Origin of the sequence: Kitasatospora cinereorecta (assembly GCF_024172095.1) — a bacterium.
Classification (GTDB): Bacteria; Actinomycetota; Actinomycetes; order Streptomycetales; family Streptomycetaceae; genus Kitasatospora; species Kitasatospora cinereorecta.
The window spans coordinates 454958-569352 of record NZ_JAMZDX010000002.1; the positions used below are offsets into that span (position 1 = coordinate 454958).

Consider the following 114395-nt stretch of genomic DNA (forward strand, 5'->3'; position numbering starts at 1 on the left):
CGGTTGGGCTGGGTGTTCAGCGCGTAGGTGAGCGCGAAGCCGGCGTCCTTGGCGTACTCGGGCAGGCCGGAGGTGTGGTTGAGCAGCTGACGGATGGTGATCTTCGTGCCGTCGTAGCCGTTGGCGGCGACCGCGCCCGGCAGCCAGTGGTCCACGGTGTCGTCCAGCGACAGTCGGTGCTCGCCCTCCAGCTGGAGCAGCACGGTGGCCGTGAACGCCTTGGTGTTGCTGCCGATCCGGAACTGCGCCCGGGGATCCGCCGCGACCCGGGTGGCCAGGTCGCCCACCCCCGCGTGGACGTACTGCGCCTCGTCGCCCCGGCGGACCAGGCCGATCACCCCGGGGTAGCCGTCGGCCACCCCCTGCTGCGCACCGGCCTGCAGCAGACCGGCCGCGGTCGGCGTGTCGGCGTGCGCCGGGCCGATCCCGGCCAGGGCGGCGAGCACCAGCGCGGCGCCGGCCGCGGTCAGACGTATGGACTTCATCGGATTCCTCCATCGACGGGTGGTCATCCCACGCCACGGGTTGGTGGCTGCTCCGATGCTGGTCCGGACCGGCTGTGGTGGACAGGTCAAGCCACCGGCCAGATATGGCCGACCGTCAGGACGTCCCGCTCGGGTCCGCGGTCGGGGCCCCGGTGCGGGCGTCGGTGGAGGGGAAGCGGGCCGGTGCGTAGCCGGCCCGGCGCCGGCGGAAGGTGTGGGCGAGGTGGTGCTGCAACCGCAGGTGCCGGAACTGGTACACCGCCCCCGTCCGGCGCAGCACCCCGCGCCGGTAGGCGTCGTCCAGGAAGGCCTCCGGATCCCAGGGCAGCCGGCCGGTCAACGGCAGCCACACCCGGGACAGCACCAGCCACTGCCCCCAGGCGGTGAAGGCGAGGGCGTACGCGAGCCCGCCGCCCAGCCCGGCGACCGTACCGATGACCAGCGCGTCCGAGAGCCGCCAGTTCAGCGGTCCGAGCCAGCCCTGCAGCGCGTCGACGACCAGGCGCCCGCCGAAGGCGATCACGAGGGTGAACGCCGGTGCCAGCACCAGGACCTGGCGGACCACCGCCCTGCGATTGGTGGCCAGCAGATCGGCCGGAGTCGCCGCCGACGCCACGTCGACGGGCGCCTCCAGCGCGGCCACCAGCCCGAACACCAGCCCGGCGGCCAGGCCGAAGATCAGCCCGAAGCACAGCATGTTGATCAGGGTGGCCTCGATCACCGCCGGATCGGTGATCGGGATCCCCGGATAGAGCGCGCGCTCCAACGTGAGGGCGCAGGCGCAGCCGACGCCCATCACCGAGCCGCCGAGCAGCCCGTCCACGAACCGGCGGCCGAAGGTCCGCACCGACCGGCGACCGCCACCCCGGCGGCCCGGCAGCCGCAGGCGGACCCGGGTCGGTTCGAGGGCCCTCCCGCTGCCGACCGCGAGCATCGCCGCGTACACGGACCCGAAGGCGACCCCGGCCACCGGGCCCATCAGACTGCCCTGCAGCAGGGCTTCGCCGATCCCGCCGGCGGTGACCAGCGGATACACCAGCCAGTTCGGCAGGGCGACGGCGAGCGCGGTCGCCACCACCACGGCCAGGACCCGGGTCGAGCGCCGCACCGTGTCGCCGAGCTGCCACCAGCCGAGGTCCTGCTGGTCGCGGTCGAGCCGGACCAGGTGCTGGGCGAGGTGCCCGAGCCAGTACTCGGCGCGCTCGGGGTCCCATTTTCGCCGGCGCGGGCCGGGGGCGTCCGGCTCCGGGACGGCGGGCCGGTAGACCGCGGGCAGGAACCCCGCCAGCAGGTGCTCCTCCAGCGCCCGTACGGTCGGGAAGCGTGCGGTGTCGAGCAGCTCGGCCGGGTCCCGGTCCGGTGCGTCGCTGTACATCGTGCGGGCCAGGCTCACCATCAGCGGGGTGGTCAGCGCCGCCGCGAGGTTCGCCCCGCCCGGGGTCCGCGGGTCGCGCAGCGCGTCCAGGACCCCGTCCCACACCGAACCGCCGCCCGGCTCGCCGTCGGGGGCGGTCGTCCGGTCGGTCCGCGGCAGGTAGGAGCCCAGGTCGTCGAGGGTCAGATCGGTCAGCTCGATGCCGGCCGCCCACGCCGGCGGCGCGTGCGCCGCCCGGACCGCCTCGGCGAACTCCTCGCGCCGACTGGTCAGCACCAGCGGCATCGTGGACGCGTTCAGCGCCTCCAGGGCCTCGCGCCGCAGCCCCTCCGCGATCTCGTCGAACCCGTCCAGCACCGGCAGGATCAGGTCGGCGTCCACCAGTGCGGCGGCCAGCGAGCCGCGACCGGGGCCCCGTCGGGCCAGATGCGGGTGGTCGCGCAGCAGGCGGGCGATCAGCCAGTCGCGCAGTGCGACGGTCTTCGGGTCCCACGGACCGAGGCCGCACACGACCGGCACCCGGCCACCGACCGCGGCCGGCGCCTCCAGCAGGTCCAGCACCAGCCTGATCGTCAGCACCGACTTGCCGGATCCCGCCCGGCCGAGCACCACCAGCCGGCCGGACGAGACCCGCCGGTAGACCTCCGCCACACTCCGCAGATCACCGCTCAGGTCCAGCTGCCGCGGCACCCCGCCCGGCCCGAGCCGCTGGACGTTCTCCGCACGGTCCGTCAGCTCCGCGGGCGCCGGCCGCCACCGGACCGGCAGCGGGAACGGATGGGCGATCCGTCGCTGCGCCTCCTCGTCCCGCCACCGGCGCCGCACCTCGGTCGCCAACTCCAGTGCGGCGTCGGCGAGCGCGGGGTGCACCGGCGGTGCGGCGGGGGCCCGAGGGGCAGCCGCGGGCGGGGGAGCGGACGGCTCCGCGGGCACCCCGGCCCCGGCGTCGGTCCTGCCCACTTCCGCGGTCTCGGTCCCGGCGAGGACGTCCGAGAGCTGTTTCCGGTCGTCGGGGCCGATCTCCAGGGCGTCCGCGAGCAGGTTCACCGTGCCCATCCGGTGGTCGGTCGACCTGCCGGTCTCCAACCGCCGGATGGTGCGGACGCTCACCCCCGACCGCTCCGCGACCTGCTCCTGCGTCAGCCCCGCCCGATTGCGCAGCCCGCGTAACAACGTGCCGAGCTGATCCGTCACTTGGCGCCCCTCTTCTCGCCGCCGCGGCCGTTCGTGAGCCTACCGTGACGACCGGCCACAGTTGGCCGGTGCCCTGGCCTGTCCGGCGCAGCGGCGCGACCTCCACGATCGCTGCCCGGGCTCGCACGGCCCGCACCATCCGGCCCACCGACCCGAGGAGTCCCCATGGCCCACCGCTACTGGTGCGGCGAGTGCAGCCACCGCACCCCCTGGCTCACCGAGTCCGAGGCCGCACAGCGGCAGATCGAGCACTACGCGGCCGAGCATCCCGGCATCCCGCCCGGCGGCCACGTCGAGGTCGACCGGGGCGGCCCCGACCGCGGCTTCGGCTGCCTCCAGCTGCTCGGGATCGCGATCCTGCTGCTGGTCCTCGCGGCGGCCTGCCGCCGCTGACCGGCGCCGGGTGCCCGCGCTCACACCGGGGCGCCGTCCTCGTCCCCGTCCTCCTCGTCCCCGTACTCGTCCTCCAGCCAGACCGGGAACTCGGCGTCGTCGCGCCGCAGCCGCAGGTCCCACGACTCGGGGCTGAGGCTGTAGCCCTCGCGGATCAGGCTCTCGATCTCCCGCCACGCCTCGAGCAGCGCCTCGTCCTCGTTCACCGCCGAGTGCCGCGCACCGTGGATCCGGCTCTCCATCGGATCGACGAACCAGACCCGGGCGACCGTCCAGGCGCGCCCGCGCACCGCGACCCTGACCGTCCGCGGCCACGCGCCCGGGATGCCGGTCTCGTAGTCCGCGAAGAGCGTGAACGTCTGACCGTCCCGGATCGGCAGACCGAAGATCCCGATGTGCTTGGTCGTCATGCGGACGATCATGTCGCGCCCGCCACCCCGCGAGCCCCGCATCCCGGCCTTCGCCACCATTCGCCAGGGTGATGTCCACGGACCGGGGAGCAGGCCCGGAAAAGCCGAAAGACCCCAGCTCAGCTGGGGTCTTTCGATGATGGTGTCCGAGGGGGGACTTGAACCCCCACGCCCGATAAAGGGCACTAGCACCTCAAGCTAGCGCGTCTGCCATTCCGCCACCCGGACGGGGTGTCGTCCTCGCGGCTCCGTGCCGCGCTGACATGAGTAACAGTAGCAAAGATCGGGTTCGAGTCCCAAAACCGCCCCCCGAGGGCCCGGCTCGGCTTGGATCCGCGGGTTGGGCCTTGGGGTGGCGGGGGTGCTGGGGGAGGATGGCGGAACCGACGAGCTGGAAGCACGAGGTGGAAGCATGAGCGAGGGCAGCGGGCGCACGGTGACGGCCGAGTCGGAGGTCGCCGAGATCTGCCGCGACCTGATCCGGATCGACACCAGCAACTACGGCGACGGCTCGGGGCCGGGTGAGCGCAAGGCGGCGGAGTACGTCGCGGAGCAGCTCGCCGAGTTCGGCCTGGAGCCGAAGATCTACGAGTCGGCGAAGGGCCGGGCCTCCACCGTGGTCCGGATCGAGGGGGAGGACCGTTCGCGGCCGGGCCTGCTGATCCACGGGCACACCGACGTGGTGCCGGCCAACGCGGCGGACTGGACCCACCACCCGTTCTCGGGCGAGATCGCGGACGGCTGCGTCTGGGGCCGCGGCGCGGTGGACATGAAGGACATGGACGCGATGACCCTCGCGGTGGTCCGCGACCGGCTGCGCACCGGCCGCAAGCCCCCGCGCGACCTGGTGCTGGCCTTCCTCGCGGACGAGGAGGCCGGCGGCACCTACGGCGCCCGCTTCCTGGTCGACAAGCACCCGGACCTGTTCGAGGGCGTCACGGAGGCGATCGGCGAGGTCGGCGGCTTCTCCTTCACGGTCAACGACCAGGTGCGGCTCTACCTGGTGGAGACGGCGGAGAAGGGCATGCACTGGATGCGCCTGACCGTCGAGGGCCGGGCCGGGCACGGCTCGATGGAGAACGACGACAACGCGATCACCGAGCTGTGCGAGGCGGTGGCCCGGCTCGGCCGGCACACCTTCCCGCTGCGGATCACCAAGACGGTCCGCGCCTTCCTGGACGAGCTGTCGGACGCGCTCGGCGTCCCGCTCGACCCGGAGAACATGGACGAGACGCTGCGCGTCCTCGGCGGCATCGCCAAGATGATCGGCACCACCCTGCGCAACACCGCCCAGCCGACCATGCTGGGCGCCGGCTACAAGGTCAACGTGATCCCCGGCCAGGCCACCGCGCACGTGGACGGCCGCTTCCTGCCCGGCTACGAGGAGGAGTTCCTGGCCGAGCTGGACAGTGTGCTCGGCCCCCGGGTGAAGCGGGAGAGCCTGCACTACGACAAGGCGCTGGAGACCACCTTCGACGGCGCGCTGGTGGACGCGATGCAGACCGCGCTGCGCGCCGAGGATCCGATCGCCCGGGCCGTGCCGTACTGCCTCTCCGGCGGGACGGACGCCAAGTCGTTCCAGGACCTCGGGATCCGGTGCTTCGGCTTCGCGCCGCTGCAGCTGCCGCCGGACCTGGACTTCGCCGGCATGTTCCACGGGGTGGACGAGCGGGTGCCGGTGGACGGTCTGAAGTTCGGCGTCCGGGTGCTGGACCGCTTCCTCGACGCCTGCTGAGACGGTCTGCCCGGTCGGTCTGCCCGGCCGGCCGCATTGTCGGAGGGGATGATTTGGGACAGCGGAAACCCGGGTCGGAGGAACGCTTCTGCCGGTAATTCCAGGTCGAGTGAATGTGCGAGCCATCACCGTTGAGAGTGAATGCGTGATCGCTGCCGTACCCCGTTCGCGGTGCCCTCGTTCACCCATTTGCAGTCCGGGGGAACGGGCTGCGCCATCGACCAGGAGGAACACATGAAGGCCAAGAAGATCGCTGCCGTTGTCGCTGCCACCGGTGGCCTGGTGCTGGCCGGCGCGGGTGCCGCGGCCGCTCACGGCGGGGCTTCCGCCGAGGGTGTGGCCGCCGGCTCCCCGGGCGTGCTGTCGGGCAACCTGATTCAGATCCCGGTGAACGTGCCGGTCAACGTCTGCGGCAACACGATCAGCGTGATCGGCCTGCTCAACCCGGCGTTCGGCAACCACTGCATGAACGGCTGAGCGGATCCCGTCCGCTGGTGACGGTCACGTCACTCACGCGCCCCCGCGCGGTGGTTTCTGCCACCGCCTGGGGGCGCGTGCCGTTCCGGCGCGACCACTCGTTCGGGTCGGCGTCGACCTGGGTTTCCGGCGTGTCACTCGATCTGATGAACGGACTGCATCCGGCCGATCCAATTGGCGAGTCGGTCGTTGTCTGTTGTACCGGCGAGGGTCTCGTCAGGAATTCCGACAATCAGAAGAAGAAGTCAGGGGAGTCCATGCGACAGGTCGCAAAGAAGGGCCTTCTCACGGCCATGGCCACCGGCAGCGTTCTGGCCTCCACGGCCGGCTACGCGTACGCCGCGGGCAGCGACGCCCACGGTACGGCCGCCAACTCGCCCGGCGTCGGCTCGGGCAACTCGGTGCAGGCCCCGGTGGACCTCCCCGTGAACGCCTGCGGCAACACCATCAACGTGATCGGCCTGCTCAACCCGGCGTACGGCAACGACTGCTCCAACCAGTCCGGGGGCGGCCACGGCGGCGGCACCCACGCGGGCTCCGGCTCGTCCGCGAGCGGTTCCAGCACCAACTCGCCCGGCGTCGTCTCCGGCAACCACGTGCAGGCCCCGATCAGCGCCCCGGTCGACGCCTGCGGCAACTCGGTCAACGTGGTCGGCATCGGCAACCCGGCCTTCGGCAACGACTGCGGCAACCACGGGTCCACCACCGCCCACCCGCCGACCACGCCGCCCCCGTCGCACGGCGACGACTGCCCGCCGGACCACCACACCCCGCCGCCCACCGGTGACCACACCCCGCCGCCCACCAGCGTCCCGGAGACCCCGTCCACCGGCACCGACCGCACCGGCGGCGGGACCCCGACCACCGTGACGCCGGTCTCCTCCACCGGGACGGGGAGCAGCACCCAGACCGTCGAGGCCGCGGCGCCCGTCCGCGACCAGCTCGCCTCCACCGGCGCTTCCGGGCTGGAGCTGCTCGCCCCGACCGGTGCGCTGCTGCTCATCGGCGGCGGCGTGCTCTACCGCCGCTCGCGGGTGAACGCCGGCCGCTGAGCCGGCTGACGCCGCCGGTCGAACAGGCCGGGCCACCGGACGGTCGCGAGGGAGGCGGCGGTCCGGCGGTCCGGCCTTCGACGGTTGCGGGCCTGCGGCGCGCGGCGTGTGACGTGCGGGAGGGGCGCGACGAGGGGGCTCGGTGGCCCGCTGATGTCCTGGGGACGTGCGCGCGCGAGGCGGGCCCCGTCGCCCGGCTCAGAGGCGCAGGGACGCGGGGCGCCGGGTGGGCGCTCAGCCGCTGGGCTGCGCCCTCGCGGCGGGTGGTGCTACCAGTTGCGGACCTGGCGGATGATCCGGCGCTTGAGGCGGACCGTCCGGCTCCCGTCCGGGAAGAGGCGGAGCCGGTCGAGCTCCCAGTGCCCGTACTCGGCGTGCTCGGTGAGCAGCTGCCGGGCGGCGTTGCGGCTGGTGCCGCGCGGAAGGCGCAGCATTTGGTACTCGTACTCCGGCTGCCTGACCGGCTTGGTCGGGATCAATGCATCTCCTCCTGCGGTGCGCTGCCTGCAAGCGTACGACCTGCGGATGGCCCTGCGGCCGGTCGTGCCCGTGCCGGTGGTCCCGCCGGGGCGGGCCCCCGGGGTGAGCCTGTCGTCCTCCGATCTGAGCGTCAATCAGTTTTGGTGCCGAGGAAATGGATACCCCGTGGGGCGCCCGCAACGCCTTCGGGTGGTGTTCCGGCCGGTCCGGAGGTGTGCGCAGAACCACCCGGATCGGACATCAGGGCGGAACTTGCCGTGAATTAGAAGCCATCTCATTTGGCCAGCCGGCGATGGCAGATGAGTGCCGCGGCGATGGTGGCGAAGGCTGCGAAGTGGTCGGCTTTGCGTTCGTAGCGGCGGTGGAGCCGACGGAAGCCGCCCAGCCATGCGACGGTCCGCTCGATCACCCAGCGGTGCCGGCCGAGGCGGCTGGAGGACTCGATGCCGCGGCGTGCGATGCGGGTCGTGATCTGTCGTCGTCGCAGGTAGGAGCGGATGAAGCGGTGGTCGTAGGCTTTGTCGCCGTGGAGCCTGCCGGGCCGGCGGCGCCGGGGGCCGCGGCGGGAGCGGATCGGTGGGATCGCCTCGACGAGCGGAATCAGGGCCTGGCTGTCGTGCAGGTTTGCGCCGGAGATCGCCAGCGACAGGGGTAAACCGGTGCGTTCGGTGAGCAAGTGGATCTTTGACCCGAACTTGCCCCGATCGACAGGATTCGGACCCGTCAGGTCCCCTTTTTCGTGGCCCGCATGTTCACGGAGTCGACCGCGCACCTCGACCAGTCCAGCTCACCCTGCGAGCCGAGCTCGTCCAGGACCAGACGATAGAGCTTGGCCCACACCCGGGCCGCGGTCCACTCGGTGAAGCGCCGGTGGGCCGTCGGCCCGGACGGGCCGAAACACGGCGGCAACTGGGCCCACGTGCACCCCGATGTCGCCACGAACACGATCGCCGCAAGCACTTCGCGGTCCCCGTGCCGGCGTCGGCCACCGCCCTGCGGGCGCGTCGGTGCCGCTGGCACCACCCGCTGGAACAGCTCCCACAACTCGTCCGGTACCAGCCGCTCCACGATCGTCACGAGAGCAGCCTACAAGCCCAAATGAGATAGCTTCTTAGCGGCCGTAGGTGACAACCGCTGTGCGTGTCGTCGTCGGGTGGGGATAGCGTCTGCACCATGTCTGATGCCGCGCAGCTGACCATTACCGAGGTACGGGCCGCCGCCGAGGCGGTCAAGGCCGCGATCGACCGCCATCTGCAGGCTGTCTCCAGCACCGTCGAGGCAGGGGATCCCGCTGTCGCCAGTGCGTACGAGGAGCTCGCTGCGGCGGCGATTGCCTACGACCAGATCCTGTACGAGGTGTACGACGAGGTGACCCCGTTCGAGGTCCCGGGCGACGAGTCCGGCGGGGCCTACCACGGGCCGGACCACCCGGAGGCGATCAGCGTGCTGATCCGCCGCGACTACCTGATCACCGACCCGAAGCGGCTGCGCGAGCAGGCCGAGCGGGTGGACTCCTCGCTCACTCCCGGTGGTGGCGAGGGCAGCGGTGTGACGGCGGCGATCGGGGTGGTGTTCGGGGAGTACGAACCGGACGAGATCGCCGCCCGGGCGGAGGAGTTCGGCCTGGAGGAGGGCGACTCCACGCTGTGGGTGTCGGCCGCCGAGCCGTCCGAGCCGGGGGAGTGGCTGCCGGAGCCGTTCGACACCGCCGATCCGGAGCTGCTGATCTGCCGCTTCGACGTCAGCGAGGTCTACGACGACGAGCTGGACTCGCTGGAGGGCTGACCCGCCGGGTCGACTCCGGGAACGCCGCAGGGGCGCGGGTGACCGCGCCCCTGCGGCGTTCTCCGGTGGGGGGACCTCCCCGGGCTCACTGCTCGGTGAGGACGGCCCGCAGGCGGGTGGTGCGGGGCTGGGCGGGGCGTTCGGCGACGGCCTGGGCGAGCGCCGGGCCGGCGGCGTGCACCACCGAGAGGTGGTTCTCGGCGCGGCCGAAGGCGGTGTAGAGCCACTGCCGGGTGAGGCCGGCGGCGGCGTCCTGGGGCAGGACGGTGACCACGGCGGGCCAGCGCCGGCCGACGGCCTGGTGGGCGGTGACGGCCCAGCCGTGGCGCAGGCGCCCGGCCTGGGCCGGGGTGAGGGTGATCCGCTCGCCGTCGGCGAGTTCGAGGTGCAGCCCGGTGGCGTCCCCGTCGAGCACCCGGCCGGGCAGGGTGAGGCCGAGCGCGGGCGAGTGGACCACCCGGTCGCCGGGGTCGAAGCCGCCGAACCGGCCGGGGCCCGGGTTGAGGCGGGCCTTGGCGGCGGCGTTCAGCGCCCGGGTGCCGGCGTCGCCGCCGTGCCCGGGGGCGATCAGGACGGTCTGCTCGGACGGGATGGACAGCGCCCGGGGGATGGAGTCGGCGAGCAGCTGGACGGCCCGGTGGACGGCCTCGCCGGCGTCCTTGACCGCGAGGATCACCACCTCCTTGTCGGGCGCCTCGACGGTCGACAGCTCGCCGATGCCGATGCCGGAGACCAGCTCGCCGATCGGGCCGAAGTCGGGCGTCCGGGAGGCCACCGCGGGGCAGACCTTCGCGGCCAGCAGGTCGGCGAAGAACCGGCCGGGACCGGCCGACCAGAGCTGGCCGGGGTCGCCGCTGAGCACCAGGCGGGTGCCGTCGGCGAGCGCCTCCAGCAGGGTGGCGGCGAGTTCGACGTCCAGCAGCGGTGCGTCCAGGACCAGCAGGACGTCCAGGGCGAGGGTGCCGTCCTCGGCCCGGCCGGGACCGGCGGTGCCGGCCAGCAGCCCGGACAGGGTGGCCACCCGGTCGGTGGCGGCCGAGCCCTCGGGCAGCATCGCGCGCAGGCTGTCGCGGCCCTGCTCGGTCCAGGTCGCCGCCCAGGTGCGGAGGCCGAGGCCGTGCGCGGTGTGGAGCAGGGCGGCGAGTTCGGCGCGGGCCGCCTCGCCGCCGGTGTGCAGCACCACGCCGCTCTCGGCGACGGCCCGGACCAGCGCCTTCGCCGAGGACGACCCGGCCGCGTCGGCCGCCTCCTCCCACGCGGTCGGGCCGGGCTGCACCGGTACCGCCGGCGCCGCCGGACCCTCGTCCTCGGCGCGTTCGTCTTCGTCTTCGCCGTCGTCGCTGTCCTGGACGACGGCCCCGCCAGCGGCCTCGTACTCCTCGTCCGAGCCCGGGGCGAAGGTGGAGAGCACCCGGACCAGGCCGTCCGCCAGGCTCTCCTCGGCGAGCGCGAGGCGCTCCAGGGCGAGCACGGTGCGGGTCGGCGGCTCCTCGTCCTCGTCGTTCGCGCCGGGGCGTCCGGGCAGTTCCTCCTGGAAGGCCATCACCCGGCCGTCGGTGACCACGGCCTGCAGGGCGGTGGCGGGGTCGGGCAGGCCGAGCCGCTCCAGGCCGGTCGCGACCTCGCCGATCTCCTGCGCCGAGTGGCCGCGCAGGGCGGCCTGCTCCAGCAGCCAGGGCACCAGCGCCTGGGCGCGGCGCGGGTCGCCCGGGCCGGCCCCGGCGCCGAGCAGGCCGCGGGCGAAGCCGTCCGCCTGCTCGGGGCGGACGCCGGGGAGGGTGAGCACGGCCCACGGGTCCTCGCGCAGCAGCGCGGCGGCGCCCTCGCCGAGCTCGGCGACGGCGGCGGGTGCCAGCGCGGCGGGGGCGCCGCCGGCGGTCAGCACCTCGGCGGCGGCCCGCAGCGCGGCGGCGCGCTGCTCGTCGTCGCCCGCGGCGGCGGCGCCGGCGGCGGTGGGTCCGTCGGCCGCGGCCGGGTCCCCTCCGGCGGCCGCAGCGGGGCCGGACGGGCCGGACGACCCCGACGAGCCGACCGCCCGGATCGCCTCGGCGAGCGCGGCCACCGTGCCCGCGTGCTGCTCGGGAGTCGTGCGCTCCGGTTCGGTCATGGTGGGCAACTCCTAACGGCCGGCCGCCTACAGCTCCGTCCAGCCCTGGTCCGGGTAGCGGTGCACCGGCGCCGAGACGTCGTCGAGCGCACCGCGGATCTCACCCGGAAGCGTAAGGGCCTCGACCGACAGTGAAGTCTGCAGCTGGGCGGCGGTGCGGGCACCGAGCAGGGTGGAGGCCACCCCGGGGCGGTCGCGGACCCACGCCAGGGCGACCTTGAGCGGGGTGGAGGCGAGGCCGTCGGCCGCCGTGGCGAGGGCGTCGACGATCCGGCGGGAGCGCTCGCCCAGGTAGGGCTGGACGAAGCCGGCGAGGTGCGGCGAGGCGCCGCGCGACTCGGGCGGGACGCCGTGCCGGTACTTGCCGGTGAGCACGCCGCGGCCGAGCGCCGAGGAGGCGATCAGGCCGATCCCGGCGTCCAGCGCGGCGGGCAGCACCTCGCGCTCGATGCCGCGCTGGAGCAGCGAGTACTCCATCTGCGTGCCGGCCAGCGGCACCCGGCCGGGGTGGCCGAGCTGCCACGCGGCGGCCTTGCCGAGCTGCCAGCCGCTGAAGCCCACGACGCCGACGTAGCGGGCCCGGCCGGAGGAGACGGCCAGGTCGAGGGCGTGCAGCGTCTCCTCGGTGGGGGTCTGCGGGTCGTACGCGTGGACCTGCCAGAGGTCGACGTGGTCGGTGCCCAGCCGCCGCAGCGAGGCGTCGAGGGCGGAGAGCAGGTGGCCGCGGGAGGCGTCGAACCGGCCGGGGGTGGTGGTGGAGCCGGCCTTGGTGGCGATGACCAGTTCGGACCGCGGGATCAGGCCGTCGGTCAGCCGGGAGAGCAGGTACTCGGCGCCGCCGTCGGCGTAGACGTCGGCCGTGTCGACCAGGGTGCCGCCGGCGTCGACGAAGGCCTTGAGCTGTTCAGCGGCCTCGTGTTCGTCGGTGTCCCGGCCCCAGGTCATGGTGCCGAGCCCGAGCCGGGAGACCCGCAGTCCCGTCCGGCCGAGGTTTCGCTGTTCCACGGATGGCCCTCCGTCTGCCCTCGAACACGTAAACGCGCAGGTGGGGAGAGGTCCTCCCCCGTGCGGGCCGAGCGTATCGGCGAATCGGGCCGCGCCCGGCGCGACCCGCAGGGGCGGGCGCGCGGGACGCGTCGCGGTCCGGTTCGCCGGAGGTGACCGAATCTGTTCCTACCGGCCAGTAGCATGGCGGGCGGCCGCGCGGTTACGGTGGCGGCACCACCGACTGGAAGGGCTTGGGCACGCACATGCGACTCGGTATCAACCTCGGTTACTGGGGCCTCGGCATGGACGCCGACAACATCGCCGTCGCCCAGGAGGCCGACCGGCTCGGGTACGCGGTCTGCTGGGCCGCGGAGGCGTACGGCTCGGACGCCGCCACGGTGCTCTCCTACGTCGCCGCGAAGACCGAGCGGATCGACGTCGGTTCGGCGATCTTCCAGATCCCGGCCCGCACCCCCGCGATGACCGCGATGACCGCCGCCACCCTGGACACCCTCTCCGGGGGCCGCTTCCGGCTCGGCCTCGGCGTCTCCGGACCCCAGGTCTCCGAGGGCTGGTACGGCGTCAAGTTCGACAAGCCGCTCGCCCGCACCCGCGAGTACGTGGAGATCATCCGCAAGGTGATGTCCCGCGAGCGCCTGGTGCACGACGGCGCCAACTGGACGCTGCCGCTGCCCGGCGCCCCCGGCAAGCCGATCAAGCTGACCGTGCACCCGGTGCGCGAGCACATCCCGCTGTACATCGCGGCGATCGGCCCGAAGAACCTGGAGCTGACCGGCGAGATCGCCGACGGCTGGCTCGGCATCTTCTTCGCGCCCGAGCACGCCTCCCTCTCCGTCGACCAGCTCCGCGCCGGGCGCGCCAAGGCCGGGCTGACCCTGGACGGCTTCGACCTCTGCGCCACCGTCGCCGTCTCGGTCGGCGAGGACGTCAAGGCACTCGCCGACACCCAGCGCTGGTACACCGCGCTCTACGTCGGCGGCATGGGCAGCAAGGAGAAGAACTTCTACAACCAGCTGGCCTGCCGGATGGGCTACGAGGCGGAGGCCGCCGAGGTCCAGCGGCTGTACCTGGCCGGGGAGAAGGACGCCGCCGCGGCCGCCGTGCCGCACGACCTGATCGACGCCACCTCGCTGCTCGGCACCAAGGAGCGGATCGCCGACCGGATGCAGGCGTACGCCGACGCGGGCGTCACCACCCTCACCCTGGCCCCGGCCGGCTTCACCCTCGAGGAGCGGATGACCGCGCTGCGCACCGGCGTCGAGGCGCTGGAGCTGGCCGGACTGGCCTGACCCCCGACTGCCCGCGGCCGTCGGTATGAAGCCCCGACGGCCGCGGCGCGGCGTACACGTGCCTCAGAGCCAGCCGGCCCGCTTGAACGCCCGGTGCAGGGCGAGGCAGACCAGCGCCATCAGCGCGACCGCGGCCGGGTAGCCCCAGGGCTGGTGCAGCTCCGGCATGTGGTCGAAGTTCATCCCGTAGATACCGGCGATCATGGTCGGTACGGCGGCCAGCGCCGCCCACGCCGAGATCTTCCGCATGTCGTTGTTCTGCTGCACGCTCACCTGCGCGAGGTTGGCGCTGAGGATGTCGGAGAGCAGCCGCTCCAGCCCGTCCACCGCCTCGTTGACCTTGGCCAGATGGTCGGCCACGTCCCGCAGGTAGGGGCGCAGCTCGGCCGGGACGAAGGGCACCACGCCGCCGCTCAGCCGCTCGGCCGGCTCGGTCAGCGCCGAGGTGGCCTTGCGGAAGCGGACCGCCTGCCGCTTGAAGCTGTAGATCCGCTCCGCCACGTTGCGGACCCGGCCGGGGGCGAAGACGTCGGCCTCCAGCTCGTCCAGGTCGCCGCCGAGCGAGGCGGCCACCTCGACGTAGTCGTCCACGATCCGGTCGAAGACCGCGTACAGCACCGCCGCCGGACCCTGCCGCAGCAGGTCCGGCTGCTTCTCCAGCTCGCGCCGCAGCTCGTTCAGCGGCCGGTCGGAGCCGTGCCGCACGGTCATCACGTAGCCGTCGCCGAGGAAGATCATCACCTCGCCGATCGAGACCGCGTGCCCGTCCGGGTCGTAGCCCATGGTCTTGAGCACCATGAACAGCGAGTCGTCGTACGCCTCCAGCTTGGGCCGCTGGTGGGCCGTGACGGCGTCCTCCACCGCCAGGGGGTGCAGTCCGAACTCGGCGGTGACCAGGTCGAACTCCTCCGCGGACGGCTCGGCGAGCCCTATCCAGACGAAGCCGTCCCCGTAGGAGCGCACCAGGTCCAAGGCATCGGAGAAGTCCTCGGGCCCCTCGGTGCGGTGGCCGTCCCGGTACACGGCGCAATCGACGATCATGCGCCCATTCTCGCGTGTTCCGCCCGGGAGCGGTGGCACCTCCACTGAAGGCACACGCGTCCCGCCCGTTGCGGCGTCCGTCTATGGCTCGCAGGGACGGACGCCTCCCGTGGTCGCAGCACAGCCTCTAGGCTTGGGCGCATGCCCACGCTGCTGCTCGTCCGCCACGGCCGCTCGACCGCCAACTCGGCCGGGATCCTGGCCGGCTGGACCCCCGGCGTCGACCTCGACGAGGCCGGCCGGGCCCAGGCCGAGGAGCTGCCCGGGCGGCTCGCCGGCATCCCGCTCGCCCAGGTGGTCAGCAGCCCGCTGGAACGCTGCCGGCAGACCCTGGAGCCGCTGCTCGCCGCCCGCCCGGAACTGGGTGCGGCCGCGCTGGACGAGCGGCTCGGCGAGTGCCACTACGGCGAGTGGACCGGCCGCCCGCTGCGCGAACTCGCCGACGAGCCGCTCTGGCGCACCGTCCAGGACCACGCCTCGGCCGCCGCCTTCCCCGGCGGCGAGTCGCTGCGCGAACTCAGCCACCGCACCGTCAGCGCCGTCCGCGAGTGGGACGCCAAGATCGCCGTCGAGCACGGCCCGGACGCGGTCTGGCTCGCCGCCAGCCACGGCGACGTGATCAAGGCCGTGGTGGCCGACGCCCTCGGCCTGCACCTCGACCAGTTCCAGCGGATCTCCGTCGAGCCCTGCTCGATCACCGCGATCCGCTACACCCCGCATCGTCCGTTCCTGCTGCGCCTCGGCGACACCGGCGGTCTCGGCTCCCTCGCGCCCCGCCGCGATCACGCCGATCCGGCCGTGCCCAGTGGCGACGCGACGGTCGGCGGGGAGACCGGCACCGCGTAGGGTTTGCGGTGAGAGCGCACCCCCAGACGTCCCCGATTTCCCGACCCGGAGCGAGAGAGTGTCCCGTCAGGTCTTCTTCTACGACCAGCCCGAGCGCTTCGTGGCCGGCACCGTCGGCCGACCCGGCGAGCGGTCCTTCTACCTGCAGGCCAGTTCCCGCGGGCGGATCACCAGCGTGCTGCTGGAGAAGGGCCAGGTCGCCGCGCTCGCGGAGCGGATCGAGGAGGTCCTCGACGAGGCCCTGCGGCGGGCCGGCGGCAAGACGTCCATCCCCGCCGTCGCCCCCGCCGAGATGCTCGACAGTGCCCCGCTCGACCTCCCGCTGGAACAGGAGTTCCGGGTCGGCACCATGGCCCTCGCCTGGGACACCTCCCAGGAGTGCCTGGTGGTCGAGGCGCAGGCCCTGACCGAGGAGACCGAGGAGACGGAGGCCGAGGCCGAGGAGACGGTCTTCGACGACGAGAACGGCCCCGACATGCTCCGCGTCCGGCTCAGCGGCGCGATGGCCCGGGTGTTCGCCAAGCGCGCACTGGAACTGGTCGCCTCCGGCCGCAAGCCCTGCCCGTTCTGCAACCTCCCGCTCGACCCCGAGGGCCACCTCTGCCCCCGGGCGAACGGCTACCGGCGCTGACCGTGGACACCGGCCTTCCAGAGACCGAGCCCGACGGCGGCCTCGGGCCCGACGACCGGGAGGTGCCCGGCACCGACCCGGCCACCAGCGCGGCGCTCGCCGCCGACACCGCGGCCGCCCTCGCCCTGCTGCGCGACGGCGAACTCACCGTCCACGGCCGGCTCACCGACGCCTCCAACGCCGTCCTCTACTGCACTGCCACCCTGGACGGCCTCACCGCGCCCTGCGTCTACAAGCCGGTCGCCGGCGAGCGCCCGCTCTGGGACTTCCCCGACGGCACCCTGGCCGGCCGCGAGGTGGCCGCGTACGAACTCGCCGCCGCCACCGGGTGGACGCTGATCCCGCCCACCGTGCTGCGCGAGGGTCCGCACGGCCCCGGCATGGTCCAGCTCTGGGTCGAGCCCGACCCGGACGCTCCCGAACTGCTCGCCCTCCAGGACCCCACCGGTCCCGACGACGGCTGGCTGCCGATCGTCCGCGCCGACGTCGGCGGCGGCCGGACCGCCCTGCTGGTCCACCGCGACGACCCCGGACTGCGCCGCCTGGCCGTCCTGGACGCCGTCCTCAACAACGCCGACCGCAAGGGCGGCCACTGGATCCCCGCCGCCGACGGCCGGATCTACGGCATCGACCACGGCGTCACCTTCAACGCCGCCGACAAGCTGCGCACCCTGCTCTGGGGCTGGGCCGACACCCCGCTGCCGCCCGACGCCCTCGACGTACTGCACCGCCTCGCCGCCGACCTGGACGGCCCGCTCGCCGCCCGGCTCGCCCCCCACCTCACCCCGGCCGAGCTGGACGCACTCCGCGCCCGGACCGGCCGGCTGATCGCCACCGGCCGCCACCCGCTGCCGTCGGCTGACTGGCCGTCTATTCCCTGGCCGCCGGTCTGATACCGATCCGAAACCCGGACGAGCGGAATCCAGCCGAACCCGGGCACTGGTTGGTCTTTCAAATGATCGCGAGGTTAGAGTCGGTGACATGCATGCCTGGCCCGCCTCCGAGGTTCCCGCCCTGCCCGGTCAGGGGCTTCCCCTGCGCATCCACGACACCGCCACGAGCAGTGTCCGAGAGGTCGTGCCCACCGGGCCGACCGCCCGCCTCTACGTCTGCGGCATCACCCCCTACGACGCGACCCACCTGGGCCACGCTGCCACCTACAACACCTTCGACCTGGTGCAGCGGGTCTGGAAGGACGCCGGCCACGACGTCCTCTACGTCCAGAACGTCACCGACGTCGACGACCCGCTGCTCCAGCGGGCCATCGAAACCGGCCAGGACTGGACCGAGCTCGCCGAGCGCGAGACCGCGCTCTTCCGCGAGGACATGACCGCACTGCGGATGCTCCCCCCGGCCCACTACATCGGCGCCGTCGAGTCCATCCCGTGGATCGTCCCGCTCGTCCAGAAGCTGCTGGAGAGCGGCGCCGCGTACGACCTCGACGGCGACATCTACTTCTCCGTCGACGCCGACCCCCGCTTCGGCAAGGTCTCCCGCCTCGGCCGCGAGGAGATGCTCCCGGTCTTCGCCGAGCGCGGCGGCGACCCGCAGCGCCCCGGCAAGAAGCACCCGCTCGACGCCCTCCTGTGGATGGCCGCCCGTCCCGGCGAGCCCGCCTGGGAGACCGAGCTCGGCCGCGGCCGGCCCGGCTGGCACATCGAGTGCGTCGCCATCGCGCTGCAGTACCTCGGCATGTCCTTCAACATCCAGGGCGGCGGCAGCGACCTGTCCTTCCCACACCACGAGATGGGCGCCGCCCACGCCCAGGTCGCCACCGGCGAGCACCCGTACGCCCAGGCGTACGTGCACGCCGGCATGGTCAGCCTGGACGGGCACAAGATGTCCAAGTCGCGCGGCAACCTGGTGTTCGTCTCCACGCTGCGACGCGAGGGCGTCGACCCGGCCGCGATCCGGCTGGCGCTGCTCGGCCACCACTACCGCAGCGACTGGGAGTGGACCGACGCCGACCTGGAGTCCGCGCAGGCCCGCCTCGCCCGCTGGCGCGCCGCCGTCTCCCGTCCGGACGGGCCCGCCGCCGAGCCGATGCTCGCCGAGGTCCGCGAGGCGCTCGCCGACGACCTCGACGCCCCGGCCGCCCTGGCCGCCGTCGACCGCTGGGTCGCCCTCCAGGAGCAGACCGGCGGCGAGGACATCGGCGCCCCGGGCCTCGTCTCCCGCACGGTCGACGCCCTCCTCGGCGTGGCCCTTTAAGCCGTAGGGGCGCGAGGAACTGCGCGACCGGCCATGCACTCACGTAGAGCGGTGGCCGGCGGCGCAGTTCCTCGCGCCCCTGTTGATGGTTGGCCCGATCAGTCCGAGTCGTCGTCCTCGTCCTCGTCCGGCTTCGGCCGGTCCGTCGCGTGGCCGGTGATCGGCTTCTCGCCGGTCGGCCCGAGGTTGTCGCGGCGCCGCAAGTAGCGCTCGAACTCGCGGGCGATCGCGTCGCCGGAGGCCTCCGGCAGCTCCGCGGTGTCCTGGGCCTCCTCCAGCTGCTGGACGTACTCGGCGACCTCGCTGTCCTCGGCGGCCAGCTGGTCGACGCCGAGCTGCCAGGCGCGGGCGTCCTCGGCCAGTTCGCCCGGCGGGATCCGCAGGTCGAGCAGGTCCTCGACCTTGTTGAGCAGGGCGAGGGTGGCCTTGGGGTTCGGCGGCTGTGCCACGTAGTGCGGGACGGCGGCCCAGAAGGTCACCGCCGGGACGCCGGCGTGGGCGCAGGCTTCCTGGAGGACGCCGACGATGCCGGTGGGGCCCTCGTACTTGCTCTCCTCGAGGTCGAGGGTGCGGGCCAGGGCGGCGTCCGAGGTGACGCCGCTGACCGGCACCGGCCGGCTGTGCGGGGTGTCGCCGAGGAGCGCGCCGAGGATCACCACGAGTTCGACGCCCAGCTCGTGGGCGAAGCCGAGCAGTTCGTTGCAGTACGAGCGCCACCGCATGCTGGGCTCGATGCCGCGGACCAGGACCAGGTCGCGGGTGGTGGGTTCGGTGACCCGGACCACGGAGAGCCGGGTGGTGGGCCAGGTGATCCGGCGGACGCCGCCGTCCAGCCAGATGGTGGGGCGGTTGACCTGGAAGTCGTAGTAGTCCTCCGCGTCGAGCGCGGCGAACACCTTGCCGCCCCAGAGCTCGTCGAGGTGACCGAGGGCGGACGAGGCCGCGTCGCCGGCGTCGTTCCAGCCCTCGAAGGCGCAGATCATCACCGGGTCGATCAACTCGGGAAGGTCTTCCAGCTCGATCACCCAGTGTCTCCCTCCACCGCCCGTGGAACGCCTCGCTCCACGGTCCTACCTGCCCAGCCTACGGACATTGATGCGCCCCGGGGCCCTCGCAAGGGAGCCAGACTACCGGCCGCGGCCGACGGGTTCCGCACGGATAACGGCGTGGCCCGTCGGCGGGTCATTCGGCGGCGGCGGTGACGGCGGGCAGGTAGCCGTCGGACTGGCCGGCGGCGGTGGGGTGGAAGGACTCCCAGAGCGGGAGGAGCACGATCCTGGTCAGCCACTCGGGGCCCTGCGCGGTGCACACTTCGTGGCCGGTGAAGGCGGGTCGGACGTCGGCGAAGGCGAAGCCGTGCTTCTCGGCGCGCAAGCGGGTCAGGTCGTCGAGGCGATCGGCGAGCGCCGCGAAGCGGGCGCGGCGGGCGTCGGTGCCGACCCAGCAGGTGGTGCCGGTGGCGAGCAGGTGGGGGTAGCCGGTGACCACGACCAGGGCGTCGGGGGCGTGGCTGTGCAGCGCGGTGTACAGGGTGTCCAGCCGGTGGGGGAGTTCCTCGGTGAGCCGGCGTTCGGATTCGTCGAGGGCGCGGTCGCAGCCGGTGTCGGAGGTGAGCGGCGGCAGGCAGGCCCCGGCGGCCTCGGCGAACCCGAGGTCGTTGCCGCCGACGGTCAGGGTGACCAGGGTGGCGTCGGCCGGGACCCGGGGGAGTTGGTCGCGTTCCACGTCCGCCGTGGCGGCGCGGTTGCAGGTGGCGTTGACGAAGGCGGCGGGGGAGTGGGCGGCGGCCCACAGCGCGGGGTAGCCGCGGGGCGAGCGGTGGCAGTCGCCGCTCGCCGGGTCGTACGGGCCGGTGGCGACGCCGGCGGCGTAGGAGTCGCCGAGTGCGGCGTAGCGGGCGGGTGCGGGGTCGGCGGCGGCCGGGGCGGCGGGGAGGAGGAGCAGCGGGAGCGCCGCGAGGGCGGCGAGCAGGCGGTGGCGCACGGGGTTCTCCGAACGGACGGTACACGGTCGATCGCGCACAGTGTCCGGACGATCGCTCTGCAAATCAACGCAAGCGGCTTGCGTTGTTTGCCGTACACTCGGGCGCATGACGCGACGACTTGCCGAGGTGGCCAAGAAGGTCGGAGTGAGCGAGGCCACGGTCAGCCGGGTGCTGAACGAGAAGCCGGGAGTCTCCGAGGCGACCAGAGCCGCCGTGCTGACCGCGCTGGACGTGCTCGGCTACGAGCGGCCGACCCAGCTGCGGGGCGAACGGGCCCGGCTGGTCGGCCTGGTGCTGCCGGAGCTGAGCAACCCGATCTTCCCGGCGTTCGCCGAGGCGGTCGGCGGTGCGCTGGCGGGTCAGGGCTTCACCCCGGTGCTGTGCACCCAGACCGCCGGCGGCGTCTCCGAGGCGGACTACGTGGACCTGCTGCTGGAACAGCAGGTCTCCGGTGTGGTGTTCTTCGGCGGCCTGTACGCGCAGGGCGACGCGCCGCACGAGCACTACCAGCGGCTGGCCGAGCGCAGCCTGCCGACGGTGCTGCTGAACGCGGCGATCGAGCACCTGGACTTCCCCCGGGTCTCCTGCGACGACGCGGTGGCGGTGGAGCAGGCGCTGGGCCACCTGCGGCAGTTGGGGCACCGGAAGATCGGCCTGGTGCTCGGCCCCGCGGACCACATGCCCTCGCAGCGCAAGCTGGCCGCGGCGCAGGCGGTGGTCGCGCGGCTCGGTCTGGAGCTGCCCGAGGAGCACGTCGAGCGGGCGCTGTTCAGCCTGGAGGGCGGGCAGGCGGCGACCACCCGGCTGCTGAAGCGCGGGGTCACGGGCGTGGTGTGCGCGAGCGACCCGCTGGCGCTCGGGGCGGTGCGCGCGGTGCGCCGGGCCGGACTCTCGGTGCCGGACGACGTGTCGGTGGTCGGCTACGACGATTCCTCGTTCATGATGTGCACCGACCCGCCGCTGACCACCGTCCGTCAGCCGATCGAGGCGATGGGCCGGGCCGTGGTGGACCTGCTGGTGGGGGAGATCGCCGGCGTCAAGGTGACCCACGACGAGCTGCTCTTCGAGCCGGAGTTGGTGGTGCGCGGCTCCACCGCGCCGGTGCGCGAACGCGACTGACGCCTCCTCGGAAACGGGCGGACACCTTCGGGTGTCCGCCCGTTTCCGTCTGCCCGCGTTCGGCGCGATCCGTTGACATGTTCGTAGCCCTGCGGTAACTCTTGGCTGCCACAACGCAAAAAAGCGATAGATCCTTGTCGTTTTCCTGATCACTCTCCCGAATCGCTCCCCGGATTCGGGATCGGTCCACCGGAATCGATCAGAGACAGAGGGACGTCATGAGATCGAAGCGCATACTCCCGCGGCTGACGGCGTCGTCGGTCGCGGTGGGGATGCTCCTGCTCGCCGGGCCGGTCCTGCCGGCCCATGCCGCGGGCGGGCCCAACCTGGCGGCCGGCAAGCCGGTCACCGCCAGCAGTGCCAACGGCCAGTACGTGGTCGGCAACGTCAACGACGGTGACCAGTCGACCTATTGGGAGAGCGGCAACAACGCGCTGCCGCAGTGGGTCCAGGTCGACCTGGGCAGTGCGAGCGCCGTCGACCAGGTGGTGCTCAAGCTCCCGGCCTCCTGGGAGAGCCGCAGCGAGACGCTGGCCCTGCTCGGCTCCACCGACGGCAGCACCTTCTCCACCCTGGTCGGCGCCACCGCGTACTCCTTCGACCCGGGTGCCGGGAACACGGTGCGGATCGGCTTCGGCGCCACCACCACCCGCTACCTGCGGGTCCAGGTGGCGGTCAACAGCGTCTGGCCGGCCGCCCAGTTCTCCGAGTTCGAGGTCTACGGGGCCTCCAGCTCCTCGGCCGACCTGCTGCAGGGCCGCACCCTGACCGCGAGCAGCGCCAACGGCTCGTACGCGGCGTCCAACGCCGCCGACGGCAACCCGGGCAGCTACTGGGAGAGCGCCAACAACGCCTTCCCGCAGTGGATCCAGGGCGACCTGGGCTCGGCGGTGCCGGTCAACAAGCTGGTGCTGAGGCTGCCGAGCGGCTGGGAGAAGCGCAGCGAGACCTTCAAGGTCCAGGGCTCCACCGACGGCAGCACCTTCACCGACCTGCTGGCCTCGGCGGCGTACACCTTCGACCCGGCGGGCGGGAACACCGTCACCATCAGCCTGCCCACCAGCACCACCCGCTACCTGCGGCTGCTGTTCAGCGCCAACTCCGGCTGGCCGGCCGCCCAGGTGGCGGAGTTCGAGGCGTACGGTCCGAGCTCCGGCGACGTGCAGGCGCCGTCCGCGCCGGGCACGCTGGCGTACAGCCAACCGGCGCCCGGGCAGATCAGGCTGACCTGGGGCGCGGCCACCGACAACGTCGGGGTGACCGGCTACGACGTGTACGCCGACGGGCAGTTGCTCACCAGCGTGGCGGGCGGTGTGCTGACGTACACCGACAGCCGGCCGGACTCGGCGACCGTCTCGTACTTCGTCAAGGCGAAGGACGCGGCGGGCAACCAGTCCGCGGCGAGCAACACGGTCACCCGCACCGGCCAGGGCGGCGACACCCAGGCCCCCTCCGCCCCGGCCGACCTGGCGTACAGCCAGCCGGCCTCCGGGCAGATCAGGCTGACCTGGGGCGCGGCCACCGACAACGTCGGGGTGACCGGCTACGACGTGTACGCCAATGGCGCGCTGCGCACCAGCGTGGCCGGCGGTGTGCTGACGTACACCGACAGCCAACCGGACAGCGCCACCGTGTCCTACTACGTCAAGGCCAAGGACGCGGCGGGTAACCAGTCGGGCAGCAGCAACACGGTCATCCGCACCGGCAGCGGCGGCGGGACGGGCACCAACCTGGCGGCCGGGAAGCCGATCATCGCCTCGTCCTCGGTCTACACCTTCGTGGCCGCCAACGCCAACGACAACGACACCACCACCTACTGGGAGGGTGCGGGCGGCAGCTACCCGGACACCCTGACGGTGGCGCTCGGCGCCAACGCCGACACCAGCCAGGTGGTGCTGAAGCTCAACCCGGCCTCGGCCTGGTCGACCCGGACCGAGACGATCGAGGTGCTCGGCCGCGAGCAGAGCAGCTCGACGTACACCAGCCTGGTGGCGCCGAAGGTCTACACCTTCGACCCGGCGAGCGGGAACACCGTCACCGTCCCGGTGTCCGCGCGGGTGGCCGACGTCCAGCTGAGGATCACCGCCAACTCCGGTGCCCCGGCCGGTCAGGTGGCCGAGTTCCAGGTGGTCGGTACCCCGGCGCCCAACCCGGACCTGACCGTCACCGGGATCACCACCGCACCCGCCGCCCCGGTGGAGACCGACACCGTCACGCTCTCCGCCACGGTGAAGAACACCGGTACGGCCCCGGCGGGCGCCAGCAGCGTCAACTTCTACCTGGGCACCACCAAGGTCGGCACTGCCCAGGTCGGCGCACTGGCCGTGGGAGCGTCCGGCACCGTCTCGGCGGCGATCGGCACGCAGAGCGCGGGCAGCTACCAGGTGACCGCCAAGGCCGACGAGGCCAATGCCGTCATCGAGCAGGACGAGACCAACAACAACCTCACCAGCCCGACCGCGCTGACCGTCAGTCCGGTGGCCAGCTCCGACCTGGTGGCCGCGCCGGTCGCCTGGTCGCCGTCCAACCCTGCGGCGGGCAGTGCGGTCAACTTCACCGTGGCACTGAAGAACCAGGGCACGGTGGCCACGGCCGGCGGCAGCCACGCGGTCACCCTGACCGTCGCGGACGCCGCCACCGGCGCCGTGGTGAAGACCCTGACCGGTTCGTACAGCGGGGCGATCGCCCCCGGCGCCACCACCTCCCCGGTGTCGCTGGGCAGTTGGACGGCGGTCAACGGGCGCTGGACGGTGCGGAGCGTGATCGCCGACGACGCCAACGAACTTCCGGTCAAGCAGGGCAACAACACCTCGACCCAGCAGCTGTACGTCGGGCGCGGTGCCAACATGCCCTACGACACCTACGAGGCGGAGGACGGTGTGCTGGCCGGCGGCGCCGCCGTGGTCGGCCCGAACCGGACCATCGGCGACCTGGCCGGCGAGGCCTCCGGCCGTCGCGCGGTGACGCTCAACCAGACCGGCGCCTCGGTGGAGTTCACCACCAAGGCCCCGACCAACACCCTGGTCACCCGCTTCTCCATCCCGGACTCGGCATCCGGCGACGGCACCAGCTCCACCCTGGACGTCTACGTCGACGGCACGTTCCTCAAGGCCATCGACCTGACCTCCAAGTACGCCTGGCTGTACGGCAACGAGACCTCGCCCGGCAACACCCCAGGGGCCGGCAGCCCGCGGCACGTCTACGACGAGGCCAACCTGCTGCTCGGCACCACGGTGCCGGCCGGCGCGAAGATCCGGCTGCAGAAGGACGCCGCCAACGGCGGGCAGTTCGCGATCGACTTCGTCAGCCTGGAGCAGGCCACCCAGATCGCCAACCCCGACCCGGCCAAGTACGTGGTGCCGACCGGCTTCGCTCACCAGGACGTCCAGGACGCCCTGGACAAGGTCCGGATGGACACCACCGGCACCCTGGTCGGCGTCTACCTCCCGGCCGGCGACTACCAGACCGCCAACAAGTTCCAGGTGTACGGCAAGCCGGTGAAGGTGATCGGCGCCGGACCGTGGTTCACCCGCTTCCACGCCCCGACCAGCCAGTCCAACACCGACGTCGGCTTCCGGGCCGAGGCGACCGCCAACGGGTCGACCTTCTCCGGCTTCGCCTACTTCGGCAACTACACCTCGCGGATCGACGGTCCGGGCAAGGTGTTCGACTTCGCCAACGTCGCGGGCATCACGATCGACAACATCTGGACCGAGCACATGGTCTGCATGTACTGGGGCGCCAACACGGACTCCATGAAGATCACCAACTCCCGGATCCGGGACACCTTCGCCGACGGCATCAACATGACCAACGGCTCCACCGACAACCTGGTCTCCAACAACGAGGCCCGGGCCACCGGTGACGACTCCTTCGCGCTGTTCTCCGCGATCGACGCCGGCGGCGCCGACGAGAAGAACAACGTCTACGAGAACCTCACCACCATCCTGACCTGGCGCGCGGCGGGGATCGCGGTGTACGGCGGCTACGCCAACACCTTCCGCAACATCTACATCGCCGACACCCTGTGCTACTCGGGCATCACCATCTCCTCGCTGGACTTCGGTTACCCGATGAACGGCTTCGGCACCGACCCGACCAACCTGCAGAACATCTCGATCGTCCGGGCCGGCGGCCACTTCTGGGGCGCGCAGACCTTCCCGGGGATCTGGGTGTTCTCCGCCTCCAAGGTGTTCCAGGGGATCCGGGTCGGCGACGTGGACATCGTGGACCCGACGTACAGCGGCATCATGTTCCAGACCAACTACAGCGGCGGACAGCCACAGAACCCCATCACCGACACGGTGTTCACCAACGTGTCGATCAGCGGGGCGCACCGCAGCGGTGACGCCTACGACGCCAAGTCGGGCTTCGGCCTGTGGGCCAACGAGATGCCCGAGGCCGGGCAGGGCCCGGCGGTCGGGTCGGTCACCTTCAACCACCTGACGCTGAGCGACAACGCGGTCGACATCCGCAACACCACCTCCACCTTCAAGATCACCGTCAACCCGTAGCCTCTCCGGCCGGACAGGGCGGGCGCGCCGGCGTCCGCCCTCTTCGGCGTGCCCGCGAGCAGGGCCCCGCGAGGGGCCCACGATCGGGCTCGCCGGGCAGCGTTGCGCAAGTCGACAGTCGCCAGTTTGCAAAAGCTCGTCGACATCTTGCGGCATTCTGTCGACGGCTGCTTAAGTGGTTCTCGCCGTCGGCGATGCCCTTCCGCCGAACGGCCGCCCCCCACCTGACATCCCGGGCTCTCCCGCGCCTTCGCGCCGCCCACCCGCTCGAAAGGGTCCACCCGCATGACCTCAGACGTGCTCCTCCGCAGATCCGTCGCCCTGCTGGCCGCCGCCGGCCTGGCGCTCTCCGCCGCCGCCTGCAGCTCGGGTACCTCCTCGGGCGGCGACGCCGGCAAGGCGGGCTCCGCCGACGCCGCGGCCCCGCTGGACCCGGCCGCCAAGGTGACCGTCTCGATCGACTGCCAGCCGCCGGTCAGCAAGCCCGCCGAGCGCAAGCAGTGGGCGGACGACGTCGCCGCGTTCAACAAGCTCTACCCGAACGTCACGGTCGCCTCGAAGGACGGCTTCCCCTGCGAGGAGCCTGCCGCGTTCACCGCCCAGCTCAAGGGCAGGACCCAGACCGACGTCTTCTACAGCTACTTCACCGACCTGAACCAGGTGCTGGACGCCAACGGCGCCGCGGACATCAGCGCGTACGTCAACGAGAAGACCGTCCCGGCCCTGAAGGACATCGACCCCTCGGTGCTGGCCACCCTCAAGGCCGACGGCAAGCTCTACGGCCTGCCGACGTCCAACTACAAGATGGGCCTGCTCTACAACCGCAAGCTCTTCAAGCAGGCCGGCCTGGACCCGGAGAAGCCGCCGACCACCTGGGCCGAGATCCGCGAGGCCGCGAAGAAGATCGCCGCCCTCGGCAACGGCGTCAACGGCTACGGCGACTACAGCGCCACCAACCAGGGCGGTTGGCACTACACCGCCGAGCTGTACGGCCTGGGCGGCTCGATGACCACCGCCGACGGCAAGAAGGCCGCGTTCAACACCGCCGAGGGCAAGCAGGTCCTGCAGAACCTCTACGACCTGCGCTGGACCGACAACGCGATGGGCGCCACCCAGGGCCTCAAGTGGCCCGACCTGATGACCCGGATGGCCACCGACAAGCTCGGCATGTACGTCGGCGCGCCGGACGACATCACGTACATGGTCCAGACCCTCAAGGGCAACTACGACGACTACGGCATGGGCCCGATGCCGGGCGGCAAGTCGGCGCTGCTCGGCGGCAACGACTACATCTTCAAGAAGGGCTCGACCCCGGACCAGATCAAGGCCGGCATCGCCTGGATCAACTTCAAGTACCTCACCATCGGCAAGGGTCAGTTCGACTACGCCCGCACCAAGGGCGACGGCCTGCCGGTGGGCCTGCCGCAGCCGTTCTTCTTCACCGGCGCCGGCCTCGCCGCGGACAACCGGGCCAAGGCCGCCTCGGCGACCGTCCCGGTGCAGAACTACGCGCCGTACCTGGCCGCCTCGGTGCCCGGAAAGACCGAACCGGCCAACGCCCAGCAGATCTACAAGGTCCTGGACAACGCGGTCTCCGCGGTGCTGACCGACCGGGGCGCGAACGTCGACAAGCTGCTCGCGGACGCCGAGAGCCAGGTCAACCAGGTGCTCGCCAACCTCCAGTAACGGCCCGCGGGGTCCGGCCCGGGCGCCGGCCCCCGCCCCACCCACCCCTCCTTGGAGCTCCACCCATGGCGGCGATCCGCACCTCCACCCGGCAGCGCGTCCGGCAGAACCTCACGGCGCACGGCTTCCTGCTCGGTGCGCTGCTCTGCTTCGGCTACTTCTCCTGGTACCCGATGGTCCGTGAAGTGGTCATGAGCTTCCAGAAGACCAAGCGGGGCCGTACCACCTGGGTCGGACTGGACAATCTCGACCGGATCGTCCAGGACCCGGCGTTCTGGCAGGCCTGGCGCAACACCCTGCTGTTCACCGTACTGGCGCTGCTGCTCGGCTTCGCGGTGCCGTTCGTGGTCGCCGTCCTGCTCAACGAGCTCCGGCACGCCAAGGCGTACCTGCGGGTGCTGGTCTACCTGCCGGTGATGATGCCGCCGGTCGCCTCGGTGCTGCTCTTCAAGTACTTCTACGACCCCGGCCACGGCCTGTTCAACCACCTGCTGGCCGGGCTGGGCCTGCCCACCCTGGCCTGGCTCAACTCCTCGACCACGGCGATGTTCTCGGTGGTGCTCGCGGCCACCTGGATGACCATGGGCGGCGCCACCCTGATCTACCTGGCCGCCCTGCAGAACATTCCCGGCGAACTGTACGAGGCCGCCGAACTCGACGGCGCCGGGCTGCTGCGCCGGATCTGGCACGTCACCGTCCCGCAGACCCGGCTGATCCTCTCGCTGCTCCTGCTGCTGCAGATCGTCGCCACCATGCAGGTCTTCGTCGAGCCATTCCTGCTCACCGGCGGCAACGGCCCCGAGGGGTCCACCACGACCGTCGTCTACCTGATCTACCAGTACGCCTTCAACTTCGACAACTACGGCAGCGCCTCGGCACTCGGCCTGGTCATGCTGCTCGTGCTGGCCGGCTTCTCCGGGCTGTACGTGCGGCTGAGCCGCAGCGCCGACTAGGACGGGAGCCCGCGATGCGCACCCTGATCTCCGACACCCAGCTGAACCGGCCCGGCGGGCGGCGCGCCTACCGGATCGTGCTCGTCCTGGTGGTCCTCGTCTTCACCCTGGTCTTCCTCGGCCCGCTCTACTGGCTGGTCACCGGTGGGCTGAAGTCCACCCGGGAAGTGATCCAGAACCCGCCGACCCTCTTCCCGCACCAACTCCACCCCGCCACCTACCGCGAGGCCTGGAGCCAACTGCGGATCGGGCGGCTGCTGTTCAACACCCTCTACTACGCCTTCGGCGCGCTCGCCCTCCAGCTGGTCTTCGATGTGGCCGCCGCCTACGCGCTCTCCAAACTGCGCCCGGTGCTGGGGAACCTGATCCTCGGCATGATGCTGGCCACCCTGATGATCCCGGCGGCGGTGCTGATCGTCCCGCAGTACCTGACCGTGCTCGACCTGCCGCTGCTGCACGTCAACCTGGTCAACACCCCGTGGGCGATCTGGCTGCCGACGGTGGCCAACGCCTTCAACATCTTCCTGCTGAAGCGGTTCTTCGACTCCATCCCCGAGGAGCTGATGGCGGCCGCCGCGATCGACGGCGCGAGCCCGCTGCGGGCGCTGTGGTCGATCGTGCTGCCGATGTCCCGGCCGATCCTCGGCGTCGTCTCGATCTTCGCCGTGGTGAACGTCTGGAAGGACTTCCTCTGGCCGCTGCTGGTGCAGCCCGACCCGAGGAACCAGCCGCTCAACATCGGCATCAACTCCCTCTCGCTGGGCGTCTCGCAGAACGTGGTGATCGCGGCGCTGGCGATCGCCTCGGCGCCCACCGTCGTGTTCTTCCTGATCTTCCAGCGCAACATCATGGCCGGCCTGACCTCCGGCGGCCTCAAGGGGTGACCCCCCGTGGACCTCTGAAAGGAACCCCTACCGTGGAGCCCTCCGACTGGTGGCGGACCGCGGCGATCTACCAGGTGTACCCGCGCAGCTTCGCCGACGGCAACGGCGACGGCGTCGGCGACCTGGCCGGGATCCGCGCCCGCCTGCCGTACCTCGCCGAACTCGGCGTCGACGCCGTCTGGTTCAACCCGTGGTACCCCTCGCCGATGGCCGACGGCGGCTACGACGTGGCCGACTACCGCGACGTCGACCCGGTGTTCGGCACCCTGGAGGAGGCCGAGAAGCTCATCGCCGAGGCCCGCGACCTCGGCATCCGGACCGTCGTCGACATCGTCCCCAACCACGTCTCCGACCGGCACCCGTGGTTCCGGGACGCCCTCGCGGCCGGCCCCGGCAGCCCGGAGCGCCAGCTGTTCCACTTCCGCGAGGGCCGCGGCGAGGACGGCGAACTGCCGCCCAACGACTGGCAGTCGGAGTTCGGCGGCGACGCGTGGACCCGGATCGACGACGGCCACTGGTACCTGCACCTGTTCGCCGCCGCCCAGCCCGACCTCAACTGGGACCACCCGCGGGTCCGGTCCGAGCACGAGTCGATCCTGCGGTTCTGGTTCGACCGCGGCGCCGCCGGCGTACGGATCGACTCGGCCGGGCTGCTCGCCAAGGACCCGGTCCTGCCCGAGGTCGACCCCGGCGCGGGTGTGCACCCGTACGTCGACCGCGACGACCTGCACCCGATCTACCGGTCCTGGCGGGCGGTCGCCGACTCCTACCAGCCGGCCCGGGTGCTGATCGGCGAGATCTGGGTGCCCGACACCGAGCGCTTCGCCCGCTACCTGCGCCCGGACGAGCTGCACACCGCCTTCAACTTCGATTTCCTGGCCCGCCCCTGGGACGCCGAGGCGCTGCGCGAGTCGGTCGACACCACGCTCGCCGCGCACGCCCCGGTCGGCGCCCCGGCCACCTGGGTGCTGTGCAACCACGACGTGACCCGGACCGCCACCCGCTACGGGCGCACCGACACCCGGTTCGACTTCGCGGCCAAGGCCTTCGGCATCCCCACCGACCGCGCGCTCGGCCTGCGCCGGGCCCGCGCCGCGGCGCTGCTCTCGCTGGCCCTGCCCGGCTCGGTCTACCTCTACCAGGGCGAGGAGCTCGGCCTGCCCGAGGTCGAGGACCTGCCGCTGGACCGGCTGCAGGACCCGATGCACGCCCGCTCCGGCGGCACCGACCCCGGCCGGGACGGCTGCCGGGTCCCGCTGCCCTGGTCCGGCACCGAGCCGCCGTACGGCTTCGGCGCGGGGGAGTCGTGGCTGCCGCAGCCGGCCGACTGGGCCGGTCTGACCGTCGAGGCGCAGCAGCGGGACCCGGAGTCGATGCTCGCGCTCTACCGGGCCGCGCTGCGGATCCGCCGGGCGGGGATCGGCGGCGACTTCGCCTGGCTGCCCGCGGCGCCGGGGGTGCTGGCCTTCGAGCGCGGCGACGGCTTCGCCTGCGTGGTCAACCTCTCGGCGGCCGGCGCGCAGCCCCCCGCCCACCGCGAACTGCTGCTCGCCAGTGCCCCGCTGCGCGACGGGTGGCTTCCGCCGGACACCGCGGTGTGGCTGCGCCGCTGGTGATTTCCCGGACAGCTGTCTATGATTCCTGGACAGTTGTCCGGAAAGTGGGAGTGGTCATGCAGGTCCTCGCGAACGTGCTGGTCGGGGCAGTGGCAGCGCTGCACGGCTGGATCCTGGTGCTGGAGATGTTCCTCTGGGAGCGCCGGCCGGGCCGCGGCCTGCACGGCTTCGACCCCGAGCTGGCCCGGGCCACCGCCCCGCTCGCCGCCAACCAGGGCCTCTACAACGGCTTCCTGGCCGCCGGGCTGGTCTGGGGCCTGATCGCCGCCGACCCGGTCGGCTTCCAGGCCCAGGTCTTCTTCCTGTCCTGCGTGGTGGTGGCCGGCCTCTACGGCGCCGCCACCGCCAACCGGCGGATCCTGTTCGCCCAGGCCCTGCCGGGGGCGATCGCGCTGGCCGCCGTCCTCGCCGCCCGATGAGCGACCCCCGCGCCGAGCGGACCCGCGGCGCCCTGCGCGCCGCGCTGCTCGCCGAGTGTGCCGAACGCCCGCTGGACGAGGTCAGCGTCTCCGCCGTGGTCCGGCGGGCCGGCGTCGGCCGGGCCACCTTCTACCTGCACCACGAGGACCTGCGGGCACTCGCCGTGGACGCCTGCGCCGAGACCGTCCGGGACGCCGTCGACGCCCTGCACGCCTGGCGCGGCCTCCCCGACCCCGCCGTACCGCCGCCCGCGCTGGTCGACTTCCTGACCGCCACCGCGCAGCGGGCCCGGCTCTACCGGGCGCTGCTCGCCCCGGGCGGCGGCGGGCCGCTCGGCGAGCTGATGCACCGCGAGCTGCGCGAGCGCAGCCTGCGCGAACGCGAGCTGCGCGGCGCCCCGCACGCCGACCTGGTCGCCACCGCCGTGGCCGCCACCTTCACCGCGCTGCTCGCCGACTGGCTGCACGGCCTCGTCCCGGCCGACCCGGCCGAACTCGCCGGGCAGGTCTGGCGGCTGCTGATCGCGCTGCACACCGCCCGGGTGTGACCGGCCGCCGTCCGCGGCGGCGTCAGCGGGCCGGTGTCCACCGCTGGGCGGCGGTGCCGTTGCACTGCCAGAGCCGCAGGCGGGTGTCAGTGGCGGTGGTGCCGTCGGGCGCGTCCAGGCAGTGCGGCGACGGCGTGTTGCGCAGCGACCCGTCGGCCTGCGGCCACCACTGCTGGGCGCCGGTGCCGTTGCAGTCCCAGAGCTGGACGGCGGTGCCGTCCGCGGTACCGCTGTGGTCGACGTCCAGGCACTTGCCGAGGGCGCGCAGGGAGCCGTCGGAGGCCAGCGTCCACTGCTGGGCGGCGCTGCCGTCGCAGTCCTGGAGCCGGACGGCGGCGCCGTTGTCGGTGCGGCCCCCGTCGACGTCCAGGCAGCCGCCGCCGGGCCCGGTGACCGGGCCGGTGACGGGGTGGGCCGGGCCGACGTCGAACGACGGCGGCCGGTCCCCGGCGGCGGCGCCCCACTGCGGGTCCGGCTCGGCGGACAGCGTGAAGGCCAACCGGCCGCCGGTGCGGACGAAGTCCTCGCTCAGCCAGGCCCGTCCGGTGGGCGTCCCGTCGACCGTGAGCGCGTGCACGTAGGGGTGGTCGACCGAGGCGTCCGGCGCGTCGATGTCGATGGTGGCGCCGTTGCCCCGGTACACCGTCACCGCGGGGAACAGCGGGCCGGCGAGGACGAGTTCGGCCCGCCCGGGCACCTGCGGGTAGAGGCCGAGCGCCGCCCAGACCGCCCAGGCGGACATCGCGCCGAGGTCGTCGTTGCCCGGCTCGCCGCCCGGCGAGTCGTCGAACAGCCCGCTCCACGCCCGGCGCACCACGTCCTGGGTGCGGTCGGGCCGGCCGGCCTGGACGTACGCCCACGGGGTGTTCAGCGAGGGCTCGTTGCCGAGGTAGGCGTACGGGGAGCGGTCGCCGGCGTTGAGCTGGGTGAAGAAGTCGTCCAGCCGCCGGGTGACGGCCCCGTCGCCGCCCATCGCGTCGAACAGGCCGCGCAGGTTGTAGGGGACCATCCAGGTGTACTGGGCGGCGCTGCTCTCCACGTACTCGGCCAGCTGGTCCGGCCGGAAGTCGGGCCAGCCGTGGTCGGCGCGGCGCGGAGCCAGGTAGCCGACGTCCGCCCGGTAGAGGTTGCGCCACCCGGTGGCGCGGTGCAGCAGCAACTCCCGGGCGGCGCCGTCGCCGAGGCGCTCCGCCAGCGCGGCGAGGGCGAAGTCGGCGGTGGTGTACTCCAGCGTGGTGGACACCGGCCCGGCCACGTCGGAGGTGTCCACCGGGATGTACCCGGTGTCGTCGTACGGCCCGTGCCCCGGCCGCTGGCGGGGGTCGGCGCGGCCGGCGAGGGCGGCGCGCAGCAGGCCCGCCCGGTCGAAGTCGTCCGCGCCGAACGCGGCCAGGGTGGCGGCCATGGCGGGCAGCGGGTCGCCGACCATGACGCCGGTCGGGCCGTTGGCGACTGTCCAGCGGTCGAACCAGCCGCCGGACGTCCCCTGGTCGGTGATCGACTGGGCGATGTCGGCGCCCTCCTGCGGCAGCAGCAGGCCCAGCAGCTGGATCTGGCAGCGGTAGACGTCCCAGCCGGAGTAGGTGGCGTACTGGGTGTGGCCCGACCGGGTGCGGTGGACCTGCCCGTCGAAGCCGAGGTAGCGCCCGTCGGTGTCGCTGAAGGTGTTGGGGTGCAGCAGCGCGTGGTACAGGGCGGTGTAGAACACCCGGCGCTGCGCGGTGGTGCCGCCGGCCACGGCGATCCGGCCTAGCAGCGCGTTCCAGGCGTCCCGGGCGGCGTCGCGCAGGGCGTCGAAGTTCGCGCCGGGCGGGACTTCGCCGAGGTTGGCGCGGGCGCCCTCGGCGCTGACGAAGGAGATCGCGACCCTGGCGGTGACCGTCCGGGAGGCGTCGAGGTCGAAGCCGACCAGGGCGCGGGCGTCGGAGGCGGTCGTCCGCCGGTCGCCGCCGGCCTCGGCGGCACGGGGGCCGGCGGGGCCGTGCGCGGTGGCGTGGCCCGGGGTGTGCGGGACCACCGTGCTGGACCCGGTGGCGGACTGCCGGGCCGGGTCCGGTCCGGCCGGCCCGAGGATGCCGGCCGTGCGGAACGGCCGGTCGAAGACAGCGTGGAACCAGATCCGGTAGCGGTTCCCGGTGCCGCAGAAGCCGCCGCTCTCCGTCCAGCCGGAGATGCTGTCGGTGCCCAGCGTGATCGAGCCGGTGGCGCTGTTGAACGCCCGCCCGGCGTCGACGGTCAGCGCCGCCGTGTGGCCCGCCGGATAGCCGAACCGGGCCACGCCGTAGCGCCGGCCCGCGGTCAGCTCGGTGGTCACGCCGTTGTCGAGGGCGACCCGGTAGGACCCGGCGGAGGCCGACTCGGCGCCGTGCGAGAAGGTGGCGCTGTCCGCGGGCGTGTCGTCGAGGACCGGCAGGAACGGCGTGGTGCCGAAGTCGATGCAGCCCGCCCCGGAGAGATGGGTGAGGCTGAAGCCGGTGATCCGGTTGTCCCGGTAGTCGTAGCCGCCGCCGTTCTGGTACGCCACCGTGTCGGGGCTCCACTGCACCATCCCGAGCGGGGCCGCCGCGCCGGGGAAGGTGTTGCCGGCGGCGCCGCCGTTGCCGAAGTTCGGGGCGTCCGCCCGGGTGCCGATCAGCGGGTCCACGTACCGGGCCGGGTCGTCCACGGTGGTGTGCGCCGCCCGGCCGCCCGGACCGCCGGCCCGGGCCGGCCCGGCCACCCCGCCGAGCAGCACCGCCGCGGCCGCGACCGACAGCACCCGGGCGACAGCGGTCGAACGGAACACGGGTCCTCCTGGCACCGGCCGGCTGGTCGGCAGCCATCCTCCCGGCGCCGGCCCCGCCCGCCCGGGCGGACCGGGCCCGCAGTCGCCCGCTCGGACCAGCCCGTCCCGCCCGCCGGGTGACCCCGGCCCCCCGGACGGGCCTCAGACCCAGCCGTCGCGGTAGGCCGCCCAGTGGTCCGGGGTCGCGGTGAAGTCGACGTACAGGGCCAGGCCGAAGTTCTGGCGCCCGCCGGAGCCCAGGCCGAGTCGGGCGCCGCGGACCGCCGCACGGACCGTCTCGGCGGCGCCGCGGTGCGAGGAGGTGTCGTCCCAGTAGGCGGGCAGCCCCATCAGCAGGTCGACCTCCGGCGGCGTGGCCTCCAGCGCCAGCCGGGTCTGCTGGGCGACGTACCCGCCGTACAGCGACTCCACCGGCATCGCGGTGTCGTACGACATCACCGCGACCTGGTCCACCCGGCGGGCGACCTGGCCGAAGTACGCCTGGGACCACCACTTGCCGTGGCCGCTGAGCCCGGTGGTGACCACGTGCAGCCCGGGCAGCGGGTCGATCTGCGGGGCGGCCACCGAGAACGGCACCCCGGCCGCCCGGGTGACCGCGTGCACCTGGTCCAGCAGGGCGAGGAAGCCGGCCGAGTCGGGCCGCACCGGCTCCATGTCGAAGTGGACGCCGTCGAAGCCCAGCGCCAGCACCTGCCGGGAGGACGCGGTGACCCGGTCGCGGACGTCGGCCCGGTCCAGGTCCAGCCCCGCCTTCTCCGGCCGCACCACGTTGCCCAGCCAGGACTGCACCCGCACCCCCGGCAGCGCCCGGTGCGCCTGCTCGACGAACGTCCGGGCCTGCGGGTACAGCGCCGGGTCCAGCGAACCGTCGTGGGCCAGCGGACCGGTGTGCACGTACAGGTCGCGGATGCCCGTCCCGGCCAGCCGCTGCGCCAGGGCGGCCAGGTCGGCGTCGGTGCGCCGCCCGTCCACCCAGGCGTGGCCGAGCCAGAGCGCGTCCCGCCCGCGCGCGAGCGCGTCGGCGGCCGGGTCGCCGGCGTACTGCAGACGCAGCGCGGACGCCGCCCCGACCACCGGAAGGAGTAGTAGGACGACAGCGGTCGCCACCGCCACGCCGATCCGCTGCCAACGCGACCAACCCCTGCGGCGCAGGGCCCGCAACGGCCTGAGCTCCATGATCACCCCCACCTCTCGTGGAACCAGGACGCCCACGATGCGGAATGGGTTCCGTGCTGCGGCGCCGGTCCGGATACCCTGACCGCGTGCTCCCCCGCTCACGGAGGGGTGCATAGCCGACAGCCGTCGCACCCAGGGAGCAGCCCCATGGCAACCGCCGTCCCCTCGTCCACCCCGCAGGACCGCGCGAACGCCCTGCGCGAAGCCCTCGCCACCCGAGTCGTGGTGGCGGACGGAGCGATGGGCACGATGCTCCAGGCGCAGGACCCGACGATGGAGGACTTCCAGCAGCTCGAGGGCTGCAACGAGATCCTCAATCTGACCCGCCCGGACATCGTCCGCTCGGTGCACGACGCCTACTTCGCGGTCGGCGTCGACTGCGTGGAGACCAACACCTTCGGCGCCAACTTCGCCGCGCTCGGCGAGTACGACATCCCCGAGCGGATCTTCGAGCTGTCCGAGGCCGGTGCCCGGATCGCCCGCGAGTCCGCCGACGCGCACCGGGCCGAGGACGGCCGGCAGCGCTGGGTGCTCGGCTCGATCGGCCCCGGCACCAAGCTGCCGACGCTGGGCCACACCACCTTTGCGATCGTCCGCGACGGCTTCCAGCAGAACGCCGCCGGCCTGATCGCCGGTGGCGCGGACGCCCTGCTGGTGGAGACCAGCCAGGACCTGCTGCAGACCAAGGCCGCGATCCTCGGGTGCAAGCGCGCCCTGGCCGAGGCCGGTCTCGACCTGCCGATTCTGGCCCAGGTGACGGTGGAGACCACCGGCACCATGCTGCTCGGCTCCGAGATCGGTGCGGCGCTGACCGCCCTGGAGCCGCTGGGCATCGACTACATCGGCATGAACTGCGCCACCGGCCCGGCCGAGATGAGCGAGCACCTGCGCTACCTGGCCAAGAACGCCCGGATCGGCCTGTCCTGCATGCCGAACGCGGGCCTGCCGGTGCTCGGCAAGGACGGCGCCCACTACCCGCTGAGCCCCGAGGAGCTGGCGGACGCCCACGACACCTTCACCCGCGAGTACGGCCTCGCGCTGGTCGGCGGCTGCTGCGGCACCACCCCCGAGCACCTGCGCCAGGTGGTCGAGCGGGTCCAGGGTCGCCCGATCGCCCCGCGCGACCCGCAGCCCGACCCGGCGGCCGCCTCGCTCTACCAGGCGGTCCCGTTCCGCCAGGACACCTCCTACCTGGCGATCGGCGAGCGGACCAACGCCAACGGCTCCAAGAAGTTCCGCGAGTCGATGCTGGCCGGCGACTGGCAGGCCTGCGTGGAGATCGCCCGGGAGCAGATCCGCGAGGGCGCGCACCTGCTCGACCTGTGCGTGGACTACGTCGGCCGCGACGGCGTGCAGGACATGCGGGAGATCGCCGGCCGGCTGGCCACCGCCTCCACCCTGCCGATCGTGCTGGACTCCACCGAGCCGGACGTGCTGCGCACCGGCCTGGAGGCGCTCGGCGGCCGCGCGGTGCTCAACTCGGTCAACTACGAGGACGGCGACGGACCGGAGACCCGGTTCGGCCGGATCGCCGCGCTGGCCCGCGAGCACGGCGCCGGCCTGATCGCGCTGACCATCGACGAGGAGGGCCAGGCCCGCACCGCCGAGAAGAAGGTCGCCATCGCCGAGCGGCTGATCGAGCAGCTGACCGGCGAGTACGGCGTGGACGAGTCCTCGATCCTGGTGGACTGTCTGGCCTTCACCCTGGGCACCGGCCAGGAGGAGTCCCGCCGGGACGGCATCGAGACCATCGAGGCGATCCGGGAGCTCAAGCGCCGCCACCCGGCGGTGCAGACCACCCTGGGCCTGTCGAACATCTCCTTCGGCCTCAGCCCGGCCGCCCGCGTGGTGATCAACTCGGTCTTCCTCAACGAGTGCGTCGAGGCCGGCCTGGACTCGGCGATCGTGCACGCCGCCAAGATCCTTCCGGTGGCCCGGATCCCCGAGGAGCAGCGCGAGGTCGCCCTCGACCTGGTCTACGACCGGCGGCGCGACGGCTACGACCCGCTGCAGAAGTTGCTGCAGCTCTTCGAGGGCGTCAGCGCCGCCTCGGTCAAGGCCTCCAAGGCCGAGGAGCTGGCCGCGCTTCCGCTGGAGGAGCGGCTGCAGCGGCGGATCATCGACGGCGAACGCAACGGCCTGGAGGCCGACCTGGACGAGGCGCTGACGGCCCGTCCGGCGCTGGAGATCATCAACGACACGCTGCTGTCCGGCATGAAGGTGGTCGGCGAGCTGTTCGGCTCGGGCCAGATGCAGTTGCCGTTCGTGCTCCAGTCCGCCGAGGTGATGAAGTCCGCGGTGGCCCACCTGGAGCCGCACATGGAGAAGTCCGACTCCGAGGGCAAGGGCACCATCGTGCTGGCCACGGTCAAGGGCGATGTCCACGACATCGGCAAGAACCTGGTCGACATCATCCTGTCCAACAACGGCTACAACGTCGTCAACCTCGGCATCAAGCAGCCGGTTTCGGCGATCCTGGACGCGGCGCAGGAGCACCGGGCGGACGTCATCGGGATGTCCGGCCTGCTGGTCAAGTCGACGGTGATCATGAAGGAGAACCTGGAGGAGCTCAACCAGCGCGGCCTGGCCGCCGACTTCCCGGTGATCCTCGGCGGCGCCGCGCTCACCCGCGCGTACGTCGAGCAGGACCTGCACGAGATCTACCAGGGCGAGGTCCGCTACGCCCGGGACGCCTTCGAGGGCCTGCGGCTGATGGACGCGCTGGTCGCGGTCAAGCGCGGTGTCCCCGGCGCGGCCCTGCCGGAGCTGCGTCAGCGGCGGCACGCCCGGGTGGAGGTGGAGCAGGTCGAGGAGGTCAACCTCGGCCAGATCCGCTCGGACGTGGCGGTGGACAACCGGGTGCCGGGCCCGCCGTTCTGGGGCGACCGGATCGTCAAGGGCATCCCGTTCCAGGACTACGCGTCCTGGCTGGACGAGGACGCGCTGTTCAAGGGCCAGTGGGGCCTGAAGGCGGCGCGCTCCGGCGGCCCCTCGTACGAGGAGCTGGTGGAGACCGAGGGCCGGCCGCGGCTGCGGATGTGGCTGGACCGGCTGCAGACCGAGGGCTGGCTGGAGCCCGCGGTGATCTACGGCTACTTCCCGGCCAACTCCAAGGGCGACGACCTGATCGTCTACAACGAGGACGGCTCCGAGCGGACCCGGTTCACCTTCCCGCGGCAGCGGCGCGGGAAGCGGCTGTGCCTGGCCGACTTCTTCCGCCCCGAGGAGAGCGGCGAGCGGGACGTGGTCGCCCTCCAGGTGGTGACCATGGGCAACCGGGTCTCGGAGGCGGCCAACGAGCTGTTCGCCGCCAACTCCTACCGGGACTACCTGGAGCTGCACGGCCTGTCGGTGCAGCTGGCCGAGGCGCTGGCCGAGTTCTGGCACGCCCGGGTCCGCTACGAGCTGGGCTTCGGCGACGAGGACCCGCAGGACGTCCGCGACATGTTCGCGCTGAAGTACCGCGGCGCCCGGTTCTCGCTGGGCTACGGCGCCTGCCCGGAGCTGGAGGACCGCGCCAAGATCGCCGAGCTGCTGAAGCCCGAGCGGATCGGCGTGGTGCTCTCGGAGGAGTTCCAGCTGCACCCCGAGCAGTCCACCGACGCCATCGTGATCCACCACCCGGAGGCGAAGTACTTCAACGCGCGGTAACCCGGACGCTTCGCTGCGTTCGACACATCCGCGTCGACCAGGCGTATTCTTGATGATCCTGAACGGGCCGGTCCGCTCATAAGCGGGCCGGCCTGTGCCATCCCCGGAAACTGTGGGACCGACGGAAGGACAGCCGGTATGACGACCGTCTCCACCACCACCCGCGTCGGCGGATCCGGCTCCACCGGCCTGCAGGCCGTCCTGCTGGACATGGACGGCACCCTGGTCGACACCGAGGACTTCTGGTGGCAGGCCGAGGCCTCGCTCTTCGCCGAGCTCGGCCACGAGCTGGACCAGGCGGACCGGGCCCGGGTGGTGGGCGGCCCGATGAGCCGGGTGATCGACTACCTGCTGGCCCGCACCGGGGTCGGCCTCACCCCGGCCGAGCTGACCGTGCTGATCAACCAGCGCTTCGTCGACCTGCTGGCGGGCGGCGTGCCGCTGATGCCCGGCGCCGAGCTGCTGCTCAACACGCTGAACGCGCACGGCATCCCGGCCGCCCTGGTGTCCGCCTCGCACCGGCACATCATCGACATCGTGCTGGGCAGCCTGGGCGCCCACCACTTCGCCTTCTCGGTGGCCGGCGACGAGGTGGCGCGCACCAAGCCGCACCCCGACCCGTACCTGGCGGCGGTCGCCCGGTTCGGCGCGGAGCCGGCCCGCTGCGTGGTGATCGAGGACGCGCCGACCGGTGTGCTGGCGGCCGAGGCGGCCGGCTGCCCGGTGATCGCGGTGCCCTCGGTGGCCGTGATCGAGCCCGGACCGGGCCGCACGCTGCTCACCTCGCTGGAGCAGGTCGACCTGGAGCTGCTGCGCTCGCTCGCCGTGGCCCGGGTGTGAGATTGGTCTCTTTTTCGAAGATCGGCATTTCCGCCCTGCGGTTCCGTGGCAACGGACCGTATCCACATGCGGGGAGAAATCGGGCATTGGCTGACATCTCGTCGTTTCGTCCGAGCCGACCTTCCCGCTGAGCGGCCTCCGCTGTAGGACTGACCGATATTCGTACGCGGCCCATGTGGCAGGCTACGTCCGATCACGGTCGTACCAACCTCCGCGGCGCCCCGCCACCACCCCCCGGCGGAACCGTGCGAGGCCACCGGCAACTCCCCAGCCGGCCGCACGCAGTAAGGAACCCATCCCGCATGACTATGCCCAACCGCCTGGCCGTGCTGAGCTGCGCCGCACTGGTCGCCACCACGGCTGCCGGCTGTGCCTCCGTCGAGAAGGCCGCCGGCGGCGGCGACTCCGGCGGTGGAGCCATCACCATGGGCACCACCAACGTCACCAGCGTGCTGGACCCGGCCGGCGCCTACGACGCGGGCTCCTGGATGGTGCTCAACAACACGTTCCAGTCGCTGCTGCGCTTCCCCTCGGGCGCCACCGTCCCGCAGCCGGACGTCGCGGAGTCCTGCGAGTTCACCGGCGCGGACACCATGACGTACCACTGCACCCTGCGGACCGGCCTGAAGTTCTCCAACGGCCACTCGCTGACCGCCAACGACGTGGTCTTCTCGGTCGACCGGATGAAGAAGATCAACGACCCGTCCGGCCCGTCGGCGCTGCTCTCCACCGTCAAGTCGGTGGAGGCCAAGGGCGACAACGAGGTGATCTTCCACCTGTCCGCCCCCGACGCGGTCCTCCCGGCCAAGCTCGCCTCGGCCGCCGGCTCGATCGTCGACCACCAGGTCTTCCCGGCCGACAAGCTGCTGGAGAACTCCAAGCTGGTCGGCTCCGGCCCGTACAAGATCGACTCGATCGAGGAGGCCGCCGGCGAGGGCCACGTCCCCGGCAAGGTCACCCTCTCGGGCAACAGCCAGTACAAGGGCGAGGTCAAGCTCCAGAACAGCAAGTTCGTGCTGCGCTACTTCGACAAGCCGGACGACCTGAAGACCGCGCTGGACAAGGGCGACATCGACCTCGCCGACAACAGCCTCGAGCCCAGCGCCGCCGCCCAGATCAAGAACGACGAGCTGGCCGGCAAGAGCGACTTCAAGGTCGCCGAGGGCGAGACCGGCGAGACCCGCTACCTGGTCTTCAACACCAAGGACCAGGTCGCCGGCAGCCAGGCCGTCCGCCAGGCCGTCGCCCAGCTGCTGGACCGCAAGTCGCTGGCCCGCGACGTCTACGCCAACACCGTCCAGCCGCTGTACTCGGTGGTCCCGGCCGGCATCACCGCGCACAACACCGCCTTCTTCGACCGCTACGGCGAGCCGGACGTCACCAAGGCGAAGAAGTACCTGACCAACGCGCACATCTCCACCCCGGTCAAGTTCACCCTCACCTGGTCGCGCGCCCGCGCCGGCGCCACCGAGCTGGAGACGGTGAAGAAGCAGCTGGAGGCCAGCGGCCTGTTCCAGGTCACCGTCGAGCAGCAGCCCGACTGGAAGAAGTACCAGGAAGGCTGGAAGGCCGGCAGCTACGAGGCCTACACCGTCGGTTGGACCCCGGACTACGCCGACCCGGACGACTACATCAGCCCGCTGGTGGTCGACGGCGGCGCGTTCCACAACGGGTGGGACGACCCGAAGGTCAGCCAGAAGCTGGTGCCGGACTCGATCAAGCTGACCGACCGCACCGCGGGCGGCGCCTACGCGCAGATCCAGAACACGGTGGCGGACGCGGTCCCGATGGTCCCGCTGTTCCAGAACAAGTCGTTCTACGTCTCCAAGAGCAACATCACCGGCGTCGACGCCACCGTCGACAACACCGGCATCTTCCGCTTCTGGGAGATCGGCCGCGGCGGCAAGAAGTAAGGCGAAACGCAGGACGGCCCGCCCGCTCGATCACCGAGCGGGCGGGCCGATGCGCGTCTGCCCGTCGCGGCGGCTAGATCGCGCCGGGCCGGACCAGGCCGGACTCGTACGCGTACACCGCGGCCTGCACCCGGTCGCGCAGCTGCAGCTTGGTCAGCACGTGGCCGACGTGCGTCTTCACCGTGGTCTCGCTGACGAACAGCTCGGCGGCGATCTCCGCGTTCGACAGGCCGCGGGCGACCAGCCGCAGCACCTCCACCTCGCGCTCGGTGAGCACCGACAGCGCCTGCGGCGGCGCCTCGTCCCCGGACGGCAGCTTGGTGGCGTACATGTCCAGCAGCCGCCGGGTCACCGACGGGGCCAGCATCGCCGCGCCGTCCGCCACCACCCGGATCGCCTGGACCAGCTCCTCGGCCGGGACGTCCTTGAGCAGGAAGCCGCTGGCCCCCGCCCGCAGCGCCTCCACCACGTACTCGTCCAGGTCGAAGGTGGTCAGCACCAGGACCTTCGCCGGTCCGTCCCGCCCGGGTCCGGCGATCCGGCGGGTCGCCTCCACCCCGTCCATCCGCGGCATCCGGATGTCCATCAGCACCACGTCCGGCTGCAGCGCCCGGACCTGGTCCAGCGCCTGCTGCCCGTCCCCGGCCTCGCCCACCACGACCAGGTCGGACTCGGCCTCCAGGATCATCCGGAAACCGGTGCGCAGCAGCGGCTGGTCGTCCACCAGCAGCACTCGGATCGTCACCTACGACTCCTTGCTCCTTGCGAGATCCCCCGTGGGATCGTCAGGCTTGCTCGTCGGGCTTTCTGGCCAGCGGCAGCGGGTACGGCGGGGGAGTGCCGCCGAACTCGGGGCAGCTGGCGCGGTGGTCGCACCAGTCGCAGAGCCGGTTGCGGGTGGCCGGGAACTCGCCGGTGGCCACCGCCTGGGAGATGGCCCGCCACAGCGCGTCCAGCTTGCGCTCCACCGCGATCAGGTCGGCCTCGTCCGGGTCGTAGGTGACCACGTCCCCGCCGCCGCCGAGGTAGACCAGCTGCAGGCGCCTGGGCACCACGCCCTTCCAGCGCCACACCACCAGCGCGTAGAACTTCATCTGGAACATCGCCTTGCCCTCGAAGTCCCGCGAGGGCGCCCGGCCGGTCTTGTAGTCGACCAGCCGGACCTCGCCGGTGGGGGCGACGTCCACCCGGTCGATGTAGCCGCGCAGCAGCAGGCCCGACTCCAGCGCGGTCTCCACGTACAGCTCCCGCTCCACCGGGTGCAGCCGGGTCGGGTCCTCCAGCCGGAACCACTTCTCGACCAGCTTCTCGGCGTCGCCGAGCCAGCCGGCCAGGCCCTGCGGGTCGTCCGGGAACAGCCCGGCGAGCTCCGGGCGCTCGCCCAGCAGCCGCTCCCACTGCGGCGCGAGCAGCTCGCGGGCGCGCTCGGGCGTGCGCTCGCCCGCCGGGTGGTCGAACAGCCGCTCCAGCACCGCGTGCACCAGGGTGCCGCGGGTCGCCGCCGCGCTCGGCGGCTCCGGCAGCCGGTCGATGACCCGCAGCCGATACAGCAGGGGGCAGGTCATGAAGTCGCCCGCGCGCGACGGGGAGAGCCCGGTCGGCGGGGCGGCCGGCCGGGCGGGCGGAGCGCCGTCGGTCTGCGAGGGCTGCTCGGGCGGCTCGGTCTGCACGGTCTGCATGGATCGACCCTATAGGGCGCCCGGGGCGGGTATAGGACGGTTGGGGCCTCGCCCGATCGAAAGCGCGGCCCGGCGAGGGGCGCGCGCCGGATCCGGCGCGAGATCACGTAGCGTACGACGGTGGGATCGGCCCGACGAAGGGGATTCGGTGACTGAGCAGAGACCGGACGGTCTTCAGCCGCGCGGCGGCATCCTGATGGGCCGCCCCTTCGGGGTGCCCGTCTACGTCACCCCCTCCTGGTTCGTCATCGCCGGGTTGATCACCTGGCTGTTCGGCGGTCGGCTCGCCGACGTCCTGCCGGACCTCGGCTACGCCCGCTACCTGGTGGCGCTCTCCTTCGCGGTCGCCTTCTACGGCTCGGTGCTGGTCCACGAGCTCGCCCACACCCTGGTCGGCCTGCACTACCGGCTCGGCGTGCGGCGGATCCAGCTGCAGTTCCTCGGCGGCATCTCGGAGATCGAGAAGGAGGCCGAGACGCCCGGCCGGGAGTTCTGGCTGGCCTTCGTCGGGCCGCTGCTCTCGATCGTCCTCGGCGGCGTCTTCTACCTGGGGATGCTGGGGGTGGACTCGGACACCGTGCCCGGCGTGCTGCTGGCCGGGCTGACCGTCTCCAACCTGGTGGTCGCCGCCTTCAACCTGCTGCCCGGCCTGCCGCTGGACGGCGGTCGGATGCTGCGCGCCGCGGTCTGGAAGCTCACCGGCGCGCCGATGAGCGGCACCGTGGCGGCGGTCTGGGCCGGCCGGGCGCTGGCCGTCGCCGTGCTGATCGGCCTGCCCCTGTTCAGCGCCTCCCGCCAGGGCGTGGAGCCCGGCACCGGCACGAGCCTGATCGACGGCATGCTGGCCGCGGTGCTGGCCTTCATCATCTGGAACGGCGCCGGCAACAGCCTGCGCACCGCCCGGCTGAAGGAGATCCTGCCCGGCCTGACCGTCCGCGACCTGGCCCGCCGCACCGTCGAGGTCACCGCCGACACCCCCCTCGGCGAGGCGCTGCGCCGGGCCCACGAGGCCCGCGCCGGGGCGATCGTGGTGGTGGACGGCCGCGGCGATCCCACCTCGCTGGTCAAGGAGGCCGCGGTCACCGCGATCCCCGAGCGCCGCCGCCCCTGGGTCGCGGTCGGCGCGGTCACCCGCGCGCTGGAGCCGGGCCTGCGGATCGGCGTGGACCTGATCGGCGAGGAGATCCTCGCCACCCTGCGCCGCACCCCGGCCACCGAGTACCTGGTGGTCCGCGACGACGGCAGCGTCTACGGCGTCCTCGCCCTCGCCGACCTCGAGCGCCGCCTCACCAACGCCCTCGCCGGCCGCTGAACCGATCATGTGGTCGGCGCAGGCCCCGCGCTCCCGTAGGATTGAGCGCATGTCCGAACCGACCGGTGCCGCCCGCCGACGCGGGCCCTTCCAGGTCGGGGACCAGGTCCAGCTGACCGACCCCAAGGGCCGCCACTACACGTTCACGCTCCAGGCCGGGAACCAGTTCCACACCCACAAGGGTGCGTTCCCGCACGACGAGCTGATCGGCGCTCCCGAGGGCACGGTCGTACGCACCACGGGCAACGTCCCGTACCTCGCGCTGCGCCCCCTGCTCCCCGACTACGTCCTGTCCATGCCGCGCGGCGCCGCCGTGATCTACCCCAAGGACGCGGGTCAGATCCTGGCGATGGCCGACATCTTCGCGGGTGCCCGCGTGGTCGAGGCCGGCGTCGGCTCCGGCGCGCTCTCCACGTACCTGCTGCGCGCCGTCGGCGACACCGGCATGCTCGCCTCCTACGAGCGCCGCGAGGACTTCGCGGAGATCGCCAAGGGCAATGTCGAGCGCTACTTCGGCGGTCCGCACCCGGCCTGGAAGCTCACCGTGGGCGACCTCCAGGACAACCTGGTGGAGACCGACGTCGACCGCGTCCTCCTCGACATGCTGGCCCCCTGGGAGTGCCTGGACGTGGCGTCCAAGGCGCTCGTTCCCGGCGGCCTGATCTGCTGCTACGTGGCCACCACCACGCAGATGTCGAAGACCGTCGAGGCGCTGCGCGAGCACGGCACCTTCACCGAGCCGCAGGCCTGGGAGACCATGGTCCGCACCTGGCACCTGGAGGGCCTGGCGGTCCGCCCGGACCACCGGATGATCGGCCACACCGGCTTCCTGCTCACCGCCCGCCGCCTGGCGGACGGCGTCGAGCCGCCGCTGCGCCGGCGCCGCCCCGCCAAGGGCGCGTACGGCGAGGACTACGACAACGGCGAGCCGGAGCTGACCCTCGCCGAGCGCGCCGCGGTCCGCAAGGCGCAGCGCGAGGCGGCCGCCCACGACGGGCGCGAGCTGGCCTGACGCACGACCCTCGAAGGGGCGGGACCACCGGTCCCGCCCCTTCACGCATTCCGCACATCCGCGCAGGTCGGAGGCGGTTGACGGACCGTCCGGCCGGTGTGCGAGGATGCTCGCTCACAAGGCCCGTGTCGCACGTCCCGTGGAGGGGATTGCCCGGTGGAGGAAGCGGTCGAGGTGGCGAACCAGGTGACGACGGACGACGGGAAGCGCACCCCGGCCCACGCCCGGTCCGGGCTGCGCCACTGGGCGCTGGTGGCCGCCGGTTGCGCGGCCGTGGTGGGCGGGGCGCTCGCGGCGACCAGTGCGACCGGATCGGTCATAGCCGGCCGGCCCGACCTCGCTCCCGAACCCGGCCCGGCCGCGTCCGGCGGCGCGAGCACTCCCGGGACCGCGACCGCCCCCGGCGCCGCGGGCACCCCCGGGACCGCGAAGCCCACTCAGGCTTCCGCCGCGCCCGACCCGGCGAAGGCCGAACTTCCCCTTGACTGCGGGCCGTTCCCGGTCGCCGTCAGCCTCAGGACCAGTGCCTCGATCGGCGGCGTGGCGGCCACCGTGGCGGCGGTGCACTGCCAGGCCGACCTCGGCACCCCGCCGGACGCCGTCTACCTGCTGGTGCCCGGGACGGCCGGGAAGCCCAAGGTCGCCGCGGTCCTGGTGAAGGACACCGAGAACCTCACCGTCACCGAACTCGCCGTCCGCAGCGACGGTTCGATCCACGGCCGCGCCAAGGGCTACTCCTCGGACGACGTGCCGCGCTTCGCCCCCGACCTCACCCTGGAGCTCAACTGGGCGCAGAAGGGCGGCCAGTGGGTCCGTACGGAGACGAACACACCGACCGCCCGGGCCTGAACGCGCCTGCGGCGGGCCCGCGGCACGCGCCGCGGGCCGGCCGGCTACTCCGCGTCCGGGCCGTACACCTCGACCCCGTCGGCGGCCCGGCGCACGTGGATGCAGTCGCCGGGGCAGTCCTTGACGGAGTCCACCACGTCCTGAAGCAGGGTCAGCGGCACCGGCGCGCTCTCGCCGGGCTGCTGGCGCAGCTCGTCGTCCGGGCCCTTCACGTACGCCAGGCCGTCGATGTCCAGCTCGAAGACGTCCGGCGCGTACTGCGCGCAGATCCCGTCTCCGGTGCAGAGATCCTGGTCGATCCACACCTCGAGCTCGCCCGTCCCCGCCATTGCCCCTGCCGTTTCTGGTCCACGATGCCCCGGTTTCGGGGACATTCCTGTCACGATATACCCGCCCTGCTTTGAACCCGTGAGCGGTGGGCATCCCCACTACCAGAGGGGAAGCACGCAAGGGCGAAGATCGGACACGCCTGATCCATCTTTCTGATCTAGGGGTTTACACGACCCTGGTCCCAGGTAGGTTTGGGTCGTCCAGCTCCCCCAGGAGGAGGTGAGGACCGTGGCAGCCCACGATGACGACTACAACCGCAGCCCCGGCAGGCCGGCTCGTGGATCCGACGAGGCCGCGCAGGTCTCGTACCTCGAGCAGGAGATCGCCGTGCTGCGGCGCAAGCTCGCCGATTCGCCCCGCAACTCGAGGGTCCTCGAGGAGCGCATCGTCGAGCTCCAGACCAACCTGGCCGGCGTGACCGCCCAGAACGAGAGGCTCGCCTCCACGCTCCGCGAGGCCCGCGACCAGATCGTGGCCCTCAAGGAAGAGGTGGACCGGCTGGCCCAGCCGCCCGCGGGATTCGGCACCTTCCTCAACCGGAACGAGGACGGCACCGCCGACATCTTCACCGGCGGTCGCAAGCTCCGCGTCAACGTCAGCCCCAGCGTCGAGCTGGACGACCTGCGCCGCGGCCAGGAAGTCATGCTCAACGAGGCGCTGAACGTCGTCGACGCGATGGAGTTCGAGTCGATCGGCGACATCGTGACCCTCAAGGAGGTGCTGGAGGACGGCGAGCGTGCCCTCGTCCTCGGGCACACCGACGAGGAGCGGGTCGTCCGCCTCGCCGAGCCGCTGCGCGACCTCACCCTGCGCTCCGGGGACGCCCTGCTGCTGGAGCCCCGCTCGGGCTACGTGTACGAGGTGATCCCGAAGTCCGAGGTCGAGGAGCTGGTCCTCGAGGAGGTCCCGGACATCGACTACCGGCAGATCGGTGGCCTGTCCAACCAGATCGAGCAGATCCGCGACGCGGTCGAGCTGCCCTACCTGCACGCCGACCTCTTCAAGGAGTACGAGCTGCGCCCGCCCAAGGGCGTCCTGCTCTACGGCCCGCCCGGTTGCGGCAAGACGCTGATCGCCAAGGCGGTGGCGAACTCGCTGGCCAAGAAGGTCGCCGAGGTGACCGGCCGGCCCCAGGGCAAGAGCTACTTCCTCAACATCAAGGGCCCCGAGCTGCTCAACAAGTACGTGGGCGAGACCGAGCGGCAGATCCGCCTGGTCTTCCAGCGGGCCCGGGAGAAGGCGAGCGAGGGCACCCCCGTCATCGTCTTCTTCGACGAGATGGAGTCGCTGTTCCGCACCCGCGGTTCCGGCGTCAGCTCGGACGTGGAGAACACCATCGTCCCGCAGCTGCTGGCCGAGATCGACGGTGTGGAGGGCCTGGAGAACGTCATCGTCATCGGCGCCTCCAACCGCGAGGACATGATCGACCCGGCGATCCTGCGGCCCGGCCGCCTCGACGTCAAGATCAAGATCGAGCGGCCGGACGCCGAGGCGGCCAAGGACATCTTCTCCAAGTACCTCACCGCCACCCTGCCGCTGCACGCGGACGACCTCAAGGAGCACGGCGGCTCCCTCGACGCCACCGTCGCCGCGATGATCCAGTCCGTGGTCGAGCGGATGTACTCGGAGACCGAGGACAACCGCTTCCTGGAGGTCACCTACGCCAACGGTGACAAGGAAGTCCTCTACTTCAAGGACTTCAACTCCGGCGCCATGATCCAGAACATCGTGGACCGGGCGAAGAAGATGGCGATCAAGGACTTCCTCGACCACGCCCAGCGCGGCCTGCGCGTCTCCCACCTGCTCGCCGCCTGCGTGGACGAGTTCAAGGAGAACGAGGACCTGCCCAACACCACCAACCCGGACGACTGGGCCCGGATCTCCGGAAAGAAGGGCGAGCGGATCGTCTTCATCCGCACCCTGGTCACCGGAAAGCAGGGCGCCGAGTCCGGCCGCTCCATCGACACCGTCGCCAACACCGGACAGTACCTGTAAGGACGCCGACCCTCCGTCCGGCTGCGGTGCGCCCGCCCGCAGCCGGACGGCGCGTCCGAGGTTCGTCCACCCGGGCAAGGAGGGCCGCATGACCGTACGGCGCGTGATGGGCATCGAGACCGAGTACGGAATCTCCGTGCCCGGACACCCGAACGCCAACGCCATGCTCACCTCGTCCCAGATCGTCAACGCCTACGCGGCGGCGATGCACCGGGCCCGCCGGGCCCGCTGGGACTTCGAGGAGGAGAATCCGCTCCGCGACGCCCGGGGTTTCGACCTCGCGCGCGACGTGGCGGACGCCAGCCAGCTCACCGACGAGGACATCGGCCTGGCCAATGTCATCCTCACCAACGGGGCCCGGTTCTACGTCGACCATGCCCACCCCGAGTACAGCTCGCCCGAGGTCACCAACCCGCGCGACGCCGTCCTCTGGGACAAGGCCGGCGAGCGGATCATGGCCGCGGCGGCCCAGCGCGCCCTGGAACTGCCGAACGGACAGCAGATCCACCTGTACAAGAACAACACGGACAACAAGGGCGCCTCCTACGGCACCCACGAGAACTACCTGATGAAGCGCGCGACGCCGTTCGCCGACATCGTCCGCCATCTGACGCCGTTCTTCGTCTGCCGCCAGGTGGTCTGCGGCGCCGGCCGGGTCGGCATCGGCCAGGAGGGCAACGCCGACGGCTTCCAGATCAGCCAGCGCGCCGACTTCTTCGAGGTCGAGGTCGGCCTGGAGACCACGCTCAAGCGGCCGATCATCAACACCCGCGACGAGCCGCACGCCGACGCCGAGAAGTACCGCCGGCTGCACGTGATCATCGGCGACGCCAACCTCTCCGAGCTCTCCACCTACCTGAAGCTGGGCACCACCTCGCTGGTCCTGGCCATGATCGAGGACGGCTTCATCGCCTCCGACCTGGCCGTCGACCAGCCGGTGCGCACCCTGCACCGGATCTCCCACGACCCCTCGCTCACCCAGCTGATCACGCTGCGCAGCGGTCGCAAGCTGACCGCCGTCCAGCTGCAGATGGAGTACTACGAGCTGGCCCACAAGTACGTCGAGGACCGCTACGGCAACGACGCCGACGAGCAGACCGTGGACGTGCTGGCCCGCTGGGAGGACGTGCTGGGCCGGCTGGAGCGCGACCCGATGAGCCTGTCCAAGGAGCTGGACTGGATCGCCAAGAAGGAGCTGCTGGAGGGCTACCGCCAGCGCGACGGACTGGACTGGGACAACCCCCGGCTGCACCTGGTCGACCTGCAGTACAGCGACGTCCGGCCCGACAAGGGCCTCTACAACCGCCTGGTGGCCCGCGGACGCTTCGAGCGGCTGCTGACCGAGGAGGAGGTCGAGCGGGCCGTCACCAAGCCCCCGGAGGACACCAGGGCCTACTTCCGCGGGCGCTGCCTGGAGCAGTACGCGGACCACGTCGCGGCGGCCTCCTGGGACTCGGTCATCTTCGACCTGCCCGGTCGCGACAGCCTCCAGCGCGTGCCCACGATGGAGCCGCTGCGCGGCACCCGGAATCACGTGAAGGAGCTGCTCGACCGGTGCCGAACGGCCGAGGACCTGGTCCGGGTGCTGTCCGGACAGTAACTTTTCGATCACTTGGGGTGAACGTTCCGAAAAGGGGAATCATCCGGGTGAGCGTCGAACGTTGAACGAGAACACCGATCGAGCGGGGTGAGGGAAATGGCTGGTAAGGACACCGGCGGCGGCCAGCAGCGGGCCAACCGCTCTTCCGAGGAGGTCGAGGAGCAGACGTCGGAAGCACAGGCTTCGGACGAGCTCAAGGAGCGGCAGGAAAAGCTCGGCGACGACGTCGACGCCGTCCTGGACGAAATCGACGAGGTCCTGGAATCCAACGCCGAGGATTTCGTGCGCGGATTTGTGCAGAAGGGCGGCGAGTAGGAGGGGGGCGGGATTCCCCCCTCCCGTTCGGGCCGCGGGCGTGCCACGGCGCGCCCGCGGCACGATCTTCTCCCGGCAAGGTGGATCACTGCCGCGAAGCGGGTAGGGTCCGGGTCGACAGCGGTTTGATCTTCAACCTGGAAGGACACGTGTGGAAGCCAACCTCACCGGCACCGGGCGTCTGCCGGCTGCCTTCCTGACCCCCGGCTCCTCGTCGTTCATCGATTTCCTCGCCGTGCACCAGCCGGAGATGCTCCCCGGTCGGCGCACGCTGCCCGAGGGCCTGACGGTGGAGGCGCCGCACGGCACCACGATCGTCTCCGCGGTCTTCGAGGGCGGCGTGGTGATCGCCGGTGACCGCCGGGCCACCATGGGCAACGTGATCGCCCAGCGCGACATCGAGAAGGTCTTCCCGGCCGACGAGTACAGCGCGGTCGGCATCGCCGGCACCGCGGGCCTGGCGGTCGAGATGGTCCGCCTGTTCCAGCTGGAGCTGGAGCACTACGAGAAGATCGAGGGCACCGTGCTCTCGCTCGAGGGCAAGGCCAACCGGCTCACCACCATGATCCGCTCCAACCTGGCGATGGCCATGCAGGGCCTCGCGGTGGTGCCGATCTTCGCCGGCTACGACCTCGACCTCGGCCGCGGCCGGATCTTCACCTACGACGTCACCGGCGGCCGCTCCGAGGAGCGCGGCTTCGCGGCCACCGGCTCCGGCTCGGTGTTCGCCCGCGGCTCGATGAAGAAGCTCTACCGGGACGACCTGAGCGCCGAGCAGGCGGCCACCCTGGCCGTCCAGGCCCTCTACGACGCGGCCGACGACGACTCCGCCACCGGCGGCCCGGACCTCGCCCGCAAGATCTTCCCGATCGTCTCGGTGATCACCGACGGGGGCTTCCGCCGGCTGTCCGACGCCGAGGTGTCGAGCATCGCCGTCTCGATCACCGCCGGCCGCAGCGAGCACCCCAACGGTCCGCAGGCCCCCCTTCTCTAGTCCGCCGCACCTTCACCCGGAAAGGGACGACCGCCGGTGTCCACACCGTTCTACGTCTCGCCTCAGCAGGCCATGGCGGACCGTGCGGAGTACGCCCGCAAGGGCATCGCACGCGGCCGCAGCGTGGTCGTGCTCACCTACGCCGACGGCATCGTCTTCGTCGCGGAGAACACCTCCCGCGCCCTGCACAAGGTCTCCGAGATCTACGACAAGATCGCCTTCGCGGCGGTCGGCCGCTACAACGAGTTCGAGAACCTGCGCATCGGCGGCGTCCGCTACGCCGACCTGCGCGGCTACTCCTACGACCGGGCGGACGTCACCGCCCGCGGCCTCGCCAACGTCTACGCCCAGACCCTCGGCACCATCTTCTCCTCGGTCGGCGAGAAGCCGTACGAGGTGGAGCTGATCGTCGCCGAGGTCGGCCGCAGCGTGGAGGAGGACCAGATCTACCGCCTCACCCCCGACGGCTCGGTGGTGGACGAGAAGAACTACGTCGCCATCGGCGGCAGCGCCGACACCATCAGCACCTACCTGGGCCAGCGGCACCGCGGCGGGATGAGCCTCGCCGAGACGCTGAAGCTGGCCGTCGACGGCCTCGCCCGGGACCCGAACGGCGGCAGCCCGCGCACCCTCACCCGGGACCAGCTGGAGGTGGCCGTCCTCGACCGCCAGCGGTTCCAGCAGCGCAAGTTCAAGCGGATCCTGGGCAGCCAGCTGGAGCGGCTGCTCAGCGGCGACGAGACCGCGGCCGCGGACGAGCAGGCGGCCGACCCCGAGTAACCCGCACGTGCAGTACCTCGTCGAGCAGGGAAGAGGTGCCATATGGATCGCCGGATTTTCGGCCTGGAGAACGAGTACGGGGTCACGTGCACGTTCCGGGGACAGCGGCGGCTGTCCCCGGACGAGGTCGCCCGCTACCTCTTCCGCCGCGTGGTCTCCTGGGGCCGCAGCAGCAACGTCTTCCTGAAGAACGGCGCCCGCCTCTACCTGGACGTGGGCTCCCACCCCGAGTACGCCACCCCCGAGTGCGACGACGTCGTCGAGCTGGTCACCCACGACAAGGCCGGCGAGCGGATCCTCGAGGGCCTGCTGGTGGACGCCGAACGGCGGCTGCACGAGGAGGGCATCGCCGGGGACGTCTACCTGTTCAAGAACAACACCGACTCGGCCGGCAACTCCTACGGCTGCCACGAGAACTACCTGGTCGCACGGCACGGCGAGTTCTCCCGGCTGGCCGACGTGCTGATCCCCTTCCTGGTCACCCGGCAGCTGATCTGCGGCGCCGGCAAGGTCCTGCAGACCCCGCGCGGGGCGGTCTACTGCGTCAGCCAGCGGGCCGAGCACATCTGGGAGGGCGTCAGCTCCGCCACCACCCGGTCCCGGCCGATCATCAACACCCGCGACGAGCCGCACGCCGACGCCGAGCGCTACCGGCGGCTGCACGTCATCGTCGGCGACTCCAACATGTCGGAGACCACCACCCTGCTCAAGGTCGGCTCCACCGACCTGGTGCTCCGGCTGATCGAGGCCGGCGTGGTGATGCGCGACCTGACCCTGGAGAACCCGATCCGGGCGATCCGCGAGGTCAGCCACGACCTCACCGGCACCCACCAGGTCCGGCTCGCCAACGGCCGGGAGGCCAGCGCGCTGGACATCCAGGAGGAGTACTTCACCAAGGCGCTGGAGTTCGCCGACCGCAAGGGGATCAACACCGGCACCATCGCCCGCGTCCTCGACCTGTGGGGCCGCACCCTGGAGGCCGTCCGCACCGAGGACCTCGGCCGGGTGGGCACCGAGATCGACTGGATCATGAAGTACAAGCTGATCGAGCGGTACCGCGAGAAGCACCAGATGACCATGTCGAACCCGCGGGTGGCCCAGATCGACCTCGCGTACCACGACATCCACCGCCGCCGCGGGCTGTTCTACCTGCTGCAGAACAAGGGCCAGGCCAAGCGGATCACCACCGACCTGTTGACCTTCGAGGCCAAGTCGGTGCCGCCGCAGACCACCCGGGCCCGGCTGCGCGGCGACTTCATCCGCCGGGCGCAGGAGCAGCGCCGCGACTTCACCGTCGACTGGGTGCACCTCAAGCTCAACGACCAGGCGCAGCGCACCGTGCTGTGCAAGGACCCGTTCCGCTCGGTGGACGAGCGGGTGGAGAAGCTGATCGCCGGGATGTAGCCCTCGGCGGCGGTGCCTCCGGCACGGGGGACGACTCGGGCCATACGCTGACCTTCATGCGTCGATTCGCCGGCCTGCTGGTCGTCCCCCTTGCCGTGCTGCTTGCCGCGTGCAGCAGCGGATCCAGTACCTCCTCCGGGGCCACCCCGTCGGCGTCGGCCTCGGCGGTCGAGGTACCGAGCCCGGTGGCGTCCGCCTCGCCGATGCCCACGGTCTCCGGCGACTTCGGCACCAAGGCCACCATCACCATCCCCGCCGGGAACCCCAGCGGGCAGTTCGTGGTGAACACGGTCAGCGAGGGCGACGGCGCGACGGTCGCCAAGGGCGACTGGGTGACGGTCAACTACACCGCCAAGGACTGGACCACCGGCAAGGACCTGTCCAGCTCCTACGACTCCGGCGGCAAGCCGCAGCTCTACCAGGCCGGCAGCGGACAGCTGGTGCCCGCCTTCGACCAGAGCGTGCTGGGCAAGAAGGTCGGCAGCCGCCTGCTGGTGGTGGCCCCGCCCGCCGCGGGCTTCGGCAGCCAGGGCTCCAGCGCGCTCGGCGTCGGCAAGGACGACACCGTGGTGTTCGTGCTGGACATCATGGAGTCGGTGCCGCAGGACTCCACCATCTCGGGTGCCATGACCCAGGCCCCGGCCACCGCCCCGCAGGTCAAGGACAACGGCAAGGCCGCGCCCACCATCACCATCCCCGCCGGCCAGGCCCCGCCGACCGACCTCCAGACGTACGTGCTGGTCAAGGGCGACGGCAAGGAGGTCAAGGCCGGCCAGACCCTGGTGGTCCAGTACACCGGCGTCACCTGGGCCGACGGCAAGCAGTTCGACTCCTCCTGGAACCACGGCGGCGCGCAGGCCCTCCAGGTGGGCACCGGCAGCCTGATCAAGGGCTGGGACCAGGCCCTGGTCGGCCAGACCGTCGGCAGCCGGCTGCTGCTGGTCGTACCGCCGTCCCTGGGCTATGGGGACAAGGCGAGCGGGTCGATCCCGGCCAACTCCACGCTGGTCTTCGTGATCGACATCCTCGAGGCGGTCTGACCGCAGCGATCCGAGCGGGCACCCCGGGACACCGCGAAAAGCGGGTGACCGGGAGGCCCGCTCTCATCCTGACCTGACATACTGCTGCCCCGCTGCACTCTGGTACGTGTCGTCGGGCGAGATGAATGGGGAGTCATGTCTGAGAAAGCGTCGAGCCCGGGCGAGGCCGACACCACCGGCAACCCGAGGCCGGGCGACGGCGAGTCGATCGTCGTCCCCCCGTCGCTGGTGACGCCGCAGGGCGGCTGGGCCGCCCCGGTACCGGCGCAGTCCGCTGCGCCCAAGCCGGACGCCGGGCCGCAGATCTTCGCGTCCACCCAGCGCAAGGAGGACGTGTCCGAGGCCGGTTACGACCAGGACCCGCCCGGCGTGGGCCGCCTCGGCGTGATCCTGGGCACCATCCTGGCCGTCCTGCTGGTCGGCAGCGGTGTCACGCTGTACGTGGTCAACAAGGACGACGCCAAGCCGGCCGCGAAGAGCGCCACGCCGACCGCCGCGCCGACCCCGACCGAGGACCCGGTCCCGCCGATCAAGGACACCGCCAAGGCGCTCCCCACGATCACCGGCGACTTCGGCTCCAAGGCGACCATCGAGCTGCCCAAGGAGGCCGCCGACGGCACCTTCGTGGTGAAGGAGCTGTCCGCGGGCAACGGCGCCAAGGTCGACAAGGGCACCTGGGTCACCACCGACTTCACCGCGATGGACTGGGGCACCGGCAAGGAGATCCAGGGCTCGTACGGGGACGGCGGCAAGCCGCAGCTGTTCCAGGCCGACTCCGGCAAGCTGATCCCCGCGCTGGACAAGGCCGTCACCGGCCACAAGGCCGGCAGCCGCCTGCTGGTGGTCGCGCCGCCCGGCGCCGCGTTCGGCGCCCAGGGCAACTCGGCGATGGGCGTCAACCCGACCGACAGCCTGGTCTTCGTCATCGACATCCGCAACGCCACCGCCCCGGACGCGGTGCTCAGCGGCGACATGACCGCACCGCCGGCCGACATGCCGAAGGTCAAGGACAACGGCAAGAAGCCGGCCGACATCACCCCGGTGCCGGGCGCGGCCGACCCGACCGACCTGAAGTCGCACGTGCTGATCCAGGGCAAGGGCCGCAAGGTCGAGGCCGGTGAGAAGGTGCTGGTCCAGTACACCGGCGCGCTCTACAAGGACGGCAAGAAGTTCGACTCCTCGCTCGACCGCGGCCAGGCCTTCACCTTCGTCACCGGTGGCGGCGGCGTCATCGAGGGCTGGGACAAGGGCGTCACCGGCCAGACCGTCGGCAGCCGGATCGAGCTGGTCATCCCGGCCTCGCTCGCCTACAAGGACCAGGCCCAGGCCTCGATCCCGGCCAACTCGACACTCGTGTTCGTGATCGACATCCTTGATGCGGGTGTCGGCGGGGCGGACAACTAGGATCGTTTCCGTCACATCAGTGTCACCGAACGAGAAGAGTGTGCTGTGAGCCTTTCCAAGCCGGAGATCGACTTTCCGGGCGGCGAGCCGCCGGTGGAGCTGGAGATCACCGACCTCGTGGTCGGCGACGGTGCCGAGGCGAAGCCCGGCTCCGTGGTCGAGGTCCACTACGTGGGTGTCACCTTCGCCACCGGCGAGGAGTTCGACGCCTCGTGGAACCGCGGCCAGAGCTTCCGCTTCCCGCTGGGTGCCGGCCGCGTCATCAAGGGCTGGGACGAGGGCGTCGCCGGCATGAAGGTGGGTGGCCGCCGCAAGCTGGTCATCCCGCCGAACAAGGCGTACGGCGCCCAGTCGCCGAGCCCGCTGATCCCGCCGAACTCCACCCTGATCTTCGTGGTGGACCTGCTGGGCGTCTGACGTCCGCGGCTTCGGCCGACCCGGCTTTGACCGGACCAGAGCCCCCCGGCACTCCCGTGCCGGGGGGCTCGGCTTTTACTCCGTGTGCCGGTACCGGTACGGTCGGCGGGTCACCAAGATTCCCAGGAAGGGACCGCGATGGCGATCGCCAAGGCAGAGCGGCTGATGAACCTCGCCCTGTGCCTGATGAACACCCGAAGGCCGCTCTCCAAGAAGGAGCTGCGGGAGTCGATCGAGGCCTACCGCGAGGCCTGGCAGCAGGGCAGCGAGGACGCCTTCAACCGGATGTTCGAGCGCGACAAGGACGACCTGCGCGAGCTCGGCCTGGTCATCGACGTGGACGAGAACGCCCTCGACGGCGAGATCGGCTACCTGGCCCGCCGCGACCGCAACCGCCTCCCCGAGATCGCCCTGGACGCCGAGGAGGCGGCCGCCCTCACCCTGGCCGCCCGGGTGTGGCAGCAGGCCAAGATGTCCGGCGCCGCCAGCGGCGCGCTGCAGAAGCTCCGCGCCGCCGGCGTCCCGTTCGCCGAGGAGCGCGAGCACACCGCGCTGGAGCCCCGCATCCCCGCCCGCGAGGCCGCCTTCGAACCGCTGCTGGTCGCCGCCCGCGACCGCCGCCCGGTCACCTTCGAGTACCGCAAGGCCGGCGCCGCCCAGCCCGAGCAGCGCTCGGTCGAGCCCTGGGCGCTCGAGTGCTGGCGCGGCCACTGGTACCTGGCCGGCTACGACCGCGACCGCCAGGACGCCCGGGTCTTCCGGCTCTCCCGGATCGTCGGCAAGGTCCGCTCCCGGGCCGGCACCTTCACCGGCGCCGTCCCCGAGCACGTCGACGTCCGTGCCTACGTCTCCCGCTTCGCGGGTGAAGGGGCCACCACCACGGCCACCGTCCGGCTGCGCCGCGGCGCCGCCTTCCCGCTCTCCACCCGCGCGCTGGCCACCCGGCCCGTCGACCCGCAGTGGGACGAGCTGGAGATCCCGTACGGCAACGGCCTCGGCGCCGACCTCGCCGAGTTCGGGCCCGACGTGATCGTGATCGGCCCGGACGACCTGCGGGCCGACGTCATCGAGCGGCTGACCGCCGTCGCCGGACTGGGGGAGTGACCCGATGAGCGAGCGAAGCGAGCGAACCATCAGGAAAGACGCCCGTTGCGAAGCAACCGGCGAGCGAAGCGAGGCGGGAGCATGAGTAATGCGATCGACCAGACCCGGCGGATGCTCTCGCTGGTCACCTACCTGCGCGAGCGCCCCGGCGCCGAGGTCGCCGAGGTGGCCCGCGCCTTCGGCATCAGCGAGCGCGAACTGATCGGCGACCTCAACGTGCTGCCCATGTGCGGCACCAGCTTCCGCGGCGGCGACCTGCTCGACATCGACACCGACGGCGAGCGGATCTGGTGGCACAACGTCGACGACGTCGCCCAGCCGCTGCGCCTGGCCGCCGACGAGGCCACCGCCCTGCTGGTCGCCGCCCGTGCGGTGGCCGGCCTCCCGGGCCTGCGCGAGCGCGACCGCCAGGCGCTCACCCGGGCCGTCGCCAAGATCGAGGACGCGGCCGGGGAGAGCGCCGAGTCCTCCGCCCGGGTCGGCGTCACCTTCGAGGCCGAGGGCCAGGTCTTCGCCGACATCGACCGGGCGCTCAGCGAGGGCCGGCTGATCTGGCTCCGCTACTGGTCGCACGGCCGCGGTGGGATGACCGAGCGCGAGGTCGACCCGATCCGACTGGTCACCGAGGGCCACACCTACCTCGAGGGCTGGTGCCGGGTCTCCGAGGACCGGCGGATCTTCCGGCTCGACCGGATCGCCGAGATCAAGATCCTCGACGAGCCCGCCAACCCACCCCGGCTCCAGCCGCGCGACCTGTCCGCCGGGCTGGTCAGCCCCGCCGCCGACGACCCCGAGGTGGTCATCGAGGTCGCCCCCGCCGGACGCTGGGTCGCCGAGTACTACACCCACGACGCGGCCGAGGAGCTGCCCGACGGCGGCCTGCGGATCACCCTGCGCAGCGCCGACCCGTCCGGACTGCGCCCGCTCGCCCTGCGGCTCGGCCGCGACGGGCGGATCGTCTCCCCGCCGCAGCCCGCCGAGCAGGCCCGCCTCGCCGCGATCGCCGCCCTGGAGCACTACCGGGACGGGGCCGCACAGCGGTGAGCGACGGAACCAGATTCCAGGTGTACTGCTCGGGGTGCCGGGTGAAGGTCGAGCTGCCCGCCGAGGCCTTCCGGCTGGCGCTCGGGGCCACCCGGGAGCGCACCTTCTACAGCTTCACCTGCCCCGAGTGCGGCGCGGCCGTCCGCAAGCCCGCCGGGGAGAAGATCGTCGCGGCGCTGACCGACGCGGGCGTGCGGACGATGCGGCTGCTGCCGGTGGACGGATAGGGTCGGACCACCATGCCGTGGATCATCGTCGCCGCCGTCCTCCTGGCCACCGCCGGGCTGCTCGTCCTGGGTGTCCTCGCCTGCCGGCTCTGGCTGGACGTCCGCGCGCTCGCCCGCGAGGTGGACTCCGCCTCCCGGGCGCTCGCCGCGGGCGCCCGGGATCTCGCCGGGTCGTGAAGACGCTGCGGTGAACGTGCGTGAAGACGTTGCGGTGAACCTGGACGTGAACAGGTAAGGACCGGGTTCCCGCTCGGCCACCCCGACCGGTTACCATCGCCCGAAGCGGGGAGTGCTGCCCCCGCCAGGAAGGTGGCCCGCCGTGAGGATCTCCCCGACGGCGATCGTGCTGATCGCGATCTTCGCCGTGCTGCTGTTCGGCGGCAAGCGGCTGCCGGACGCCGCCCGGGCGCTCGGCCGGTCGCTGCGGATCCTGAAGAGCGAGACCAAGGCCCTGCGCCAGGAGTTCGACGACGCCGCCAAACCGCAGGTCGACACCGGCCGCGTGGTCAAGACGGCGCCCGGCGAATCCCGCGGCGACCGGGTCGCGTGAACCGACCGTACGACCCTTCTCCGCACGCATTTCCACCCGCACGCTGACATGGCCGCACGATTCGAGGACCGGGGTTGAGCAAGTCTTCCAAGGAACCCAAGGACCCTGAGGGGCGGATGGCCCTGGCCGACCACCTCCGGGAGCTGCGCAACCGGCTGGTGAAGTCGCTGCTGGCGATCATCCTCTTCACCGTGGTAGCGGCCTACTTCAGCCGCCACCTGATCGACTTCCTCACCGCGCCGCTGCCGCGCTGTGCGGACGGCGTGACCATGCCCAAGGGCCAGCACTGCGTGAAGGTCGCCAACATCGGCCTGCTCGCCCCGTTCACCGTTGTCCTCAAGGTCAGCCTCACCGCCGGCCTGGTCGCGGCCACCCCGGTCTGGCTGTACCAGCTGTGGCGCTTCGTCGCGCCCGGACTGCACAAGCACGAGCGCCGCTACTCCATCGCCTTCCTCGGCTTCGGCACCCCGCTGTTCCTCGCCGGTGCCGCCTTCGCGTACCTGATCATGCCGACCACCGCGGCGGTGCTGGCCGGCATGGCCGGCGACAACGTCGAGGCGATCGTGCCGGTCGAGACGTACCTCGACCTGGTGACCCGGATGGTCGTCGTCTTCGGGCTCGGCTTCGAGCTGCCGCTGTTCCTGGTGATGCTGAACTTCGTCGGCGTGCTCACCGGCAAGCGGCTGCTCGGTTGGTGGCGCGGCATGGTCATGGGCATCACCGTCTTCGCGGCGTTCGCCACACCGAGCGCCGACCCGCTGTCGATGCTGGCGCTGGCCGCGCCGATCTGGGCGCTGTACTTCATCGCGGTCGGCGTCTCGCTGCTCAACGACAAGCGCAGGGCGCGCCGCGACCCCGACGCCGGACTGGACGACGAGGAGGCCTCGCACCTCGACCTGTCGGTCGACGCGGTCGAGGACGCCGAGGCCGTCGCCGCCAGCGCCACCCCGGAGGCCTCCGCCCCGGTCCCGGCCTCCCGCCGCGAGCAGATCGAGGACATCACCTGATCCGCGAACCCTCGAGGGCCCCGTCTGCCGACCCGGCAGGCGGGGCCCTCGGCGTTCGGGGGTGGGACGGCCTGCGGCCGGCTGTTGGGGAGGTCGATCGGTGGGGCCGGCGCCTGCCGGCGGCGGTTCCCGCGCGTGCCCGCCGGCGAGCTGGGGTGAGGTCGTCCGGGGGGTGGTGGGGCGTGGCGCGTCTGCCGGTGGCGACTGCCGTGTGGGCGGGTCCCGGAGTGGGCGGGTGGTGATCGGTGGGTGCCGGCCTGCGGTGGTGTCGTTCCGGTGGGTGGGCGGGGAGTGGGTGGGGCTCGCGGCCGGCTGGTGGGGAGGTAGGTCGGTGGCTCCTGTGCGTCGCCGTCGGCGGGCTGCGGTGGGTGCTGGCCCGGTGGGTAGGGGGCGGGGTTGGCAGGGGGTTGAGCCATGTGACATATTACTGACGTGCTCAAGCGATCCCCCCATGACGTCGTGGTGATCGGCGCCGGTGTGGTCGGCGCCGCCTGCGCGTACTACGCGAGTCGGGCCGGGCTGCGGGTTGCCGTGGTCGACCGTGGTCCGGTGGCCGGCGGTACCACCGGTGCCGGCGAGGGCAACCTGCTGGTGTCCGACAAGGAGCCGGGGCCCGAGCTGGATCTCGCGCTGCTGTCCACCCGGCTGTGGCGCGAGCTGGCCGGGAGCCTCGGCGAGGCGGTCGAGTACGAGCCCAAGGGCGGGCTGGTGGTGGCCGCCGCCCCGGCGGGGCTGGACGCGCTGCGGGAGTTCGCGGCGGGCCAGCGCAAGGCGGGCGTCGAGGCGGTCGAGGTCGGCCCGGACGGGCTGCCCGAGCTGGAGCCGCACTTGGCCCCGGGCCTGGCCGGCGGCTTCCTCTACCCGCAGGACGCCCAGGTGCAGCCGGCCCTCGCCGCCGCCCACCTGCTGCGTGCCTCCGGCGCCGACCGCTACCTGGGCGAGACCGTCCGGGGCCTGCTGACCGGGCCGGACGGCGCGGTGGCGGGCGTGGTCACCGACCGCCGGGAGCTGTCCGCCCCCGCGGTGGTCAATGCGGCCGGCACCTGGGGTGGCGCGGTCGCCCGGCTGGCCGGGGTGGAGCTGCCGGTGATGCCCCGGCGCGGCTTCGTGCTGGTCACCGAGCCGCTGCCGCGGATCGTGCGGCACAAGGTGTACGCCGCCGACTACGTGGCGGACGTCGCCAGCGGGTCGGCCGACCTGCAGAGTTCGGCGGTGGTCGAGGGGACGCCCGCCGGGCCGGTGCTGATCGGCGCCAGCCGGGAGCGGGTCGGGTTCGACCGCAGGCTCGACCCGGTGGTGCTGCACCGGCTCGCCGCCCAGGCGGCGGCGCTGTTCCCGGTGCTGCGGCAGGTCGCGGTGCAGCGCGCCTACCGGGGCTTCCGGCCGTACCTGCCGGACCACCTGCCGGCGATCGGCGCCGATCCGCGGGTGCCCGGGCTGGTGCACGCCTGCGGCCACGAGGGCGCCGGGATCGGCCTTGCCCCCGCCACCGGACTGCTGATCGCCGAGCAGCTGACGGGCGCCCGCCCGTCCCTCGACCTGACACCCTTCCGGGCCGACCGCTTCCCGCCGTCCGCCCCCGACGCGGGACTGGAGTGACCATGGGCCGCAACCCCCTCGACCTGGTCGGCGCGGAGCCCGGGCCGGCCCGCACCTTCACCTTCGACGGCCGCCCGGTGCCGGCGCTGCCCGGGCAGACCATCGCCGCGGCGCTGTGGGCCGACGGCGTGCTCGCCTGGCGGACCACCCGGGTCGGCGGCCGCCCGCGCGGCGCGTTCTGCGGGATCGGCGCCTGCTTCGACTGCCTGGCCACCGTGAACGGCCGACCCAACCAGCGCACCTGCCTGCTGCCCGCCGAGGCCGGCGACACCGTCACCACCCAGGAGGGGCACGGCCATGCCGACCTTGCCGTCTGAGCCGGCGCGTGGCCGGGCGCCGTACGACCTCGCCGTGGTGGGCGCCGGTCCGGCCGGCCTCGCCGCCGCCGTGACCGCCGCCGAGCTGGGGCTGCGGGTGGCCCTGCTGGACGCCGGCCCCCGGGTCGGCGGCCAGTACTACCGCCACCCCGCGCCCGAACTCGGCGCCGCCCGGCCGGACCGGCTGCACCACGGCTGGGCGGTCTTCGCCCGGCTGCGCGACCGGCTGCGGGCGCAGCCGCGGATCGACCACCTGGCCGGGCACCATGTATGGGCCGCCGAGCGCGGCGAGCCGTGGCGGCTGCACGCCACCCTCGGCCCGGACGCGGGGGACCGCGTCACGGTCGAGGCCGGTGCGGTGCTGCTGGCCACCGGCGCGTACGAGCGGCAGCTGCCGTTCCCCGGCTGGACCCTGCCCGGCGTGGTGACCGCGGGCGGCGCGCAGGCGATGCTCAAGGCGGGCCTGGTGCTGCCGGGCCGGCGGATCGTGGTGGCGGGCAGCGGTCCGCTGCTGCTGGCGGCCGCGTCCTCGCTGGTCTCGGCCGGTGCCGCGGTGCCGGCCGTGGTGGAGGCGGGCAGCTACCTGGGCTATGCCCGGGGCGTGGCCGCGCTGGCCGCCAACCCGGCCAAGCTGGTCGAGGGCGCGCAGCACGGGACGGTCCTGCTGCGGCACGGGGTCCGGCTGCGGCGCTCCAGCGCGGTGATCGAGGCGCACGGCACCGACCGGGTGACCGCGGTGACCGTGGCCCGGCTGGACGCCGACTGGCGGCCGGTGCCCGGCACCGAGCGGCGGATCGGCTGCGACGCGGTGGCGATCGGGCACGGCCTTGTCCCGCAGATCGAGCTGGCCACCGAGCTGGGCGCGGCCACCAGGACCGTCCCGGACGGCACCGTGGCGCTGGCCGTCGACGGTGAGCAGCGCACCAGCCTGCCCGGGCTGTGGGCGGCCGGTGAGACCTGCGGGGTCGGCGGCGCCGATCTGGCGCTGGCCGAGGGCGTGCTGGCGGCGTACGCGGTCGCCGGACGGCCCGCGCCGCGCGGGGCGCTGGTGCGCCGGAGGCGGCGGCGGGCGTTCGCCGAGCTGATGGCCGCCGCGCACGCCCCCGGCGTCGGGTGGACCGACTGGCTGACCCCGGAGACCGACGTCTGCCGGTGCGAGGAGGTCCCGGCCGGCCGGATCCGTGAGGCGGTGGAGGAGCTCGGCGCGGGCGACGCCCGGACGGTCAAGCTGCTCACCCGGGCCGGGATGGGCTGGTGCCAGGGCCGGATGTGCGGTGCGGCCGTGGCCTGCCTGGCCGGTGGCCCGACGGACCGGCCGGACTCCCGCCCGCTCTCCTGTCCGGTGCCGCTGGCCCAACTGGCCGAGCCGCCGGCCTGACCCCGGCCCGGCGGCCCGGCCCGAGCCTTCGTTCTCCCCGGCGGGGACCCTTGTGGGTTTCTCGTCGTCCCTGTATAAAATGTCACACATCACATCTAGGGAGTTGCCCCCGTGTCCCTCGCACACGACCCCACTCGTCCGTGGCGCGGCATCATGGTCGCCACCACGCTGCCCTTCCGTGACGACCTCACGGTGGACTACGACGCGTACGCCGAGCACGTCCGCTGGCTGATCGACAACGGCTGCGACGGCGTCGTCCCCAACGGCTCGCTCGGCGAGTACCAGACCCTCACCGCCGAGGAGCGCGCCCGGGTCGTCACCACCGCCGTCGAGGCGGCCGGCGACGGCGCCCGGGTGATGCCGGGCGTGGCCGCCTACGGCAGCGCCGAGTCCCGCCGCTGGGCCGAGCAGGCCGCCGAGGCCGGCGCCGGCTCCGTCCTGCTGCTGCCGCCGAACGCCTACCGCGCCGACCACGCCGCGGTCCGCGCCCACTACGCCGAGGTGGCCCGGGCCGGTGTGCCGATCGTCGCCTACAACAACCCGATCGACACCAAGGTCGACCTGGTGCCGGGCCTGCTGGCCGAGCTGCACGCCGAGGGCTCGATCGTCGCGGTCAAGGAGTTCAGCGGCGACGTCCGCCGGGCGTACGAGATCGCCGAGCTGGCCCCCGGGCTGGACCTGCTGATCGGCGCCGACGACGTGCTGCTGGAGCTGGCCATCGCGGGCGCCGTCGGCTGGATCGCCGGCTACCCCAACGCTCTGCCGCAGGCCTGTGCCACGCTCTACCGGGCCGCCGTCTCCGGCGACCTGGAGACCGCCCTGCCGCTGTACAAGTCGCTGCACTCGCTGCTGCGCTGGGACTCCAAGACCGAGTTCGTCCAGGCCATCAAGCTCTCCATGGACCTGGCCGGCCGCCGCGGCGGGCCGACCCGCGCGCCGCGCCTGCCGCTGGTGCCGGAGATCGAGTCCGCCGTCCGGGCCGCCACCGAGAAGGCACTCGCCGAGGGCCTGAAGTAAACCGGGCCGTCGCCGCGCCGGGCCATCATCGGTCCGGCACCGCGCCGCAACCAGGTTGACGTCAGGCCGCCCGGGCCACCGGGCAGCAAGGCCACCGGGCCGCCGGCGCCGGCTGCGGGGGCAGCCGGCCCGGCCCCGCCTCCAGGAGGGATCCCATGCGCACCCGTCACGTGTTCCACGCCGTCGACTCGCACACCGAGGGCATGCCGACCCGGGTCATCACCGGCGGATTCGGCACCATCCCCGGCGCCACCATGGCCGAGCGGCGGGTCCACTTCCAGCAGCACCTCGACCACTTCCGGACGCTGCTGATGTACGAGCCGCGCGGCCACGCCGCGATGAGCGGCGCGATCCTCCAGCCGCCCACCCGGCCGGACGCCGACTTCGGCGTGCTCTACATCGAGGTCTCCGGGCTGCTGCCGATGTGCGGGCACGGCACCATCGGGGTCGCCACCGTGCTGGTGGAGACCGGCATGGTCGAGGTGGTCGAGCCGGTCACCACGGTGCGGCTGGACACCCCGGCCGGGCTGGTGGTCGCCGACGTCCACGTCGAGGGCGGCGCCGCGACTGCGGTCACCATCCGCAACGTGCCCTCGTACGCGGTCGCGCTGGACCGGAAGGTCGACGTGCCCGGGTACGGGACCGTCACGTACGACCTGGCGTACGGCGGGAACTTCTACGCGATCCTGCCGCTGGCCGAGTTCGGGCTGCCGTTCGAACGGGAGCGCAAGCAGGACATCCTGGACGCCGGGCTGGCGATGATGGACGCGATCAACGCCGGCGACGAGCGACCCGTCCACCCGGAGAACCCGTCCATCCACAGCTGCCACCACGTCCAGCTGCTCGCGCCGGGCTCCGACGCCCGCCACTCGCGGCACGCGATGGCCATCCACCCCGGCTGGTTCGACCGCTCGCCGTGCGGCACCGGCACCTCCGCGCGGATGGCGCAGCTGCACGCGCGCGGCGAACTCCCGCTGGACACCGACTTCGTGAACGACTCCTTCATCGGCACCAGCTTCACCGGCCGACTGGTGGAGGAGACCACGGTCGCCGGCCGCCCGGCGGTCGTCCCGACCGTCACCGGCCGTGCCTGGATCACCGGGACGGCCCAGTACTTCCTGGACCCGACGGATCCGTTCCCGGCGGGCTTCCTGCTCTGACCCCTGGTGGGCAGTGGTCGACCCCACCTGTTGGGACGGGTCGGGGAGCCACGGCCGTCCGTGCCCCGACCTGACCCGTCTCGTCTTCCGCTTCGCGCAGTTCTCCCCCAGCCTTCGGCCGGGAGGTGCCCCCACGCGCCCCTGTCGGGCGCAACCTCGTTGAAAGGCCAGTGACATGACTCTCACGTCCTACAACCCCGCCGACCCGGCCGATCTGGTGCTGTCCGTGGAGCCGGTCGGCGCGGCCGGTACGGGGGCGGCCGTCGAGGCGGCGCGTGCGGCGCAGCGGGGGTGGCTGGCGGCGGGGGCGGCGGCCCGGGCGGCGGCGCTGGGGCGGGCGGCGGACGCGGTGGAGGCGGCGGCGGACGAGCTGACCGCGCTGGTCGTCCGGGAGGTCGGCAAGCCGGTGGCGGAGGCGCGCGGCGAGGTGGCGCGGACGGTCGCGATCTGGCGGTACTACGCGCAGGCGCCGTTCGCCCCGTCCGGGGCGGTGCACGAGCCGGCGGCGGGGGAGGGGCTGCTGCTGACGCGCCGTCGCCCGTACGGGGTGGCGGGGCTGATCACGCCGTGGAACTTCCCGCTGGCGATTCCGACGTGGAAGGCGGCCCCCGCGCTGGCGGTGGGCAACACGGTGGTGCTGAAGCCGGCGCCGGAGGCGACCGCGTGTGCGCTGCGGCTGGCGGAGCTGGCCGGGCTGCCGGCAGGGGTGCTGACGGTGGTGCCGGGCGGGGCGGACGAGGGGAACGCCCTGGTGTCGGCGGCGGACGTGGTGTCGTTCACCGGATCCACCGCGGTGGGCCGGGCGGTGGTCGCCACCACCACGGCGCGCGGGGTGCCGGTGCAGGCGGAGATGGGCGGACTGAACGCGGCGCTGGTGCTGCCGGACGCGGACATCGCGCAGGCGGCGGCGCACCTGGCGGCGGCGATCGCCGGCTACGCGGGCCAGAAGTGCACCGCCACCAGCCGGGTGATCGCGGTCGGCGACGCGTACGAGCCGCTCGCCGAGGCGCTGGCCAAGGCACTGGCGACGACACCCGCCGCGGATCCGGCGTCGCCGCAGACGGTGTGCGGCCCGGTGATCAACGAGGGCGCGCTGGAGCGGCTCACCCAGGCGATCGAGTCGGCCCGGGCGGCCGGGGCGACGGTGCTGGCGGGCGGGCAGCGGGCGGCGCGCGAGGGCTGGTACCTGGAGCCGACGCTGCTGGAGAAGGTGCCGGCCGACCACCCGCTGGCGTCCGAGGAGTTCTTCGGCCCGGTCGCGGTGCTGCTGCCCGCGGCCGACCTGGACGAGGCGATCGCGCTGGCCAACGACACCCGGCACAGCCTGTCCACCTCGGTGCACAGCCGGGACCTGGACACCGCGCTGGCCGCCGCCGACCGGCTGGACGCGGGCATGATCCGGGTCAACGCCCCGTCCAGCGGGGTCGACTTCCACCTGCCGTTCAGCGGGGCCAAGCAGGCCGGGTACGGCGCCCGCGAGCAGGGCCAGGCGGTGCTGGACTTCTACACCGCGTCCCGGACCGTCACCCTGCTGCCGGCCGGGGGTGCCCGGTGAACATCGGCACCACCGACTACCACACGGCGGGCGAGCCGTTCCGGATCGTCACCTCGGGCCTGCCGCCCGTCCCGGGCGACAGCGTCGCCGAGCGCCGGGCGATCGCGATCGGTGCCGGCGGCACCGCCACCGCGCCGCGGCCGAGCGCCCTGGACGACGTCCGCCGGCTGCTCACCCGTGAGCCGCGCGGGCACGCCGGGATGTACGGCGGGTTCCTGGTGCCGCCGGACGACAGCGAGGCGCACCTGGGCGTGCTGTTCTGGCACAAGGACGGCTACTCCACCGCGTGCGGGCACGGCACGATGGCGCTCGGCGCGTGGGCGGTCGACTCCGGGCTGGTCCAGGCGCCGGCGGACGGCAGCGTCCAGGTGCGGATCGACGTCCCGTCCGGCCGGGTCGCCGCCACGGTGCACCGCGCCGGCGGCCGGACCACCGGCGTCACCTTCCGCAACGTCCCGACCCGGGTGATGGCCCGCAAGGTCGAACTCACCACCCCGCGCGGCCCGGTCGCGGTCGACCTGGCCGACTCGGGCGCCTGCTACGCCTCGGTCCGGGCCGCCGACCTGGGCCTCGCGGTGACGCCCGAGCGGCTGCCCGAACTGACCGCCGCCGGACGGGACATCCGTGCCGCGCTGGCCGACCACCCCGCCACCCGCGAGGTCCGCGACGGCGTGTACGGCGTGATCCTGCACGACGAGCTGCCCGACACCCCGAACGGGCCGCACCAGCGCAACGTCACCGTCTTCGCCGACGGCCAGATCGACCGCTCGCCGTGCGGCTCCGGCACCTCGGCCCGGCTCGCCCTGCTCGCGGTGGACGGGCGCCTCGCGGTCGGCGAGGAACTGCGCCACGAGTCGGTGATCGGCACGGTGTTCACCGGCCGGGTGCTCGGCGAGCGGGCGGGCGGTGTCCTCACCGAGGTCAGTGGCACCGCCCACCGCACCGGCGAGCACCGCTTCGTCCTCGACACCGACGACTCCCTCGGAACGGGCTTCCTGCTGTGACCGCACCGCTCGACCTCGACCTCACCCTCGGCCCGGCCGAGGCGGTCGCCGCCCTGGAGCAGGTCCTGCTGGCCGGCCTCGACCCGGAGGGCTGCCCGCCCCGCGCCAACATCCCCGTCCCGGCGGGCGAGCTGCTGCTGATGCCCGCCGCCACCGACCGCTACGCCGGGGTGAAGATCGCCGGCGTCGCCCCGGCCAACCCCGACCGCGGGTTGCCCCGGATCACCGGCAGCTACCTGCTGCTGGACGGACCCACCCTGCGCCCGCTCGCCCTGCTCGACGGCGCCGCGCTGACCGCCCTGCGCACCCCCGCGGTCACCGCCCTGGCGCTCGGCCGGCTCGCCGCCCCGGACGCCGCCCACCTGGTGCTGTTCGGCGCAGGACCGCAGGCGTACGGGCACCTGGACGCGCTGCACGCGGTGCTGCCGCTGCGCCGGCTGACCGTGGTCTCCCGCAGCGCCGGGCCGGCCGAGCGGCTCGCCGCGTACGGCCGGGACCTGGGGCTGGACGCCCGGTGCGGCGGACCCGGCGCGGTCGCCGAGGCGGACCTGGTGATCTGCTGCACCACCGCGCGGACCCCGCTGTTCGACGGCCGGCTGGTGCCGGACCGGGCGGCGGTGGCCGCGGTCGGCTCGCACGAGCCGGACGCCCGGGAGGTGGACGGCGTGCTGGTGGCCCGGTCCGCGCGGTACGTGGAGGCCAGGAGCGTCGCGCTGCGCGAGGCCGGCGACCTGATCATGGCCGGGGCAGGTGAGGAGAGTCTGAACAATCTCGCCGAACTGGTGACCGGGAGGGCGGTTGTGCCCCAGAATCGGCCGAGGTTCTTCAAGAGCGTCGGCATGGCCTGGCAGGATCTGGCGGTGGCCGTCGCCCAGTACGAGCTGCGGCCCTGACCAGCCGCAGGGCCCGCACTCACCGTAACGTGACATTGTACAATGAGGTCCTGCGAACCTCCGGAGGAACACCATGGCGGACCTCAAGCCCCGCACCCTCATCTCCGTCCAGGAGAGACTGCGCGACCAGGTCGCCCACGCCCTGCGTGCCGCGCTGATCTCCGGCGAGCTGCGCCCCGGCGTCGTGTACTCCGCACCCGCGCTGGCCGCCGACTTCGGCGTCTCGGCCACCCCGGTGCGCGAGGCGATGCTCGACCTGGCCCGCGAGGGCTTGGTCGAGGCCGTCCGCAACAAGGGCTTCCGGGTCACCGAGCTGAGCGAGCGGGACCTCGACGAGTACACCGAGATCCGCGCGCTGATCGAGGTCCCCACCGTCGGCCGGGTCACCCGCACCGCCACCGCCGAGCAACTGGAGGCGCTGCGGCCGACCGCCGAGGAGATCGTCGCCGCCGCCCGCAAGCACGACCTGATCGGCTACCTGGAGGCGGACCGCCGCTTCCACCTCGACCTGCTCGGCCTGGCCGGCAACGCCCGCCTGGTGGAGACCGTCGGCGACCTGCGCAAGCGCTCCCGCCTGTACGGCCTCAACCGGCTCGACCAGCGCGGCGAGCTGGTCTCCTCGGCCGAGGAGCACCTGGAACTGCTCGACCTGATGATCTCCGGCGACGCCGAGGCGGCCGAGGAGTGCATGGCCCGCCACCTGGGCCACATCCGCTCGCTCTGGGCGGCCGGCGCGGAGCCCGTCGAGGAGGAGCGCCCCGCGCTGCGCCTGCGCGCCCGCTGAGCCGTCAGCGGTCCGGGCGGATGCCCGGGACCGGCGTGTCCAGGGCCGGGGCCTCGAACAGGGCCCCGGCGCGGGCTGTCGGGACGGTTCCCACCCGGTGCCAGCCGCGGGCGGCGTAGTAGGCCTGCAGCCGCGGGTTGTCCGGCGCCACGTTGATCCGCACCACCGGGACGCCGGCCAGCGCTGCGCCGTGACGGGTCCAGTCGGCGAGCCGGCCGCCGATGCCCAGGCCCGTGTGGCGGCGGTCGACCACCAACCTGGAGAGGTAGTGGGCGGGCCGGGCCCGCTCCTCGTCCGTCCACAGCCGTCGGCTGCCGACGTCCCGTACGGTGTACGAGGCCACCGGCTCGCCGCCCGGTTCGAGCATCGCCAGCACCGTCGCCCCGGCCTCGATCAGGGCCAACCGGCGGGCCCAGCTCATCGGCCTCGACCACTGGGTGCAGCCGTGCACGCGGGCGATCCACTCGGCGGCCTCCGCCCGCCAGCGCACCAGCGTCGGCAGGTCGTCGGGGACGGCCGGGCGCAGGTGCAGGGTCAGCACGGCTCGACCGCGAAGCGGGCGTACAGGGCGTCGACCAGCTGCCGCCCGTCCGGGGCGAGTTCGCGGCCGTCCGGGGTGGTCAGCGGGCGGCGGCAGACCAGCCGGGCCAGGACCGTGCCCGGCCGGACCAGGGTGCCGACCGGCGGTACCTGGAGCACCACGCAGTCGTCCTCGCCGCACTCCAGCAGTCCGTAGCCGTCGGCCCGCCGGTGCAGCACGCCGTCCGCCAGCGCGTGCACACCGCTGCCCGGGGCGATCGCGACCCGCCCGGCCGGGCCGCGGTGGCGGACGGTCAGCTGGACGCCGGGTGCCGGGTCGGGGGCCGGCTTGGCGAGGGTGACCTGGCCGCGGCGCTCCAGCACGTGGCGCAGCAGGGTCGGCATCCGCCGCTCGGCCAGCTCCAGCTCGCCGAGCAGCCAGGTGGAGCCCTGCAGGCGGCAGTTGACCTCCAGTACGGTGATCGATTCGCCGCGCACCACGACGTCGGCGCCGAACACGCCGCGGTACCCGAGCTCGGCCAGGCCCCAGCCGATCCGCTCCACCGCCTCCGCGCCGCGCACCGGCACGGTGGGCGGCAGCAGCGCCGGGGCGCCGAAGTCGCAGCCCGAGTACCAGCCGAACGCCGCGCCGATCCCCGCCACGCCGGTGAGCTGCAGCGACGGGCGCAGCACCGAGACCGAGCCGTCGGCGCCGACCAGGCCGTGGAAGTTGAGCGAGACGTCGCCGGCGTACTCGCTGACCAGCCAGCGGCCGTCCGGCGAGGCCGGGATCCGGTGGAGTGCCTGCTCGCCGTCGGCCGCGTGGTCGACCAGGAAGGTGCCCTGGCCGCCCGAACCCCTCGGCAGCTGCACCACGTAGCGCTCGCCGAAGCGGCGGCGCAGCGCCCGGCCGTCCAGCTCGCCGACCACGGTGTCCGCGGGGGTGGTGAGCCCCAGTCCGCGGAACCAGTCGCGCATGGCGATCTTGTCGGTCATCACCGCGGCGGACGGCTGCGGCCGGGGCAGCAGCAGATGCGCCCCCGCACCGGCCAGCGCAGCCTGCCACTCGGCGCGCGGCGGGGTGTACGTGGCGAGCGCGAACTCCCGTCCGCGCCAGCGGTCCTGGAGCCGCTCGGGCAGGGCCGCCAGCAGCCGGTCCAGCTGCCCGCGCACGTTGGTGTCCTCGCGGACGCCGGTCAGCTCCTCACCGGCGTGGAGTTCGACGCCGAAGCGTTCCGCCCAGCCCCGGTCGGCCGTCTGGCTGCTCAGCAGCACCTCCAGGCACCCGGTGCGCAGCAGCGGCAGCAGCAGGAAGGGGCGGGTGGTGAAACCGAGCCCGGGGACGGTTCGCAGCTGCCGGACGGCCTCGTCGAGGGAAGAGATCACCCAGGGATTATGCAGCCGGACACCCCGGGCCGTGAGCGATCGGCTACGATCCGTCACGGCCCGGGGTGTCGTGCCCTACAATCCGGCGCCCGCCTCGGCCAGCCGCCCGTCCTGCATCTCCAGCACCCGGTCCACCCGGCCCAGCAGCTCGCGGTCGTGGGTGACCATGACGGTCGCGGTGTCGTGCGTTCGGGTGATGTCGGCCAGCAAACGCACGATCTGCGCGCCGCGCTCGTGGTCCAGCGCCGAGGTCGGCTCGTCCACCAGCAGCACCGACGGGTCGCCGAAAAGCGCCCGGGCGATGTTCACCCGCTGCCGCTCGCCGCCGGAGAGCTGGTGCGGGCGGCGCCGCTGCTTGGCCCCGTCCAGCCCGACCGAGGACAGCAGCTCCTCGGCCCGCCGCCGGGCCTCGCGCGGCCGCCGGCCGCGCACCGACTCCAGCACCAGCAGCTGCTCCACCGCGGTCAGCGAGGCCAGCAGGTTGGACTGCTGGAAGACGATGCCGAGCCGCTCGCGGCGCAGCGCCGTCCGCTCCCGGTCGCCGAGCGCGCCCGCGTCCACCCCGTCGACCAGGACCGCGCCGGAGTCCGGCCGCAGCAGCGTCGCGGCGACCGCCAGCAGGCTCGACTTGCCCGAGCCGGACGGGCCCGCCACCGCGGCGAACTCGCCCGGCGCCACCGTCAGGCTCACCCGGTCCAGCGCGGTCAGCCGGCTCTCGCCGTCCGGGTAGGTCAGGGTCACCTCGCGCAGCGCGAGGCCGGTACGGGTCCTGGTCGAGGTGGTGGTGGTCATCGGTTGGCTCCCAGCGCGGCCAGCGGGTCGACGGAGGTGATGCGGCGGACGGCGAGCGCGGCCCCGGCGAGACCGAGCAGCACCATCACGGCCACCGGTACGGCCACGCTGAGCACACCGACGTCGAACGGCACCGCGGACGCGGCGAACACCCCGCCCACCGCGCCGATCGCGCCGCCCAGCAGCGCCCCGGCCAGCAGCACCGCCGCCGCCTGCGCCAGCGCATCGCGCACCAGGTAGCCACTGCTGGCCCCGACCGCCTTCAGTACCGCGATGTCCGGCTTGCGCTGCACCGTCCACACCGTGAAGAACGCCCCGACCACCAGCGCGCTCACCGCGAACAGGAAGCCCTGGATCATCTGCAGGCTGCCCTGCTCGGCCGCGTACCCGTTGATGCCCGCCAGCGCGTCCGACCGCGGCACGGTCACGGTGGACTGCGCCCCGTCCAGCGCGCCGAGGGCGCTCGGCGACCCGGTCAGGGCCAGCGCGGTCGGCTGCGACTGCCCGCTCAGCTGCTCCCAGGTGGCCAGGCTGGTCCACACGCTCGGCGCGTGCGAGAAGGAACGCTCCGCGGTGATGCCCGAGACGGTCAGCGTGCGCGGGCCGACCTGCACCTGCCCGCCGACCGTGAGGTGGTACTGGGCCGCCGTGTCGGCGCCCACCGCGACCTGCCCGTCCTGCGGGGCCGTACCCGCCGACAGCGGCGGCAGCAGCAGCGTGTTGCCCGTGCCGACGACGCTGACCGAGGCGGCCGCGTCGGAGGCGGTGAGCCGGGTCAGCGAGACGCCGAACGGTACCGCCGAGCGCACCCCGGGAGCGGCCGCGAACGCCGCCTGCTGGGCGGGCGACACCGTGCTGTTGCTGAACGACACCGTGGGCGCGGCGCCCGCCGGGGCGCCGAAGACGATCCGGTCGGCGGGCAGCTCGGCGACGGTGGACGAGGCGGCCGAGGCCAGACCGCCGGTCAGTCCGTAGAGAAAGACGACCAGGGTCGTTATCAGGGTGACGACCGCGCCCATCAGGGCGAAGCGCCCCCTGGCGAAGCGGATGTCACGCAGTGCGACGAACACGAGGACCTTCCGGGAAGTGGACGGTGAGGACACCACCCACCCTGTCGGCCCGGGCCCGCCGTGCCATCAGGGAGAGGAGGGCATCCGGACCCCACCGGGGGATGCACCCGAAAATCCATCGAACGGTTGATGCCGCGGCGGGTCGGACCACAGCGGCCACCCCGTACCCTCGGAAGGCGTGACCCGTACCGAACCGCCCGCACCAGAGGGTCCCGTCCACTCTGCCCACACCCCGGCCCTGCGGCTGATGAACCTCGCCCTGCACGGGCTGTTCTTCACCCTGCTGGGTGTCCTGCTCGTCCGGGGACTCGTGGGCGGCGGCCTCGGATCGGGCGGCCTGGTGACAGCCGGCGTGCTCGCGGCCGTCTACGCGTCGGGGGGCGTGGCAGACCGCGTCCGCGACACCCGGCTGTGGGCCGGCCTCTGGCTCGGCTCCGTGGTCCTGCTGTGGGTCGCGCTCACCCTCCAGCACCCCGAATTCTGCTACCTCGCCTTCCCGCTGTACTTCGTCTGCCTGCACGTCCTGCCACCGCGCTGGTCGCTGCCGGCCGTCGCCCTGCTCACCGGCATCGTGGTCGCCGCCCAGGCCTCCACCCCCGGCGGCCTCACCACCGCCAAGGTCCTCGGCCCGCTCGCCGGCGCCGCCGTCGCCCTGCTCACCGCGTACGGCTACGCCGCGCTCTACCGCGAGAGTCGCTCCCGCCAGCAGCTCATCGACGACCTGGTCCGCACCCGCGACGAACTCGCCGCCAGCCAGCGCGAAGCCGGCCGGCTCGCCGAACGCCAGCGCCTCGCCCGCGAGATCCACGACACCCTCGCCCAGGGCCTGTCCAGCATCGTCCTGCTCGCCCGCTCCGCCGAGACCGCCCTGCCCACCGACCCCGACACCGCCGCCGAACGGATCCGCGAGGTCGGCCGTACCGCCTCCGCCAACCTCGCCGAAGCCCGCCGCTTCGTCCACGCCCTCACCCCGCCCGCCCTCGACGACACCACCCTCAGCGAGGCCCTGCGCCGCCTCGCCGGCGGCGCCGACGCCGACTTCCACCTCGACGGCGAGCCCTACCCGCTGCCGGTCGAGGCCGAGGTCGCCCTGCTCCGGCTCACCCAGGAAGCCCTCGCCAACGCCGTCCGGCACGCCCGCGCCGAGCGGATCGCCGTCACCCTCAGCTACCTCGACGACGAGGTCACCCTGGACGTCTTCGACGACGGCGTCGGCTTCGACGCCGCCACCGGGCCCGGCCCCGACTCCTTCGGACTGCACGGCATGCACGAGCGGATCGCCGACCTCGGCGGCAGCCTCACCGTCGAGTCCGCACCGGGCGAGGGCACGGCCGTCGCCGCCTCGCTGCCGCTGCGGGCGGTCGGGACGGTGCTCTCGACGGGCTCGACGGGCTCGACGGGCTCGACGGGCTCGGCGGTTTCGGTGGCTTCGGTGGCGGGGGCGGCGCGGTGATCCGGGTGGTCCTGGTGGACGACCATCCGGTCGTCCGGCGCGGGCTGCGCGCCATGGTCGACGACCTGCCCGAGGTCGAGGCGGTCGGCGAGGCCGGCGACGGCGCCGCCGCGCTGGCGCTGCTCGCCGAGCTGCCGGCCGAGCGGCAGCCGGACGTGGTGCTGATGGACCTCCAGATGGGGACCGGCATGCACGGCGTCGAGGCCACCCGGCGGATCACCGCGCTGCCTTCGCCGCCCGCCGTGCTGATCCTCACCACGTACTCCACCGACGCCGACATCCTCGCCGCCGTCGAGGCCGGCGCCACCGGCTACCTGCTCAAGGACGCACCGCCGGAGGAGGTCGCCGCCGCGGTGCATGCCGCTGCGCGGGGCGAGACCGTTCTCGCGCCGCCGGTCGCCGCCCGGCTGCTCGGCCGGGTGCGGGCCGGGCGGCCCTCGCTCTCCCCGCGCGAGACGGAGATCCTCCAGCTGCTCGCCGAGGGGCTGGCCAACCGGCAGATCTCCAAGCGGCTGTTCATCAGCGAGGCCACGGTGAAGACCCACCTGGTGCACATCTACGACAAGCTCGGCGTCGACTCGCGCACCTCCGCGATCGCCGCGGGCCTGACCGCGGGACTGATCCGCCCCGGCGGCTGAGAGGGCTACCCCAGGGGCGCGGGGATTGGCGTCAACCCAGGGGCGCGAGGAACTGCCGCGCGACTGGCCATGCACCCACGTAGAGCGGTGGTTGGTCGCGCAGTTCCCCGCGCCCCTGGAAGTTCGCGTCGTTGACTCGCGTCCATCCGAGTGGCTGATTGGCGTCAACCCAGGGGCGCGAGGAACTGCGCGACGAGCCATGCACTCAGGTAGAGGGTGGCTTGTCGCGCAGTTCCTCGCGCCCCTGAAGATCAGGAGCCCTCCAGGGCGATCTCGGGCAGGGGGAGGACCCGGCCGAAGCGGGGGAGGTCGAGGGTGGTCGCGGCGTGGTGTTCGGCGGCGGTGAGGGCGGCGAGGGCGTCCTCGACGAAGGCGACCTCGTAGCCGTGGTCGGTGGCGGCGCGGGCGGTGGACTCGACGCCGAGGTTGGTGGCGATGCCGCCGAAGACCAGGGTGTCGACGCCGAAACCCTCGAGGAGGTCGTTGAGCTCGGTGCCGTAGAAGCCGCCGATGGTGCGCTTGACCACGGTGCGGTCGGCGAGCGCCTCGATCTCGGCGGTCAGTCCGCTGCCGGGCGGCTGCTCGTCGACGCCCGGCCGCTCGACCCGGACGGCGATCACCGGCGCGCCGGCCGCGCGGAACCGCTGGGCGAGCGCGACGGAGGCGGCCACCACCTCGGCGCCGGAGCGGGGTTCGACCGGCAGCCCGACGATGCGGTCCATCAGGTCGATCAGGACGAGGGCGGTGCGAGCGGGGTCGAATGCGGTCATGACGACACGTTAGCGCCGCCGTACTCCGTCACGTTCCGCCGGGCGGGCGGTGCGGCGAGTCGTACGCTGTCGGTGACGACCGAGTTCCGTGGAGAGGGCGCAGCGGATGAGCGTGGACGTGACCGTACCGCTGGTGGCCGCGCCGATGGCCGGCGGGGCGTCGACTCCCGAGCTGGTGGCGGCGGTGGGTGGGGCCGGCGCCCTGGGGTTCCTCGCCGCGGGCTACCGGACCGCCGCCGCGACGGCCGAACAGATCCGGCGGACCAGGGAGCTGACGGACCGACCGTTCGGGATGAACCTGTTCGTGCCGGGGCCGCCCGCCGACCCGGCGGTGGTCGCCGCGTACCGGGAGCGGCTGCGGCCGGAGGCGGAGCGGTGGGGTGTGGAGCTGCCGGAGCGGATCCCCGTCGACCGGGACGACTGGGAGGCCAAGCTGGAGGTCCTGGTCGCGGAGCCGGTGGCGTACGTGTCGTACACGTTCGGGCTGCCGAGCCGGGCGGAGGCCGAGGCGGTGCGGGCCGCGGGCAGCCGGCAGCTCGGGACGGTGACCACGCCCGCCGAGGCGCGCGCCGCGGCCGAACTCGGCATGGACGCCCTGGTGGTGCAGGGACCGGAGGCGGGCGGGCACCGCGGCACGCACCGGGCGGAGGACTTGCCGGGCACCCTGCCGCTGCTCGAACTCCTCGCAGCCGTACGGGCCGAGACCGATCTGCCGCTGATCGCCGCGGGTGGGCTGGCGGACGGCCCGTCGATCGCCGCCGCGCTGCGCGCCGGGGCGGTCGCGGTCCAGCTCGGCACGGCGTACCTGCGGACGGACGAGTCCGGCGCGAGCGAGGCGCACCGGCGGGCCCTGCTGGAGCTGGGGTCCACCACGGTCACCCGGGCGTTCACCGGGCGCCCGGCGCGCGGCCTGTGCAACGACTTCATCGACCGCTACGAGCCGTACGCGCCGATCGGGTACCCCGAGGTGCACCACCTGACGCAGCCGCTGCGCGCGGCCGCGGCCGAGCGGGGCGACCTGGCGGCGATGCACCTGTGGGCGGGCACCGGGCACCGGCTGGCGCGCACCGGTCCGGCGGCGGAGGTGACGCTCGCGCTGTGGCGGGAGGCGGCCGCGGCGGGTGGGGGTCAGTCGAGCGCCGTGCGGTAGTGGCCGATCTTCGCGCCGATGTACTCGCGCTGGCGCCGCAGCACGGCCATCTGCGCGTCGACCTGTGCCGCGTGCTGCTCCAGGACCGCGAGGCGCTCGGCGAAGGTGTCGCGGCCGGCCCGGACCAGTTCGGCGTAGCGGAGCATGTCGGCGATCGGCATGCCGGTGTCGCGCAGGCAGCGCAGGACGGTGAGCCACTCGAGGTCGGCGGGGGTGAAGCGGCGGTGGCCGCTGGCGGAGCGCTCCACCCCGTCCAGCAGGCCGATCTTCTCGTAGTAGCGCAGGGTGTCCAGGCTGAAGCCGGACTCGGCGACGGTCTGGGCGGGGGTGAGGTACGGGGTGGGCGTCATGACGTCCGATCATGCCCGGTGCGCCGGGCGGCACTCCAGGCGGTTTCGCCCCGGACGGCGGCCGGGCCCACCCCGACCGGGACGGGTCAGCCGAGCAGGCGTCCCATCCACTCCTCGATGCCGGCCACGGTCCGCGGCAGGGCGCCGGACATCAGGCGGGCGCCGTCGGCGGTGATGACCAGGTCGTCCTCGATCCGGACGCCGATGCCGCGCAGTTCGGCGGGCAGGGTCTCGTCGTCGGGCTGGAGGTAGAGGCCGGGCTCGACGGTGAGGACCATGCCCTCCTCCAGGACGCCGTCGAGGTAGGTCTCGGCGCGGGCCTTGGCGCAGTCGTGCACGTCGAGGCCGAGCATGTGCCCGCTGCTGCAGAGGGTGTAGCGCCGGTACAGGCCGCTGTCCTCGCGCAGCGCCTCCTCGGCGGGGACGGGGAGCACGCCCCATTCGGCCAGGCCCTCGGCGATCACCCGCATGCCGGCGCGGTGGAAGTCGCGGAAGGAGGCGCCGGGCCGCAGGGTGGCGATGGCGGCGTCCTGGGCGGCGAGGACGAGCTGGTAGACGTCGCGCTGGACGGGGGAGAAGGTGCCGCCGAGGGGCAGGGTGCGGGTGATGTCGGCGGTGTAGAGGGTGTCGGTCTCCACGCCGGCGTCGAGCAGGAGCAGCCGGTCCGGGTCGAGCGGGCCGTCGTTGCGGATCCAGTGCAGGACGCAGGCGTGCGCGCCGGAGGCGACGATGGTGTCGTAGCCGGTGCCGTTGCCCTCGGCGCGGGCGCGCTGGTTGAAGGCGCCCTCCAGCCAGCGTTCGCCGCGCGGGTGGCGCAGGGCGGCGGGCAGGGCGCGGACGACGTCCTCGAAGCCGGCCGCGGTGTGGTCGACGGACAGTTGCAGCTGCTCGACCTCCCAGGCGTCCTTGACCAGGCGCAGTTCGGAGAGGACGGCGGCCAGCCGGGCGTCGGCCGCCTCGCGTCCGGGGGCCGGGCGGTCGAGCGCGGCGTCGAGCAGCGGGTCGACGCCGGTCAGCACCCGGGTGGGCGGCTGCGGTCCGGCGGTGAGCTTGCCGAGGTCGTCCAGGTGGGCGGTGCGGATGCCGGTGAGCTGCTCGGCCTCGGCCAGGTCGGGCCGGCGGCCGACCCAGAACTCGCCGTAGCGGCGGTCGCGGTAGAACTCGGCGCTGCCGCCGCCGCGCGGGGAGCGGGGGCGCAGGTACAGCACGGCCTCGCCGTCGGGCTCGACCACCAGGACGTGGCCGACCTGCTCCTCGCCGGTGAGTCCGGTCAGCCAGGCGTACGCGCTGTGCGGGCGGAAGCGGTAGTCGCAGTCGTTGCTGCGGACCTTGAGCTGTCCGGCCGGGACGAGCAGCCGTTCGCCGGGGAAGGCGGCGGCCAGCCGGGCGCGGCGGGCCGGGGTGACGTGGTGGCCGGGGGTGCGGTCGCCGGCGGGCAGCGGGGTGGCGGCCCAGCCGGTGGACATGAAGGCGTCCAGCGCGGGGGAGACGGGCAGATCGTGGCTGCCGGTGTTGAGGACGCGGGTCGGGTCGACGGTCACTGCGGACTCCTGTGAGCTGGGAGAACTACGCGGACTGGCAAGTGAGTTGCGCACCGTCAGGACACGTCTCGATAACGGGGCGCGCGCCTCTTGCGCAGTGCAATTTCACATTACTATGTTACGGGTCACACCTCAGAGTGGGCCAGGTCCGGGTCGGAAATCCCGTAGAGCGGCCCCCCTCAGCGCGGAGTTGCACATGAACAGGCGTACCCACGCCGCCCTCGCGGCGGCGATCGCGGCAGCACTGACCCTCGGCCTCGGCGCGTGCACCAGCACCGGCGGCGACCAGGGCGGCGACCAGGCGGGCGTGACCACCGAGGGCAACGGCATCATCGGCGGTACGCCGGTCAAGGGCGGCACCCTCACCATCCTGTCCAACCAGGACTTCGACCAGCTCGACCCGGCCCGCAACTGGACCATGCCGGTGATGGACGTCGGCGTCCGGATGCTCTACCGCACCCTGACCACCTTCAAGGCGGCCCCGGGCGCCGAGGGCCTGAAGATCGAGCCCGACCTCGCCACCGACCTCGGCACCCCGAGCGACGGCGCCAAGACCTGGACCTTCCACCTCAAGGACGGCCTCAAGTACGAGGACGGCACCCCGATCACCGCCGACGACATCAAGTACAACGTCGAGCGCTCCTTCTCGCCCGAACTGCCCGGCGGCCCCGACTACGCGGTCCGCTACCTCAACGCCCCCGACGGCTACCAGGGCCCGCTGAAGGGCGAGCGCCTGGGCAAGGAGGCGATCGAGGTCCCGGACGCGAAGACCATCGTCTTCCACCTCAAGCGCCCGGTCGCCGAGTTCGGCTACACCGTCACCCTGCCGACCTTCGCCCCCGTGCCCAAGGCCAAGGAGACCGGCGCCAACTACAGCAACCACCCGGTCTCCTCCGGCCCGTACAAGATCGAGACCTACGACCGCGGAAAGCGCATGGTGCTGGTCCGCAACACCTACTGGGACCCGAAGAGCGACCCGGTCCGTAAGGCGTACCCGGACAGGATCGTGGTGGACCAGACCCAGAAGGGCACCGGCATCGCCGAGCGGCTGATCGCCGACCAGGGCGACGACAGGAACGCCATCTCGTACGTCGACCTGGTGCCGTCCAAGATCAGCGAGGTGCTGACCAACCCGGACGTCAAGAAGCGCCTGATCAGCGAGAACGCCGGCTGCACCACCAAGCTGGACATGAACACCACCAAGGCGCCGTTCGACAACGCCAAGGTCCGCCTCGCGATGCAGTACGCGGTCGACAAGGAGGCGTTCGCCGCCACCACCGGCGGCCCGGCGTTCAACGACATCGCCACCACCTACCTGCCGCCGGTGCTCACCCAGGGCAACCCGATCGACCACTTCATGATCAAGCCGGCCGGCGACCCGGACAAGGCCAAGCAGCTGCTGACCGAGGCCGGCTTCCCGAACGGCTTCTCCACCGAACTGGTCACCTCCACCGGCGGCAAGGCCCAGGCCGAGGCGATCCAGGCCGCGCTCAAGCGGGTCGGCGTCGACGTCACCATCACCACCGTCGACCCCACCGCGGTCAACTCCATCATCGGCGACAAGGACAAGCAGCCCGGCCTCGCCAACCTCGGCTGGTGCCCGGACTACCCGTCCGCCGCCACCTTCCTGCCGATGATCTTCGACGGCCGCCTGATCAAGGACAAGGGCAACCAGGGCGACATCACCCGGTTCAACGACCCGGAGACCATCGCCGAACTCGACCGCATCGCCGGCATGAGCGACCTCCAGGAAGCCAACAAGGCCTGGGTCGCCCTCGACGCCAAGATCATGGACAAGTCGCCCGCCGTCCCGCTGACCTGGCAGAAGAAGCCGCTGCTGGTCGGCTCCAACATCGCCGGCGCCTACGCCCACCCGGTGTGGGCCGGCCAGATCGACTACGCGGTCATCGGCCTCAAGTCCGCCAACTAGCCGGGAGTCGAACCCAGATGACCGCCCCGCTCGCCACGGCCCCGGCCGGGGGAGCGGGAGCGGCGGATCCCGCCACCGACTCCGCCGCCCCCGCCTCGCCCTGGGCCCTCGCCCTGAGCCGGCTGCGCCGCCAGAAGGCCGCGATGACCGGCCTCGCCATCATCGTCTTCTTCGTCCTCGCCGCCCTGCTCGCCCCCGTCCTCACCGCGATCAGCGGCAAGGGCCCCGACGACCTCGACAAGAAGGCCGTCAACACCTACCTCGGCGGCCTGCCCCGGGGCAGCCTCGGCGGGATCAGCCCCCAGCACTGGCTCGGCGTCGAACCGCTGCTCGGCCGCGACATCTTCGCCCGGCTGCTCTACGGCGCCCAGATCAGCCTGCTGGTCGCCTTCAGCTCCGCCCTGCTGATCACCCTCATCGGCACCCTGCTCGGCGTCACCGCCGGCTACTTCGGCGGCCGGACCGACGCCGTGATCAGCCGCTTCATGGACGTCATGATGTCCTTCCCCAGCCTGATCTTCATGATCGCGCTGCTCTCGGTCGCCCGCGACGTCAACCGGCTGCTGCTGCTCATCGGCGTGCTCAGCCTGTTCGGCTGGCCCTACATCGCCCGCGTCATCCGCGGCCAGACCCTCTCGCTGCGCCACCGCGAGTACGTCGAGGCCGCCCGCGCCTGCGGCACCTCCAGCGGCCGGATCCTGCTCACCGAGATCCTGCCCAACCTCACCGGCACCATCATCGTCTACGTCACCCTCGCCATCCCCGGCCTGATCGGCGCCGAGGCCGCGCTGACCTACCTCGGCGTCGGCATCCGCCCGCCCACGCCCAGCTGGGGCCAGATGATCGCGGACTCGGTGCTCTACTACAAGGTCGACCCGATGTTCTTCGTCCTGCCCAGCGCCTGCCTGTTCCTGGTCGTGCTCGCCTTCACGCTGCTCGGCGACGCGCTGCGCGACGCCCTGGACCCGAAGGGCAGCCGCACATGATCGGATACCTGCTGCGCCGGCTGCTCGCCATGGCCGTCACCCTGCTGGTGATCTGCGCGCTCACCTTCGCCATCTTCTACCTGCTGCCCAGCGACCCGGCCGCCCAGTTCTGCGGCAAGGACTGCTCCGCCGAACGGATCGAACTCGTCCGCCAGCAGCTCGGGTTGAACGACCCGCTGGTCGTCCAGTTCGGCCGCTACGTGGTCGGCATCTTCGCCGGCCAGACCCTCGGCAGCGGCCCGTACGCGGTGCGCTGCGACTTCCCCTGCTTCGGCTACTCCTTCCAGAGCGCCCAGCCGGTCTGGGACCTGATGATGGACCGGCTGCCCACCAGCGCCTCGCTCGCCGTCGGCGCCGCCGTGCTGTGGCTGCTGCTCGGCGTCTCGGCCGGCGTCCTCGCCGCACTGCGGCGCGGCACCTGGGTCGACCGCACCGTGATGGTCACCACCATCGGCCTGTCCGCCCTGCCGGTCTACTTCATCGCGATGATCCTGCTCTACCTGGTCGTCACCGTCACCGGCCTGCTGCCCTACCCCCGCTACATCGCCTTCGGCGAGGATCCCGGCGGCTGGCTCGCCAACCTGATCATGCCGTGGACCACCCTCGCCGTCATGTACGCCGCCCTCTACGCCCGGATGACCCGCAACTCCGTCATCGAGACCCTGGCCGAACCGTACGTGCGCACCGCCCGCGCCAAGGGCCTGCCCGAGCGGCGCGTGGTCGGCAAGCACGGCCTGCGGCCCGCCCTCACCCCCGTCGCCACCATGCTCGGCATGGACCTCGGCGGCCTGCTCGCCGGCGCGCTGATCACCGAGTCGCTGTTCAGCCTCCCCGGCGTCGGCAAGCTCTTCGCCGACTCCCTCAACAAGGCCGACCAGCCGGTGATCATGGGCATCACCCTGCTCGCCTCCTTCTTCATCGTCAGCTCCAACCTGGTCGTGGACCTCGTCTACGCCTGGATCGACCCGAGGGCGAGGCTCGCATGACACTGCTCCAGGTCACCGACCTGTCGGTCGAGTTCGACACCGCCGAAGGCGTCGTCCGGGCCGTCCGCGGCGTCGACTTCACCGTCGAACGCGGCCGCACCCTCGGCATCGTCGGCGAATCCGGCTCCGGCAAGTCCGTCACCTCGCTCGCCGTCATGGGACTCCACCGCGGCGCCCGGATCGGCGGCTCCGTCCGCTTCGACGGCACCGAACTGATCGGCGCCCCCGAGGAGACCGTCCGCCGACTCCGCGGCCGCCGCATCGCCATGGTCTTCCAGGACGCCCTCACCGCCCTCCACCCCTACTTCACCATCGGCGACCAGATCGCCGAGGCCTACCGCGAACACCACGGCGCGAGCCGCAAAGCCGCCCGCAAGCGCGCCGTCGACGTCCTCGGCGACGTCGGCATCCCCGAACCCGCCCGCCGCGCCGGCGAATACCCGCACGAGTTCTCCGGCGGCATGCGCCAACGCGCCATGATCGCCCTCGCACTCTCCTGCGAACCCGACCTGATCATCGCCGACGAACCCACCACCGCCCTCGACGTCACCGTCCAGGCCCAGGTGCTCGACCTGCTGATGCGGCTCCAACAGGACCGCGGCCTCGGCATCGTCATGATCACCCACGACCTCGGCGTGATCGCCCGCGTCGCCGACGACGTCCTCGTCATGTACGGCGGCTCGGCCGCCGAACAGGCCCCCGCCGACCGGCTGTTCGCCGACCCCCGGCACCCCTACACCCGCGGCCTGCTCGACTCCCTGCCCCGCCTCGACGCCGGCGATGCCACCGAACTGCGCGCCATCCCCGGCAGCCCGCCCTCCCTGCTCGCCCCGCCCGCCGGCTGCGCCTTCCACCCCCGCTGCCCCGTCTACGCCCGCGAGCGCAACCCGCTGTGCACCGGCGACCGGCCCGCACTGCGACAGGTCGGCGACGCCCACCACAACGCCTGCGTCCTCGATGAGGTGACCCCGTGACCACCGGTGACCCCGCGACCGCCGTCGACGACACCCCGCTGCTCCGGGTCGAGGACCTGGGCATGACCTTCCCCGGCCCGCGCGGCGCCGTCCGCCGACTGCCCGGCGTCCGCGCCGTGGACGGCGTCAGCTTCGCCGTCCGCCCCGGCGAGACCCTCGGCCTGGTCGGCGAGTCCGGCTGCGGCAAGTCCACCACCGGACGGATGCTGGTCCGCCTCCTCGACCCCACCGCGGGCCGGGTCAGCTTCCGCGGCGAGGACATCACCCGCACCGCGCAGAGCCGCCTGCGGCCGCTGCGCAGCCGGTTCCAGATGATCTTCCAGGACCCGTTCGCCTCGCTCAACCCCCGGCAGACCGTCCAGCAGATCATCGCCGCCCCGCTCCGCGCCCAGGGCACCGCCCCGGCCGCCGTCCGCCGCGAAGTCCGCGACCTCGTCGACCTGGTCGGCCTCGCCCCCGAACACCTCGAGCGCTACCCCCACCAGTTCTCCGGCGGCCAGGCCCAACGCATCGGCATCGCCCGGGCCCTCGCCACCCGGCCCGAACTCGTCGTCGCCGACGAACCCGTCTCCGCGCTCGACGTCTCCATCCAGGCCCAGATCGTCGGCCTGATGGAACGACTCCAGCGCGAACTCGGCGTCGCGTACGTGTTCATCGCCCACGACCTCGCCGTGGTCCGGCACATCAGCCACCGGGTCGCCGTGATGTACCTCGGACGGATCGTCGAGATCGGCGAGAAGAACGAGGTGTACGAGCGGCCCGCCCACCCCTACACCAAGGCGCTGCTGTCCGCCGTCCCGCTGCCCGACCCGGCGGCGGAACGGGCGCGGGAGCGGATCGTGCTGCTCGGCGACCCGCCCAGCCCCGCGAACCCGCCCAGCGGCTGCACGTTCCATCCGCGCTGCCCCAAGGCGCAGGAGATCTGCCGCACGGAGCGACCCCTGCTCCGCATCACCGGGCCGACCGCGGGTCGGCAGGCCGCCTGCCACTTCCCCGAGTAGCTCACCCCTGGGGGCGCGAGGAACTGCGCTGCAGGCCACCGCTGACCGTCAGTTCTGGTCGATCGCGCTCAAGAGTTCGGGCCAACTCCTGGGGGCGCGAGGAACTGCGCGCCCAGCCATCGCTGACCGGAGTGCATGGTCGGTCGCGCAGTTCCCCGCGCCCCTGACGGTGCTGCCCCTGGGTGCAGTAAATCCCCCCACCTGCAAGGAATCCCCCACACCCCCTGAGGAGACCTCGTGTCGTCTCGTCGTACCGCGAGCACCCTGCTGCTCGCCGCCACCCTGGTCGCCGGGCTCGCGATGCCCGCGTCGCAGGCGTTCGCCGCCCCGTCGGTGACCACCGCCGCACCTACTCCTGCTCCCGCCGCCGATCCGACCGCGTTCGACGAGGTGGACCACCTCGGTACCGCCCCCGCGAAGACGGGTGCCGCGGCGCCCGCGCCCGGCGGCGGTTCGCTGGGCGACTCGATGAAGATCCCCGGAGCCCTGCCGGCCCGGGTCGGCAGCCCGGCCCCCACCGCCGCGCAGCTCGCCCCCGCCGGGCAGGCGGCCGCGGCGGCCACCACCGCGGCCGGGGTGCCGTGCACGCTGGACGGCATGACGGGCCTCGGCCCGGCCGCGCTGGCGGACTTCCTGGCCGACCCGGCCGTCACCGAGGACTGCCTGAAGGCGTTCCTGTGGACGTGGGACGCCCGGTACGCCACCACCATGGACGACGCCCACGTGCAGGCGGTCGCGGGGCGGGCGCGGCAGCTGGCGGGCGTCAACAGCCCCAACCTGTACCAGCTGTGGTACTTCCTGCACGCGGTCGTGTACCACGACTTCTCGCACGGGGAGATCGACGCCACCGACGCCCCGACGGTCGCGGCGATCCAGCAGGCGATCGACGCGTACGTGGCGGGCGGCCACGCCTTCGACTCCACCGAGGCGGCGGGCCTGGTGATGCGGGAGCTGGGCACCACCGCCACCGCGCCGGGCCTGCGGCAGAACAGCCTGGGCCTGGTGAAGCAGGTGCTGGCCCGGTTCGGTCCGGGTACGGCGCTCGGCAACAGCTGGGCGTGGGGCGGGGCGGCGCTGTCCGCGCTGAACATCAACTACCTGGGCATCGCCAACCGGGACCAGGCGTTCACGGACGCGGTCGCGGCGGACGCCGACTACCGGGCGGCGTTCCGGGCGTTCGCGTCGGCCGGCCACCTCACGGGCACCCAGAACGACTGGCTGGCCCGCGACGCCATGGGCGAGTACGGCCGGTTCGGGCAGATCCCGGCGCTGACGGCGGCGATCACCGGGGAGATCGGCAGCCTGCTGGACACCACCAGGGCGACGTTCGGCGAGTACTCGGCGCCGTGGATCAAGGTGGTCGGCTGGGCCAACACGTACGGCGTCTGCGCGCAGTACGGCGTGTGCAGCGCGCAGATCGAGGCCAGGCTGTTCCCCAACACCTACAGCTACGACAACGGCGCGATCGAGGTGCGGACCGCCCTCGACAAGGCCACCGTCGACCAGATGTACTACGCGTCCAAGCAGGTGAAGACGCAGTTCTTCCGGGTGCTGGGCACCGACGTCCCGCTGGCCGGGGACACCAACTCCACGCTCCACATCCACCTGTACGCCTCGCGCGCCGACTACGAGGTGTACCACCCGCTGCTGACCGGGATGAGCACCGCCAACGGCGGCATCTACATCGAGAACGGCGCCACCTTCTACACCTACCAGCGCCGGGTGCCGCAGGACTCCACGCTCACCCTGGAGGAGCTGTTCCGGCACGAGTACACCCACTACCTGAACGGCCGCTGGGCGGTGCCGGGTTACTTCGGCGACAGCCGCTGGTACGCCGGCGACCGGACCACCGCGATGGACGAGGGCACCGCGGAGTTCTTCGACGGCTCCACCCGCGACCAGGGCATCCTGGTGCGCAAGTCGCTGGTCGCCAAGCTCGCCCAGGACGAGGCGGCCGGCATCCCGCGGATGACCGTCGCCCAGATCCTGCACGCCAGTTACGACGACACCCCGGCGTTCCACTTCTACAACTACGCCGGCACGTTCTTCGAGTTCCTCTGGGCGCAGCACCCCTCGCTGCTGCGCGAGATGTACGGCTACCAGCGGGCCGACGACCCGGCCGGCTTCGACGCCTGGCGGACACGCATGGGCGCCGACGCCGCGCTGCAGCGCGAGTACTCGGACTTCCTGGACGCCCAGATCGCCAAGGTGGACCACCTGTACGTGCCCAGCACGGAGTTCACCCCCAACGGCTACCTGGACTACGCGTGGCCGTCCGAGGTGCAGGCGGCGTTCACCAGGACCGCCTACATGACGCCCAGCTGCAAGGACAACGGCGACTGGAACAACAAGCCGATGCGGTTCGTCTGTACGGGTCGGATCACCGCCAACCTGTCGAACGCGGCCGACCCGGACCAGGTGTTCAAGGACATGTCCGGCACGGTCGACTACTTCATCCTGCAGCGCACCAAGGACGCCGCCAACAACCTCAACGACATGAACTGCTGGTTCGGCAAGGTCGACATCTGGACCGACGGCCGGGCCGGCACCGCCGACTACACCTGCGAGGGCCCGCTCCGCCGGTAAGGGTCTGTCCAACTCCCGTACGGGCCAGCCGTCCTGACCGCTTCCGCGGCCGGCCCGTACGGGCACCACCGCACCCGAAAGGAACCCGCGTGACCGCGCTGACCTGGGACGGCTCCGCCCCGCCGTCCGGCCGTACCGAGACCTCCCGCACCGTCGACGCCGGCGCGCTCCGGCTGCGGGTCACCGCCGTCGGCTCCGCCGAGCCGCCGGAGGTCGCCGTGGCGCCGCACGGGGCGCCGGGGGTGTTCCTGCTCCGGGCCGGCTGCGCTCCGGGCGCGCGGCTGCGGGTGGAGTGGCGGCTGCCCTGCACCGGTGCCACCGCGTACTGGACGCCGACCACCGACTCCCGCTGGCTGCCGCCGTCCTGGGTGCAGCCCCGGGAGGCGTCGCTGCCCAAGGGCGCCCCGGTCGGCAGCCTGGTCGGGCCCGGGGACGCCGCGCTGTGCACCTTCGCCGTCGGCGAGGCGGTCCGCCCGGTGACCATCGGCGAGGGCGCGGTCGAGGAGACCGGGGCGTTCAGCTGGTGGGTGGAGCACGACGGCCCCGAGCTGCGGCTGCTGCTCGACCTGAGCGGACGCCACTTCGCCGACACCGTCCGCGCCGCGGCCGCCTGGTGGGCGGGCGCGCAGCCCCCGCGGACCGTTCCGGCGGCGGCGTTCGAACCGGTCTTCTGCACCTGGTACGCGCTCCACCTGGCGATGACCGCCGACGACGTGGAGAAGCTGGCCGCCCTCGCCGCACCGCTGGGCTTCCGCAACCTGATCGTGGACGACGGCTGGCAGACCGACGAGCGCTCCCGCTCCTACGCCACCACCGGCGACTGGCGGCCCGCGCCGGAGGGCTTCCCCGACCTGCCCGGGCACATCGCCCGGGTCCGTGCGCTCGGCCTCAACTACCTGCTGTGGTACGCGATCCCGTTCGCCGGGGTGCGCAGCGCCGCGGCCGGGGAGCTGGCCGAGCACACCCTCGCCCACCTGCCGCAGCTGGAGACGTGGGTGCTCGACCCGCGCAGCCCCACCGTCCGCGCCCACCAGGTGGCGCGGCTGGCGGCGGCCGTGGAGGAGTACGGCGCGGACGGGCTCAAGGTCGACTTCGTCGACACCTTCGCCCGTCCCGCCGATTCCGCCTCGCCCGAGGCCGACTGCCCGACCGTCGCCGAGGGCGTCCACCGCCTGCTCGCGGAGCTGGACGCGCGGCTGCGCGCAGCCCGTCCCGAGGTGCTGGTCGAGCACCGGCAGGGCTACGTCGGCCCGGGCCTGTGGTCGTACGCCACCATGGTCCGAGCCGCCGACTGTCCGCACAACGCGGCCGAGAACCGGGTCCGGACGGCGGATCTGCGGCTCACCGCCGGCCCGCTCGCCGTCCACGCCGACCCGCTGACCTGGCACCCGGAGGAGAGCCCGGAGCAGATCGCGGTGCTGCTGCAGTCGGTGCTGTTCGCCACCGCGCAGGTGTCGGTGGACCTGGCCGCCCAGAGCGAGGAGCAGCTCGCGGCCCTGCGGTTCTGGCTCGCCGTGATGGACGAGCACCGCGACCTGCTGCAGCGCGGCGGGCTGCGGCCGCACCGGCCGGACCTGGGCTATCCGGTGATCGAGGCCCGGTCGGAGCGGGCGCTCGCGTTCGGCCGGTACGCGCCGATTCCGCTGCGCGTGACCGGTGACTGGGAGCTGCTGCTGGTTGCCAATGCCGACCAGGACACCCTGGTCCGGCTGGACTTCGAGCGGCCGCCGGGCATCGTCTCCCTGGTGGTCCGAGACTGCCTCGGCGCGGTGGTGACGGAGGCCGAGGTCCCGGTGGACCGGACCGAGCTGTCCCTGGACGTCCCCACCGGTGGTCTGTTGACGCTGCGGCGGTGACGCGGGCGGCCCGTGGACCGGGCCGGAGTCGGTCAGACCTCCAGGTCGGCCTCGATTCGCTTCAGCTGGTGCCGGGCCATGGCCAGGTTGGCCCGGCCCCGGTCCAGGGCCAGGTAGAGGAACAGGCCCTTGCCGGAGCGTGCCGTCAGCGGACGGATCATGTGGTACTGACTGCTCAGGGTGATCAGGATGTCCTCGATGGCGTCGTTCAGCTTGAGCAGTTCCATCGCGCGGAGCTTGGCCCGGACGACGTCGGTGTTGCCGGCCGCCGCCACGTTCAGGTCCAGGTCGGGGCCGCCGCCCAGGACGCCGAGGGCCATTCCACTGTTGTAGTCGACCAGAGCGACGCCGACGGCGCCCTCGATCGCCGTCATGATTTCCTTGAGCGCGGTTTCGGTGGTGGCCATGATGATGGTGCCTCTCTCGTTCTTTCCTGTTGGGTTGGGGAAGTTCAGCCGCGGTCCAGCTCGGCGTCGGCGAGTGCGGCGATCCGCGCGCCGGCCCGGCGGGCCTCCAGGTGGAGACGGCCGACATTGGTCTCGGGTCCCGCCATCAGCGTCAGCACGGTGTACGCACCGGCCGCGTAGGTGGCGGTGTAGCCGCGTTCGCCGCGGGTGAGCAGCTCGCGGAAGCCGCCGTGGCCGGTCGCCTCGGTGAGCCGGGCGCCCACGCCCAGCGCGGCGGCGGTGAGCGCGGCCACGCTCTCGGCCTCCAGGCCGCTGGTGTCGTGGGCGACCACCAGGCCGTCGGTGGTTGCCACCAGCCCGCCGGTCAGATGCGGAATTCTGGCGCGCAGGCCGCGTAGTTCGGCCTGCACCTTGAGCTCGGGCAGCACGGTCGTCCTCTTCCCGGTGAACTGTCGCAAGGTCCGCTTCATGACTCGGTGGGCTGGGCGGGGTGGGCGGGGTGGGCGGGTGAGGTGGTCACAGAGCCTCCAGTGCGGCGCGTAGTCGGAGCAGCAGCCCCACCTCCGGGTCCGCGAGGTCGTGGCCGGTCGGGCCCGGCGGTGGCAACAGCACGTCGGGCAGGGTCTGTTGCCGCACCGGGGCCGGGGGCGGGGGAGGTGCGGCCGGCTGCGGACGGGCCTCCAGCAGGCCGGCGGCGGCCAACTGTCTGACGTCCAGCAGCGTGGCGTAGGTGGAGCGGCCGAGCATCCTGGCCACCTGGTCCACCGTCCGCTCGCCGTCGACGGCCCCCAGCAGGGCCTGGCACCGGCGCGGGGAGAGCGACAGCCGCCGGCACTGCGGGCCCGAGCGGTGCCGCAGCGGTGCCCGGTCCAGCTCGGCCGAGGGCCACACGCGGTCCAGCAGCGAGCGCCGTCGGCCGACCGCCCCGCGCAGCTGGTGCGCGGTCAGCGGACGGGCCAGCCGGAACGCCGGCACCGCTTCGGTGTCGAAGCGCAGCTCCCCGCCGTGCTGGGCCAGCGCGAAGTGCGCGGCGTCGAACAGCGCGGTGAGGCGGCACAGTTCGAGCTCGCCGTGGCCGATCTGGCCGGAGGCCAGCAGGTACTCGGCGAGCCGACCGCCGCTGAGCAGCAGCCCGTCCTCCCAGTCCTGCACGGTGATCCGCCCGCTGCCGGTGAGCAGCGTGCCGATGTCGGCCGCGGCGGGCGCCTCGGCGTGCACCACGGCTCCGTCCTGGAGGTGGACGGCGCCGTCCGGGCCGTGCAGGGCGCCGGTGGCGCCCTCGGCCGCGAGGTCGGTCAGCGCGGCCTCGAAGGTGGTGGCGGGCGCGCAGGTGGAGCGTCGGCGCCGGGGGAGCGGCGCCAGGATCACGGGATGTGGCATCAGACCAGCACCAAACGGTCGGCGATGGCGGCCAGTCGGATCCGGGCCATGGCGAGGTTGGCCTTGTCCCGGTCGAGCCGCAGGTAGAGGAAGACGCTGGTGTCGAACGGCGTGTCGACGAAGCGGATCAGGTGGTAGGCGCCGGCCGAGCTGACGATGACGTCCTCGGCGGGCGCGGCGCCGGTGTCGGGGTCGGCGAAGGACGGGGTCTGGGTGACCGCCCGGGCCAGCTCGGTGGCATCCGCCGCCCCGGCCTCGTGGTCGCCACCGGGCCCCTCGCCGGCCGTGCCGACGGCCAGCCCGCTGGTCCAGTCGACCAGGCTGACGCCGACGGCGCCGGTGATTCCCATCGCCTCCGCGAGGCACTCCTCGATACCCGGCACTTGACTGACTGCCCCTCCCCTTGCGCGGACACGGCGCGCCCCTGCCACCGCCATCACGTGCGGTAGTCTGACCGGGACGCAACGCTACCTTCCGCTTCCGGATGGGTCGAGGGATTCCCGCATATCCGTCGGGCATATGCCCGAATGCGCTAGGCTGCAGGCGAATCTGACTCCGGGTCAGACCCTTTCGCGCACGCCGACGGGGGTGCCGGGCTCGCGCCCCGCACCCCCGCCTCGGACGGTCCGGTCTCAGGAGGCCGGGCCCACCTTCACGGTGGTCAGCCGGCCGCCCTGGGTCTCGCGGACGACCTCGATCCGGGTGTTGGTGTCCGGAACGGCCACCGAGAGCTGCGGGGTCGCCGCATCGGTGTACACGCCGGTGTGGTCGTTGAAGACCGGCACCGCCGGCTCGGCCGGGACGACCGTCGCCACGCCCGCCTTGTGCAGGGTGAACGAGGTGGTCGGCTTCAGCGAGAAGGTCGCGTCATAGGTCTGCGACCGCGCGTTGGTCAGCGTCCCGTCCTGGAAGACCATCGGCTTGGGGTGTGCGTCGATCGGCAGGATCAGGCCGCCGCCCAGGTGGTCCTTGGTGTTGTTGTCGCCGTAGGAGGTGTCCCACAGCCACACCAGCACCCCCTCCTGGTACGGGTAGGTGTCGATGACGTTGGCCTTGCCGGTGACGCCGCTGTACCCGAAGTTGTACGGGCCGGTCTTGAGGAAGGCGCCGTAGCCGACGTACCGGCGGTTCTCCACCAGGTACGCCCGCGGGTGCTCCTTGACCGCGTCCTTGCCGTTGATCACCGAGAACCCGACCTCGGCCCAGCCGGCCGCGCCGTGCTCCGCGCCGTCCTCGACCAGGGTGGCGCCGTCGGCCGCGACCTTGACCGCGTCGATCAGCACGCCCTTGCCGTGGGTGTTGCTGTCGGAGGTGACGTGGAAGCGCACCTCGACCTGCCGGCCCAGGTAGGCGTCGAGCGGGATGTTCAGCTGCCGCCAGGCGCCGGAGGTGCCGGACAGGCCCGGGACCAGGGCGGAGGTGTTGCCGATCGGCGCCCCGTCCACGGTGCCCGGCAGCGCCTTCCAGCTCTTGCCGCCGTCGGTCGAGGCCTCGATCGTCAGGAAGTCGTAGTCCTGCTCGATGTCGTACCAGGCGGCGGCGGACAGCGACGCCGAGCCGGTGCGGCCGGTGAGGTCGACGGTGCGGCGCAGCGAGGCGTCCATGTTGTCGCCGGTGTCGCTCCACCACTGCGAGCCACCCTCGTACGGGTCGGCCAGTGTGGTGGTGGTCTTCCCCGGCGGCAGGTGGACCAGCAGGGCCTGCGCCTGGTCGGTGTTGTAGCCGCTGACGCCCAGCGCGTGGCTGGAGCGGGTGGCGGCCTGGCCCTCGTCGTAGTTGAGCCAGCCCAGTTGCAGCTTGCTCCAGGCGTCCAGGTCGCCCGGGTACTCGCCGGTGGAGTTCTTGCCCTTGCCCAGGTACGAGGCCGAGGACATCAGCGACCAGAAGTTGACGCCGTTGTCGCCGCCCGAGGTCGGGTAGAGGTCCGGCAGGCCGAGGTTGTGGCCGTACTCGTGGGAGAACAGGCCGACACCGCTGTTCTCGCCGGCCTGGACGTAGTCGTAGACGTACAGGCCGGTGTCGCCGACCGGTGCGCCGCCGATCCGGTCGCCGACCGGGCCGGTCTGCCCGGTGGGGTCGGGGAAGGTCCAACTGCGGTGCGCCCACAGGGCGTCCGCGCCCTGGGCGCCGCCGCCCCAGGTCTCGTCGACGCCGGCGTGCACCACGATCACGTTGTCGAGGTAGCCGTCCGGCTCGTCGAAGTTGCCGTCCTTGTCGTAGTCGTAGCGGTCCTGGACGTCGTACTGCGCCAGTTCCGCCTTGACGTCGGCGGCGGTGCGGCCCTTGGCGATCTCGCCGTCGTACCAGGCCTTGGTGGCGTCGCGGATGAACTCCTGCGCCTGGGTCCAGGCGCCGCCGCCCTGCGGGCCCTTGTTGGAGCCGTAGCGGGCCTCGTTCCACGGCACGGTCACCCAGTCGGTGACGGTGCCCTCGATGTCGTACCGGCCCGAGGACTGGGTGCGGTAGAAGTTGCGCATCGAGTTGGCGCCGGGCGTGTCGTCGAAGAACATCTTCTGGTAGAAGTCGCGGCTGAAGTCGCTCTGCCAGTAGGTGTGCGTGTCGTCGCGGCCCGGCTTGGTGATCCGGTTGTGCTGCGGGCCGGGCGTACCGCCGTAGCGGGGCTGGCCGTTGTAGACGGTGGTGTTGTCCACCTGGTCGCCGAACTGGGCGAGGATGACGAAGACCTTGTCCTTGCGCTGCTGGGCGAGTTGGACGTAGTCCTTGCCGACCTTGACGGTGGCGGGGGCGGTGCCCTGGGCGGTCCTGGCGACCGCGCCCTGGTTGACCTGCTCCAGGGCCTTGGTGCGCAGGGCCTGGCGCTCCCGCTCCTGCGGGGGCACCGGGGACGGGGGAGCCTCGCGGCCCTCGGCTCCCTGGGCGGCCGCCAGGGCGGCGGCGGCCGGGGCCGGCGCGGCGCCGGCGGGGGTGATGCTCACTGCTATGGCGCTGGTGGTCAGCGCAGCCACGAGGGCTACGGACAGTCTGCGCAACGGAACCTGTCCTTTCCGGACGGTGGGTGAAGTTGAGCGCCGGTAATATTTCACATGTCATCGGTCACATGGAAGGGGTCGCGCCCAACGCGTTCCGGAGGAACTCCAGCTCCAGCGCGGCGATCTGCTCCGTCCCGCCGTCCGGCGTCATGTGGCTCACCCCGGGCAGCGGCAGCACCGTGTGCGGACGGCCCGCCCGGCGCAGCGCCTCGGAGAGCAGCAGGGTGTGCGAGGGGTGCACGTTGTCGTCGGCCAGGCCGTGGATCAGCAGCAGCGGACGGGTCAGTGACGGTGCGTCGGGGATCAGGCAGTCGGCCAGGTAACCGTCCGGGTTGTCCTGCGGCAGGCCGAGGTAGCGCTCGGTGTAGGCGGTGTCGTACAGCCGGAAGTCGGTCGGCGGGGCGCCGGCGCTGGCGGCGTGGAACACGTCCGGGCGGCGCAGCACCGCGAGCGCGGCGAAGTAGCCGCCGTACGACCAGCCGCGCACCCCGACCCGGGCGAGGTCCAGGTCCGGGTGGTCGGCGGCGAGCGCGTGCAGCGCGGCCACCTGGTCGTCCAGCGCCACCCGGGAGAAGCGCCGGAAGATCGCCCGGGTGAACTCCGGCGAGACGTGCGGGGTGCCCCGGTTGTCGGTGGTGACCACGGCGAAGCCCCGGTCGGCCCACCACTGCTTGAGCTGCCAGCGCCGCGGTTCGCCCGCCACCGCCTGGTAGCCCGGGCCGCCGTAGACGTCCAGCAGCACCGGCAGCCGGGTGCCGGGGACGTGCCCGCGCGGGTAGACCACGGCGGTCGGCAGGCGGTGCTCGGTGACCCGGGCGAGCGCCGGGACCACCCGGTACGGGAGCGCGGCGGCGCGGTCGGCCAGCGGCAGCGCCGCGCCCTCGCGGTGCAGGGTGCGGCGGATCCCGTCCGGGGTGGCCGAGGTGAGCAGCAGCGTGCCGCCGGCGGCGGTCGCGCCGTGCACCCCGGGGCCCTCGCTGAGCCGCTCCAGCGCGCCGGTGTCCGGGTCGAGCAGGTCGACGTGCTGGTGGTACGGGTCGCCCTCGCCGGTCTCCAGCAGGACCCGGCCGAGGTGGGTGCCTACCACCCGGCGGACCTGGATCCGCTCGTGGTCAAGGATCTTGCCGTCCAGCGCCAGGCCGCGCGCGGCCGGGGAGTCGGCGGCGGTGAGCACCCGTCCGTCGGGCAGCCGCAGCGGGGTGCCGGGCAGCGGGTCCACCCAGAACTCGTCCTCGGTGCGGGAGAGTTCGCGGGTGGCGCCGGTCGCCGGGTCGGCCGTCAGCAGGACCACCGCCTGCTGCAGCCGGTCCGCCACGGTCAGCAGGATCTCGCCGTCACCCTCCCAGCCGGCGGCGGTGACGTACGGGAAGGCGGCGTCGTCCCAGCGCAGTTGGACGCGGCGGCCGTCCAGGCCGAGCACCCACAGCTGGACGTCCGCGTTGGGGCCGCCGGCCTGCGGGTAGGCGAACGACTCGGGGGCCACCTCGGGGTGGGCCGGGTCGGCGAAGTGCCGCAGCGGCAGGGCGGATTCGTCCACCCGGGCGGCCAGCAGGGCGGTGCCGTCCGGCGACCACCAGTGGCCGCGGGTGCGGCCGAGCTCCTCGGCGGCGGCGAACTCGGCGACGCCCCAGAGCGCACCGTCCCGTGGGCTGAGCGGCTCCGGCCCGGGGGTCACGTACAGCTCGCCGCCGGCGACGTACGCCACCCGCTGCCCGTCCGGGGCCGGGCGGGGGTCGAAGGCCGGTCCGGCCACCGGCAGTTCGGTGGTCTCGGCGCGGTCGGTCTCGGTGCCTTCGGTCTCGGTGCGGAACAGGCGGCCGTCCAGCGCGAAGACCGCCACCGAGCAGTCGGCGGTCGCGGCGAAAGAGCCGATGCCGGGCGCCCACAGCCGCAGGCGCTCGCGCAGGCGGCGCTCGGGGGCCGGGAGTTCGGCGACGGCGCCGGTGCGCCCGGGCACCAGCGCGACCGGGTCGGCGACCAGCCGCTCCGCGCCGTCGGCCGTGTCGAGCAGCCAGAGCCGCTCCACCGGGTCCTCGGGGCCGGTGGAGCGGAGCAGGAGAAGTCGGGCGCCGTCCGAGGAGATGGTGACGGCGCGCGGGGAACCATGGCTGAAGCGGCCGGTGCGGGCGCTCAGCGCGAGAAAGGGGTCGGTGTGGGTCACCCGCCGATGCTTGCCGCGAGCCCTGCCGTTCGGCTAGAAGTATGCAGTGTGAAATGTCACACAGCATCGGATTCGACCCTGGACCCGCGATGACCACACCGCTGCCCGGTACCGGCACCCTGTTCACCCTCGACCCGGCCGTCGCCCACCTCAACCACGGCTCGTACGGCGCCGTCCCGGTGCCCGTCCAACGGGCCCAGGCCCGCCTGCGGGCCGAGCAGGAACGCGACCCCGACGGCTTCTTCGCCGACCTGCCCGACCGGATCGCCCGGGCCCGCGCCGAGGTGGCGTCCGCGCTCGGCGGCGACCCCGCCCGGCTGGCGCTGCTCACCAACGTCACCGAGGGCGTCGCCGTCGTGCTGGAGTCGATCCCGCTCGCCGCCGGGGACGAGATCCTGGTGACCGACCACGGCTACGGCGCCGTCACCCGCGCCGCCGAGCGGCGGGCCGCCGAGACCGGCGCCGCCGTCCGCTGCGTCCGGCTCTCCCCGCACCTGGCGGACGAGCACGCGGTACGGGAGCGGGTGCTGGCCGCGGTCACCCGGCGGACCCGGGTGGCCGTGCTCGACCTGGTCACCTCGCCCACCGCCCGCGTGATCGCCGCCCCCACGCTGCTGGCCGCGCTCGCCGAGCGCCGGGTGACCACCGTGGTGGACGCCGCGCACGCCCCCGGAATGCTCCCGGTGGACCTCGGCGGCGCGGCCGGCGGCGCCGACTTCTGGGTGGGGAACCTGCACAAGTGGGCCTTCGCCCCGCGGGCCGCCGCCGTGTTGGCGGTCCGCGCCGCCTGGCGGCCCCGGGTCAGGCCGCTGATGCTCTCCTGGGAGCACGACCGCGGTTTCCCCGGCCGGGTGGAGTGGCGCGGCACCTGCGACTACACGCCGTGGCTGGCCGCCCCGGCCGGGTTCGCCCTGCTGGAGAAGCTCGGCGCCGAGCGCGTCCGGGCGCACAACGAGCAGCTCGCCGCCCACGGGCAGCGGCAGCTGGTCGAGCGGACCGGGCTGCGCCCGCTGCCGGCGACGGCGGGCCTGGCGATGCGGGCGGTCCGGCTGCCGCCCGGCGTCGCGGAGAGCGAGCACGCCGCCAAGGCCCTGATGGTGGCGGTGCAGCGCCGGCTGTCGACCCGGATCGCGATCCGGCCCTGGCCCGGCGGCGGGGTGCTGCGGATCAGCGCGCAGCTGTACAACCGGCCGGACGAGTACACCCGGCTGGCCGACGGGCTCGCCCACCTGATCACCCGCTGACCCGGCCGCGCGCGCGGCCGGGTCGCCCGTCCCCACCCGGACGGGCCGGTGGTCAGTCGGCCGCGCGCAGCTCGGCCAGCAGGATGTTCTGGTCGACCAGCACCTCGGTGAGGATCCGGCGGGCGACCCGCAGCAGGTCGGCCACGTCGGTACTGGCCATCGCGTACACCACCGTGGAGCCCTCCCGGGTGGCGGTGACCAGCCCGGCCCGGCGCAGTTGGGCGAGCTGCTGGGAGAGGCTGGACGGCTCCACGTCCAGCTCGGCCAGCAACTCCCGGACCGGGGTGGGACCCGCCTGCAGCAGCTCCAGCACCCGGATCCGGACCGGGTGGCCCAGCATGCGGAAGAACTCCGCCTTGGCCTGGTACAGCGGTAGGGGCATGCCCGCTCCTCCCTCCTCCTCGACGGTCCGTCAGCCGTCGCCCGGCCGTCAGACTTCGAGGGCGGCCTCGATGCGCTTGAGCTGGTGGCGGGCCATGGCCAGGTTGGAGCGGGTGCGGTTGAGCGCGAGGTAGAGGAACAGACCCCGGCCGGTCTGCGTGGTCAGTGGTCGGATCAGGTGGTACTGGCTGGTGAGGCTGATCAGGATGTCCTCGATGTCGTTGTTGTGGAGATTGAGCATCTCCATGGTCCGCATCTTGGCGCGGACCAGGTCGGTGTTGGCCGCGGCGGCGACGTTCAGGTCGATCTCGGCGCTGTCGCCGAGGGTGCCGAGGGCCATGCCGCTGCTGTAGTCGACGAGGGCGACGCCCATCGCGCCCTCGATGGACATGGCTTCCTTCAGTGACATCTCAAGGTTTGCCATCAGGTCCTCCTGTCGTGGCGGGGTCGGTGCTCCGACTGTAGGAAGCGGACCCATCGGATATGACTGTTGATCAGAAGAGACCGAATCTGGATCAGAGTCGATCGTCCACTGTCGTTTCCGCGACCACATGAAGACATTTGCAACTCAGGATGTGAACGATCGCCGATCCGGACGCTCACCCTCCGCGTCCGCCCGGCCGCGCCGGGTGCCCGTCCGGGGGTGTCCCGGAGGCGCCCGATCGCCTGCCGGCCGTCCGCCGGCCGTCTCCGGATAAATGGGTGCTATCGATGTCAGTCCATCCGGGTAATCTCAGGCTGAGATGCTCGATCACCACTTCAACCACATCAGCTGCGCCCCGTCGCCCCACCGGGCAACGGCCCCGCAGCCGCAGGCGTCGCCGTCTGCGCCCCCGTCCAGCCCCATTCACGGGAAGACCAGGTGACGCCGGTGGAAAGCCCCATGCCCGATGAGCAGCTCAGCCCCGCCGAGGCCTACGCCGCCGCCCGGCAGCGCGCCAAGGAGGAGGCCACCGCGCTCCACGGCTTCCAGCAGCTGTACGACTTCCCGCTCGACCCGTTCCAGCTGGAGGCCTGCCGCGCGCTGGAGGCCGGCGAAGGCGTCCTGGTCGCCGCGCCCACCGGCTCCGGCAAGACCATCGTCGGCGAGTTCGCCGTCCACCTGGCGCTGGCGGGCGGCCGCAAGTGCTTCTACACCACGCCCATCAAGGCGCTGTCGAACCAGAAGTTCGGCGACCTGGTCAAGCGCTACGGCGCCGCCAAGGTCGGCCTGCTGACCGGCGACAACAGCGTCAACGGCGACGCCCCGGTGGTCGTGATGACCACCGAGGTGCTGCGCAACATGCTGTACGCCGGCTCCAGCGCCCTCGACGGCCTCGGCTACGTGGTGATGGACGAGGTCCACTACCTGGCCGACCGCTTCCGCGGCGCGGTCTGGGAGGAGGTCATCATCCACCTCCCCGAGTCCGTGGTGCTCGCCTCGCTCTCCGCCACCGTCTCCAACGCCGAGGAGTTCGGCGACTGGCTGGACACCGTCCGCGGCGGCACCCGGGTCATCGTCTCCGAGCACCGCCCGGTCCCGCTGTGGCAGCACGTGATGGCCGGCAACCGGATGTACGACCTGTTCGCCAACCCGGACCGCGACGGCCGCCCCAAGGACGCGCCCCGCAACCCCGCCAAGGCGGTCAACCCCGAACTGGTCCGCCTCGCCCGCTCCGAGCAGGACCGCGGCGGCCGCGACCGGTTCCAGCGCGGCCGCGGCCGCTCGATGCCCGCCGGCCGCCCCACCCGGATCTGGACCCCCGGCCGGGTCGACGTGATCGACCGGCTGGACGCCGAGGGACTGCTGCCCGCCATCACCTTCATCTTCAGCCGGGCCGGCTGCGAGGCCGCCGTCCAGCAGTGCCTCTCCTCCGGCCTGCGGCTCAACCGGGACGCCGAGCGCGCCCAGGTCCGGCAGATCGTCGAGGAGCGCTGCGCCGACATCCCCGACGAGGACCTGCACGTCCTCGGCTACTTCGAGTGGCTGGACGGCCTGGAGCGCGGCATCGCCGCCCACCACGCCGGCATGCTGCCGCGGTTCAAGGAGGTCGTCGAGGAGCTCTTCGTCAAGGGCCTGGTCAAGGCGGTCTTCGCCACCGAGACCCTGGCGCTCGGCATCAACATGCCCGCCCGCTCGGTGGTCATGGAGAAGCTGGTCAAGTGGAACGGTGAGACCCACGCCGACATCACCCCCGGCGAGTACACCCAGCTCACCGGCCGGGCCGGCCGCCGCGGCATCGACGTCGAGGGCCACGCCGTGGTGCTCTGGCAGCGCGGCCTCGACCCGGAGGCGCTGGCCGGCCTCGCCGGCACCCGCACCTACCCGCTGAAGTCCTCCTTCCGCCCCTCGTACAACATGGCGGTCAACCTGGTCGGCCAGTTCGGCCGGCACCGCTCGCGGGAGCTGCTGGAGACCTCGTTCGCCCAGTTCCAGGCCGACCGCTCGGTCGTCGGCATCGCCCGGCAGGTGCAGCGCAACGAGGAGGGCCTCGACGGCTACCGCGAGTCGATGACCTGCCACCTCGGCGACTTCGAGGAGTACATGTCGCTGCGCCGGCAGCTCAAGGAGCGGGAGAACGACCTGGCCCGCGAGGGCTCCAGCCAGCGCCGCGCCGCCGCGATCGAGGCGATCGAGCAGCTCAAGCCCGGTGACATCATCCACGTGCCCACCGGCAAGTTCGCCGGCCTCGCCCTGGTCCTCGACCCCGGCCTGCCGCCGGTCTCCCGGGGCGGCCGCACCACCCGCCACCCCGACTACCAGGAGGGGCCGCGCCCGGTGGTGCTCACCGCCGAACGCCAGGTCAAGCGCCTCGCGATGATCGACTTCCCGTACCCGGTGGCCGCCGTCGACCGGATGCGGATCCCCAAGTCCTTCAACCCGCGCAGCCCGCAGTCCCGCCGCGACCTCGCCTCCGCCCTGCGCACCAAGGCCGGCCACGTCGAGCCCGAGCGCTACCGCCGCGGCCGCGCCGCCGCCGCGGACGACCCGGAGATCAGCCGGCTGCGCGCCACCCTGCGGCAGCACCCCTGCCACGGCTGCGACGAGCGCGAGGACCACGCCCGCTGGTCCGAGCGCTACCACCGGCTGCACCGCGACACCGAACTGCTCGAGCGCAGGATGCGCTCCCGCACCCACACCATCGCCCGCACCTTCGACCGGGTCTGCGGCCTGCTCGCCGACCTCGGCTACCTCAGCGGCGACACCGTCACCGAGGACGGCAAGCGGCTCGGCCGGCTGTACGGCGAACTCGACCTGCTCGCCTCCGAGTGCATCCGCGAGGGCGTCTGGAAGGGCCTAGCCGCCGCCGAACTCGCCGCCTGCGCCTCGGCGCTGGTGTACGAGGCCCGGCAGTCCGACGACGCGACCGCCCCCCGCGTGCCGGAGGGCAACGCCAAGACCGCGCTCGGCCACATGATCCGGATCTGGGGCCACCTGGACGCCCTGGAGGAGCAGCACCGGATCTCCACCGCCGAGGGAGTCGGCCAGCGCGAGCCCGACCTCGGCTTCGCCTGGGTCGCCTACCGCTGGGCGCTCGGCCACAACCTGGACTCCGTCCTGCGCGACGCCGACATGCCGGCCGGCGACTTCGTCCGCTGGACCAAGCAACTGATCGACGTGCTCGGCCAGATCCAGGACGCGGCGGGGTCCGACCCGGAGCTGCGGAGCACCGCCCGCAAGGCGGTGGACGGGCTGCGGCGCGGGATCATCGCGTACTCGTCCGTGGGGTAACCACTGGGGGCGCGGGGAACTGCGCGACCAGCCATCGCTCTACCTGAGCGGTCGGCCGGTCGCGCAGTTCCCCGCGCCCCTTATGGGTTCACGTCATCAGTTGAGCTGGAAGGTCGCCTCGACCGGGTAGTGGTCGCTCGGCGCCTTGGTGTCGGCCTGGCCCGTGGTCCAGCCGGCCTGCGGGTCGAAGTCGATCTTGACGTTGGACATCGCGGTCGGCACCGGGCGGCCCGGGGCGTTCAGGTAGCCGATGTAGTCCAGGTCGTCCCGGTAGTCCTTCGGGAAGGTCTCGACGCCCGACATGTACTGGCACCACGCGGAGACGGCGCAGTCCATGGTGGTGTAGGTCTGCGCCGGGTCGGTGGCCGGGGTGCCGAGCACGCCGCCCGCCGCGTTCTGCGCGTTGGCGTAGTCGCCGCGGGCCTGGCCGTGGAAGTACTCCACGTTGAGGTCGCCGCCGATCAGGACCGGCGCGCTGCTTCCCGCGATCCCGTTGACCCAGCTGCGGATCTCGCCGAGCTGGGCGAGCCGGGTGGCCTGGGTGGTGTCGGTGGAGGTGCCGTCCTCGTCGGCCTGGAGGTGGGTGCCGACCACCCAGCTCTTCACGCCGCCCTTGTCGATCTGGACCAGCGCCGCGCCCTTGTTGGCGTGGTAGTCCCAGGTGCCGTACGTCGAGTTGGAGAAGACGTGGGCGTACTGGGCGGCGATCGGGTACTTGGACAGGATCATGGTGCCGCCGTTGATGACGAACCACGAGTTCGAGCAGTTGCCGCTGATGCCGTTCCAGCCGCCGCCCGAGCAGGTCTGGCCGACCACGGGGGTGTGGTACGGGTAGACGTCGCCGAGCTTGCTGATGATGTCCGAGGTCGAGGTGTTGTTGAAGTTCTCGTCCAGGATCACCACGTCGGCGCTGTGCTGACGGACGATCTGCTCGATGACCGGAGTGCGCTGGGCAGCCTGCTCGTGCTGGGTGGAGTCGACGATCGGGGTGCCGAGGTCGACGTTGAACGCGAACACCGAGAGGGTGGTCGGAGTCTGCGCGGTGGCCGAGGGCGCGGTGCCGCTGAGCAGCAGCGCGGCGGCGGCTGCCGAGGTGAGGGCGGTGGCCGTGCGGCGCGAGAGCATGGGTACTCCTGATAGTGGGTCAGCCCGATTACCCGGATCTGCGCATGACAGGTCCGGGGCATGACGACGGGAACCCTAGCTACCGGCCGGTACGGTGCGGGGAAACGCGGGAGGATCAGTTGCGATCGATCTCGTGTCGCGAAGATGTCTGTACAGCAGCCGCCAGGATGTCTGTACAGCTCGCGGCAGGTTGTCTGTACAGGTCCGGTCCTCAGGCCCAGGGGAAGGGCGCCAGGTCGGGCTCCACCCAGCCGGTCCTCGCCGCACTGCCGGCCAGCGTCTGCGGCCGGTAGAAGCGGTCCAGCAGGTGCTTGTCGAGCAGCTCGGGGTGGTGGGCCGCGAAGGCCTCGAAGTCCTCCTCGCCGCCCAGATGGTGACCTACCAGCTCGACCCAGGCGCGGGTCGTCGTCAGGTGGAACTTGCCCGGCGCGCCGGCGTTCGTGGCGGTGCACCGGATGCCCTCGCCGACCAGGTCGACCGCAGCGGTCGTCCCGTACCGGCGGACCGCCAGCCAGGTCAGCTGCACGTGCTGGCGGTGGCCGAAGCGCTCCGCGCCGGCCATCACCTCGCGCATCAGCTCGGTGAACGCGGGCGGGGGTGTGTCGTTCATGCGGAGGCCTCGGTCAGGGCGCGCAGCGCGGCGTGGAAGCCGGCCAGCTCGGCGGGGGAGAGGCCGCCGAGGGCGCGCCGCTCCAGGTCGGTCAGGGTCTGCCGGATCGTCCCGGCGGTCATCCGGCCGGTCGGGGTCAGCTCGATCAGCACCGAACGCCGGTCGCCGGCGCGGCTGCTGCGGGTGATGTGCCCGCGCCGCTCCAGCCGGTCCAGCACCCCGGTCAGGGTCGTCGGCCGGCTGCCGACCGCCGCGCCCAGCTCGGACACGGTGCGGCCGCGCCCGTCGGCCAGGTTGGCGAGCGCATTGATCTCGGACGCGGTCAGGTCGAGGTCGACCAGCTCGGCGGCGATCAGCTGCAGCGTGGCATGGGTCGCGCGCTGCAACGCGAGCAGCGCGGGCTGCTCCGATGGAACGGATTCGGACTTCACGCTTTCGGATACTACGGTTTCGTAGTATCGATACGCAAGCCGCTCCAATCCTCGCGATCACGGTCCGGCGGGCAGCGTGGCCCGGCGCACCCGGAACCCGGTGGTCACGGTTCGGCCGCAGCGGCGCCGTTCGGCTACTCGCGGCCGTACGCTGATGGCGTGTCAGAGGGGGCCGTCGTCAGGGTCCCCGGGGTGACGACGCCACGGTTCGGCCTGTGCGCGATCACCCCGGGCGGTCCGTCGTGCGCCACGTGTCGGCGTCGCGACGATCCGCCCTGGCGGTCGCTGTTCGACACCCTGCCCGCACCTCCGTCCCAGCCCCCGCCGAGGCCGGTCGAGTTCACGGTCACGGGCGTTGTCCGAGCCGGCCCCGTGCGCGATGCGCACTGGTGCGCATGCCGGAAGATCATCATCGAGCGCTGGAAGCAGGAGCTGGCCGACGGCTCGATTCCTGCCGACTGGGACCAGATCGACGAGCACGTTGACTTCGATGAACTCGTCACCGCAGCGAACAGCCTGGCGGACAGGCTTGCCACGAGGCTGTGGTGGCTCTTCATTCCGCCGCTCCAGCTGATCCCGGACGAGGACATCCCGCGCCTGCGAGAAGCCGTGCAGGTGCTCAGGGCCGGGTTGGCCCTCGATGCTGTGCTCGGCCGCATGTCGGCGGCGGCATTCCAACGTCGCGTCGCGGCGATCAACTCCGGGGCGCTGCTGGCATCCGCGCTGCAGAGCGTCGGCGAGCGTCCGGCGATGGCACCCGAGCCCGAGCCCGTCGCCTGCGCACCCCCGGTCGATGTGCTCGGCTGTGCCTGCGGGGTGACCCGGCTCACCGTCGCCCTCGTTCCGCGTGCTCCTGGATCGCCGTCCGGCGCCTGCGACCACGCGATCGGGAGGACGGCCGTGGATCGAACGACCAGCAGGCAGGACATCGCCCTGGCGGCATAGCCAGGGGCCTCTTCCGGTCAGTCAGTCATGACCAACGGTGAGGCACACGTGATCACAATCTCGTTCGGAGACTTCTCCATCGAGCTTCCGGAGAGCCAGGCCTGGGTCGCCATCGTCGTGGCGGTCCTGTTGGCGGTGGTGAAGCTCGGCATCGCGGCGATCCGACGCAGCTCGGACGGTGACGTACCGCGGGCCGACATCACCATCCGCCAGGCGCGCGACAACCGGTCCCGCAGCAGGAGGCTGACGCGGGTACGGCAGCGACGCGCCCAGGGCCGACGCAGGCCTCCGGCTCGGCGGTAGGGGTTCGACCGGGGGCCGGTCCCGCACACCGGGACCAGCCCCCGGTTCCCGGACGGCGGCGTGCCGACGGGAGCCGCCGGCCACCCGGGTGCGTTCCCGAGACCGGCGTCAGGGTCGGCTGGGCAGGTAGCGCTCAGCCACCAGCCGGGCCACCGTCCGGAGCCTGCGGAAGTAGGCGTTGCCGTCGCATACGCCAAAGGGGGCAGCTTTCCCGGGTTCGAGGCGGTGCTGGGGCCGGACCTGCCGATTCGGAAGTCGTCAGCGATGACGGACCATGACCGCGAGCCGGGGCGAGTCGGGCGAAGGTGGCTGGCTGTTGATGGCCCGATAGCCCCAGGACTCGTACACCGCCTGGACCTTGCCGTCCCCGGCGAGGGGGTTGACCATGAGGGTGACCCGGTCCTCGGTGCGGTGGGCGAGGAGTTCGTCGTGCATGCGGCGGGCGGTGCCGGTTCCGCGCCAGGGGATGCGGACGCCGATCTCCTTGATGGCCAGCACGGGGGTGTTGGTGAAACCCTCCGGCAGCGGTTCGGCCATGCGCTTCCAGTACCGGTCGCCGGCGTCGACGGTGTTGCCGTAGGCGTACCCGATCGGGTGGCCGCCGTCGTAGCCGAGGACGAGTTCGAAGCCGGGGTCGCCGACATGCCGGTCGAGACGCTCGGCGAACGCCTCGACGCGGTAGTTCGCCAGGTGCAGCAATGGAGCCCGGACGTCTGCGTAGACGGCCAGCAGGTCCTGGTGGACCTGGGCGGTGAGGTCGGTGTGGTGGCGCAGCTCGATGGTCACTCGGTGGTCCTCCTCGCGTCGCGGCCGTGTTCGGCACGGGTACGGGCCAGAGTGGTCCGCTGCCCTTGGAAAGGCCAGACCTGCGGCAGACCGCAAGCAGGCGGGCAGCACGTCGTCTCCGACGTCAGGACGCCACTCCGGTTCCGGCCTGCGCGAGGGTGTCGAGGAGGCGGGTGAGGGAGGTGCCGAGGCCCCAGCGGGTGGTGAGGGCTTCGAGGGTCATGGGGTCGAGCGGCTCGGCGGGCAGGGTGGGGTCGAAGGCGGGCAGCGGGACGTCGGTGGCCACCCGGACGACGGTCGGGGCGACGTCGAGGTATGCGGCGCCCTCCAGCAGGTTCTTGCGGCGGGCGGGGGTGAGCTTGGAGCCGGGGTCGGCGGCGGCCGCCCGGACGCCGGCCAGGTCGCCGTACGCCTGGAGCAGTTGGGCGGCGGTCTTCTCGCCGATGCCCTTCACGCCGGGCAGGCCGTCGCTGGCGTCGCCGCGCAGTGCGGCGAGGTCGGCGTACGAGGCGCCGGTGACGCCGTACTTCTCGGCGAGGTAGGCGTTGTCCACCACCTGCGGGCTGCCGACGCCCTTCACCGGGTAGAGCACGGTGACCCCGCGTTCGTCGTCGACCAGTTGGAACAGGTCGCGGTCGCCGGTGACGATCTGCACCGGGCCGGCGGCCGCGGTGGCGAGGGTGCCGATCACGTCGTCGGCCTCGTAGCCGGGAACGCCGACCCGGGCGATGCCGAGCGCGTCCAGCACCGCCTCGATCACCGGGACCTGCGGGGCGAGGGTGTCCGGGATCTCCTCCTCGCCTTCGGTTGCCTCCGCGGCGAGCCGGTGGGTCTTGTACGAGGGGATCAGGTCGACCCGCCACTGCGGCCGCCAGTCGGCGTCCATGCAGGCGACCAGCCGGTCCGGCCGGTGGTCCTGGACCAGGCGGGTGATGAAGTCGAGCAGGCCGCGCACGGCGTTGACGGGCTGCCCGTCGGGGGACTTCATCGACTCCGGCACGCCGAAGTAGGCGCGGAAGTAGAGGCTGGCGGTGTCGAGCAGCATCAGTCGCGGAGCGGTCACGCTCCGAATCATGCCCTACCGCGCCGACAACTCCTCAGTGCTGGTGCGGTCCGGCGCGGTGGACCGGGCCGTGCGCGTCGGCGCAGTGGTCGCGGTCGTCGTCGGACCCGCCGGGGAGCGGGCCGCCGTCCAGCAGCCCGCCGTCCGGACCGAGGCGGGCGATCTGCAGCAGCCCGGAGGACTCCTCCTCGCCCACGTGGTCGACCTGCAGGGTGGAGTGGCTGATCCGGTACTGCTCGCGCAGCTGCCGCTGGAGGTCCCGGCGGACGGCGTGGCAGTCGCCGCCGGGGGTGACCAGGATGTGCGCCGAGAGCGCCGGCTGACCGGAGGTGATCTCCCAGATGTGCAGGTCGTGGATCTCCTCGACCAGCGGTGCGGCGACCAGCCGGTCGGCGACCGCGTCCGGGTCGATGCCGGCCGGGGCGGCCTCGAGGAAGATTCGCGCCGAGTCCCGGACCAGGCCGATCCCGGCCCGGAGCATCAGCGCCACCACGATCAGCGAGGCGATCGCGTCGGCCTGCCGGAAGCCCGTGGTCAGCACGATCAGGCCGGCGATCGCGGTGGCGATGAACGCGTACAGGTCGGTGAGCACGTGCTGGAAGGCGCCCTCGACGTTGAGCGATGTCCGGTTGGCCTTGGACATGCACCAGGTGGCGGCCACGTTGACCACGATCCCGACCATCGCGGTGATCAGCACCAGCGAACCGGTCACGTCCGGCGGGTTGATCAGCCGCTGCACCGCCTCGTACGCCAGCCAGGCGGAGAGCACCAGCAGGGTGACACCGTTGGCCTGCGCGGAGAGGATCTCGGCCCGCTTGAGCCCGTACGTGTAGCCGCCGCGGGCCGGCCGGGCGGCCAGCCGCATCGCGACCAGCGCCAGCACGATCGAGGCGGCGTCGGTGAGCATGTGCGCGGCGTCCGAGATCAGGGCCAGCGACTGGGCGGCGAAGCCCACCACGACCTCGCCGGCCATGAAGGCGGTGATCAGCGCCAGCGCGCTGAGCAGCCAGCGGCGGTCCGCGTCGGCGGCGACCCCGTGCGAATGCCCGCCGTGCCCGCCGTGGCCGTGCCCGCCGTGCCCGTGGCCGTGCTCGCCGTGGTCGGCGTGGTCGTGGCCGTCGGGTCCGTGGTCGTGGTCGGCGTGCTGGGCCATCGCGCTTCCTCCCGGTGGTGAGTCCGCTCCGCACCCGAAGTGAACCGCAGATCGGACGAAGATCCAAAGGCTGCACTGGTGACGGTTGTCGTCCCCAGGAGTGACACCTTGCTCCGATAGGGTCTGCGCCGGTCACGCGGGTCACGCGGGTCACGCGGGTTCGGCACGGGAGAGGGTCGATGGACGAGCGGGTCGGACTGGGCACCATCGCCCGGGAGTGGGGCCGGATCGGGGTCGTCGGTTTCGGCGGTCCGCCCGCGCACATCCTGCTGCTGCGCCGGCTCTGCGTGGAGCGGCGCGGCTGGCTGGGCGCCGCCGAGTTCGAGGACGGCATCGCCGCCACCAACCTGCTGCCCGGCCCGGCCTCCACCCAGCTGGCGATCTTCACCGCCTGGCGGCTGCGCGGCCCGGCCGGCGCCCTGGTCGGCGGCGTCAGCTTCATCGCTCCCGGGCTGGCGCTGATCCTGCTGCTGTCGGCGCTCTTCCTGGCCGGCGACCCGCCCCACTGGGTGCTCGGCGCGGCGGCCGGCGCCGGGGCGGCCGTCCCGGCGGTCGCGCTGCAGGCCGCCACCGCGCTGGTCCCCGCCAGTCGGCAGCGAGCCGGCGGTGGCGCAGGCCGGCTCCGCTGGTACGGCTACCTGCTCGCCGGGGCACTCGCCGCGCTGCTCACCGGGCCGTGGCTGGTGCTGCTCCTGGTCGCCACCGGAATCACCGAGATCGCCGTCCGCCGATCGGGCGACGGCGGGCCGGGCCGGCCGGGCGGACTGCTGCCGCTCCTGCTCCCGGCCGCCTCGGCGGTGGGCGGGCTCGGCGCGCTCGCCTGGGTGGCGTTCAAGGTCGGCGCGCTGTCGTACGGCGGCGGATTCGTGATCATCCCGCTGATGCAGCACGACGCGGTGCAGCGCTACCACTGGATGACCGACGCCCAGTTCCTGAACGCCGTCGCGCTCGGCCAGGTCACCCCGGGCCCGGTGGTGCAGACGGTGGCCGTGGTCGGGTACGCCTCCGCAGGCGTGGCCGGCGGGCTGCTGGCGTCGGCGGTGGCGTTCGCGCCGTCCTTCCTGTTCGTACTGTTCGGCGCGGCGCACTTCGACCGGCTGCGGGCCGACGGGCGGGTGCAGGACTTCCTCACCGGCGCCGGCCCGGCCGTGATCGGGGCCATCGCCGGTTCCGCGATCCCGCTCGGCCTCGCCCTGCACGCCTGGTGGCAGGCGGGGGTGCTGACGCTCGCCCTGCTCTGGCTGCTCGCCCTGCGCCGCGGCGTCGTCCCCTGCCTGCTCGCCGCCGGCGCCCTCGGCGCCCTCGCGGTCACGGCCGGCCTGCCGCTGCCCTGAGTATTCGGGCGTCGGGCACTCGGGTGTCCGGCACTCGCGGTGTCCGCTGCCCGGGAGCCGCGGTAGCGGGCCGTGACCGCGGCCGCCGGTCAGTCCGCGGTGACCAGAGCGGTCTCGCGGACCAGGGCGGAGGCCCGGACCAGGGCGGCGGTGACCCGGTGGTCCTCGCCCTGCTCGGGGTGCCACTGGACGCCGAGGGTGAAGCCCGCGCCCTCGACCGCCTCCACGGTGCCGTCCTCGGCGTACGCGGCGACCAGCAGGCCCTCGCCGAGCCGCTCCACCGCCTGGTGGTGGAAGGTCGGCACCACCAGCGACTCCTCCGGGAGCAACCCGCCCAGCAGGGTGCCCGGCACCGGCCGCACCGCGTGCCGCCCGTACGTGCCGGGGGCGCCGATGTGGCCCTCGTGGCCGACCACGTCCGGCAGGTGCTGCACCAGCGTGCCGCCGAGCACCACGTTGAGCAGCTGCATGCCGCGGCAGATCCCCAGCACCGGCGTGCCGGCGGTGAGCGCGGCGCGGAGCAGGGCGGCTTCCCAGGCGTCCCGCTCGGGGGCGTTGGCCACGGTCAGCGGGTGCGCGGGCGCCCCGTACAGGGCCGGGTCGACGTCCTCGCCGCCGGCGATGATCAGGCCGTCGAGGCGGCCGACGGCCTCGGCGGCACAGTCGGGGGAGTCCGGCGGCAGCAGGACGGCGATGCCGCCGCAGGCGCGGACCATGGCCGGGTACCGCTCGGGGAGGATCACGGAGGGTTTGCGCTCCCAGCGGCCCCAGGTGGCGTCGCTGAGGAAGGTGGAGATGCCGATGACAGGGCGAGGGGTCATGGCGCGCATTCTGCCGGTTCGGCGGGGCGACCACCGACCGGGTTCCCCCGATGGGATTCTCATGGGAATCTCATCGCCCGAACCCCGTTTCGGGGCCCGCGCTGATTTCGCGTTTATCCGCGCGCCCTTACATTTTTTGACGTGACCGAGCAGATTCCCGCCGGGTGGTACCCGGACCCGAAGGACACCACCAGCCACCCCCGGCCGGAGCGCTGGTGGGACGGCAAGGGCTGGACCGCGACCACCCGACCGGCCGGCGCCGGCGACGCCGCGTCGGCCGGCGAGGGCACGGCCGCGGACACCGAGGACACCGCGGTGCTGGAGGGCACGGTGCTCGACGACAGCGGCACCGCGGTCCGCTACCCCGAGTACCCGACCCTCGGCGAACCGGTGCCGCCGAAGCCGGCCCGCCGGCCGTCCAAGCCGGTGCTGATCGCCGCCACCGTCTCCGCCCTGCTGGGCCTCGCCGTCGGCTCGGGGATCACCTACCTGGCGATGGACGGCCGCAGCGACTCGGCCTCCGCCCACCAGCGCACCGGCCGACCCGGCCCGGGCCAGGGCTACGGCGGCCCGGGCAGCCAGGACGGCCAGGGCGGCCGGGGCGGTCAGAACGGCCAGAACGGGCCCGGCGGCGGCCTGGGAGGCCTGGGCGGCGGCCTGGGCGGCCTGGGCGGGGGCACCGGCAAGGGCCGGGGCAACGGCCAGGCGCCGCCCAGCGACCAGGCGGTAGACGCGGTCAACGGCATCAGCCTGCCGGTCCCGTCCGGCTGGGACGGCGGCACCACCACCAAGGGCTACGCGGCCCTCTCCATCGGCGCCTACACCTGCGCCGACGGCAAGGACGGCTGCACCCTGGGCGGCGCGGTCACCGGCCGGATCGACGGCACCGACGCCAAGCAGGCCGCCCAGAGCGACATCGCCACGGCCGCCAAGGAGTCCTACGGCGACATCAAGTCGCACGAGGAGCTGAAGTCCGAGGCGGTCAAGGTCGACGGCCGCGACGGCTACCTGGTCCGCTGGAAGGTCGACGCCCCACAGGGCAACAACGGCTACGTCGAGTCGGTGGTCTTCCCGACCGCCGACGGCAAGGCGCTGGTCTCCATCCACCTCGGCTTCGACATCGCCGACAAGGCGCCGAACGTGGACCAGATGGACACCATCGTCAAGGGCATCACCGACTACCAGGGCGGCCCGCAGGGCTCCGCCGGCGGCACCCGGACCTGACCTCCCGTCGCTCCCCGCACGGCCGAGGGCCGGACCGACCGCTACAGGAAGGTCCGGCCCTCGCCGCGGTAGGTGGGGACGGTGTCCACCACCCGGTCGCCCTCGATCAGGTGCAGCTCCGCGAAGCGCTCGCACAGCTCGCCCGCCTTGGCGTGCCGGAACCACACCCGGTCGCCGATCAGCAGGTCGTCCGCCGCCGAGCCCAGCAGCGGCGTCTGCACCTCGCCGGCGCCCTCCTGCGGGTCGTACGACAGCCCCTCCGGCAGGTACGGGACGGGGGAGCGGTCGGGCCCCGCCGCGCCGGAGGCCGGGTAGCCGCCGCCGAGCACCGTCACCACGCCCACCCCGGGCCGCCGCACCACCGGCTGGGCGAACAGCGCCGCCGGACGCCCCCGGAACGAGCGGTAGTTGTCGAACAGCCGGGGCACGTACAGCCCGGAGCCGGCCGCCACCTCGGTCACCGCCGCCTCCGCCACCGTGGACTCCACGCTGCCGGTGCCACCGCCGTTGACGAACTCCAGCTCGGTCACCTGCCGCAGCCGCCGCACCACCGCGGCCCGCCGCTCGGCCAGCTCGGCCCGGGCCTTCGCCTGCATCAGCCGGATCGCCGCCGAACGCAGCGGCCGCCCCTTCACCGTGTCGCCGACCCCGGCGATGTGCCCCTCGTACGCCATCAGCCCGACCACCCGGAAGCCGCGGCGACGCTGCACGTGCTCGGCCAGCGCGCCGACCGCCTCGGGCGTGCGCAGCGGCGAACGGCGGGCGCCCACCCGGACCCGGCCGCCCAGCAGGTGCAGCGCGGTGTCCAGCTCCAGGCAGACCCGCACCTCGGCGGAGCCCTCGCGGGCCGCGTCGATCAGCTCCAGCTGCGCCGGGTCGTCCACCAGGACCGTGATCGCGGCGGCCAGTTCGGGGTCGGCCGTGAGCTCGGCGAAGCCGGCCCGGTCGGCCGACGGGTAC

General features: G+C 72.8%; 102 protein-coding genes and 1 tRNA gene (2 of these 103 running past the window's edge). 64 read left to right on the forward strand and 39 right to left on the reverse strand.

Translation table 11 applies throughout. The features are described from left to right. Together FHR36_RS08960 and FHR36_RS08965 are read right to left on the reverse strand one after the other, a co-directional pair. Positions 1–485 carry the start of a serine hydrolase domain-containing protein gene (locus tag FHR36_RS08960; protein WP_253795478.1) on the reverse strand. The gene continues 658 nt to the left of window position 1, outside the view, so only the first 485 of its 1143 coding nucleotides appear in the window; it begins with the start codon at positions 483–485; its stop codon lies beyond the left edge, outside the window. A gap of 115 nt (positions 486–600) precedes the next feature. Then, on the reverse strand, positions 601–3054 hold the full coding sequence (locus FHR36_RS08965) for a helix-turn-helix transcriptional regulator (RefSeq protein ID WP_253795479.1): 2454 nt from the start codon (positions 3052–3054) through the stop codon (positions 601–603). A 165-nt stretch (positions 3055–3219) separates the two neighbouring features. Between FHR36_RS08965 and FHR36_RS08970 the strand changes: the two genes are divergently transcribed. Further along, positions 3220–3447 carry a hypothetical protein gene (locus tag FHR36_RS08970; protein WP_253795480.1) on the forward strand — a complete coding sequence of 76 codons (228 nt, stop codon included), beginning with the start codon at positions 3220–3222 and terminating at the stop codon, positions 3445–3447. A 20-nt stretch (positions 3448–3467) separates the two neighbouring features. Here FHR36_RS08970 and FHR36_RS08975 read toward each other — a convergent pair whose 3' ends face one another. After that, positions 3468–3857, reverse strand: coding sequence for a hypothetical protein (locus tag FHR36_RS08975; RefSeq protein WP_253795481.1), 390 nt, complete (start codon positions 3855–3857; stop codon positions 3468–3470). A gap of 140 nt (positions 3858–3997) precedes the next feature. Then, positions 3998–4085: transfer RNA gene (locus FHR36_RS08980), tRNA-Leu, on the reverse strand. Between the two features lie 184 nt (positions 4086–4269). Between FHR36_RS08980 and FHR36_RS08985 the strand changes: the two genes are divergently transcribed. The 3 genes from FHR36_RS08985 (at position 4270) to FHR36_RS08995 (ending at position 7121) form a co-directional block, all read left to right on the forward strand. After that, positions 4270–5592: a M20/M25/M40 family metallo-hydrolase gene (locus tag FHR36_RS08985; protein WP_253795483.1), complete on the forward strand. Its 1323-nt coding sequence runs from the start codon at positions 4270–4272 to the stop codon at positions 5590–5592. Positions 5593–5826: 234 nt separating this feature from the next. After that, a complete protein-coding gene (locus tag FHR36_RS08990) occupies positions 5827–6069 on the forward strand; it encodes a chaplin (protein ID WP_253795485.1) in 243 nt (80 codons plus the stop codon). A gap of 257 nt (positions 6070–6326) precedes the next feature. After that, complete coding sequence (locus tag FHR36_RS08995) at positions 6327–7121, forward strand: chaplin (RefSeq protein WP_253795487.1); 795 nt, start codon at positions 6327–6329, stop codon at positions 7119–7121. 269 nt (positions 7122–7390) lie between these two features. On the opposite strand, the gene FHR36_RS09000 is transcribed toward FHR36_RS08995, so the two are convergent. After that, complete coding sequence (locus tag FHR36_RS09000) at positions 7391–7597, reverse strand: DUF5703 family protein (RefSeq protein WP_308199323.1); 207 nt, start codon at positions 7595–7597, stop codon at positions 7391–7393. 278 nt (positions 7598–7875) lie between these two features. Continuing rightward, positions 7876–8672, reverse strand: a protein-coding gene (locus FHR36_RS09005) for an IS5 family transposase (protein ID WP_253796714.1) whose coding sequence is annotated in 2 segments (ribosomal slippage) — positions 7876–8336 and positions 8336–8672 — 798 coding nt in all. Because the reading frame shifts where the segments join, the coding sequence is not laid out codon by codon here. A gap of 102 nt (positions 8673–8774) precedes the next feature. On the opposite strand from FHR36_RS09005, the gene FHR36_RS09010 reads away from it, so the two are divergent. Further along, positions 8775–9386 (forward strand): hypothetical protein, encoded by a 612-nt coding sequence (locus FHR36_RS09010; protein ID WP_253795490.1) that lies wholly within the window; start codon positions 8775–8777, stop codon positions 9384–9386. A gap of 85 nt (positions 9387–9471) precedes the next feature. Here FHR36_RS09010 and FHR36_RS09015 read toward each other — a convergent pair whose 3' ends face one another. Beyond that, positions 9472–11493, reverse strand: coding sequence for a helix-hairpin-helix domain-containing protein (locus tag FHR36_RS09015; protein ID WP_253795492.1), 2022 nt, complete (start codon positions 11491–11493; stop codon positions 9472–9474). 27 nt (positions 11494–11520) lie between these two features. After that, positions 11521–12498 carry an aldo/keto reductase gene (locus FHR36_RS09020; protein ID WP_253795494.1) on the reverse strand — a complete coding sequence of 326 codons (978 nt, stop codon included), beginning with the start codon at positions 12496–12498 and terminating at the stop codon, positions 11521–11523. Between the two features lie 245 nt (positions 12499–12743). On the opposite strand from FHR36_RS09020, the gene FHR36_RS09025 reads away from it, so the two are divergent. Further along, the gene (locus FHR36_RS09025; protein WP_253795496.1) at positions 12744–13790 is read left to right on the forward strand and encodes an LLM class F420-dependent oxidoreductase; all 1047 of its coding nucleotides are present in this window, start codon (positions 12744–12746) and stop codon (positions 13788–13790) included. A gap of 63 nt (positions 13791–13853) precedes the next feature. On the opposite strand, the gene FHR36_RS09030 is transcribed toward FHR36_RS09025, so the two are convergent. Further along, positions 13854–14831 carry a magnesium and cobalt transport protein CorA gene (locus FHR36_RS09030; RefSeq protein ID WP_253795499.1) on the reverse strand — a complete coding sequence of 326 codons (978 nt, stop codon included), beginning with the start codon at positions 14829–14831 and terminating at the stop codon, positions 13854–13856. 141 nt (positions 14832–14972) lie between these two features. Here FHR36_RS09030 and FHR36_RS09035 point away from each other — a divergent pair, with 141 nt between their 5' ends. From FHR36_RS09035 to mshC, 4 genes are all read left to right on the forward strand, one after another. Beyond that, positions 14973–15677, forward strand: a complete 705-nt coding sequence (locus tag FHR36_RS09035) for a histidine phosphatase family protein (RefSeq protein WP_253795501.1) — start codon at positions 14973–14975, stop codon at positions 15675–15677. A gap of 58 nt (positions 15678–15735) precedes the next feature. Beyond that, entirely contained in the window at positions 15736–16308 is a 573-nt protein-coding gene (locus tag FHR36_RS09040) for a DUF3090 family protein (RefSeq protein WP_253795503.1), read from the forward strand. 62 nt (positions 16309–16370) lie between these two features. Further along, positions 16371–17201, forward strand: coding sequence for an SCO1664 family protein (locus FHR36_RS09045; protein WP_407660824.1), 831 nt, complete (start codon positions 16371–16373; stop codon positions 17199–17201). Positions 17202–17289: 88 nt separating this feature from the next. Continuing rightward, positions 17290–18519 carry a cysteine--1-D-myo-inosityl 2-amino-2-deoxy-alpha-D-glucopyranoside ligase gene (gene mshC / locus FHR36_RS09050; protein WP_253795506.1) on the forward strand — a complete coding sequence of 410 codons (1230 nt, stop codon included), beginning with the start codon at positions 17290–17292 and terminating at the stop codon, positions 18517–18519. Positions 18520–18617: 98 nt separating this feature from the next. Here mshC and FHR36_RS09055 read toward each other — a convergent pair whose 3' ends face one another. Both FHR36_RS09055 and FHR36_RS09060 read right to left on the reverse strand, forming a co-directional pair. Continuing rightward, complete coding sequence (locus tag FHR36_RS09055) at positions 18618–19544, reverse strand: PAC2 family protein (protein ID WP_253795508.1); 927 nt, start codon at positions 19542–19544, stop codon at positions 18618–18620. Positions 19545–19701: 157 nt separating this feature from the next. Continuing rightward, entirely contained in the window at positions 19702–20502 is an 801-nt protein-coding gene (locus FHR36_RS09060) for an SGNH/GDSL hydrolase family protein (protein ID WP_253795510.1), read from the reverse strand. Between the two features lie 106 nt (positions 20503–20608). Here FHR36_RS09060 and FHR36_RS09065 point away from each other — a divergent pair, with 106 nt between their 5' ends. The 8 genes from FHR36_RS09065 (at position 20609) to FHR36_RS09100 (ending at position 32242) form a co-directional block, all read left to right on the forward strand. After that, on the forward strand, positions 20609–21622 hold the full coding sequence (locus FHR36_RS09065) for a LacI family DNA-binding transcriptional regulator (protein WP_253795512.1): 1014 nt from the start codon (positions 20609–20611) through the stop codon (positions 21620–21622). Between the two features lie 218 nt (positions 21623–21840). Then, a complete protein-coding gene (locus tag FHR36_RS09070; RefSeq protein ID WP_253795514.1) occupies positions 21841–26136 on the forward strand; it encodes a discoidin domain-containing protein in 4296 nt (1431 codons plus the stop codon). Between the two features lie 285 nt (positions 26137–26421). Then, the gene (locus FHR36_RS09075; RefSeq protein ID WP_253795516.1) at positions 26422–27822 is read left to right on the forward strand and encodes an extracellular solute-binding protein; all 1401 of its coding nucleotides are present in this window, start codon (positions 26422–26424) and stop codon (positions 27820–27822) included. 65 nt (positions 27823–27887) lie between these two features. After that, positions 27888–28775: a carbohydrate ABC transporter permease gene (locus FHR36_RS09080; RefSeq protein ID WP_253795518.1), complete on the forward strand. Its 888-nt coding sequence runs from the start codon at positions 27888–27890 to the stop codon at positions 28773–28775. Positions 28776–28789: 14 nt separating this feature from the next. Beyond that, positions 28790–29659, forward strand: coding sequence for a carbohydrate ABC transporter permease (locus tag FHR36_RS09085; protein WP_253795520.1), 870 nt, complete (start codon positions 28790–28792; stop codon positions 29657–29659). Positions 29660–29691: 32 nt separating this feature from the next. Beyond that, positions 29692–31275 carry a glycoside hydrolase family 13 protein gene (locus FHR36_RS09090; protein ID WP_253795522.1) on the forward strand — a complete coding sequence of 528 codons (1584 nt, stop codon included), beginning with the start codon at positions 29692–29694 and terminating at the stop codon, positions 31273–31275. 56 nt (positions 31276–31331) lie between these two features. Further along, on the forward strand, positions 31332–31694 hold the full coding sequence (locus FHR36_RS09095; RefSeq protein WP_253795524.1) for a DUF1304 domain-containing protein: 363 nt from the start codon (positions 31332–31334) through the stop codon (positions 31692–31694). After that, positions 31691–32242, forward strand: coding sequence for a TetR/AcrR family transcriptional regulator (locus tag FHR36_RS09100; protein ID WP_253795526.1), 552 nt, complete (start codon positions 31691–31693; stop codon positions 32240–32242). The genes FHR36_RS09095 and FHR36_RS09100 overlap by 4 nt, the downstream gene beginning before the upstream one ends. Positions 32243–32264: 22 nt before the next feature. Here FHR36_RS09100 and FHR36_RS09105 read toward each other — a convergent pair whose 3' ends face one another. Both FHR36_RS09105 and FHR36_RS09110 read right to left on the reverse strand, forming a co-directional pair. Continuing rightward, positions 32265–35027 carry a lectin gene (locus tag FHR36_RS09105; RefSeq protein WP_253795527.1) on the reverse strand — a complete coding sequence of 921 codons (2763 nt, stop codon included), beginning with the start codon at positions 35025–35027 and terminating at the stop codon, positions 32265–32267. 141 nt (positions 35028–35168) lie between these two features. Then, positions 35169–36203, reverse strand: coding sequence for a glycoside hydrolase family 18 protein (locus FHR36_RS09110; RefSeq protein ID WP_253795528.1), 1035 nt, complete (start codon positions 36201–36203; stop codon positions 35169–35171). A 147-nt stretch (positions 36204–36350) separates the two neighbouring features. Between FHR36_RS09110 and metH the strand changes: the two genes are divergently transcribed. The 3 genes from metH to FHR36_RS09125 all read left to right on the forward strand — a co-directional run bounded on the left by metH (position 36351) and on the right by FHR36_RS09125 (position 42607). Beyond that, on the forward strand, positions 36351–39854 hold the full coding sequence (gene metH, locus FHR36_RS09115; RefSeq protein WP_253795529.1) for a methionine synthase: 3504 nt from the start codon (positions 36351–36353) through the stop codon (positions 39852–39854). Between the two features lie 138 nt (positions 39855–39992). Further along, positions 39993–40694: an HAD family hydrolase gene (locus FHR36_RS09120; protein WP_253795530.1), complete on the forward strand. Its 702-nt coding sequence runs from the start codon at positions 39993–39995 to the stop codon at positions 40692–40694. 302 nt (positions 40695–40996) lie between these two features. Next, positions 40997–42607: an ABC transporter substrate-binding protein gene (locus tag FHR36_RS09125; RefSeq protein ID WP_253795531.1), complete on the forward strand. Its 1611-nt coding sequence runs from the start codon at positions 40997–40999 to the stop codon at positions 42605–42607. A gap of 73 nt (positions 42608–42680) precedes the next feature. On the opposite strand, the gene FHR36_RS09130 is transcribed toward FHR36_RS09125, so the two are convergent. Both FHR36_RS09130 and FHR36_RS09135 read right to left on the reverse strand, forming a co-directional pair. After that, positions 42681–43352 carry a response regulator gene (locus FHR36_RS09130; RefSeq protein ID WP_253795532.1) on the reverse strand — a complete coding sequence of 224 codons (672 nt, stop codon included), beginning with the start codon at positions 43350–43352 and terminating at the stop codon, positions 42681–42683. A 40-nt stretch (positions 43353–43392) separates the two neighbouring features. After that, on the reverse strand, positions 43393–44286 hold the full coding sequence (locus FHR36_RS09135) for a RecB family exonuclease (protein WP_253795533.1): 894 nt from the start codon (positions 44284–44286) through the stop codon (positions 43393–43395). A 148-nt stretch (positions 44287–44434) separates the two neighbouring features. Between FHR36_RS09135 and FHR36_RS09140 the strand changes: the two genes are divergently transcribed. The 3 genes from FHR36_RS09140 to FHR36_RS09150 all read left to right on the forward strand — a co-directional run bounded on the left by FHR36_RS09140 (position 44435) and on the right by FHR36_RS09150 (position 47459). Then, complete coding sequence (locus FHR36_RS09140) at positions 44435–45598, forward strand: site-2 protease family protein (RefSeq protein WP_380230750.1); 1164 nt, start codon at positions 44435–44437, stop codon at positions 45596–45598. Between the two features lie 49 nt (positions 45599–45647). Then, positions 45648–46610, forward strand: coding sequence for a tRNA (adenine-N1)-methyltransferase (locus FHR36_RS09145; protein WP_253795537.1), 963 nt, complete (start codon positions 45648–45650; stop codon positions 46608–46610). 156 nt (positions 46611–46766) lie between these two features. Continuing rightward, the gene (locus FHR36_RS09150; RefSeq protein WP_253795539.1) at positions 46767–47459 is read left to right on the forward strand and encodes a hypothetical protein; all 693 of its coding nucleotides are present in this window, start codon (positions 46767–46769) and stop codon (positions 47457–47459) included. Between the two features lie 44 nt (positions 47460–47503). On the opposite strand, the gene FHR36_RS09155 is transcribed toward FHR36_RS09150, so the two are convergent. Further along, positions 47504–47788 carry a ferredoxin gene (locus FHR36_RS09155; protein WP_253795541.1) on the reverse strand — a complete coding sequence of 95 codons (285 nt, stop codon included), beginning with the start codon at positions 47786–47788 and terminating at the stop codon, positions 47504–47506. A 229-nt stretch (positions 47789–48017) separates the two neighbouring features. Here FHR36_RS09155 and arc point away from each other — a divergent pair, with 229 nt between their 5' ends. The 24 genes from arc (at position 48018) to FHR36_RS09275 (ending at position 71377) form a co-directional block, all read left to right on the forward strand. Next, positions 48018–49784 carry a proteasome ATPase gene (gene arc, locus FHR36_RS09160; protein WP_253795543.1) on the forward strand — a complete coding sequence of 589 codons (1767 nt, stop codon included), beginning with the start codon at positions 48018–48020 and terminating at the stop codon, positions 49782–49784. An 88-nt stretch (positions 49785–49872) separates the two neighbouring features. Continuing rightward, a complete protein-coding gene (gene dop / locus FHR36_RS09165) occupies positions 49873–51384 on the forward strand; it encodes a depupylase/deamidase Dop (protein ID WP_253795545.1) in 1512 nt (503 codons plus the stop codon). Between the two features lie 96 nt (positions 51385–51480). Continuing rightward, the gene (locus FHR36_RS09170; RefSeq protein WP_253795547.1) at positions 51481–51699 is read left to right on the forward strand and encodes a ubiquitin-like protein Pup; all 219 of its coding nucleotides are present in this window, start codon (positions 51481–51483) and stop codon (positions 51697–51699) included. A gap of 151 nt (positions 51700–51850) precedes the next feature. Then, complete coding sequence (gene prcB / locus FHR36_RS09175) at positions 51851–52693, forward strand: proteasome subunit beta (protein ID WP_253795549.1); 843 nt, start codon at positions 51851–51853, stop codon at positions 52691–52693. Between the two features lie 36 nt (positions 52694–52729). After that, positions 52730–53473: a proteasome subunit alpha gene (gene prcA, locus FHR36_RS09180; protein ID WP_253795551.1), complete on the forward strand. Its 744-nt coding sequence runs from the start codon at positions 52730–52732 to the stop codon at positions 53471–53473. Between the two features lie 42 nt (positions 53474–53515). Further along, positions 53516–54877, forward strand: a complete 1362-nt coding sequence (pafA, locus tag FHR36_RS09185) for a Pup--protein ligase (RefSeq protein WP_253795553.1) — start codon at positions 53516–53518, stop codon at positions 54875–54877. A 56-nt stretch (positions 54878–54933) separates the two neighbouring features. Further along, complete coding sequence (locus FHR36_RS09190) at positions 54934–55917, forward strand: FKBP-type peptidyl-prolyl cis-trans isomerase (RefSeq protein WP_253795555.1); 984 nt, start codon at positions 54934–54936, stop codon at positions 55915–55917. A 135-nt stretch (positions 55918–56052) separates the two neighbouring features. Further along, positions 56053–57321: an FKBP-type peptidyl-prolyl cis-trans isomerase gene (locus FHR36_RS09195; RefSeq protein WP_253795556.1), complete on the forward strand. Its 1269-nt coding sequence runs from the start codon at positions 56053–56055 to the stop codon at positions 57319–57321. Between the two features lie 45 nt (positions 57322–57366). After that, a complete protein-coding gene (locus FHR36_RS09200) occupies positions 57367–57738 on the forward strand; it encodes an FKBP-type peptidyl-prolyl cis-trans isomerase (protein WP_253795557.1) in 372 nt (123 codons plus the stop codon). A 138-nt stretch (positions 57739–57876) separates the two neighbouring features. Further along, complete coding sequence (locus FHR36_RS09205) at positions 57877–58842, forward strand: helix-turn-helix transcriptional regulator (protein ID WP_253795559.1); 966 nt, start codon at positions 57877–57879, stop codon at positions 58840–58842. A gap of 81 nt (positions 58843–58923) precedes the next feature. Continuing rightward, entirely contained in the window at positions 58924–59886 is a 963-nt protein-coding gene (locus tag FHR36_RS09210) for a helix-turn-helix transcriptional regulator (protein ID WP_253795561.1), read from the forward strand. Then, the gene (locus FHR36_RS09215) at positions 59883–60113 is read left to right on the forward strand and encodes a hypothetical protein (RefSeq protein WP_253795563.1); all 231 of its coding nucleotides are present in this window, start codon (positions 59883–59885) and stop codon (positions 60111–60113) included. The genes FHR36_RS09210 and FHR36_RS09215 overlap by 4 nt, the downstream gene beginning before the upstream one ends. A 12-nt stretch (positions 60114–60125) precedes the next feature. Then, a complete protein-coding gene (locus tag FHR36_RS09220; RefSeq protein WP_253795565.1) occupies positions 60126–60290 on the forward strand; it encodes a hypothetical protein in 165 nt (54 codons plus the stop codon). A gap of 142 nt (positions 60291–60432) precedes the next feature. Further along, positions 60433–60663 (forward strand): Sec-independent protein translocase subunit TatA, encoded by a 231-nt coding sequence (gene tatA, locus FHR36_RS09225; protein ID WP_253795567.1) that lies wholly within the window; start codon positions 60433–60435, stop codon positions 60661–60663. Positions 60664–60737: 74 nt separating this feature from the next. Then, positions 60738–61670, forward strand: coding sequence for a twin-arginine translocase subunit TatC (gene tatC / locus FHR36_RS09230; RefSeq protein WP_253795570.1), 933 nt, complete (start codon positions 60738–60740; stop codon positions 61668–61670). 432 nt (positions 61671–62102) lie between these two features. Beyond that, complete coding sequence (locus FHR36_RS09235) at positions 62103–63269, forward strand: NAD(P)/FAD-dependent oxidoreductase (protein WP_253795573.1); 1167 nt, start codon at positions 62103–62105, stop codon at positions 63267–63269. A 2-nt stretch (positions 63270–63271) separates the two neighbouring features. After that, positions 63272–63586 (forward strand): (2Fe-2S)-binding protein, encoded by a 315-nt coding sequence (locus FHR36_RS09240; protein ID WP_253795575.1) that lies wholly within the window; start codon positions 63272–63274, stop codon positions 63584–63586. Continuing rightward, a complete protein-coding gene (locus FHR36_RS09245; protein WP_253795576.1) occupies positions 63567–64964 on the forward strand; it encodes an FAD/NAD(P)-dependent oxidoreductase in 1398 nt (465 codons plus the stop codon). Before FHR36_RS09240 ends, FHR36_RS09245 begins: the two co-directional genes overlap by 20 nt. Positions 64965–65117: 153 nt before the next feature. Further along, positions 65118–65981, forward strand: a complete 864-nt coding sequence (locus FHR36_RS09250; protein WP_253796716.1) for a dihydrodipicolinate synthase family protein — start codon at positions 65118–65120, stop codon at positions 65979–65981. A gap of 155 nt (positions 65982–66136) precedes the next feature. Continuing rightward, positions 66137–67141, forward strand: a complete 1005-nt coding sequence (locus FHR36_RS09255) for a proline racemase family protein (RefSeq protein WP_253795577.1) — start codon at positions 66137–66139, stop codon at positions 67139–67141. 175 nt (positions 67142–67316) lie between these two features. Continuing rightward, on the forward strand, positions 67317–68696 hold the full coding sequence (locus tag FHR36_RS09260) for an aldehyde dehydrogenase family protein (protein WP_253795579.1): 1380 nt from the start codon (positions 67317–67319) through the stop codon (positions 68694–68696). Then, on the forward strand, positions 68693–69700 hold the full coding sequence (locus FHR36_RS09265; protein ID WP_253795581.1) for a proline racemase family protein: 1008 nt from the start codon (positions 68693–68695) through the stop codon (positions 69698–69700). Before FHR36_RS09260 ends, FHR36_RS09265 begins: the two co-directional genes overlap by 4 nt. After that, complete coding sequence (locus FHR36_RS09270; RefSeq protein ID WP_253795583.1) at positions 69697–70593, forward strand: ornithine cyclodeaminase family protein; 897 nt, start codon at positions 69697–69699, stop codon at positions 70591–70593. Before FHR36_RS09265 ends, FHR36_RS09270 begins: the two co-directional genes overlap by 4 nt. 73 nt (positions 70594–70666) lie before the next feature. After that, positions 70667–71377 carry a GntR family transcriptional regulator gene (locus tag FHR36_RS09275; protein WP_253795585.1) on the forward strand — a complete coding sequence of 237 codons (711 nt, stop codon included), beginning with the start codon at positions 70667–70669 and terminating at the stop codon, positions 71375–71377. A 4-nt stretch (positions 71378–71381) separates the two neighbouring features. Here the strand turns inward: FHR36_RS09275 and FHR36_RS09280 are convergent, their stop codons facing one another. The 4 genes from FHR36_RS09280 to FHR36_RS09295 all read right to left on the reverse strand — a co-directional run bounded on the left by FHR36_RS09280 (position 71382) and on the right by FHR36_RS09295 (position 75144). Further along, positions 71382–71918, reverse strand: coding sequence for a GNAT family N-acetyltransferase (locus tag FHR36_RS09280; protein ID WP_253795587.1), 537 nt, complete (start codon positions 71916–71918; stop codon positions 71382–71384). After that, positions 71912–73282, reverse strand: a complete 1371-nt coding sequence (locus FHR36_RS09285; protein WP_253795589.1) for an ATP-grasp domain-containing protein — start codon at positions 73280–73282, stop codon at positions 71912–71914. Before FHR36_RS09285 ends, FHR36_RS09280 begins: the two co-directional genes overlap by 7 nt. Before the next feature lie 75 nt (positions 73283–73357). Next, a complete protein-coding gene (locus FHR36_RS09290) occupies positions 73358–74074 on the reverse strand; it encodes an ABC transporter ATP-binding protein (RefSeq protein WP_253795591.1) in 717 nt (238 codons plus the stop codon). Further along, positions 74071–75144, reverse strand: coding sequence for an FtsX-like permease family protein (locus tag FHR36_RS09295; protein WP_253795594.1), 1074 nt, complete (start codon positions 75142–75144; stop codon positions 74071–74073). Before FHR36_RS09295 ends, FHR36_RS09290 begins: the two co-directional genes overlap by 4 nt. Positions 75145–75322: 178 nt before the next feature. On the opposite strand from FHR36_RS09295, the gene FHR36_RS09300 reads away from it, so the two are divergent. Both FHR36_RS09300 and FHR36_RS09305 read left to right on the forward strand, forming a co-directional pair. Beyond that, positions 75323–76597 (forward strand): sensor histidine kinase, encoded by a 1275-nt coding sequence (locus FHR36_RS09300; RefSeq protein WP_253795595.1) that lies wholly within the window; start codon positions 75323–75325, stop codon positions 76595–76597. Continuing rightward, entirely contained in the window at positions 76594–77235 is a 642-nt protein-coding gene (locus FHR36_RS09305; protein WP_253795597.1) for a response regulator, read from the forward strand. The genes FHR36_RS09300 and FHR36_RS09305 overlap by 4 nt, the downstream gene beginning before the upstream one ends. A 251-nt stretch (positions 77236–77486) precedes the next feature. Here FHR36_RS09305 and FHR36_RS09310 read toward each other — a convergent pair whose 3' ends face one another. After that, positions 77487–78005, reverse strand: a complete 519-nt coding sequence (locus tag FHR36_RS09310; protein WP_253795599.1) for an isochorismatase family protein — start codon at positions 78003–78005, stop codon at positions 77487–77489. 106 nt (positions 78006–78111) lie between these two features. Here FHR36_RS09310 and FHR36_RS09315 point away from each other — a divergent pair, with 106 nt between their 5' ends. Continuing rightward, positions 78112–79155, forward strand: a complete 1044-nt coding sequence (locus tag FHR36_RS09315) for a nitronate monooxygenase (protein WP_253795601.1) — start codon at positions 78112–78114, stop codon at positions 79153–79155. On the opposite strand, the gene FHR36_RS09320 is transcribed toward FHR36_RS09315, so the two are convergent. Together FHR36_RS09320 and FHR36_RS09325 are read right to left on the reverse strand one after the other, a co-directional pair. Continuing rightward, the gene (locus tag FHR36_RS09320) at positions 79134–79505 is read right to left on the reverse strand and encodes a MerR family transcriptional regulator (protein WP_253795603.1); all 372 of its coding nucleotides are present in this window, start codon (positions 79503–79505) and stop codon (positions 79134–79136) included. The two genes, FHR36_RS09315 and FHR36_RS09320, sit on opposite strands and share 22 nt — an antisense overlap. Before the next feature lie 86 nt (positions 79506–79591). After that, a complete protein-coding gene (locus tag FHR36_RS09325) occupies positions 79592–81046 on the reverse strand; it encodes an aminopeptidase P family protein (RefSeq protein ID WP_253795605.1) in 1455 nt (484 codons plus the stop codon). A gap of 196 nt (positions 81047–81242) precedes the next feature. Here FHR36_RS09325 and FHR36_RS09330 point away from each other — a divergent pair, with 196 nt between their 5' ends. From FHR36_RS09330 to FHR36_RS09360, 7 genes are all read left to right on the forward strand, one after another. After that, positions 81243–82976: an ABC transporter substrate-binding protein gene (locus FHR36_RS09330; protein ID WP_253795607.1), complete on the forward strand. Its 1734-nt coding sequence runs from the start codon at positions 81243–81245 to the stop codon at positions 82974–82976. A 17-nt stretch (positions 82977–82993) separates the two neighbouring features. Then, complete coding sequence (locus tag FHR36_RS09335) at positions 82994–83962, forward strand: ABC transporter permease (RefSeq protein WP_253795609.1); 969 nt, start codon at positions 82994–82996, stop codon at positions 83960–83962. Next, a complete protein-coding gene (locus FHR36_RS09340; RefSeq protein WP_253795610.1) occupies positions 83959–84948 on the forward strand; it encodes an ABC transporter permease in 990 nt (329 codons plus the stop codon). The genes FHR36_RS09335 and FHR36_RS09340 overlap by 4 nt, the downstream gene beginning before the upstream one ends. Further along, complete coding sequence (locus FHR36_RS09345) at positions 84945–85922, forward strand: ABC transporter ATP-binding protein (RefSeq protein WP_253795611.1); 978 nt, start codon at positions 84945–84947, stop codon at positions 85920–85922. Before FHR36_RS09340 ends, FHR36_RS09345 begins: the two co-directional genes overlap by 4 nt. Before the next feature lie 62 nt (positions 85923–85984). After that, positions 85985–86923, forward strand: coding sequence for an ABC transporter ATP-binding protein (locus FHR36_RS09350; RefSeq protein ID WP_253796717.1), 939 nt, complete (start codon positions 85985–85987; stop codon positions 86921–86923). A gap of 237 nt (positions 86924–87160) precedes the next feature. Continuing rightward, positions 87161–89509 (forward strand): collagenase, encoded by a 2349-nt coding sequence (locus FHR36_RS09355; RefSeq protein WP_308199255.1) that lies wholly within the window; start codon positions 87161–87163, stop codon positions 89507–89509. Positions 89510–89598: 89 nt separating this feature from the next. Next, a complete protein-coding gene (locus FHR36_RS09360) occupies positions 89599–91365 on the forward strand; it encodes a glycoside hydrolase family 36 protein (RefSeq protein WP_253795612.1) in 1767 nt (588 codons plus the stop codon). Between the two features lie 32 nt (positions 91366–91397). On the opposite strand, the gene FHR36_RS09365 is transcribed toward FHR36_RS09360, so the two are convergent. The 6 genes from FHR36_RS09365 to FHR36_RS09390 all read right to left on the reverse strand — a co-directional run bounded on the left by FHR36_RS09365 (position 91398) and on the right by FHR36_RS09390 (position 98303). Continuing rightward, positions 91398–91772, reverse strand: a complete 375-nt coding sequence (locus FHR36_RS09365) for a hypothetical protein (RefSeq protein WP_253795613.1) — start codon at positions 91770–91772, stop codon at positions 91398–91400. A gap of 44 nt (positions 91773–91816) precedes the next feature. Next, positions 91817–92200, reverse strand: a complete 384-nt coding sequence (locus FHR36_RS09370) for a roadblock/LC7 domain-containing protein (RefSeq protein WP_308199324.1) — start codon at positions 92198–92200, stop codon at positions 91817–91819. Positions 92201–92288: 88 nt separating this feature from the next. Further along, positions 92289–93152 carry a transcriptional regulator gene (locus FHR36_RS09375; protein WP_253795615.1) on the reverse strand — a complete coding sequence of 288 codons (864 nt, stop codon included), beginning with the start codon at positions 93150–93152 and terminating at the stop codon, positions 92289–92291. Further along, entirely contained in the window at positions 93152–93535 is a 384-nt protein-coding gene (locus tag FHR36_RS09380; protein WP_253795617.1) for a hypothetical protein, read from the reverse strand. The genes FHR36_RS09375 and FHR36_RS09380 overlap by 1 nt, the downstream gene beginning before the upstream one ends. Positions 93536–93784: 249 nt before the next feature. Beyond that, on the reverse strand, positions 93785–96118 hold the full coding sequence (locus FHR36_RS09385) for an immune inhibitor A domain-containing protein (RefSeq protein WP_253795618.1): 2334 nt from the start codon (positions 96116–96118) through the stop codon (positions 93785–93787). 88 nt (positions 96119–96206) lie between these two features. Then, entirely contained in the window at positions 96207–98303 is a 2097-nt protein-coding gene (locus FHR36_RS09390; RefSeq protein ID WP_253795619.1) for a S9 family peptidase, read from the reverse strand. A gap of 89 nt (positions 98304–98392) precedes the next feature. Between FHR36_RS09390 and FHR36_RS09395 the strand changes: the two genes are divergently transcribed. Then, entirely contained in the window at positions 98393–99547 is a 1155-nt protein-coding gene (locus FHR36_RS09395; RefSeq protein WP_253795620.1) for an aminotransferase class V-fold PLP-dependent enzyme, read from the forward strand. A 52-nt stretch (positions 99548–99599) separates the two neighbouring features. On the opposite strand, the gene FHR36_RS09400 is transcribed toward FHR36_RS09395, so the two are convergent. Next, positions 99600–99929, reverse strand: a complete 330-nt coding sequence (locus FHR36_RS09400) for an ArsR/SmtB family transcription factor (protein ID WP_253795621.1) — start codon at positions 99927–99929, stop codon at positions 99600–99602. Between the two features lie 48 nt (positions 99930–99977). Beyond that, a complete protein-coding gene (locus tag FHR36_RS09405) occupies positions 99978–100352 on the reverse strand; it encodes a hypothetical protein (protein WP_253795622.1) in 375 nt (124 codons plus the stop codon). 459 nt (positions 100353–100811) lie between these two features. Between FHR36_RS09405 and FHR36_RS09410 the strand changes: the two genes are divergently transcribed. Further along, on the forward strand, positions 100812–103640 hold the full coding sequence (locus FHR36_RS09410) for a DEAD/DEAH box helicase (protein ID WP_253795623.1): 2829 nt from the start codon (positions 100812–100814) through the stop codon (positions 103638–103640). A 96-nt stretch (positions 103641–103736) separates the two neighbouring features. Here FHR36_RS09410 and FHR36_RS09415 read toward each other — a convergent pair whose 3' ends face one another. The 3 genes from FHR36_RS09415 to FHR36_RS09425 form a co-directional block, all read right to left on the reverse strand. Beyond that, the gene (locus FHR36_RS09415; RefSeq protein WP_253795625.1) at positions 103737–104765 is read right to left on the reverse strand and encodes a sphingomyelin phosphodiesterase; all 1029 of its coding nucleotides are present in this window, start codon (positions 104763–104765) and stop codon (positions 103737–103739) included. A gap of 211 nt (positions 104766–104976) precedes the next feature. After that, positions 104977–105375, reverse strand: a complete 399-nt coding sequence (locus tag FHR36_RS09420) for a hypothetical protein (protein ID WP_253795627.1) — start codon at positions 105373–105375, stop codon at positions 104977–104979. Next, complete coding sequence (locus FHR36_RS09425) at positions 105372–105806, reverse strand: MarR family winged helix-turn-helix transcriptional regulator (RefSeq protein ID WP_253795629.1); 435 nt, start codon at positions 105804–105806, stop codon at positions 105372–105374. Before FHR36_RS09425 ends, FHR36_RS09420 begins: the two co-directional genes overlap by 4 nt. Before the next feature lie 372 nt (positions 105807–106178). Between FHR36_RS09425 and FHR36_RS09430 the strand changes: the two genes are divergently transcribed. Both FHR36_RS09430 and FHR36_RS09435 read left to right on the forward strand, forming a co-directional pair. Then, positions 106179–106751: a hypothetical protein gene (locus FHR36_RS09430; RefSeq protein WP_253795630.1), complete on the forward strand. Its 573-nt coding sequence runs from the start codon at positions 106179–106181 to the stop codon at positions 106749–106751. A 48-nt stretch (positions 106752–106799) separates the two neighbouring features. After that, positions 106800–107054, forward strand: coding sequence for a hypothetical protein (locus FHR36_RS09435; protein ID WP_253795632.1), 255 nt, complete (start codon positions 106800–106802; stop codon positions 107052–107054). A 258-nt stretch (positions 107055–107312) separates the two neighbouring features. On the opposite strand, the gene FHR36_RS09440 is transcribed toward FHR36_RS09435, so the two are convergent. The 3 genes from FHR36_RS09440 to FHR36_RS09450 all read right to left on the reverse strand — a co-directional run bounded on the left by FHR36_RS09440 (position 107313) and on the right by FHR36_RS09450 (position 110056). Continuing rightward, entirely contained in the window at positions 107313–107840 is a 528-nt protein-coding gene (locus FHR36_RS09440; protein ID WP_253795634.1) for a GNAT family N-acetyltransferase, read from the reverse strand. 124 nt (positions 107841–107964) lie between these two features. After that, the gene (locus FHR36_RS09445) at positions 107965–108885 is read right to left on the reverse strand and encodes a 5'-3' exonuclease (protein ID WP_253796719.1); all 921 of its coding nucleotides are present in this window, start codon (positions 108883–108885) and stop codon (positions 107965–107967) included. A gap of 52 nt (positions 108886–108937) precedes the next feature. Then, positions 108938–110056 carry a cation diffusion facilitator family transporter gene (locus tag FHR36_RS09450; RefSeq protein ID WP_253795636.1) on the reverse strand — a complete coding sequence of 373 codons (1119 nt, stop codon included), beginning with the start codon at positions 110054–110056 and terminating at the stop codon, positions 108938–108940. Positions 110057–110235: 179 nt separating this feature from the next. On the opposite strand from FHR36_RS09450, the gene chrA reads away from it, so the two are divergent. Beyond that, positions 110236–111390 carry a chromate efflux transporter gene (gene chrA / locus FHR36_RS09455; RefSeq protein ID WP_253795637.1) on the forward strand — a complete coding sequence of 385 codons (1155 nt, stop codon included), beginning with the start codon at positions 110236–110238 and terminating at the stop codon, positions 111388–111390. 89 nt (positions 111391–111479) lie between these two features. On the opposite strand, the gene FHR36_RS09460 is transcribed toward chrA, so the two are convergent. Next, a complete protein-coding gene (locus tag FHR36_RS09460) occupies positions 111480–112211 on the reverse strand; it encodes a gamma-glutamyl-gamma-aminobutyrate hydrolase family protein (RefSeq protein WP_253795638.1) in 732 nt (243 codons plus the stop codon). A gap of 141 nt (positions 112212–112352) precedes the next feature. Here FHR36_RS09460 and FHR36_RS09465 point away from each other — a divergent pair, with 141 nt between their 5' ends. Then, positions 112353–113435 (forward strand): DUF2510 domain-containing protein, encoded by a 1083-nt coding sequence (locus FHR36_RS09465; protein ID WP_253795639.1) that lies wholly within the window; start codon positions 112353–112355, stop codon positions 113433–113435. Positions 113436–113476: 41 nt separating this feature from the next. Here the strand turns inward: FHR36_RS09465 and FHR36_RS09470 are convergent, their stop codons facing one another. Continuing rightward, positions 113477–114395, reverse strand: partial view of an alanine racemase gene (locus FHR36_RS09470; protein ID WP_253795640.1) — the 3' portion only. The gene runs 302 nt beyond the window's last position; only the last 919 of its 1221 coding nucleotides appear in the window; its start codon lies beyond the right edge, outside the window; it ends in the stop codon at positions 113477–113479.

Bases quoted from the DNA above. Each gene is read 5' to 3' on its own strand.
- FHR36_RS09260 (WP_253795579.1), top strand. From the start codon at position 67,317: ATGACTCTCACGTCCTACAACCCCGCCGACCCGGCCGATCTGGTGCTG.
- metH (WP_253795529.1), top strand. From the start codon at position 36,351: ATGGCAACCGCCGTCCCCTCGTCCACCCCGCAGGACCGCGCGAACGCC.
- FHR36_RS09410 (WP_253795623.1), top strand. From the start codon at position 100,812: ATGCCCGATGAGCAGCTCAGCCCCGCCGAGGCCTACGCCGCCGCCCGG.
- FHR36_RS09100 (WP_253795526.1), top strand. From the start codon at position 31,691: ATGAGCGACCCCCGCGCCGAGCGGACCCGCGGCGCCCTGCGCGCCGCG.
- FHR36_RS09015 (WP_253795492.1), bottom strand. From the start codon at position 11,493: ATGACCGAACCGGAGCGCACGACTCCCGAGCAGCACGCGGGCACGGTG.
- FHR36_RS09085 (WP_253795520.1), top strand. From the start codon at position 28,790: ATGCGCACCCTGATCTCCGACACCCAGCTGAACCGGCCCGGCGGGCGG.
- FHR36_RS09350 (WP_253796717.1), top strand. From the start codon at position 85,985: ATGACCTTCCCCGGCCCGCGCGGCGCCGTCCGCCGACTGCCCGGCGTC.
- FHR36_RS09420 (WP_253795627.1), bottom strand. From the start codon at position 105,375: ATGAACGACACACCCCCGCCCGCGTTCACCGAGCTGATGCGCGAGGTG.
- FHR36_RS09255 (WP_253795577.1), top strand. From the start codon at position 66,137: ATGCGCACCCGTCACGTGTTCCACGCCGTCGACTCGCACACCGAGGGC.
- FHR36_RS09135 (WP_253795533.1), bottom strand. From the start codon at position 44,286: ATGCAGACCGTGCAGACCGAGCCGCCCGAGCAGCCCTCGCAGACCGAC.
- FHR36_RS09220 (WP_253795565.1), top strand. From the start codon at position 60,126: ATGCCGTGGATCATCGTCGCCGCCGTCCTCCTGGCCACCGCCGGGCTG.
- FHR36_RS08975 (WP_253795481.1), bottom strand. From the start codon at position 3,857: ATGACGACCAAGCACATCGGGATCTTCGGTCTGCCGATCCGGGACGGT.
- FHR36_RS09290 (WP_253795591.1), bottom strand. From the start codon at position 74,074: ATGACCACCACCACCTCGACCAGGACCCGTACCGGCCTCGCGCTGCGC.
- FHR36_RS09190 (WP_253795555.1), top strand. From the start codon at position 54,934: ATGCGTCGATTCGCCGGCCTGCTGGTCGTCCCCCTTGCCGTGCTGCTT.
- FHR36_RS09035 (WP_253795501.1), top strand. From the start codon at position 14,973: ATGCCCACGCTGCTGCTCGTCCGCCACGGCCGCTCGACCGCCAACTCG.
- FHR36_RS09445 (WP_253796719.1), bottom strand. From the start codon at position 108,885: ATGCTGCTCGACACCGCCAGCCTCTACTTCCGCGCCTACTTCGGCGTG.
- FHR36_RS09210 (WP_253795561.1), top strand. From the start codon at position 58,924: ATGAGTAATGCGATCGACCAGACCCGGCGGATGCTCTCGCTGGTCACC.
- FHR36_RS09315 (WP_253795601.1), top strand. From the start codon at position 78,112: ATGAGCGTGGACGTGACCGTACCGCTGGTGGCCGCGCCGATGGCCGGC.
- FHR36_RS08985 (WP_253795483.1), top strand. From the start codon at position 4,270: ATGAGCGAGGGCAGCGGGCGCACGGTGACGGCCGAGTCGGAGGTCGCC.
- FHR36_RS09010 (WP_253795490.1), top strand. From the start codon at position 8,775: ATGTCTGATGCCGCGCAGCTGACCATTACCGAGGTACGGGCCGCCGCC.
- mshC (WP_253795506.1), top strand. From the start codon at position 17,290: ATGCATGCCTGGCCCGCCTCCGAGGTTCCCGCCCTGCCCGGTCAGGGG.
- FHR36_RS09170 (WP_253795547.1), top strand. From the start codon at position 51,481: ATGGCTGGTAAGGACACCGGCGGCGGCCAGCAGCGGGCCAACCGCTCT.
- FHR36_RS09195 (WP_253795556.1), top strand. From the start codon at position 56,053: ATGTCTGAGAAAGCGTCGAGCCCGGGCGAGGCCGACACCACCGGCAAC.
- FHR36_RS09450 (WP_253795636.1), bottom strand. From the start codon at position 110,056: ATGGCCCAGCACGCCGACCACGACCACGGACCCGACGGCCACGACCAC.
- FHR36_RS09070 (WP_253795514.1), top strand. From the start codon at position 21,841: ATGAGATCGAAGCGCATACTCCCGCGGCTGACGGCGTCGTCGGTCGCG.
- FHR36_RS09250 (WP_253796716.1), top strand. From the start codon at position 65,118: ATGGTCGCCACCACGCTGCCCTTCCGTGACGACCTCACGGTGGACTAC.
- FHR36_RS09095 (WP_253795524.1), top strand. From the start codon at position 31,332: ATGCAGGTCCTCGCGAACGTGCTGGTCGGGGCAGTGGCAGCGCTGCAC.
- pafA (WP_253795553.1), top strand. From the start codon at position 53,516: ATGGATCGCCGGATTTTCGGCCTGGAGAACGAGTACGGGGTCACGTGC.
- FHR36_RS09320 (WP_253795603.1), bottom strand. From the start codon at position 79,505: ATGACGCCCACCCCGTACCTCACCCCCGCCCAGACCGTCGCCGAGTCC.
- FHR36_RS09120 (WP_253795530.1), top strand. From the start codon at position 39,993: ATGACGACCGTCTCCACCACCACCCGCGTCGGCGGATCCGGCTCCACC.
- FHR36_RS09275 (WP_253795585.1), top strand. From the start codon at position 70,667: ATGGCGGACCTCAAGCCCCGCACCCTCATCTCCGTCCAGGAGAGACTG.
- FHR36_RS09330 (WP_253795607.1), top strand. From the start codon at position 81,243: ATGAACAGGCGTACCCACGCCGCCCTCGCGGCGGCGATCGCGGCAGCA.
- FHR36_RS09310 (WP_253795599.1), bottom strand. From the start codon at position 78,005: ATGACCGCATTCGACCCCGCTCGCACCGCCCTCGTCCTGATCGACCTG.
- FHR36_RS09405 (WP_253795622.1), bottom strand. From the start codon at position 100,352: ATGGCAAACCTTGAGATGTCACTGAAGGAAGCCATGTCCATCGAGGGC.
- FHR36_RS09080 (WP_253795518.1), top strand. From the start codon at position 27,888: ATGGCGGCGATCCGCACCTCCACCCGGCAGCGCGTCCGGCAGAACCTC.
- FHR36_RS09395 (WP_253795620.1), top strand. From the start codon at position 98,393: ATGACCACACCGCTGCCCGGTACCGGCACCCTGTTCACCCTCGACCCG.
- FHR36_RS09245 (WP_253795576.1), top strand. From the start codon at position 63,567: ATGCCGACCTTGCCGTCTGAGCCGGCGCGTGGCCGGGCGCCGTACGAC.
- FHR36_RS09340 (WP_253795610.1), top strand. From the start codon at position 83,959: ATGATCGGATACCTGCTGCGCCGGCTGCTCGCCATGGCCGTCACCCTG.
- FHR36_RS09065 (WP_253795512.1), top strand. From the start codon at position 20,609: ATGACGCGACGACTTGCCGAGGTGGCCAAGAAGGTCGGAGTGAGCGAG.
- FHR36_RS09125 (WP_253795531.1), top strand. From the start codon at position 40,997: ATGACTATGCCCAACCGCCTGGCCGTGCTGAGCTGCGCCGCACTGGTC.
- FHR36_RS09345 (WP_253795611.1), top strand. From the start codon at position 84,945: ATGACACTGCTCCAGGTCACCGACCTGTCGGTCGAGTTCGACACCGCC.
- FHR36_RS09155 (WP_253795541.1), bottom strand. From the start codon at position 47,788: ATGGCGGGGACGGGCGAGCTCGAGGTGTGGATCGACCAGGATCTCTGC.
- FHR36_RS09075 (WP_253795516.1), top strand. From the start codon at position 26,422: ATGACCTCAGACGTGCTCCTCCGCAGATCCGTCGCCCTGCTGGCCGCC.
- FHR36_RS09460 (WP_253795638.1), bottom strand. From the start codon at position 112,211: ATGACCCCTCGCCCTGTCATCGGCATCTCCACCTTCCTCAGCGACGCC.
- FHR36_RS09025 (WP_253795496.1), top strand. From the start codon at position 12,744: ATGCGACTCGGTATCAACCTCGGTTACTGGGGCCTCGGCATGGACGCC.
- FHR36_RS09335 (WP_253795609.1), top strand. From the start codon at position 82,994: ATGACCGCCCCGCTCGCCACGGCCCCGGCCGGGGGAGCGGGAGCGGCG.
- FHR36_RS09365 (WP_253795613.1), bottom strand. From the start codon at position 91,772: ATGGCCACCACCGAAACCGCGCTCAAGGAAATCATGACGGCGATCGAG.
- FHR36_RS09145 (WP_253795537.1), top strand. From the start codon at position 45,648: ATGTCCGAACCGACCGGTGCCGCCCGCCGACGCGGGCCCTTCCAGGTC.
- FHR36_RS09240 (WP_253795575.1), top strand. From the start codon at position 63,272: ATGGGCCGCAACCCCCTCGACCTGGTCGGCGCGGAGCCCGGGCCGGCC.
- FHR36_RS09205 (WP_253795559.1), top strand. From the start codon at position 57,877: ATGGCGATCGCCAAGGCAGAGCGGCTGATGAACCTCGCCCTGTGCCTG.
- FHR36_RS09375 (WP_253795615.1), bottom strand. From the start codon at position 93,152: ATGCCACATCCCGTGATCCTGGCGCCGCTCCCCCGGCGCCGACGCTCC.
- FHR36_RS09030 (WP_253795499.1), bottom strand. From the start codon at position 14,831: ATGATCGTCGATTGCGCCGTGTACCGGGACGGCCACCGCACCGAGGGG.
- FHR36_RS09110 (WP_253795528.1), bottom strand. From the start codon at position 36,203: ATGGAGCTCAGGCCGTTGCGGGCCCTGCGCCGCAGGGGTTGGTCGCGT.
- FHR36_RS09415 (WP_253795625.1), bottom strand. From the start codon at position 104,765: ATGCTCTCGCGCCGCACGGCCACCGCCCTCACCTCGGCAGCCGCCGCC.
- chrA (WP_253795637.1), top strand. From the start codon at position 110,236: ATGGACGAGCGGGTCGGACTGGGCACCATCGCCCGGGAGTGGGGCCGG.
- FHR36_RS09400 (WP_253795621.1), bottom strand. From the start codon at position 99,929: ATGCCCCTACCGCTGTACCAGGCCAAGGCGGAGTTCTTCCGCATGCTG.
- dop (WP_253795545.1), top strand. From the start codon at position 49,873: ATGACCGTACGGCGCGTGATGGGCATCGAGACCGAGTACGGAATCTCC.
- FHR36_RS08970 (WP_253795480.1), top strand. From the start codon at position 3,220: ATGGCCCACCGCTACTGGTGCGGCGAGTGCAGCCACCGCACCCCCTGG.
- FHR36_RS08995 (WP_253795487.1), top strand. From the start codon at position 6,327: ATGCGACAGGTCGCAAAGAAGGGCCTTCTCACGGCCATGGCCACCGGC.
- FHR36_RS08990 (WP_253795485.1), top strand. From the start codon at position 5,827: ATGAAGGCCAAGAAGATCGCTGCCGTTGTCGCTGCCACCGGTGGCCTG.